Source organism: Kitasatospora mediocidica KCTC 9733, assembly GCF_000744225.1.
Classification (GTDB): domain Bacteria; phylum Actinomycetota; class Actinomycetes; order Streptomycetales; family Streptomycetaceae; genus Kitasatospora; species Kitasatospora mediocidica.
Window position 1 is genome coordinate 172673 of record NZ_JQLN01000003.1, and the last position, 114732, is coordinate 287404.

Here is a 114732-nt window from a genome sequence, read left to right on the forward strand (position 1 = left end):
TGCCGCTGGGCCGTCGGCTCTGGCTGCGCTACCGCGCCGGGCGGGACCTGCCGAGCATCGGCACGTCCCGCGGCTCCACCGGCGACCTGTGGATCTGGCTGGTCTCCTCGGTGGTCGCGGTCGCCACCGGCTTCCACTTCTTCGGCCACTACTACCTGCAGCTGATGCCGCCGCTGGTGCTGCTGGGCGTCGGAGCCGTCTCGGTCTCCGCGATCAGCTGGCGGCCGGTGATGGCGTACAGCCTGGTGGCCTCGTTCGCCTTCTGGGTGCTGGCGGTGGCCTGGCCGGGCGAGCAGCTCAACCAGACGACGGCGGTGGCCACCGCGGTGGCCGCGCGCAGCACGCCCAAGGACACCGTTTTGGTCTGGGGCATGCACCCGGAGCTGTACTGGCTCTCCGACCGCAAGCCGGTCACCCGTTACCTGACGGCGGGGTTCCTGACCAACTTCAGCGGTGGCAAGGGCAGCGCGGACGTCGGCGAGCAGTACAGCGTCGCGGACGCCTGGCAGACCTTCGACCAGGAGATCAACGCCAAGGGCCTGCCGGAGATCGTGGTCGACGACTCGGGCAACGCGCCCTACCAGCCCACCCTGGTGCCCACCATCGAGAACCTGCTGGACAGCCACTACGACGTGGTCGGCGCCTTCGGCGACACGATGGTCTACCGGCTCAGGAAGTGAACCGGTAGACCGGGACCGACGTGTGGGCGTCAGGTGTTGCGACGGGCGAGGGTCCGGCGGGTGCCCATGACCATCCCGGCGGCGGTGAAGCCGAGCAGGCAGGTCAGGCCTCCGATGATCAGGTTGTTCCAGATCATGCCCCGCGTCGCGGTGTGCCCTATGGTCACGACCCACGGCGAGATGATCAGGAACACGCCCATGGCCGTCAGCGACCAGGTCAGCCCGAACATCCGGGCCGGAGCGATGGTGAGGCCGAGCCCGAGCGCCGCGATCGCGAGCCCCATGATGAGGTTGACGACGGTCAGCTCGTGGCTGGCCGCGCTGAAGTGCACGACGTAAGGCGAAATGGCCAGGTACAGCCCCGTGAGGAAGACGAGTCCGTCGACTGCCACTCCCTGCGGCCCGTCCATCATGCGTGCGTACCGGTTCCGCATCTCCGAGATGTCCGGGTGGGTGGAGAGGTCACCGGGGTGATGTGAGACGTCGGCCATAACGACTCGCCTCCTTCGGCGTTCAAGTGCGATCTGCTTGGCCTAACGGCAATTATGCGCTTTGTCCTAATTTGCTGTATAGGGCTCAGGGGTGGCAGAAACGCCGAAGGGCAGCCGGAAACGCCGAAGGGCGGCCCGCTCCGGTGGGAGCGGGCCGCCCTTCGGCGTGTGCCGCGACTAGGCCGGGATGCTGGCCAGGCCGGGGGCGAGGAACTTCTTGCCGTTCACCCGCTCCGAAACACCCTCACGGTCCAGGTAGGGAGTGATCCCGCCCAGGTGGAAGGGCCATCCGGCGCCGGTGATCATGCACAGGTCGATGTCCTGCGCCTCGCCGACGACGCCCTCGTCGAGCATCAGTCCGATCTCCTGCGCCACCGCGTCCAGCGAGCGGGTGAGGACCTGCTCCCCGGTCAGCACGGTGTCGCCGAACTGCAGCAGCGCCAGCACCTCGGGGTCCAGCACCTGCTGGCCGTCCACCCAGATGTAGAAGCCGCGCTTGCCGGCCTTGACCACCCGGCCGAGGTTCTCCGAGACCGAGAAGCGGTCCGGGAACGCGCGGTGCAGGGTCTCCGAGACGTGCTGCGCGATGGCCGGGCCGACCAGCTCCAGGAGCACGATCGGGGACATCGGCAGGCCGAGCGGGAGCACGCCCTGCTCGACCGTCTCGATCGGGGTGCCCTCGTCGATGATGGCCTGGATCTCGCCCATGAAGCGGGTCAGGATCCGGTTCACCACGAACGCCGGGGCGTCCTTGACCAGGACGGCGGTCTTCTTGAGCTTCTTCGAGACGCCGAAGGCGGTGGCCAGCGACGCGTCGTCGGTCTGCTCGCCGCGCACGATCTCCAGCAGCGGGAGGATCGCGACCGGGTTGAAGAAGTGGAAGCCGACGACCCGCTCCGGGTGCTCCAGCTTGGAGGCCATCTCGGTGATCGACAGCGAGGAGGTGTTGGTGGCGAGGACGCAGGTCGGCGAGACGACCGCCTCCAGGTCCGCGAAGACCTGCTGCTTGACGCCGAGCTCCTCGAAGACGGCCTCGATGACGAAGTCCGCGTCGGCGAAGCCGGCGGCCTTGTCGAGCGAGCCGCTGACCAGGCCCTTGAGGCGGTTCGCCTTGTCCTGGTTGATCCGGCTCTTGGCCAGCAGCTTGTCGATCTCGGCGTGCACGTAGCCCACGCCCTTGTCGATCCGCTCCTGGTCGATGTCGGTGAGGACCACCGGCACCTCCAGGCGGCGCGCGAAGAGCAGCGCCAGCTGGGAGGCCATCAGGCCGGCGCCGACGACGCCCACCTTGGTGACCGGGCGGGCCAGCGACTTGTCCGGTGCGCCGAAGGGCTTCTTGGCCCGGCGCTGCACCAGGTTGAAGGCGTACAGCCCGGCGCGCAGCTCGCCACCCATGATCAGGTCGGCCAGCGCCACGTCCTCGGCGTCGAACCCCTTCTGCAGGTCGCCGTCCTTGGCCGCGGCCATGATGTCCAGCGCGCGGTAGGCGGCGGGGGCGGCGCCGTGCACCTTGGAGTCGGCGACCGCGCGACCCCAGGCGATGCACTGGTCCCAGTTGTCGCCGCGGTCGATCTCCGGGCGCTCGACCACGGTCTCGCCCTTGAGGACCTTGGCGGCCCACAGGATCGACTGCTCCAGGAAGTCGGCCGGCTCGAAGATCGCGTCCGCGATGCCGAGCTGGAACACCTCCTTGCCCTTGAGCTGCTTGTTCTGGCTCATCGAGTTCTCGATGATGACCTTGACCGCGTTGGCCGGGCCGACCAGGTTCGGCAGGATGGTGCAGCCGCCCCAGCCGGGGACCAGGCCGAGGAAGACCTCGGGCAGCGAGAACGCCGGCACACCCGCGCTGACGGTGCGGTAGGTGCAGTGCAGACCGACCTCGACACCGCCGCCCATGGCAGCGCCGTTGTAGAACGTGAAGGTCGGCACCGGCAGCGCGGCGATCCGCTTGAAGACGTCGTGACCGCCCTTGCCGATGGCCAGCGCGTCGCTGTGCTCCTTGAGCACCTCGACACCCTTGAGGTCGGCGCCGACCGCGAAGATGAACGGCTTGCCGGTGATCGCGACGGCGACCACCTTGCCCTCGGCGGCCTCGGCCTCGACCTGGTCCAGCGCCTCGGACAGCTTGGCCAGCGAACCCGGGCCGAAGGTGGTCGGCTTGGTGTGGTCGAAGCCGTTGTCCAGCGTGATCAGCGCCAGCTTGCCGGCCTGCAGCGGCAGGTCCAGGTGGCGCACGTGGGCGGTGGTGACGACCTCGCCGGGGAACAGCTCGGCGGCCCGCTTGAGAAGCTCAGTGGTGCTCATCTTCACTTACCACCCTCGAAGTGCGGGTTCTCCCAGATAACGGTCCCGCCCATGCCCATGCCGATGCACATGGTGGTCAGGCCGTACCGGATGTCCGGGCGCTGCTCGAAGCGGCGGGCCAGCTGGTTCATCAGGCGCACGCCGGTGGAGGCCAGCGGGTGGCCGTAGGCGATCGCGCCGCCGTACGGGTTGACGCGCTCGTCGTCGTCCGCGATGCCGTAGTGGTCCAGGAGCGAGAGAACCTGGACGGCGAAGGCCTCGTTGATCTCGAAGGCCTGGATGTCGTCGATCGTCAGACCGGCCTTCTCCAGCGCCTTCTCGGTCGCCGGCACCGGGCCGATGCCCATGACCTCGGGCTCGACGCCCGCGTAGGCGAAGGAGACCATGCGCATCTTGATGGGCAGGCCGAGCTCCAGGGCGACGTCCTCGGCCGCGAGCAGCGACGCGGTGGCGCCGTCGTTCAGGCCGGCCGCGTTGCCCGCGGTGATGTTGCCGTGCACGCGGAACGGTGTCTTGAGACCCGCCAGGCTCTCCATCGTGGTGCCCGGGCGCATCGGCTCGTCGGTGGTGGCCAGGCCCCAGCCGGTCTCGCCGACGTCGGGGTTGGTGTTCCGGACCGAGATCGGCACCAGGTCGGGCTGGATGTCGCCGTTGGCGTACGCCTTGGCGGCCTTCTCCTGCGAGCGCACCGCGTAGGCGTCGCAACGCTCCTTGGTGATGTGCGGGAGCCGGTCGTGCAGGTTCTCCGCGGTCATGCCCATGAACAGCGCCGACTCTTCGACGATCTTCTCGGACATGAAGCGCGGGTTCGGGTCGACGCCCTCACCCATCGGGTGGCGGCCCATGTGCTCGACGCCACCGGCGACGACGATGTCGTACGCGCCGAAGGCGATACCACCGGCGGTGGCGGTGACCGCGGTCATCGCGCCCGCGCACATGCGGTCGATCGCGTAGCCGGGCACCGACTTCGGCAGGCCGGCCAGCAGGCCGACGGTACGGCCGATGGTCAGGCCCTGGTCGCCGATCTGCGTGGTGGCGGCGATGGCCACCTCGTCGATGCGCTCGACGGGCAGGTTCGGGTTGCGGCGCACGAGTTCCCGGACGCACTTGACGACGAGGTCGTCTGCGCGGGTCTCGTGGTAGATGCCCTTCGGGCCGGCCTTGCCGAACGGGGTGCGGACGCCATCGACGAAGACGACGTCCCTCGCGGTACGAGGCACGGGGGCTCTCCTCCCAGGGACCAACAGAACAGGTGGCAGGCCGCCACCGGAACCCCGTCGCAAGGACGGCCGAGCAGCACTGCTTCACCGCCATGCTACTGGTCGGTAACCAACTTGCCCAGGGCCGGGGTCCTCACGGCCTTGTGTCCCGCGACACGTCCCCGGGCAGGCCGTGCGACCCGCCCGGGGAACGCCGCTGACTACTCGCTCGGCGGGGCCGCCGCGGCGGTCTCGAAGGCCGTGGCCAGCACGGGGGCGACCAGCTCGACCTGCCAGCGGCGCGCACCGAGGGTGCGCAGCGCCCCGGCGATGGTGGCGGCGGTGGCCTGCGCCGGCGGCTCCCAGGAGACCCGGCGCACCAGCTCCGGCGTGATCAGGTTCTCGGCCGGCAGGTGGTGCTGCTCGGCCAGTTCGGTCACCGCGGCGCGGGCCGCGGAGAGCCGGGCGGCGGCCACCGGGTCCTTCTCGGCCCAGGCGCGCGGCGGCGGCGGGCCCTCGTGCGGCGCGGTGGCGGGCGGCAGCTGTGCCTCGGGGATCGCCCGGGCGCGCTCCAGCGCGGCCATCCACTGCTCCAACTGGCGGCGGTGGACCCGCGGGCCGAAGCCCTGCACGGCCTGCAGGGCCGGCACGTTCAGCGGCATCGCGAGGGCCGCGCTGACGATCGCGGCGTCCGAGAGAACTCGGCCCGGCGAGACGTCCCGCTCCTGGGCGATCTTGTCGCGGGCCTGCCAGAGCTCGCGGACCGCCGCCAGCTGGCGGCGCCGGCGCACCTTGTGCAGTCCGGAGGTGCGTCGCCAGGGGTCGACCCTGGGGGTCGCCCGCGGCGCGGCCGCGATCGCGGCGAACTCCTCGAGTGCCCAGCCGAGCTTGCCCTGGCCGTCCAGCTCCTGTTCGAGTGCGTCCCGCAGCTCGACCAGCACCTCGACGTCCAGAGCGGCGTAGCGCAGCCAGGGCTCGGGCAGCGGGCGGGTGGACCAGTCCACCGCCGAGTGCTCCTTGGCCAGCGTGTAGCCGAGCACGCTCTCGGTCATCGGGCCCAGGCCCACGCGGGGGAATCCGGCGATCCGTCCGGCGAGTTCGGTGTCGAAGAGCTGACGCGGCCTCATCCCGACCTCGGCCAGGCAGGGCAGGTCCTGGGTGGCGGCGTGCACCACCCATTCGGCGTCGGCCAGCGCCTCGCCGAGCGCGCTGAGGTCGGTACAGGCCGCCGGGTCGATCAGCGCGGTGCCGGCACCGGCTCGGCGGAGCTGGATGAGGTAGGCGCGCTGGCCGTAGCGGTAGCCGGAGGCCCGCTCGGCGTCGACGGCCACTGGTCCGGTGCCTGCCGCGAAGGCCGCGACGACGGCGGCCAGCGCCGTTTCGTCCGCGACGACGGGAGGGAGGCCGTCCCGGGGTTCGAGGAGCGGGACCGGCTGTGTCTCTACGGCGATGGCATCGATGGCTTCGGTCACTCACCAAGGGTACGACGACCCTCGTGGGCGGGAGCCTGATCGTCAGTCGTCGACCTGCCGGAATGCCAACGGCGGTCCGGAGGAAACGTTCCTCCGGACCGCCGCGCGGCCGCTCAGTGGATGATGCCGGTCCGCAGGGCGACGGCGACCATGCCGGCCCGGTCGCCGGTGCCCAGCTTGCGGGCGATCCGGGCCAGGTGGCTCTTGACGGTCAGGGCGGAGAGCCCCATCGCCACGCCGATCGCCTTGTTCGACTGGCCCTCCGCCACCAGCCGAAGGACCTCGACCTCGCGGCCGGACAGCTCGCGGTAGGTGGTCGGCTGCGTGCCGGGGGCGCCGGGCGCCCCGGGGGCGCCGCTGTGGCCGGGCGTGCCGGGCATCCCCGGACGGCGCATCCGGCCGGCCAGCCCGCCCGCGCCGATCGGCAGGCCCGGGCGGCCGGGCATCGCGACGTTGGTGCGGGTGCCGGTCACCACGTAGCCCTTGACGCCGCCGGCCAGCGCACTGCGCACCGCGCCGATGTCGTCGGCGGCCGAGAGGGCCAGTCCGTTGGGCCAGCCCGCCGCCCGGGTCTCGGCCAGGATGGTGAGGCCGGAGCCGTCCGGGAGGTGGACGTCGGCCACGCAGATGTCGCGTGGCGTGCTGACCCGAGGCCGCGCCTCGGCGATCGAGGACACCTCGATGACGTCGCGTACGCCGAGCGCCCACAGGTGCCGCGTGACGGTGTTGCGGACCCGGGGGTCAGCGATCACCACCATCGCGGTGGGCTTCGTCGGGCGGTAGGCAACCACGTTCGCGGGGTGGTCGAGAAGGACCGACACCAGGCCTCCTGTGGGGAGTGGCGGACGGAACCCCGAGGGGGAAGGAATCGGAGTGTTCCGCATATGGAAAGGGTCACAGACTGCTTCGGCATCATCCGCGCCCGGCTTTAGCGAAAGATCACTATCTAGTGAGTCACAATACGGACAAATCGAGCAGGCGACTGATGCGACATGCCTGTGACTCGCGCAGAAGTCGGTCGCGAAAAGTCATAAACGGTCATGCCGGGGCGTCGAGTTGACGCATGGTGATGCCCCGCGTGCGTGCGGTGGCAGGGCCGGACCGCGTCGGCGGGGTGCGAGGGGGCGTCAGCCTTCAGTGTGAGCGCGGCCGACGGCGGGCGGGCATCGGGACCACTCCGCCGAGTGACGGCGCGTCAGGGAGCGACAGGGGCGCGGGCATGGACGGCGGGAGCCCGCCGCAGATGCAGAGCAGGTCCGCCCAGGCGGCCAGGTGCCGCTCGAAACGGCCGTCCGAGGGCGTCCAGGAGGCGCGGACCTCGATCTCGGTGGAGGAGGCCCGGTCGGCCAGTCCGCCGAAGTACTGCGAGGAGCTGCGCGACACGGTGCCGCTCGGCTCGCCCGCGATCGCGCCGTGGGTCTGCAACGAGTCGGTCAGCCAGGCCCAGCCGACCTCGGAGAGCATCGGGTCGTCCGCGATCTCGTGCTCCAGCTCGGCGCGGGTCATCGTGACGATCCGGAACTCGCCGTTCCAGGCCTCCTGCCCGGCCGGGTCGTACAGCAGCACGAGCCGGCCGTCGGCCACCTCCTCGCCGTCCACCTCGACCGTGGCGGTCACCGCCCAGCTGTACGGCGCCAGCCGCCGCGGTGCGGGGGTAGGGGAGAGCTGTACCTCGGGGCGCAACCGGGTCCCCGCAAGCGCCTCTACCGCGCTGCGGAACTCGATCGGCGCCGACTCCTTGCTCGTCCCGCCACTCTGTGCGGGGTTCCCGCCGACCGCTGCCATGACCTGAAGACTAGGCGGCGGGCGGCCGCTATGCGCGGAACTGCCGCCCGCGTCGCGCTGTGTCTTGGGCACTCTCCCCGGTGGCCCGGTGTCACTGTCCCGTTCTGTGCCGTTACGCCCGGCCCGTCCGGCCCGGCCGGCCTTGGAGGAACCGACGAGCGGCCCCGGCGGGTCGGGTAGGAGTTGCGTGGGAGGATGGCCGGGTGAGTGAGACAACCGCAGCCCAGACCGGTCAGCAGGCTCCCGCGCGCCGCGGCGCCGCGTACGACTCCGCCTTCCTGCGCGCCTGCCGGCGCGAACCGGTGCCGCACACGCCCGTGTGGTTCATGCGTCAGGCGGGCCGCTCGCTGCCCGAATACCTGAAGATCCGCGAGGGCATCCCGATGCTCGAGTCGTGCATGCGGCCCGAGCTGGTCAAGGAGATCACCCTGCAGCCGGTGCGCCGGCACAAGGTGGACGCCGCGATCTTCTTCAGCGACATCGTGGTGCCGCTGAAGGCCGTCGGCATCGACGTCGACATCAAGCCGGGCATCGGCCCGGTGATCGCCGACCCGATCCGCACCCGCGCCGACCTCCAGCGGCTGCGCCCGCTGGAGCCCGACGACGTCTCGTACGTCACCGAGGCCGTCGGCCTGCTGGTGGACGAGCTCGGCAGCACTCCGCTGATCGGCTTCGCCGGCGCGCCCTACACGCTGGCCAGCTACCTGGTCGAGGGCGGTCCGTCCAAGAACCACGAGCGCACCAAGGCCATGATGTACGGCGAGCCCGAGCTCTGGGCCGAGCTGGTCGACCGGCTCGCGGTGATCACCGCCGGGTTCCTCAAGGTGCAGATCGAGGCCGGCGTCTCGGCCGTCCAGCTCTTCGACTCCTGGGTCGGCTCGCTGGCGCCCGACGACTACCGCCGCTCGGTGATGCCCGCCAGCACGAAGGTCTTCGACGCGGTCGCCTCCTACGGCGTGCCGCGGATCCACTTCGGTGTCGGCACCGGCGAGTTGCTGGGCCTGATGGGCCAGGCCGGCGCCGACGTGGTCGGCGTCGACTGGCGGGTGCCGCTGCACGAGGCCGCCCGCCGGGTCGGCCCGGGCAAGGCGCTGCAGGGCAACCTGGACCCCGCGGTGCTCTTCGCGCCGACCTCGGTGATCGAGACCAAGGCCCGCGAGGTGCTGCACTCCGCCTGCGCGATCGGCGAGAGCGGCCACATCTTCAACCTCGGCCACGGCGTGCTGCCCAGCATGGACCCGGACGCCCTGAGCCGGCTGGTCGCCTTCGTCCACGAGACCAGCCAGCGCTGATAATTCGATCGCCGTCCCCCGAGCGCCTGTCGATACTCGGGGGATGAGTCGTTTCTCGGATTTCGACACCCGCGGCTACCGGACGGTCGACGTCCGCACGGGCTACGGCGCCTGGGCCGCCGGCTACGAGGACACCGTGCCGGACGTGATGGACCTCGCGCTGCTGGACGAACTCGCCGTCCCCGACTGGCCGTCGGTGCGCCGGGCGGCCGACCTGGGGTGCGGCACCGGGCGCACCGGGGTGTGGCTGCGGGGCGTCGGCGTCGAGGCGGCCGACGGGGTGGACCTGACGCCGCAGATGCTCGCGCGGGCTCGGGCGAAGGGCGTCCACGACCGGCTGGTGGAGGCGGACGTCGCCGCCACCGGGCTGCCGGGCGGCGCTTACGGGCTGGTGATCTGCTCGCTGATCGACGAGCACCTGGCCGACCTGCGGCCGCTCTACCGGGAGGCCGCGCGGCTGGCGGAGCCCGGGGCGCTGTTCGTCCTGGTGGTCTTCCACCCGCACTTCATCATGATGAGCGGGATGCCCACGCACTTCACCGCCGCCGACGGGGAGCCGGTCGCCATCACCACGCACGTGCACCAGCTGAGCGACCACGTGGCGGCCGGGCTCGGCGCCGGGTGGCAGCTCGCGGAGCTGCGCGAGGGCCTTGTGGACGACCGCTGGGTCGCGGTGAAGCCCAAGTGGGAGCGCTACCGCGGGCACCCGGTGTCGGCGGCGCTGGTCTGGCGCAAGGGCGTCGACGCCTCCTGAGGTCCGCCGGGCCGGGGTGTTCTGCGAGACTGCGAACCATGTCAGAACCACTACCGCAGGTCGTCGTGATCGGCGGCGGCATCGCCGGCCTGGCCGCTGCCGCCCTCCTCAGCGGGGCGGCCGGCGGGCCGCCGCGCGCCGCCGTGACGCTGCTGGAGGCGGGGGACCGCTTCGGCGGCAAGCTGCTGGTCGGCGAGGTCGGCGGGGTCCAGGTGGACCTCGGCGCCGAGGCGATGCTGGCGCGCCGGCCCGAGGCCGTCGAGCTCGCGCGGGAGGTCGGCCTGGCCGACTTCCTGGAGCCGCCGACCACCGCCAAGGCCGCCGTCTGGAGTCGCGACGCCCTCCGTCCGCTGCCCGCAGGACAGTTGATGGGTGTCCCCGGCGACCTGGAAGCACTCGCCGCCTCCGGGGTGATCTCGGCCGAGGGGCTGCGCCGGGCCGCCCGCGAGGAGAGCGTCGAGGTCGGCGAGGACATCGCGATCGGCCGCTACATCGAGGCCCGGCTCGGCCGCGAGGTGCTCGACCGGCTGGTCGAGCCGTTGCTCGGCGGCGTCTACGCCGGGCACGCGGACGAGATCTCGCTGCGCGCCGCCGTCCCGCAGTTGCTGCCGATCGCGCAGGGCGGCGGCTCGCTGGTCGCCGGGGTGCACGAGCTGGTCTCCCGGGGGACCACGAGCGGGAGCGCGGGCGCCATGCCCGCGCCGGTCTTCCAGGGCCTGCGCGGGGGCGTGGGGACCCTGCCGCCCGCGCTCGTGGCCGCCTGCCGAAGCGCCGGGGCGCAGCTGCACACGCGCGCCCCCGTCCACCGGCTGCACCGCACCCCCGAGGGCTGGCAGGTCGGCACCGGGGACCGGACGATCAGCGCCGACGCGGTGCTGCTGGCCGTCCCCGCCCCGGTCGCGGCCCGGCTGCTCGGCGACGCCGCGCCCGGCGCCGCCGCCGAACTGGCCGCCGTCGAGTACGCGAGCATGGCTCTGGTCACGCTGGCCTTCCGCCGCGCCGACCTGGCCGAGCCGCCGAGCGGCAGCGGCTTCCTGGTTCCGCCGGTGGACGGCCGGGCGGTCAAGGCCGCCACCTTCTCCTCCAACAAGTGGGGCTGGCTGGCGCGTTCCGCGCCCGACAGCTTCGTGCTGCGCACCTCGCTCGGCCGGCACCGCGAGGAGCAGGCCCTCCAGCTGCCGGACGAGGAGCTGGTCGCCCGCTCGCTGGCCGACCTGCGCGCGGCCGTCGGCCTGACGGCGGTGCCGTACGACACCGCCGTCACCCGCTGGAACGGCGGACTGCCGCAGTACCCGGTGGGCCACCCGGCCCGGGTGGCCAGGATCCGGGCGCAGGCCGCCCGGGTCGGCGGCCTGGCCCTGGCCGGCGCCGCCTACGACGGTGTGGGCATCCCGGCCTGCATCGCGAGCGCCCGCCGCGCGGTCAACGAGTTGTTGACCCCGCCGGTCGGCGCGGCCCGCGCGGAAGGGACAATGTCGGCATGACCGATTCCGCTGAGCAGGCGACGAAGAAGAAGGCGCGGGACCTCAACGAGGTCATCCGCTACACCATGTGGTCGGTGTTCAAGCTCAAGGACGCGCTGCCCGAGGACCGCAGCGGCCTGGCCGCCGAGGTCGACGAGCTGTTCGAGCAGCTGGCCGCCAAGGACGTCACGGTGCGCGGCACCTACGACGTCTCCGGGCTGCGGGCCGACGCCGACCTCCTGATCTGGTGGCACGCCGAGAACTCCGACGACCTGCAGGAGGCGTACAACCGCTTCCGCCGCACGGGCCTGGGTCGCCGGCTGGAGCCGGTCTGGTCGAACATGGCACTGCACCGCCCGGCCGAGTTCAACAAGTCGCACATCCCGGCCTTCCTGGCCGACGAGACCCCGCGCGACTACGTCTGCGTGTACCCGTTCGTGCGCAGCTACGAGTGGTACCTGCTGGAGGACGCCGAGCGTCGCCGGCTGCTCTCCGAGCACGGCCAGCTGGCCCGCGGCTACCCCGACGTCCGCGCCAACACCGTCGCCTCGTTCGCGCTGGGCGACTACGAGTGGCTGCTGGCCTTCGAGGCGAACGACCTCTACCGGATCGTCGACCTGATGCGCGACCTGCGTGCCTCCGAGACCCGGCTGCACGTCCGCGAGGAGGTGCCGTTCTTCACCGGGCGCCGCAAGCCGGTCGCGGAGCTGCTGAACGGCCTGGTCTGACCCGCCCCGCCCCGGCCGCTGCGGTGCGCGTTCGTCAGCGCCGCAGCGGCCGCAGCGCGGCCCGCAGCCGGGCGTCCGGGACGGCGGCCGGGCCGCCGATCGCCACGGCGGTGAGCAGTCGCTTCTCGTCCTGGGCCTGCTCGCCGGGGCCGTCGACGCGGCGCGGCAGCCGGATCGCCTCCAGCACCTCCTGCCCTGCCGGGGCTGCCCACCGGGTGTAGGGCTGCACGTCCACCCGGGCCATCAGCAGGGTTCCGGTGGTGAGCACCAGCGGCAGCGAGAACCAGGCCAGCGCGGCGGCGGTGGTGCCGCGCCCGCCGGGTGCCGTCAGCGACATCGCCGCGGCCATCAGTACCACCGCGAGCAGCAGCGCCTGCCGGACCTGCCGCAGCGCCCGCACGACGCTCTCGCGGATCGCCGCCGGGGTGGCCAGTCCGGCCAGCGCCAGTCGGTTGCCGATCTCCAGTACGGTGCGGTGCCGGGCCAGGTCCTGTCGCAGCTGCGAGGTGAGGCACTGCCCGTCCGGCCCGATCTCACTGATCAGCGCGCGCTCCAGGCGGCTGCGGCCCTGCGGGTCCACCACGGTCGTCCAGCCGGTGTGCGCCAGGTGCAGCCGGCCGCGTCCGCTCATCAGCACCAGCGCCAGGTCCACCACCCGCTCCGGGCCACCGGCCAGGTAGGCGGTCTCGTACAGCCCTATGCCGACCGCTTCGGCGGGTTCCTCGTCCTCGGGGCCGGTGAGCGCGTCCGCCGCCGCGGCGGTGCGGATCAGGCGCAGACAGGAGACCACGGCGACGACGCAGGCCGGGACGAGAAAGACGAGCCACATGGGCTTGTTCTAAACCGCCCGGCTCCGCACGTCGCGCAAACCGGTGCCGCGATACCGAATCGTGACCGCAGTGCGGCCCGTCCGGGTCCGTCTCACGAGAACAGCACCTCGCGGTCCTCGCCGAGGTGGCTGCGCAGGACGGCCAGCGCGCGCATGCTCTGGGTCTTCACGATGGACGTGCTGACGCCGAGGATCTCGGCGGTGACCTCCACGCTGTGGTCCTCCCAGTGGCGCAGCAGCAGGATCGCCCGGTCCCGGCGCGGGAGCTGGGCGAGGGCGTCCAGCAGGGTGAGCCGCACGGCGGTGGCGTCCGGGGTGTCCGGCTGTTCGGGGAGCTTGTCGGTGGCCACCTCGCCGCTGCTGCGCAGCCGCCGGTGGTCGAGCAGGCTGTTCAGCAGCACCTTGCGGGCGTACAGGAACGGGTCGGTGTCCCGCCGGGTTATCCGGGGCCACGCGACGTACATCTTGGTGAGGGTGGTCTGCGTGAGGTCCTGGGCCAGATGCCAGTCCCGGCACATCAGGTAGGCGATCTGCCGCAGACGGGTCGCACCGCCTTCGGCGAAGGCGGTGAACTCTGCTTCTTTGCGCACCGGTGGATGCCCTTCTGGCTGTGTCGCGGGGAGTGCGGACGGGCGTCGCGGCCCCGGCGGTGCGGGGCCGCGACGGTTGGACGGATCAGCCGAAGGTCGGCAGGGACGGGTACTGGGCGGCCGCGGCCGCGCCCTCGGAGGGCGTCATCGAGTCGTTGATCAGCGGGTTGGTCGCCAGCGCGACGGCCTGGGCGTCGGTGAGGACGACCGTGCCGGGGGCGTTGGACTTGCCGTCGAACGCGAGGCAGCTGCTCGACAGCACCTGGACGGCGGTGCCGTCCGGGCGGCGGACCGACACGCTGGTGTGCTCGATGCAGTTGTCCGCCAGGTGGTCGACCATCACCTTCTGGCCTGCCGCGTCGGTGGAGCAGTCGGACTTCGGGCAGAACATGGGCTGGTCGGGCTTGCCGGTGAAGACCCGGACCATTCCGGTGCCCGCCGGGGTGGTCACCTCGATCTGGACCGAGGTGGTGGGGTTCTTGCCCTTGGAGTCGGGCTCCTGGGTGTTGGCGGCCAGGTGGCTGGTCGCGCCGGGCGGCAGCAGCGGCAGCACGGCGGCAAGCAGCGCGGCACCGGAGATCGGCACCTGCGCTTCGGCCGGCTTCGCCCCGGCGTTCGGCGCGGCGTTCGGCGTGGCCGACGACGACGGGAGCGGAGCGGCCGCAGCGCTCACCGGGACGGTCGAGCCGCCGGCGGTGCTCAGCGGGCCGCCGAGCAGGACGGCGACACCCGCCATCGCCACGGCCGAGCCGACCACGGCGCTGACCGCGCGCAGCCGCCGGGTGCGGCGGCCGCGGCTGGCAGCCGCACCGACGATGTCGCCCAGCGGGGGCGGCGCGAGTGCGGACAGCTCGTCACTCAGGTCTGAGCGGAAATCCTTCATCTCTGACTGGATCCTCTGTGTGTTGTGTCGCACGCCGGCCATGCGGACCCGCTCGGACGCGGCTCTGTCCCCCTAGACGGGTCGGCCCCCGCATTCGGTAGCACGGCCGGCGAGATATTTTTCGTCCGGCACAGCACGACGCCCCCCGGTCGCCGCAGCGGCGGCCGGGGGGCGTCGTCGTGCTGTGCCGGCTACTCCGCCGGCTTCAGCGTCAGCGAGATGCTGTTGATGCAGTACCGCTGGTCGGTCGGGTTGGCGTACCCCTCGCCCTCGAAGACGTGCCCGAGGTGTCCGCCGCAGGTGGCGCAGCGGACCTCGACCCGGCGCATGCCGAGCGTGGTGTCCTCGATGTACTCGACCCGGTCCTCGGCCAGCGGCGCGTAGTAGGACGGCCAGCCGCAGTGGCTGTCGAACTTGGTCTCCGAGCTGAACAGCTCGCTGCCGCAGGCCCGGCAGCTGTAGACGCCGACCGTCTTGGTGTCGGTGTACTCGCCGACGAACGGCGCCTCGGTGCCGGCCTGCCGGAGCACCTTGTACTCCTGCGGGCTCAGCTGGGCACGCCACTCGGCGTCGGTCTTCTCGATCTCGTAGCTCACTGCGGGCTCCCAGGCTGTCGAAACGTCAGGCCTGCACTGCAACGCTCGACAGGTGCTTCAAGATTTCCTCGCCCAGGGTGGTGACGTCTCCGGCACCCATGGTCAGCACCAGGTCGCCCGGCCGGGCCAGGGCGGCCAGCCGCGCGGGGGCCGCCGCGAAGTCGTGCTCGGCGGCCGTCTCGGCCCCGGCCCGCTGCGCCGCCTCGACGATGAGCGCGCTGGTCACGCCGGGGATCGGGTCCTCGCGGGCCGGGTAGATGTCGAGCACCACGGAGGCGTCGGCGAGCGTCAGCGCCTGGCCCATCTCCTCGGAGAGCTGCTGGGTGCGGCTGAACAGGTGCGGCTGGAAGACCACCAGCACCCGGCTGCTCCCGGCGGCCTCGCGGATCGCCTCCAGGTCGGCGGTCATCTCGGTCGGGTGGTGCGCGTAGGAGTCGATCACCTGTACGCCGGCCGCCTCGCCCTTGAGCTGGAGCCGGCGCCGCACGCCGGTGTAGCTGCCCAGCGCCTGCGCCAGCTGCTCGGCCGGCACGCCCAGCGCGATGCCGGCGGCCAGCGCCGAGACCGCGTTGTGCGCGTAGTGGCGGCCGGGCACCGAGACGGTGAACGGGAGCTCGGCGCCGTCCAGCAGGACGGTGACCTCGCTGGTCATCCCGTGCGCGACCACCGACAGGATCCGCACGGTGGCGTCCTCGGCGGCGCCGACGGTCACCACCCGCAGGTCGTCGCGGCCGGCCACCCGGGCGGTCAGCTCGCGGGCGCCGGGGTGGTCGGCGGAGACGACGAGCGTGCCGCCGCTCTGGACCCGGCCGACGAAGGTCTCGAAGGACTCGTAGATCTCCTCCATCGACGCGTAGTTCGCGTGGTGGTCGAGCTCCACGTTGAGGATGATCGCGACCTCGGGCGCGTACTTGTGGAAGCTGCGGTCGCTCTCGTCCGCCTCCGCCACGAAGATCTCGCCGGCGCCGTGGTGGGCGTTGCTGCCCGGCGCGTCCAGGTCGCCGCCGATCGCGTACGAGGGGTCCAGGCCGAGCGTGGCCAGGCTGACCGCGAGCATGCTGGTGGTGGTGGTCTTGCCGTGCGTGCCGGCCACCGCGATCGCGCGCCGGCCGCCCATCAGCGCGGCGAGCGCGTCGGAGCGGTGCACGACGGGGATGCCGCGCAGGCGGGCGGCGGCCAGCTCGGGGTTGTCCTCGCGGATGGCGCTGGAGACGACGATGCTGCTGGCGCCGTCCGGGACGTTCTCGGCGGCGTGGCCGACCTGCACGGCCGCGCCCATCGCGCGCAGGGCCAGCACGGTGTCGGACTCCTTGGAGTCGCTCCCGGAGACCTTGGCGCCGCGTACCGCGAGGATCTTCGCCAGGCCGGACATGCCGGCGCCGCCGATGCCGATGAAGTGCGGGGCGTGCAGGTCGTGGGCGGCGTCGTTCAAGGGAGCTCTCCGTAAAGAAAGTGGGGAATCGTCCTCGCGGGCGGTGGGTGACCGGGTCCGGCCGCAAGGACGATTCTGCACCACTCGGCAGGGGGGACGGTGCGTCCGCACCCCAGGCGGGCCGACGGCTCAGGCCTCGCTGGCGAACAGCTTGAGCACCGGCACCCCGACCTTGTGCCGGGCCTGGGAGGCCCAGTCGCGGTGGAAGAACTCCTCGACGAAGTGCGGCGCGGTCAGCACCAGCACCTCGTCCGCGCCGGTCTCCTCGACCACCGCGCGCAGGGTGTCCAGCGGCTGCGACTCGACCACCTGGCCGACCGCCTCCGCGCCGCTCTCGCGCAGGTGGCGCAGGCTGTGTTCGAGTGATTCGCCGGCCAGGGTCGGGCCGTTGGCGTCGTCGTGCTCGTGCACCGCCTTGTCGAGGTGGCCGAGCGCCACGTCGTCCAGGGCCCGGAGCAGTTCGTCCTGCTTGCCGCGGGGTTGCATCAGCACGACGAAGGAGACCTTCTCGTCGCCGTGCAGGGTGGTGACCAGCTCCACGTCGGCCTCGGAGAGTGCCTTTTCGATCATCAGTACGGTCTTGAACACAAGAGTCCCTTCCGTGTTGCAGGCCCCCGGGGTCCGGTGTCCCCTCCCATAGTGCCCGGAGGAAGCTTTCCTCACGCGGCGCACACGGCACACGGGCCACGTGGGGGTGATCACAGGATCGGTCCGCTGACGGACCGGCCGGATCCGGGTGCCTACTCGGCGGTACGGCAGTAGCGAGTGAAGAGGAAACCTTTCTGCTCGATCAATGAGACCAGCCGCATCCGCTGCGCGTCTGGCATTTGCGCACCGTGCAGGATGCGCGGCGCGTCGCCACCGGTCAGCAGCGGCGCCAACGACAGGCACAGTTCGTCCAGCAGGTCCGCGGCGGCCAGCTGCGCGAGCAGCCGCGGACCGCCCTCGGTGAGCTGCCGGGTCCAGCCGCGCGCGGTCAGCTCGGCCAGCGCCCGGGACAGCTCGACCGAGCCGCGGCCGGCCACGATCAGGTCGGCGCGTGCGGCGACCGCGCGCCGGGCGGCGGCGGGGGAGTCCTCGGTGGTGATCACCACGGTCGGCACCAGCGGCTCGGTGAAGAGCGGCGCGTCCAGGTCCAGTTCCAGGCTGCGGCTGACCACCGCGATCACCGGCGCCGGCGCCTGGCCGGCCGCCGCCCGGGCCGCCGCGAAGTCGGCCCGGGCCCGGGCCGGGCGGTAGCCCTCGGCCCGCACCGTCTCGGCTCCGACCAGCACCACGTCGCTCAGCGCCCGCAGCACTCCGAAGATCCGCTTGTCGGCCTCGCTGGACAACTCCTCGGAGAGGCCGCCCAGCTTGGCCGCGCCGTCCAGCCCCGAGACCATGTTGGCGCGCAGCCACGGGCGGCCGCGTTTCACCTGGTCGGGATAGGCGTAGACCTCGGCGAGTGCCTCCAGCGAGGAGAGGTCAAGGTCGTCGGGGTGTGACGGAGGGATCAGCCGGCGCATGACTGTGAGTCTTCCACGGCGCGTAGGCTTTATTACCGTGCCCGCAGCCTCAGAGACCGAAGCCATAGCTCCCGCAGCGCCCGCCAGGACCGGTGCGCCGGTCGCGCTGACCGACCGCCGCCCGGTGGTTCCGGCCGAGCGCCTGGTGGCCGAGATGGTCCCGCCGCCGCGTTTCGCGGGGGTGAGTTTCGGCTCGTACCTGCCGGACACCACGCAGCCGAGCCAGTACGAGGCGGTCCGGGTGCTGGAGGAGTTCGCGGCGGGCCTGAACGCCCCGGTGAGCGCCAAGCGCGGCTGGTTCCGTCGCGGGCCCGCGGCGCCGACCGGCCCGGCCGGGGTCTACCTGGACGGCGGCTACGGCGTCGGCAAGACCCACCTGCTGGCCTCGCTCTGGCACGCCGTCCCCGGGCCGAAGGCCTTCGGGACCTTCGTCGAGCTGACCAACCTGGTCGGCGCACTGGGCTTCCAGCAGGCGGTGCAGACCCTCTCCGAGCACCGGTTGCTCTGCATCGACGAGTTCGAGCTGGACGACCCGGGCGACACCGTGCTGGTCTCCACCCTGCTCGGCCGGCTGGTGGACGCCGGGGTCAAGCTGGCCGCCACCTCCAACACCCTGCCGGAGAAGCTGGGCGAGGGCCGGTTCGCCGCCACCGACTTCCTGCGCGAGATCCAGGGCCTGTCCGCGCACTTCCGCCCGCTGCGGATCGACGGCCAGGACTACCGCCACCGCGGCCTGCCCGCCGCCCCGCCGCCGTACGCCGACGAGGCCGTGGAGGCCGCCGCGGCCCGTACCGCCGGCGCTTCCTTCGACGACTTCGGCGACCTGCTGACGCACCTCTCGGTCGTCCACCCCAGCCGGTACGGCGCGCTCCTTGACGACGTGCACGCGGTCTTCCTGCGCGGCGTCCAGCCGGTCACCGACCAGTCCACCGCGCTGCGCCTGGTCGTCCTGGCGGACCGGATGTACGACCGCGAGCTGCCGATCACGGCCTCCGGCATCCCCTTCGACCAGGTCTTCTCCGCGGAGATGCTGAGCGGCGGCTACCGCAAGAAGTACCTGCGGGCGATCTCCCGCCTGGTCGCGCTGGCCCGGGACTCCTCGAAGAGCAGCTGATTGTCAGTGCTGGGTCGTACGGTTGATCCGTGCGACCCATCACGAGTATTGAGCGGTCCGTGGCGCCCTTCGAGGTCGTCAGTCCCTTCCAGCCCAACGGCGACCAGCCGGCGGCCATCGCCGAGCTTGAGCGCCGGATCCGGGCGGGCGAGCAGGATGTCGTGCTGCTCGGTGCCACCGGCACCGGCAAGTCGGCGACCACCGCCTGGATGATCGAGAAGCTCCAACGGCCCACCCTGGTGATGGCGCCGAACAAGACGCTGGCCGCCCAGCTGGCGAACGAGTTCCGCGAGCTGCTGCCCAACAACGCCGTCGAGTACTTCGTCTCGTACTACGACTACTACCAGCCCGAGGCCTACGTCCCGCAGACGGACACCTACATCGAGAAGGACTCCTCGATCAACGAGGAGGTCGAGCGGCTGCGCCACTCGGCCACCAACTCGCTGCTCACCAGGCGCGACGTGGTCGTGGTCGCCTCGGTCTCCTGCATCTACGGCCTGGGCACCCCGCAGGAGTACGTGGACCGGATGGTCCCGCTCAAGGTCGGCGAGGAGCTCGACCGGGACGCCCTGCTGCGCCGCTTCGTCGACATCCAGTACACCCGCAACGACGTCGCCTTCACCCGCGGCACCTTCCGGGTGCGCGGCGACACCGTCGAGATCTTCCCGGTCTACGAGGAACTCGCCGTGCGGATTGAGATGTTCGGCGACGAGATCGAGGCGCTGTACACCCTGCACCCGCTCACCGGCGAGATCATCAGCCAGGACGACTCGGTCTACATCTTCCCCGCCTCGCACTACATCGCCGGCCCCGAGCGGATGGAGCGGGCGATCAACGGCATCGAGGCGGAGCTCGCCGAGACGCTGGCCCGGATGGAGAAGCAGGGCAAGTTGCTGGAGGCCCAGCGGCTGCGGATGCGCACCACCTACGACATCGAGATGCTGCGCCAGATCGGCACCTGCTCCGGCGTCGAGAACTACTCGATGCACTTCGACGGCCGCGCGCCGGGCACCGCCCCCAACACGCTGATCGACTACTTCCCGGAGGACTTCCTCCTGGTCATCGACGAGTCGCACGTGACCGTCCCGCAGATCGGCGCGATGTACGAGGGCGACGCCTCGCGCAAGCGCACGCTGGTCGAGCACGGGTTCCGGCTGCCCTCGGCGATGGACAACCGCCCGCTCAAGTGGGAGGAGTTCCTGGAGCGGATCGGCCAGACCGTCTACCTCTCCGCCACCCCCGGCAAGTACGAGCTCTCCCGCGGTGACGGCGCCGTCGAGCAGATCATCCGGCCGACCGGCCTGATCGACCCCGAGGTGATCGTCAAGCCGACCGAGGGCCAGATCGACGACCTGGTGCACGAGGTCCGCACCCGGATCGAGAAGGACGAGCGGATCCTGGTCACCACCCTCACCAAGAAGATGGCCGAGGACCTGACCGACTACATGCTCGGCCTGGACATCCGGGTCCGCTACCTGCACAGCGACGTCGACACGCTGCGCCGGGTCGAGCTGCTGCGCGAGCTGCGGGCCGGCAAGTACGACGTACTGGTCGGCATCAACCTGCTCCGCGAGGGCCTGGACCTGCCCGAGGTCTCGCTGGTGGCGATCCTGGACGCCGACAAGGAGGGTTTCCTGCGCTCGGGCACCTCGCTGATCCAGACCATCGGCCGTGCCGCCCGTAACGTCTCGGGTCAGGTGCACATGTACGCGGACCGGATCACGCCCGCGATGGAGAAGGCGATCGAGGAGACCAACCGCCGCCGGGAGGTCCAGCGGGCGTACAACACCGAGCACGGCATCGACCCGCAGCCGCTGCGCAAGAAGATCGGCGACATCCTGGACACGCTGTCCCGGGAGGAGCTCGACACCGAGGAGCTGCTGGCCACCGGCTACCGCGACAGCGGCAAGGGCCGTGCCCCGGTTCCCGCGCTGGGCGCCTCGCGCAAGCCGGCCAAGAGCCTGCCGGCCGCCGAACTCGCCGATCTCATCCAGCAGATGACGGACCGGATGCACGCCGCCGCCACCTCGCTGCAATTCGAGGTGGCCGCCAGGTTGCGCGACGAGGTCGGCGAGCTGAAGAAGGAGCTGCGCCAGATGCGGGAGGCCGGGATCGCCTAGAACCCGGTTCGTTCCGGGCTCTCAGCGGGACTGGAGTCCCTGGTGGGGGCCCCGGGCAGGGCCTAGGCTTGGGCCGGGTACGAGACAGACGTCGAGGTGGACCCACACCAACAGGGGGCCTCAGCCGGGGGACGGCACCGGGGTGATCCGAATCGTGGTCGGCGCACGTTGATCAGCGGGCGCCGGACGAAGAGAGAGGACAGTACCGTGTCGGTGAATCTGGCCAAGGGTCAGCAGGTCAGCCTGCGCAAGGAGTCGGGCGAGTCGCTCAGCGTCGTCCGGATGGGTCTGGGCTGGCGGGCGGCCCCCAAGCGCGGCCTGTTCGGCAGCCGCACCCGGCAGATCGACCTGGACGCGTCGGCGCTGCTCTACGTCGACCACACCCCGGCGGACGTGGTCTTCTTCCAGCAGCTGGTGAGCAAGGACGGCTCGATCCGGCACACCGGTGACAACCTGGTCGGCGGGGCCGGCGCGGGCGGGGACGACGAGTCGATCGTCGTCGACCTGACCCGGATCCCCGCGCAGATCACCCAGGTGGTCTTCACCGTCAGCTCCTACACCGGGCAGACCTTCGCCGAGGTGCGGCACGCCCACTGCCGGCTGGTGGACGAGCTGACCGACCAGGAGCTGGCCCGCTACGAGCTGGACGGCGGCGGCGCGCACACCGGCCAGATCATGGCCAAGGTCTTCCGTGACGAAGCCGGCGGCTGGGGGATGCGGGCGATCGGCGCACCGGCCTCGGCGCGGACCTTCCAGGACCTGCTGCCCGCGATCGAGCCCTTCCTGTAGAAGATCTCTTTACCTTCTCTTGGTGTTTCCTGGTACTCTTCTTGTTATCGGAGGGGAGTATTCCCCTTACGGTGCTCCCGTCAGCACGGTGACCGCCCAGTCGGTTCACCCGGGTTCACCGGTCCTCGCTCAGGCCAGGACGGAAGAGACCTCCGGCAGACGACGTATGTCCCGCCGACCTGCCGGAGGAGCAGCAAGTGGACGTTTCCCTGACCCTGTGGGTCACCACCATCGGAGTGCTGACCGCACTCATCGCCGCCGATTTCTTCATCGGAGGGCGCAAGCCGCACGAAGTGTCGCTGAAGGAAGCCGGCACCTGGACCGTCGTCTGGGTGGTCCTGGCGCTGATCTTCGGCGGATTCCTCTGGTGGCAGTACGGCTCGCAGCCGGCCGGTGAGTTCCTGGCCGGCTACATCACCGAGAAGTCGTTGAGTGTCGACAACCTCTTCGTCTTCATTCTGATCATGGGCAAGTTCGCGGTGCCGCGGATCTACCAGCAGCGGGTGCTGATGGTCGGTGTGATCATCGCCCTGGTGCTGCGCGCGATCTTCATCGCCGGCGGCGCCGCCCTGGTCACCACCTTCTCCTGGGTCTTCTACATCTTCGGCGCGTTCCTGGTGTGGACCGCCTGGAAGCTCATCCAGGAGGCCCGGGCCGACGAGGAGGAGGAAGAGTTCGAGGAGAACCGCCTGCTCAAGGCCGTCGAGCGGCGGGTGCCCTCGACCGACGTCTACCACGGCACCAAGCTCTTCGTCCGCGAGAACGGCCGGCGCCTGATGACGCCGATGCTGATCGTGATGCTGGCCATCGGCACCACCGACGTGCTCTTCGCGCTGGACTCGATCCCGGCGATCTTCGGCCTCACCCAGGAGCCGTACATCGTCTTCACCGCGAACGCCTTCGCCCTGATGGGGCTGCGCCAGCTGTACTTCCTGATCGGCGGGCTGCTGAAGAAGCTGGTCCACCTCTCCTACGGGCTCTCGGTGATCCTCGGCTTCATCGGCGTCAAGCTGGTGCTGCACGCGCTGCACGAGAGTGGGGTGCACGTTCCGGAGATCGGTATCCCGTTCTCGCTCGGCTTCATCGTGCTGGTGCTCGCCATCACCACGGTCACCAGCCTGATCGCCTCGAAGCGGCAGCAGGAGCGGGCCGTCGAGCCCGCCGAGAAGGCCGAGGTCTGACGGTCCGCGCCCGGCCCCGAGCACCCGAGCCCCCGGCCACGGCCGGGGGCTCGGCGCGCCGTTCACGCCACCCGAACCAGTGTTTCGGGCGTGTCAAAATTCCCGATCACGCTGCTTCGTCACCTGCGCGGAGGGTGGTCCTGACGCCGTTCTGACGACGGAGGTGGGCTATTGCCTAGCCGGGCGGCCTCACAAGGAGTAGCGTAGTGATCAAGCAGTCGTGGTTCCGAAGTCTGTTCGTCCGCGGTGACATTGCCGCGGGCGTTCTTGCTGTCCAGCGCCTCTCCGGACCAGGCGATCACCTCCGGGTTTCGCACCGTGCGATACCCGAGCACTTCCCTGAGAAGGAGAAAAATATGGCTACCGGTACCGTGAAGTGGTTCAACGCCGAGAAGGGCTTCGGCTTCATCGAGCAGGACGGTGGCGGCGCTGACGTGTTCGCTCACTACTCGAACATCGCCGCGCAGGGCTTCCGTGAGCTCCTCGAGGGCCAGAAGGTCGAGTTCGACGTCACGCAGGGCCAGAAGGGCCCGCAGGCGGAGAACATCCGCGTCATCTGACCTGCTCAGGTCGGTTTGAACCCGGTATGAACCGAGCCCGGCTCCCCTTGCGGGGGCCGGGCTCTGCCGTGTCCGGGGGCGGCCGCTGGTCAGGCGGTGCCGGCGGCGTCGCGCTCGACCAGCTGGAACTGGATGCCCTCGGAGGTGTGCGGCCGGGTCCAGGCGTTGAGGTTGCCGCTGGCGGCCACCGGCTGGTCCGCGGTGAGCTCCACGCCGAGGCCCCGGATGGCCTCCATGGCCACCGAGATGCTGTCGACCTCGACGCCGAGGTGCTCGATCCTCGCCTGGTTGCCCGCTCCCAGCCGGGTCCGGCGGCCCTCGTCGGTGGTGGGCTGGGTCAGCTCGATACGGCCGTCGCCGCAGCGGTAGAAGGCCACCTTGACGTTGCGTTCGGGCAGCTCCAGCTCCTGCTCCAACGTCATGCCGAGGCTCTCCAGGAACTTCCTGGAACGGAACAGGTCGTCGACGACGATGCCGATGTGGTCGATGCGGTTGAGCACGGGGTCTCCTTGTCAGTGCGCGGTGGCCGGTGTGGCCGCCGCCCGGGTGCGGCCCAGCTGGAGGGCGGTCAGGATCAGGACGGCCACCAGCAGCGACCAGCTGACCGGGTAGCCGCTCCAGCCGACGAGCAGGCCGAACAGCGGGGGCATCGCCGCGGCGATGATCTGGTTCAGGGTGATCGCGAAGCTGATGGTCGACGCCACGGCGGCCTGCGGGGCCACGTCGGCCACCTGGACGAGATAGAGCGGGTACCAGCCGACGCTCAGCAGGCCCAGGACCGTGCACAGGGCCAGCACGATCCAGCGCGGTGACCCCGGCGTCAGCAGGGTGAGCCCGGCCAGCGGGACCGCGCTGACGAGCAGCATCCACTGGAGCGAGCGCATCCGACGGCCGGGCCAGAAGTGGTCGCTGATCCAGGCCAGGCCGATCCGGCCCAGGATCCCGGCGCCCTGAGCGACGGCGAACAGGTACCCGGCGGTGACGATCGGGATCTTCAGCTGGTCGTTGAGGAAGATCAGGATCTGGGCCGAGAAGGTGTACTGCAGCGCGGCCAGGGCCAGCCCGCCGATCAGCAGCGACCTGACGACCCGGTCGCGGACGAGACCCACGGCCAGCCGGTGGATCCGCACCGGTGCCTTCCTCGCCCCGGCGGCGTTGCCGCCCTCGCGGTAGAGCGCCCCGAAGACCACGCCGCCCACGACGGCGACGCCGCCCTGTAGCGCGACCGCCGCCGTCCAGTCGCTCCGCAGCGCCAGGGCCGGCAGCACGGCGGCCGCGATCGAGGCACCGATCGGCAGTCCGCTCTGCCGGATCCCGGTGGCCATGCCCTGCTGCTCAGGTGCGAACCAACGGGTGATGGCCCGCTGCCCACCGGGCAGGATCGCGCCGTAGAACGCGCCCATCAGCACGATGAACAGCAACAGGACCGGGTAGTTCGGGCCGATCGCCGCGACGGTGAACGCCGTGCAGCCCATGGCGATCATCGTCAGCGAGACGACCCAGCGCTCTCCGTACCGGTCGATGGCCCAGCCCAGGACGAGCATGGAGGCGATCGGTCCGGCCTGGATCGCCGACGCGGCGAGGGCGGCGGTGGCCGGGGAGAGGTGGTAGGCCTGCTTCCAGAGCGGGATCAGGACGCTGACGCCCGAGTACACCACCGATCCGGTGGTCAGGGCGGTGACAGCGACGGCGAGGACGACCCAGCGGTAGGCGGCGGCCTGCGGGGCGGTGGCCTCGGCGGGGGCGCTCTGCTGCGGTGCCGCCGTCGCCGTCGCGCTGGTCTCAGGCGGCACGCGCGCTCTCCCCCCGGTCCGGGAGCTGATCCGGGAGCTGGTCCGCGCCCTGCTCCGAGAAGAGGTTCCCGAGCTGCGAGAGCAACGGGATGTTCATCAGGTTCAGCAGGACCAGGTCGCCCTGGGCGCCGGGGTTCTCGAAGCGGTGCAGCGACCAGGCCGGCACGAGCATGATGTCGCCGGGGTTCAGCTCGGTGCGTTCGCCGGCCGGCTCGAAGACCACCGTGCCGGTCCCGGACCGCACGACGAACAGGTGGTACCAGGAGTGCGCGTGAGCCGTGGTGCGGCCCTCGGCGGGGACGACCTGGTAGGCGACCGCGGTGTCGCGGACGATCTCGGCGCTGCCGTCCGGCAGGGACAGCGCGAGCGTGCCGCGCTCGGGATGGTCGGCGCTGCCCAGGTCCTGGGCGAGTTCCGCCCAGCGCCACACCACCGGCTCCTGCCGCTCGGTGTCGTAGCGCTTCTTGAAGTCAGGATACGGAAACCGGCTTCCGCTCTGGATCGGCATGGAGATCCTCCTCGATGGGTGCCGTCTGCTGGAGTCGCGCCCACATGGCGCGGACGCAGGCCTCGGCGTCGTCGGTGAACCGGGAGCGCATGCCGGCTCGGGGCAGGTAGTAGGTGTAGTAGCGGGGACCCTCGACCGGGTAGCCGACGGCGTAGGCGTTGGGCAGTGCTGTCCCCGCCTTCGTCAGGAGCCGGCCTTCGTCGTCGACGTCCAGCCCGCCCGGCTTGTAGGGGCCGTTGGCGAACGGGCGGACGAGTCCGCGTGCCAGCAGGTTGGCGGCCAGCGGCGAGCTGTCGCTCTCGGGGTGGAACAGGTCCAGGCGGGCGATGACCAGCGCGTCGACGTGGCGGACGGTGGTGCCGCCGGCGAAGTCGCTCGCGATCGCGAACCGTGCCGCCTGCGGGTCGGTGGTCAGACGGCAGCCGGGTCCGCCGGCCAGGTCGACGACGCCCGCGGCGATCAGGGCCAGGAGTTCGTAGTTGCGCTGCCGGGGCGGGCCGAACGCGATGCGGTTCATCAGCGGCACGAAGCCGGCGTTGAAGACCCGGTGCGACTCGGGCGTCAGCCCCGCGAACTCGACCGCGTCCCGCAGGCTCTGCCGGACGTCGCGCACCACGTCGGTGGCGGCCTTCACCGGGCTGGTCATGTTGCCCAGTTCGGCCTCTTCGAGGTCGGCCGTGACGAAGTCGACGAAGAACCGCCGGAAGTCGTCCAGGTCGGTGAACGTCCGCCCCCGCAGCGGGTCGACGACGGCCTCGATCGCGGCCCGGTCCTCCGGGCCGAACTCGTAGTCCTGCGCCGGGATGTGACGCTGCTCGCGGACCGTGCGGTATGCGTAGCCCATCTCGCGCAGCAGCAGGGGCAGGGCCTCCGCCTCGAATTCGAGCCGGGCGTCCCCACGGGACTGCCTGGCCCGCTCGCGCAGGGCCCGCACCGCGTCGGGGGTGAAGAAGCTCGGCACGTACTGGCCCGCGACGCCCTTCTGGTTCACCCCGCGCGCGCTCAGCGGCAGGCACTGCCGTGAGAACAGCTGGATGCTCGGCTCCCGGCCGGAGGGGACGTAGCGCAGGTCCGCGTCGGTCCCCTCGAACCGGCCGCCGCGGCCGACGGTCAGGGCGGCGACCACGTCGTGCGCGGTCAGTCCGAAGCCCTGGACGGCCACCGCGGCGCCGGGGGCGATGCGTTGCAGCCGGTCGACCGGATAGGGGTTGGCGTAGTACCCGAGGTGGTCGTTGCGGACGGCGTTCTCCCGCACGAACTCCTCGAACACGGTGTCGTCCTCGCTCGGGGTGCGGGCGCCGTGCCCGGTGGCGAGGAAGACGAAGTCGCTGCGGATCTCGAAGCCGTCCTCGACGCGCACCGCGAAGCGCGAGCCGGAGAGCTGCTCCATGTCGAGCGCGCGGGCCCGGTGGTGCACGACCCGCACCCGGGGCGGCAGCGAGCGGACCGTGCGGTCGAACACCCAGCTCAGGTACTCGCCGAGCAGGCTGCGCGGCAGGTAGTCGTGCGGGCCGACGGCCTCGCCGGAGCCGTCGCCGGTGCGGTAGTAGGCGTTGGCGAACCGGCGGTAACCCGCCTCCTGGGCCCACTCGGTGAACGAGGGCCCGGCGTCGCCGGCGAACATCGTGACCTGGCTGGCGACGGTGTTGGTCAGCAGGTGCGCGGGCTGCCGGGAGGAGTGCACGCCCTGGCCGCTGTCACCGGGGTCGACGAGGTGCACGTCCATGGCGAGGCCGGGAGGAAGCTCCCGGGACAGCTCCGCGATGCGCTGCAGGATGCTCAGGCCGCGCGGCCCCATCCCGATGATCGTGACGTTGACGGTGGTCATCGGGCGGCCCCGGCGAGCTCGGCGGCCTCGTCGTAGGCCGCCGTCGGGCTCTCGTGCAGCTGCACCCAGCGCGGCGCACTCGCCAACGGAGGGAACCTGAGCGCGACTTGGGGATCGTGGCCGGGGATGACGTGGTCGTCGCCGTCGGCGAGGCCCTCGACGATCTCGTACGCCTCCACCATCGAGCTGAGGTGGTCGAGGATCGGGAACGGGCTGCGCCGGCGGATGTTGGCCCAGAGGTGGGACGAGTCGCTGGCCAGCACCACCCAGCCGCGCCGGGTGTGCACGCGCACGACCTGGAGACCCGGGGTGTGGCCCACGGCCGGGTGCACCTCCACGCCGGGCGCGATCTCGGCCGGGCCCCGGTGCAGCTGGAGCCGGCCGTCGAAGAGCTTCTGGACCGCGGTCTTGACGTCGAGCGGTTCGAACGGGCGGCTGGTCGCCGCATGCCGCATCGCGCGGCCGGTGCAGAAGCCGAGCTCGGCCTCCTGGAGGTGGATCCGGGCGGACGGGAAGCCGTCGAGGTTGCCGGCGTGGTCCCAGTGCATATGAGTCAGCAGCACGTCGGCGACCTGTGCCGGGTCGATCCCGAGGTCGCGCAGCCCGTCGAGGGGCGAGTGGAGTTGGCGGCGGCCGCGCCGGTCGCCCACGTCGGCGGCGAATCCGGTGTCCACCACGATCACCCGGTCATCGCCCCGGATCACCCAGATGTAGAAGTCGAATCCCAGGACGGCGTCGGCCGCGCAACCGCCGTCGTCGAACAGGAAGTTCTCGCGGGCGAGCCGGTCCGTCTGCGTGCCGAATCGCAGCGCGAGGACCTCGTACGTCGGTGTCGTCTCGCTCATGGGGTCACACCACCACCAGGCCGGGGGAGTCGGGAGCCGTCCAGTCCAGGTCCGGTACCGGCAGCCGGTTCTCGAAGAAGAACCGCTTCTCGCCGAATGCCGGAACCAGCTGGTCGAACCAGGTCGCCTGCGGGTCGTACTTGGCGTAGAACGGGCGCCGCGTCCAGTCGCCGTCGCGGCCCTGGAGGAATTGCAGGGCGAAGACCTTTTCGCCGTGGATTTCCGGGACGCCGTCGATGAGGACCTTTCCGGGGAATGCGCTCATCGACGGACCACGCACGGTGCGGGACAGGCCGGAGACCGACCGGTACGCGTCGCGGAAGATTTCGTACGCTCTGACCAGAGGCAGTTCGAAGTACGAGCGGGCGCCCGTGTCGCGCTCCACGAACATGTAGTACGGGATGGCGCCGAGCCGCACGCCGGTCGTCCACAACTCGCGCCAGGCGGCCGGGTCGTCGTTGATGTGCCGCAGCACGGGCGACTGGAGCCGCACGTTCGCGCCGGTGGCGATGATGCGCCGCAACGCGTCCTGCGCGAGGTCGGGACGGATCTCGGCCGGGTGGTTGTAGTGGCCCATGATCGCGAGGTGCTTTCCGGCGGCCACGACGCGCTCGAAGAGGCGCAGCAGTTCGTCGGCGTCCCGGTCGGTGGTGAACCGCTGCGGCCAGTAGGCGACCGACTTCGTGCCGATCCGGATGTTCTGGATGTGCTCGAACTCCGGTGTGAGCAGCGGCTCGATGTACCGGGCGAGGGTGTTCGTCCGCATGATCAGCGGGTCGCCGCCGGTGATCAGGACGTCGGTGACCTCGTGGTGCCGGCGCAGGTAGGCGGTCAGGCCCTGGGCGTCCTTGGCCGCGAAGGCCAGCTCGTCGTCGCCGACGAACTGCGGCCACCGGAAGCAGAACGTGCAGTACGCGTGGCAGGTCTGGCCGGCCTTCGGGAAGAACAGCACCGTCTCGGCGTACTTGTGCTGGATCCCGGGCACCTCCTCGCCGTCCAGCTCCGGCACGTTGTGGGTCTGTTGGCCGGCCGGGTGCGGGTTCATGCGCTCGCGGAGCTTGCCGACCAGGAGTTGGGTCTCGCCCTTGTCGCCGGCCGCGAGGGTGTCGCGCAGGGCGACGTAGTCCTCGTCGGCGAGCATCTCCCGGTGCGGGAAGTTCAGCCGGAAGATCGGGTCGTCCGGGATGGCGTCCCAGTTGATCAGCTCGTCCAGGACGTACTGGTTGGTGCGGAACGGCAGCACCTGGGAGACCACCTCGACGGCCTCGCGCAGTTCCTGGGGTATTCGCGCCCACTGCGGCGCGCGTTGGACGGTTTTGTTGGTGTAGGGCGTGAACTTGGTGACGGTCAAGGCCCTTTTCCTTTCTGTTCCGATTCGGCGGACAGGGAGGGTGGGGTCAGCCCCAGCCGAGGTCGTCGGCGGTTCCGTCAGGCACGGTAAATGCGACGGGGGTTAATCGGATTCCGATCTCGCGCACGGTCTGTTCGGTCCTCACTCGCTGGTGGAATGGACGGGCTGTTCGCGCCGTCGGGCGTAGTCATAATCTTCTACAAGCGGCGGTCGCTTGTCACGGATTCGAATGCTCGGAGGTGTGACTGTCGCGATCCCGTCAGGCGGCAAAACGGACAACGGGGGCGGGAGGGTACTTTGCACGCGTACTTCCTCCCGCCCGGGGAAACGCGATGAGGCCGGGCGGGTGCCCGGCCTCATCACTGTGCTGCGTACGTACCCCCGGCGGGGCGTCAGTTCTGCTCGGCGGCCAGCTTCTCGTAGCCGACCAGCCGCACGCAGACGGCCACTCCGCTGATGATCTGCTCGACCTCCGCCAGCTCGGGGTAGCTGGGGCCGATCCGGATGACGTTGTCCTGCGGGTCCTCGCGGTAGGGGTGGGTGGCGCCCGCGGGTGTCAGCACCAGCCCCGCCTCGGCGGCCCGGCGGACGACCTCGCGGGCGCAGCCGTCCGGGACGTTCAGGGCGACGAAGTAGCCGCCCTTGGGCGTGGACCAGGTCGCCAGGCCGGTCTCCCGGAGCTCCTCGTCGAAGATCCGCAGGACGGCGTCGAACTTGGGGCGCAGCAGGGCGCGGTGGCGGCGCATGTGCTCGCGCAGGCCGTCGGCGTCCTTGAGGAACAGGGCGTGCCGCAGCTGGTTGACCTTGTCGGGGCCGATCGAGCGCTTGCCGCTGTAGCTGCGCAGCCAGGCCACGTTGGCGGGGGAGGAGCCGAAGAAGGCGACGCCCGAACCGGCGAAGGTGATCTTCGAGGTGGAGCCGAAGACGAAGGCCCGGTCGGGGTTGCCGGCCTCGGCACAGGCGGCCAGGACGTCCGGGACCGTGACCTCCTCGTCGGTCAGGTGGTGCACCGCGTAGGCGTCGTCCCACAGGATGCGGAAGTCCGGGGCCGCGGTCGGCATGGCGGCGAGCCGGCGCACGGTCTCGTCGCTGTAGCAGGTGCCGTCGGGGTTGCTGTACTTGGGCATGCACCAGATGCCCTTGATCCCGGGGTCGGCGGCCACCAGGCTCTCCACCAGGTCCAGGTCGGGGCCCTCGGCCGTGAGCGGGACCGGGATCATCTCGATGCCGAGCCGCTCGCACAGCTCGAAGTGCCGGTCGTAGCCGGGGGTGGGGCACAGCAGTGCGACGCGCTCCTCGTCCGCCCAACGGCGGGTCGCGCCGGGGAGCTTGCCGATCAGGGCGTAGATCAGGCAGTCGTGCATCAGCTCCAGGCTGGAGTTGCCGGCGGCCAGCAGCTGGTCGACCGGCACCTGGAGGAACTCGGCGAAGATCTCCCGCAGTTCGAGCAGCCCGTTCGGGGCGCCGTAGTTGCGGCAGTCGGTGCCGTCGGCGGCGGTGTACCGGTCACCGGGGAGCCTGAGCAACTCGGCCGAGAGGTCGAGCTGTCGCAGGGACGGCTTGCCTCGCGACAGGTCCAGCGACAGGCCCTTGCCGAGGAGGTCGGCGTAGTCGCGCCGGGCTTCCTCCAGGCGTGCGGCCAGCGTGTCGGCGTCGGCGTTCACATGCGGGGTCGTGGTCATGGGGACTTTCTCTCGACGGTGCGGCAGGGATCGGCCGCGGCGGGCGCCACAGCGGCGTCGGCCGCGATCGAGCCGGCACGGCGTGAGCCCGGCCCGGGGTCCGAGGTCCCGGGGGCCGGGCTCACGCTGCGGGCTGAGTGCGATCAGGAGTCCCGGCGACGCTTGAACGCGGCGGTCGCCGGCGGAGCGGCGTGGCTGCGTCTGGTCAGCAGAACGGGACTTGGCACGGCTGTGAAGCTAACAGGAGGTTGCGGGCGCCTCAAAGCCGTCTCACTCATCGGCCGTCCTGACGGAGTGTTCGGCCGGTCCGCCCGTGCCGTCCAGCATGCCGAGTTCGCGGATGAGATAGCCGGCGTGGACCCGGCTGTGCGCGCCGATCCGGCGCAGCACCTCGGACAGGTGGCGCTGGAACGTCCGCAGCGAGATGCCGAGGCGTTTGGCGATCACCCGGTCGTCGTACCCCTCCACCAGGAGCCGCACGATCGCGGTCTTCATCTCCTCGGAGGCCTGCAGGACCTGCCCGCGTTCGTGGGCGAGCGGGAACTGCAGCGCCCGGTCCCAGGCGCGTTCGAAAGCCCGCACCACAAAGTGGATGATGTTCATATCGCGTACGAGCAGTGCGCCCTGGTCGTTGTCGACCATCTCGATGATGGCGACTTCCCGGTCGAAGACGATGAGCCGCATGAAGGCGTCGTTCACGACGCGTACGTCGGCGCCGAGTTCGACGAGCAGTGCGACATGGTCGGCGGTCGGCTGGTGGAACTGCGCCGAGTACTGGTAGAGCGTGCGCATCGGGACGCCGCGTTCCAGGACCTGGACGGTGCGATCCCGCGATTCCCGCAGAACGTGTTCCGGGCGTGGTCCGCCGGGCTGGGAGGTGAGGATCTCCCGGGTGGCGCGGGCCGAGAGTTCCGATATGGCCAGGCGCACGGCGTCGACGTCGTCGAGGCGGTGCAGGAGTTCTTCCCGGGAGCGTTTGAGGGCGCTTCGCTCGTACACCGGGAGCAGGTCGGACAGTTCCGCGCACATCTGGTTGATCATGGCCTGCTGGTCGCGCAGTTCGCGGATCGCCGGCAACAGGACCTGCGCGCTGGCGGTGGCCGGGGCCACCGGGACGAAGTGCCCCGGCTCTCCGGGCCTGCTGCGCAGCAGCCTGAGCCGCTCCAGCCGGCGGACGGCCGCGTGGGCCTCCTCGGCCGGGGCGCCGGCGGCGGTGAGGAGTTCCTCCAAGGAGATGCTCTCCCGTGCGGTCGCCTGCTCGTAGAGGGCGGCGGTGAGGGAGGGTGGCGGCGGCTGGTCGTCCCCCGGTGGTGCGGTGTCCTGGTCTGTCGTCGTGCTGGCCCCCGTCGGCATTGAACTGGGGTCTCCTCTCTCCATCGGAGCGCGAAAAGGTCAGGAACGCGTCAAAAATCTGGGCGTACCGCGCTGTTTCGGACATGTCGGGAGATGGTGGTGCCGTCTGTCGGAAAATCGACCCGGCGGTAGATATTCGCCATCGAATACGAGCCGCTCGATCGACCGTCTGTTCGGTATTCGGCGCAAGGGGAGAATGAAGATGATCGGCTTCTTTATCACCCTTGAACGGCACCACGCTAGGCGTATGCGGAGCACAGTGTCCAGGCTGATGTCTCACGAAGTGAGAAAGCGAACAGTTCCGGATTCGTCGGTTCCCCTGGAATGCAGTCGTGACCTGCGTCTCTGAGAGTTGTGGAGGTCGTCGGCTGCTTCGTGTCCGACCGGAGGACGCGATCGAAGCCGTGGTCGGGGTCGTGGTCGGGGTCGCGTTGCGGGCGTGGAGTGTCACAGGTCTGTGACGCTGACGTCCCGAGCGGGTTTTGAACCTGTTCAAAAGAGTTGATCACCCCCTACAGTCCCGGTGACGCCGCGATCCCCGTACGGGTGAGCCGCGCGCTCTCCGATCTCTGAGGGGGACTCATGTCCGATCCGTCCACGGCTGCCACGCCGAAGCCGCAGCCGCAGCCAGGGCCGGGGCCGCAGCCCGGGCCGTCGCGGCCGACGGCGGGTGACCCGTTCCGGGTGCCCGGCCAGCCGGCCTGGGGTCCTCGGCCGGCGCCGAAGCCGCTCTGGGAGCAGGCCACCGAGCCGCCGAAGCCCGCGGCGCCCGCGCTCCGGGTGCCGGCCGCGGGGCTCGCCGCCGGACTGCTGTCGGCGGCCGTGCTGTCGGACGGGATCGGGGTGAACCTGTTGCTCTGCGCTCTGGCGGCGGCGGTGGTCGCGGGACTGGCGGTACGTCAGACCGGTCGGCGGGTGCGGCCGTGGACCCTGCTCTGGGCGGGGCTGACGATCGTGCTGCTGGCTGTGCCCGCGCTCTCGGACGCCGGTTGGCCGACCTGCCTGGCGGTCGTCATGGCGGTCGCCCTCGGTTCGCTCGCGCTGCACGGCGGCGCCCGGTGGACGGGTGTGCTGCTGGGCTCGCTCGGCATCTGGGGCCACCTGGTGGCCGCTCCGCGCTGGGTGGTGTCGGGGCTGCTCGGGCGTCAGTACCCGGCTCGCGCCAGGGTGGTGTCGTTGCTCAAGGCCTCGGCGGTCGCGGTGGGGCTCCTGGTGGTCTTCGGCGGCCTGTTCGCCAGCGCGGACTCGGGAATGGCGTCGCTGCTGGGCGGCCTGCTGCCGAGTGCGGATCTCTCCGACCTGCCGCTGCGGGGGCTGACGTTCCTGCTCGGCCTGCTGGTGGCACTCGCCGCCGCTCACGCGGTCGCCGCGCCGAGGCGCTGGGACCGCTTCCCGGTCAAGGCCGGGCGCCCGCGCGGCCGGCTGGAGTGGGCGGTGCCGCTGGCCGCGCTGAACCTGCTCTTCGGTGTGTTCGTCGTGGAGCAGGTGCTGGTGCTGTTCGGCGGCTACGAGGCGGTCATGAGCAAGCCTGGCATCCTGCCGGCCGAGTACGCGCGGCAGGGCTTCTGGCAGCTGCTCTGGGTCACCGTGCTCACCCTGGGCGTGGTCGCTCTGGCCCGGCGCTGGGCTCCCCGGGCCACCGCCGGCGACCGACTGCTGGTGAAGGGCCTGCTCGGCCTGCTCGGCACGCTGACGCTCGGCGTGGTCGCCTCGGCGCTGTACCGGATGCTGCGCTACATGGACAACTTCGGCCTCACCCGGCTGCGGCTCTCGGTGGCGGCGCTGGAACTGTGGCTGGGCGTGGTCTTCCTGCTGGTGATCGTCGGGGGAGTGCTGACCTCGCAGCGCTGGCTGCCGCGGGCCGTGATGCTGAGCGCCGCCGTCGCGGTGGGTGCGTTCGGCCTGGTCGGGCCGGACCGGCTGATCGCCGAGCAGAACGTCGCGCACTTCCAGAAGACCGGGCACCTGGACGTCGCGTACCTCCAGGGGCTGTCGGCGGACGCCGTACCGGCCTTGCAGCGGTTGCCCGACAGCTACCGGGACTGCACGCTCCTCGTGATCGACCGGGACCTCGGGAACCGGACGTCGCCCTGGTACGCCACCAGTCTCGCCGCGAGCCGGGCCCGGCAGATCCTGCGTGACCACCCGGTCGGTCCGGATGCCGACTGGGAGTGCGCGCGGCTCGGCCAGCCGTAGCAGGATCCCGGGCCGCCCGGGATGCGGGCGGCCCGGGCGCGACTACCAGCCGCGGGCCAACCAGGCGCCGAGCTCGGGGCGTTCGGCGCCGAGGGTGGTGTCCTTCCCGTGGCCGGGGTAGACCCAGGACTCGTCCGGGAGGGCGTCGAAGATCTTCGTGGTGACGTCCCGGTAGAGGCTCTGGAAGGCCTGCGGGTCCTGGAAGGTGTTGCCGACGCCGCCGGGGAAGAGGCAGTCGCCGGTGAAGACGTGCGGGTGGCCCTCCGGGTCGTCGTAGACCAGCACGATCGCGCCCGGGGTGTGGCCCACCAGGTGGCGGACCGTCAGCTCGACCGCGCCGACCCGCAGGGTGTCGCCGTCGGAGAGCAGCAGGTCGGTGGGGACGTCGATGCCCTCCGCGTCGAAGCGGCCGGCCGCGGTCCGGGCGCCGGTGGCGGCCACCACCGCGGCCAGCGCGTCCCAGTGGTCGTGGTGGCGGTGCGTGGTGACCACCGTGGCCAGCTCGGGGCCGACCGTCTCCAGCAGGGCCGGGGCGTCGGCGGCCGCGTCGATCAACAGCTGCTCGTCGGTGGCCCGGCAGCGCAGCAGGTAGGCGTTGTTGTCGAACGGGCCGACCGCGACCTTGGTGATGATCAGGTGCGCGAGTTCGCGGACGTCCGGCGGGCCGCCGACCTTGACCGCTCCGTGGTAACTCAAGGGACTGGCTCCTTCGGTGTCGTGACTCCGGTCGCTGTACCCATGGTGGCCTCTCAGCTCATCGCGGGGAGCTCCGGCAGGGCGGTGCGGGGGTCGGTGAGCTGGACGCCGTCGCGGTGCACCTGGAGCCCGTCGCCGTCCGAGCGGCCGGAGAGCCAGGCGGTCAGCGCGCGCACCGGGCCCTCGACGACCAGCTGCGGCCCGCCCTCGCCGAGCCGGGCGCGGTCGGCGGTGTCGTCGCAGACCAGCTGGAGCGCCGGCAGGCCGCGGTCGGCGAAGGCGGTGGTCAGCTTGCCGAACTCGGTGGCGGCGAACTCGGCGGACCAGTGCGCGGGGGTGTAGCCGGCGTCCAGGTCGACGTGGTGGTACTCGAGCTCCTCCAGCCGCTTCCAGGGCAGCTCCGCGGCGGGGAAGAGGTAGCCGTGCCGGTGCTTCAGCTGCACCGACCAGGCCTCCTCGGGCAGCGTGGCCGCCGCCGCGGCCAGCCGGTCGGCGGAGCTGTGCAGGTCCTCCAGCTGCTCGGCGAGCGGGCGCCCGGCACCCTGTTCGATGCCCTCCTCGCGGGCGTCGGGGCTCGCGTACTGCGGGATGTCGCGGCCGGTGCGGGCGCTCTCCAACAGGTTGACCAGCGAGTCCGCGTTGCGGGAGAGGTGGGCCAGCAGGTGGCCGCGGGTCCAGCCGGGCAGCGCGCAGGGGGCCGCCAGGCTCTCGGGCGCCAGTGCGGCGGCGGTGCGCAGCAGCTGGTCGGTGCTCTCGGCCACGCTGCGCAGGGTGCGGGCGGCGAAGGCCGCATCGGCTCGCAGGTCGGTCATCTCTGGGGGCCTCCGGTGGCGGGAGCGTTGCCTGCACGGCTCGTGCTCGTTGGACACTTGGGGTTCAAGCTCTCAGGGCGAGGCTATCGCCGATCGTGGCGCTGAACAGGGCGTTTCGCGGTGGACCGGACGGGGCCGCAGAGTGGGGCTTCACTCGTTCAGGTGGTTCCGGCTGGACAAGCTCGATAATCGAACGTCTGAGCTATACGCTGGTCGTCGAAGCCGGAGGAGCTGGCAGAAGCCGGAAGAAAACCCCCCATCTCGCTCGTTACCCTCCCAGCAGCCCATTCCCGGAGAAAGGCGCCAGTAGCAGTGGCCGACCGCCTCATCGTCCGCGGTGCTCGCGAGCACAACCTCAAGAACGTCTCGCTCGACCTGCCCCGGGACTCCCTCATCGTCTTCACGGGGCTGTCGGGGTCCGGCAAGTCCTCGTTGGCCTTCGACACGATCTTCGCCGAGGGCCAGCGCCGTTACGTCGAGTCGCTGTCCTCCTACGCCCGGCAGTTCCTGGGTCAGATGGACAAGCCCGACGTCGACTTCATCGAGGGCCTCTCCCCGGCCGTCTCGATCGACCAGAAGTCCACCAACCGCAACCCGCGTTCCACGGTCGGCACGATCACCGAGGTGTACGACTACCTCCGGCTGCTCTTCGCCCGGATCGGTGAGCCGCACTGCCCGCACTGCGCGCGCCCGATCGCCCGGCAGTCGCCGCAGGCCATCGTGGACCGGGTGCTCGAACTCGCCGAGGGCACCCGCTTCCAGGTGCTCAGCCCGGTGGTGCGCGAGCGCAAGGGCGAGTTCGTCGAGCTCTTCGCCGACCTCCAGTCCAAGGGGTACGCCCGCGCCCGGGTGGACGGCGAGACGATCCAGCTGACCGAGCCGCCCAAGCTCAAGAAGCAGGAGAAGCACACCATCGAGGTGGTCATCGACCGCCTCACGGTCAAGGAGAGCGCCAAGCGCCGGCTGACCGACTCGGTCGAGACGGCCCTCAAGCTGGCCGGCGGCATGGTCGTGCTGGACTTCGTCGACCTCCCGGACGACGACCCCGAGCGCGAGCGGATGTTCTCCGAGCATCTCTACTGCCCCTACGACGACGTGTCGTTCGAGGAGCTGGAGCCGCGCTCGTTCTCCTTCAACTCGCCGTTCGGCGCCTGCCCCGAGTGCAGCGGCCTGGGCGCGCGGATGGAGGTGGACCCGGAGCTGGTCGTCCCCGACGAGCAGAAGTCGCTGGACGAGGGTGCCATCCACCCCTGGTCCGGCGGCCACATGCGGGAGTACTTCGGCCGGCTGATCACCGCGCTCTCCGCCGAGTTGGGCTTCCGCACCGACATCCCCTGGGCCGGGCTGCCCGCCCGGGCCAAGAAGGCGCTGCTCTACGGCCACAAGGCCCAGGTCGAGGTGCGCTACAACAACCGCTACGGGCGCGAGCGTTCGTACGTCACCGGGTTCGAGGGCGTGATCCCGTTCGTCCAGCGCCGGCACACCGAGGCGGAGACGGACAGCAGCCGCGAGCGCTTCGAGGGCTACATGCGCGAGGTGCCCTGCCCGGCCTGCCAGGGCACCCGGCTCAAGCCGGTGGTGCTCGCGGTCACCGTGCAGGGCAGGTCGATCGCCGAGGTCGCGGCGATGTCGATCAGCGACTGCGCCGACTTCCTGGGCGCGATGAAGCTCAAGGCGCGCGACAAGCAGATCGCCGAGCGAGTGCTCAAGGAGGTCAACGAGCGGCTGCGGTTCCTGGTCGACGTCGGCCTGGACTACCTCTCGCTCAACCGCGCGGCCGGCACCCTCTCCGGTGGCGAGGCCCAGCGGATCCGCCTCGCCACCCAGATCGGCTCCGGCCTGGTCGGCGTGCTCTACGTGCTGGACGAGCCCTCGATCGGCCTGCACCAGCGCGACAACCACCGGTTGATCGAGACCCTGGTCCGGCTGCGGGACATCGGCAACACCCTGATCGTCGTCGAGCACGACGAGGACACCATCAAGATGGCCGACTGGGTGGTCGACATCGGCCCGGGCGCCGGCGAGCACGGCGGCAAGGTGGTGCACTCCGGCTCGCTCAAGGAGCTGCTGCGCAACAAGGAGTCGCTGACCGGCCAGTACCTCTCCGGCAAGCGCGCGATCCCGATCCCGGACGTGCGCCGGCCGCGCGACAAGAAGCGCCAGATCGTGGTGCACGGCGCCCGCGAGCACAACCTGCAGGACGTCACCGTCGGGTTCCCGCTCGGCGTCTTCACCGCGATCACCGGCGTCTCCGGCTCCGGCAAGTCCACCCTGGTCAACGACATCCTCTACACCCACCTGGCCCGCGAGTTGAACGGCGCGCGCAGCGTGCCCGGCCGGCACACCCGGGTCACCGGGACGGACCTGGTGGACAAGGTGGTGCACGTCGACCAGTCGCCGATCGGCCGCACCCCGCGCTCCAACCCGGCCACCTACACCGGGGTGTTCGACCACGTCCGGCGGCTCTTCGCGGAGACCGTGGAGGCGAAGGTGCGCGGCTACCTGCCGGGCCGCTTCTCCTTCAATGTCAAGGGCGGCCGCTGCGAGAACTGTTCGGGCGACGGCACGATCAAGATCGAGATGAACTTCCTGCCCGACGTCTACGTCCCGTGCGAGGTCTGCCACGGGGCGCGGTACAACCGGGAGACCCTGGAGGTGCACTTCAAGGGCAAGTCGATCGCCGACGTGCTCAACATGCCGATCGAGGAGGGCCTGGAGTTCTTCGAGGCCGTCCCCGCGATCGCCCGCCACCTGCGCACGCTGAACGAGGTCGGCCTCGGCTACGTCCGGCTCGGCCAGAGCGCGCCGACCCTCTCCGGCGGCGAGGCGCAGCGCGTCAAGCTCGCCTCCGAGCTGCAGAAGCGTTCCACCGGGCGGACCGTCTACGTGCTGGACGAGCCGACCACCGGCCTGCACTTCGAGGACATCAGCAAGCTGATCAAGGTGCTCACCGGCCTGGTCGACAAGGGCAACACGGTGATCGTCATCGAGCACAACCTCGATGTGATCAAGACCGCCGACTGGGTCGTCGACATGGGCCCCGAGGGCGGCAACGGCGGCGGCATGGTGGTCGCCGAGGGCACACCGGAGGAGATCGCCGCGGTCACCGCCAGCCACACCGGCAAGTTCCTGCGGGACATCCTGGGCGACCGGGTGACCGACGAGGCGCCCGTCCCGGCGCCCCGGGCGGCCCGCAAGCGCGCGACGGCCAAGAAGTAGCGCAGCTGCGCCCCGGGGGGCGGGCGCGAGTCCGCCCCCCGGGCTCATGGAGGCTGGTTAGACTGCGGCGACCCTCAGTCGAACCGCCTCCAGGAGTGCCCAGATGACCGAGTCCGCCGACAGCACCGCCACCCCCGCGACCTCCCGGCGCACTCTCCTGTGCGGCGTCGCCGTGCTCGCGGCCGGCGGTGCCACCGCCGGCGTGGCCGGCTGTTCCAGCTCGGCCACCTCGACCGACGCCAAGCCCACGGCGAAGGCCGGGCCGGTCACGGTCGGCGCGGTGGCGGACGTGCCGGTCGGCGGCGGCAAGGTCTACCGGGAGCAGAAGATCGTGGTCACCCAGCCGACCGTCGGGCAGTACAAGGGCTTCAGTGCGACCTGCACCCACGCGGGCTGCCTGGTGGACCAGGTCGCGAGCAACCTGATCCAGTGCCCGTGCCACGGCAGCCGGTTCAACATCAACGACGGCTCCGTCGCGGCCGGCCCCGCGCCGAGCCCGCTGCCGGAGTACCAGGTCACCGTGACGAACGGCGCATTCCAGGTCAGCACCACCTGACCTGCGGGTGTCCCCTCCGGGCGGTGACGCGGAGCGCTAGGGTTTGCGGTGTCACAGCCGCACGAGGGGGACCGACATGGCTGACCCGTCCACCTATCGTCCGGCACCCGGGGCGATCCCGACGTCGCCCGGGGTGTACCGGTTCCGGGACGCGCACGGCCGGGTGATCTACGTCGGCAAGGCGAAGAGCCTGCGCCCGCGGCTCTCCTCGTACTTCCAGGACATCGCGAACCTGCACCCGCGCACCGCGACCATGGTCACCACGGCGGCCTCGGTGGAGTGGACGGTGGTCGGCACCGAGGTCGAGGCGCTCCAGCTGGAGTACTCCTGGATCAAGGAGTACGACCCGCGCTTCAACGTGAAGTACCGCGACGACAAGAGCTACCCCGAGCTCGCGGTCACCCTCAACGAGGAGTTCCCGCGGGTCCAGGTGATGCGCGGCGCGCACAAGAAGGGCGTGCGCTACTTCGGCCCGTACGGTCACGCCTGGGCGATCCGCGAGACCGTCGACCTGCTGCTGCGGGTCTTCCCGGTGCGCACCTGCTCCAACGGCGTCTTCAAGCGCGCCCAGCAGGTCGGCCGGCCCTGCCTGCTCGGCTACATCGGCAAGTGCGCGGCCCCCTGCGTCGGCCGGGTCTCGGCGCAGGAGCACCTGGAGCTGGCTGAGGAGTTCTGCGACTTCATGGCCGGGCGCACCGGAAACTACCTGCGCCGCCTGGAGGACGGGATGCGCGAGGCGGCGGCCGAACTGGAGTACGAGAAGGCCGCCCGGCTGCGCGACGACATCGAGGCGCTCAAGCGCGCGATGGAGAAGAACGCCGTGGTGCTCGCCGACGGCACCGACGCCGACCTGCTGGCGCTGGCCGAGGACGAGCTGGAGGCCGCCGTCCAGATCTTCCACGTCCGCGGCGGACGGGTCCGCGGACAGCGCGGCTGGGTCACCGACAAGGTCGAGGACGTGGACACCGCGGCCCTGGTCGAGCACGCCCTCCAGCAGCTCTACGGCGGCGGCACCACCGAGTCCGTCCCGCGCGAGGTGCTGGTGCCCGCCCTGCCCGAGCCGCTCGCGCCGGTCCGCGAGTGGCTGGCCGGCCTGCGCGGCGCCCAGGTCGACCTGAGGATCCCTCAGCGCGGCGACAAGAAGGACCTGATGGCGACCGTCGAGCGCAACGCCCAGCAGGCGCTGGCGCTGCACAAGACCAAGCGTGCCTCGGACCTGACGACCCGTAGCCGGGCCCTGCAGGAGATCGCCGACGCGCTGGAGCTCGACTCCGTCCCGCTGCGCATCGAGTGCTTCGACATCTCGCACCTGCAGGGCGACGACGTGGTCGCCTCGATGGTGGTCTTCGAGGACGGCCTGGCCCGCAAGAGCGAGTACCGCCGCTTCCAGATCAAGGGCTTCGAGGGCCAGGACGACGTCCGCTCGATGCACGAGGTGATCAGCCGCCGGTTCCGCCGCTACCTCCAGGAGCGCGAGCAGACCGGCGAGTGGGCGGTCCCCGAGGAGGACGACCCCACTCCGAACGGCCCGGTGGACCCCGAGACCGGCCGCCCGCGCCGCTTCGCCTACCCCCCGCAGCTGCTGGTGGTCGACGGCGGCCAGCCGCAGGTGGCCGCCGCCCGCCGGGCGCTGGACGAGCTGGGCATCGACGACGTCGCGCTGTGCGGGCTGGCCAAGCGCCTGGAGGAGGTCTGGCTCCCCGGCCAGGACGACCCGGTCGTGCTGCCGCGCAGCAGCGAGGGCCTCTACCTGCTCCAGCGGGTCCGCGACGAGGCGCACCGCTTCGCGATCACCTACCAGCGGAGCAAGCGCGCCAAGCGCTTCACCAGCGGCGGGCTGGACGCGGTGCCGGGACTCGGCGAGACCCGGCGCACCGCGCTGCTCAAGCACTTCGGCTCGGTGAAGAAGCTGCGAGCCGCCACCGTCGAGGAGATCTGCGCGGTTCCGGGGATCGGGCGGCGCACTGCGGAGACTGTTGTCGCGGCGTTGGCCTCCCGTCCATCCACGGCATTCGCGGTCAACACCGCGACAGGCGAGATCATGGAGGACAGCGCCGATCGGCTGGAAGACGGCCGGCAGAACCCGGAGACACCGTGACGGCCGGGGGCCGAGCGCGTTCTTCACCGTAGAGAAGCACTGAGAGCGGGGAATCGAAGTGACAGTGTCCGATGACGGGGGCACCACCCGGCCAAAGGCCGGGGGAGAGACCGCCCCGGAACTGGTGATCATCTCCGGCATGTCCGGAGCCGGCCGCAGCACCGCGGCCAAATGCCTGGAGGACCTCGGCTGGTTCGTCGTCGACAACCTGCCCCCGGCCCTCATCCCGACCATGGTCGACCTCGGTGCCCGCTCGCAGGGCGCCGTCGCCAGGATCGGCGCGGTGGTCGACGTCCGGGGCCGGCAGTTCTTCGACGACCTGCGGGCCTCCCTGGAGGAACTGGAGAAGCGCGGGATCCGGCTGCGGGTGGTCTTCCTGGAGTCCTCCGAGGCGGCCCTGGTGCGCCGGTTCGAGAGCGTCCGGCGCCCGCACCCGCTGCAGGGCGACGGCCGGATCGTGGACGGCATCGCCCAGGAACGCGACCTGCTGCGCGAGCTGCGCGGCGAGGCCGACCTGGTGATCGACACCTCCGACCTCAACGTCCACCAGCTGCGGGCCAAGCTGGACGCCCAGTTCGCCGACCACGACGAGCCCGAGCTGCGGGCCACCGTGATGTCCTTCGGCTTCAAGTACGGCCTGCCGGTCGACGCCGACCTGGTGGTGGACTGCCGCTTCCTGCCCAACCCGCACTGGGTCCCCGAACTGCGGGCCCGCACCGGGACGGACAGCGACGTCGCGGACTACGTGTTCGAGCAGCCCGGGGCCAAGGAGTTCCTGGACGGTTACGCGGAGCTGCTGCGGATTGTCACGGAGGGTTACCGCAGGGAGGGCAAGCGGTACATGACGCTTGCCGTAGGCTGCACCGGTGGCAAGCACCGCAGCGTCGCCATGTCGGAGCGGTTGACAAAGCGTCTGATCGCCGATGGCGTGGAGACGGTCCTGGTGCACCGCGACATGGGACGGGAGTGACGGCGGCCCTGCACCGCCGACAGCAGAGAAACGTGGGGTAGGTGTGACGGGATACTCGCCAGGGCGGCAGCTCCAGCACAAGGCCGCCGAGCGGGGTTCCCCGGGCGCATCGAAGTCACGCGGCACCGCGCCGAAGATCACCGCGCTGGGCGGCGGGCAGGGGCTCTCGGCCTCGCTCTCCGCCCTGCGCAGGCTGACCAGCGACCTGACCGCCGTGGTCACCGTCGCCGACGACGGCGGCTCCAGCGGCCGGCTCCGGGCCGAGCTGGGCGTCCTGCCGCCGGGCGACCTGCGCAAGGCGCTGGCCGCGCTCTGCGGGGACGACGACTGGGGCCGTACCTGGTCCGAGGTCATCCAGCAGCGCTTCACCGGCACCGGCGAGCTGGGCGGGCACGCGGTCGGCAACCTGCTGATCGTGGCGCTCTGGGAGAAGCTCGGCGATCCGGTCGCCGCGCTGGAGTGGGTCGGCCGGCTGCTCAACGTGCAGGGGCGGGTGCTGCCGATGTCGGCCGTCCCGCTGGACATCGAGGCCATGGTGCGCGGGCACGACCCGGCCCGCCCCGGCGAGCTGAGCGCAGTGCGCGGCCAGGCCGACGTGGCGGTCACGCCCGGTACCGTCCAGTCGGTGCGGCTGCTGCCCGAGGAGCCGCCGGCCGTCCCCGAGGCCGTCGCGGCCGTGCTGGAGGCGGACTGGGTGGTGCTCGGACCCGGCTCCTGGTTCACCAGCGTGCTGCCGCACCTGCTGGTGCCCGAGCTGGCGAAGGCGCTGACCGAGACCAAGGCCCGGCGCCTGCTCACCCTCAACCTCGCGCCCCAGCCGGGCGAGACCGAGGGCTTCACCCCGCAGCGTCACCTGGAGGTGATCGCCGACCACGCTCCCGAGCTCGCGGTGGATGCCATCCTGGTGGACGAGCGGGCGGTGACCGGCGGGGCCTTCGGGGTGGCCGACCTGGCCGGTCTGGAGAAGGCCGCGGGACGGATGGGCGCGGCCCTGGTGCTGGACCAGGTGGCGGCGTCCGACGGCACGCCGCGACACGACCCGGAGCTTCTGGCCGCGGCGTACGACCGGATTTTCCGGACACATGGAAGGATCGGCCCATGGCGATGACGGCAGCGGTGAAGGACGAGATCAGCCGGCTCCCTGTCACCCGGGCCTGCTGCCGCAAGGCTGAGGTATCGGCGATCCTGCGATTCGCGGGCGGACTCCACATTGTGAGTGGACGCATCGTGATCGAGGCGGAGCTGGACACCGGCGTTGCGGCGCGACGGCTGCGCAAGGACCTGCTGGAGATCTTCGGGCACTCCTCGGATCTGGTGGTGATGGCCCCCAGCGGTCTGCGACGCGGCAGTCGGTATGTGGTCCGTGTGGTGAAGGACGGCGAACTGCTGGCCCGGCAGACGGGGCTGGTGGACGGGCGAGGACGCCCGATCCGGGGGCTTCCCCCGGCGGTGGTCTCCGGGGCCACCTGCGACGCGGAGGCGGCCTGGCGCGGCGCCTTCCTGGCGCACGGCTCGCTCACCGAGCCGGGCAGGTCCTCCTCGCTGGAGATCACCTGCCCCGGTTCGGAGGCGGCCCTCGCCCTGGTGGGGGCGGCCCGGCGGCTGGGCATCCCGGCCAAGGCCCGCGAGGTGCGCGGCGCGGACCGGGTGGTGATCCGGGACGGCGACGCGATCGGCGCGCTGCTGACCCGGCTGGGCGCGCACGAGTCGGTGCTGGCCTGGGAGGAGCGCCGGCTGCGCCGCGAGGTGCGGGCGACCGCCAACCGGCTGGCCAACTTCGACGACGCCAACCTGCGCCGCTCGGCCCGGGCGGCCGTCGCGGCCGGGGCCCGGGTGCAGCGGGCGCTGGAGATCCTCGGCGACGAGGTCCCCGAGCACCTGGCCGCGGCCGGGCAGCTGCGGATGCAGCACAAGCAGGCCTCGCTGGAGGAGTTGGGCGCGCTGGCCGATCCGCCGCTCACCAAGGACGCGGTGGCCGGCCGGATTCGCCGGCTGCTGGCGATGGCCGACAAGCGCGCCTCCGAGCTCGGTCTGCCGAGCACCGAGGCCAATCTGACCGAGGAGATGGCCCTCAACTGAGGCCCCTCACGGGCATCTGAGCCACCCCGGACTCCGTCGAGTCCGGGGTGGCACTCTTTTTGCCCCTGCGTGCCATCGGCGGGCGCGACCAACTGCCCTACAAGGGCTGGCGGGCAGCCCGCGCAAGGGGCTGAAACCGCGCCACGCCAAGGGCAGGGGGCCGGACAGGATGTGCTCCGCCGTGTGCGGTAGGGGTAGGGTCATTGGTGGTCGGGGACATCCCATTTCCACCCCGTCGGCATAGCCCGGCGTATCTCAGAGGAGATCGGTTCGTGACGATCCGGGTAGGCATCAACGGATTCGGCCGCATCGGCCGCAACTTCTTCCGTGCGGTCAAGTCTCAGGGCGCGGACATCGAGATTGTCGGCGTCAACGACCTGACCGACACCAAGACCTTGGCTCACCTGCTCAAGTATGACTCGATCCTGGGCACCTTCCAGGGCGAGATCAGCCACACCGCTGACAGCATCACGGTCGACGGCAAGACCTTCAAGGTCATCGCCGAGCGTGACCCCGCCAACCTCCCCTGGGCCGCACTCGGCGCCGACGTCGTCATCGAGTCCACCGGCATCTTCACCAGCGCCGACGCCGCAAAGAAGCACGTCACCGCCGGTGCCAAGAAGGTCATCATCTCCGCGCCCGCTTCCGGCGAGGACATCACCATCGTGATGGGCGTCAACGACGACAAGTACGACGCCGCGAAGCACACCATCATCTCCAACGCGTCCTGCACCACGAACTGCGTGGCACCGCTGGCCAAGGTGCTGCTGGAGAACTTCGGCATCGTCAAGGGCATGATGACGACGGTGCACGCGTTCACCAACGACCAGGTCACGCTGGACTTCCCGCACAAGGACCTGCGCCGTGCCCGTGCCGCGTCGCTGAACATCATCCCGACCTCGACGGGTGCCGCCAAGGCCACCGCGCTGGTCCTGCCGGAGCTCAAGGGCAAGCTGGACGGCACTTCGCTGCGCGTCCCGGTCCCGACCGGCTCGATCACCGACCTGGTGGTGACCCTCGAGCGCGAGGTCACCGTCGAGGAGGTCAACGCGGCCTTCCTGAAGGCGTCCCAGGGCGCCCTCAAGGGCATCCTCGAGTACACCGAGGACCCGATCGTCTCCTCCGACATCGTGAACTCGCCGTTCTCCACCATCTTCGACTCGCTGATGACCATGGTCCAGGGCGACCAGGTCAAGGTCTTCGGCTGGTACGACAACGAGTGGGGCTACTCGAACCGCCTCGTCAACCTGACCACCCTCGTCGGTGGCCAGCTCTGACGCAGCGAGAGCTGACGTGATGTGAGGACCGGGGCCCGGACGCGCAACTGCGCCTCCGGGCCCCGGTCCTGCGCACCCTCATCTCGCCCCCCGGCGGTCCGGTACTGTGCCGCCCGTAGCACGACCCTCTCCAGGAGAACGAAACCGTGAAGACCATCGAAGACCTCGATGTGGCAGGCCGGCGGGTTTTCGTCCGCGCCGACCTGAACGTGCCGCTCTCGGGCGACACCATCACCGACGACGGCCGGATCCGCGCCGTCGCCCCGACCATCGCCAAGCTGCTGCAGTCCGGCGCGAAGGTGATCGTCGCCTCCCACCTCGGCCGTCCCAAGGGGGCGCCGGACCCGCAGTTCTCGCTCGCGCCGGTGGCCGTCCGCCTCGGCGAGATCCTCGGCAAGCCGGTGGCCTTCGCCACCGACACCGTGGGCGACAGCGCGAAGGCCACCGTCGCCGCCCTGGCCGACGGCGAGGTCACGCTGCTGGAGAACCTGCGCTTCAACGCGGGTGAGACGAGCAAGGACGACGCCGAGCGCGCCGCCTTCGCCGACGAGCTCGCCGCCCTGGCCGACCTCTACGTGGGCGACGGCTTCGGCGCGGTGCACCGCAAGCACGCCTCGGTCTACGACCTGCCGGCCCGCCTGCCGCACGCCGTCGGCGACCTGATTGCCACCGAGGTGGCCGTGCTCAAGCGGCTCACCGAGGAGGTGGCCCGCCCGTACGCGGTGGTGCTGGGCGGCTCCAAGGTCTCCGACAAGGTCGGCGTGATCGACAACCTGCTGGGCAAGGCCGACCGCATCCTGATCGGCGGCGGCATGGTCTTCACCTTCCTCGCGGCGCTCGGCCACGAGGTCGGCGCCTCGCTGCTGCAGAAGGACGAGATCCCGACCGTCCTGGAGTACCTGGAGCGGGCGAAGAAGAACGGCGTGGAGTTCGTCCTGCCGGTGGACGTCGCGGTCGCCGGGAGCTTCCCCGACGTCAAGACGGGCGCGCCGGCCGAGGGCTTCGAGGTCGTCGCGGTGGACGGCATCCCCGCCGACAAGCTGGGCCTGGACATCGGCCCGCGGTCGGCCGAGCTGTTCGCCGAGAAGCTGGCCGACGCGGCCACGGTGTTCTGGAACGGCCCGATGGGCGTCTTCGAGCACCCGGAGTTCGCCGCCGGCACCCGGGCCGTCGCCCAGGCGCTGCTGGACGGCGACGCCTTTTCCGTGGTCGGCGGCGGGGACTCCGCCGCGGCCGTCCGCATCCTGGGCTTCGACGAGACGAAGTTCGGGCACATCTCGACCGGCGGTGGCGCGAGCCTGGAGTACCTGGAGGGCAAGACGCTCCCCGGTCTCGCCGCCCTGGAAGGCTGAACATGACTGACCGTACCCCGCTGATGGCCGGCAACTGGAAGATGAACCTCAACCACCTGGAGGCCATCCAGCACACCCAGAAGCTGGCGTTCGCGCTGACCGACAAGGACTACGACGCCGTCGAGGTAGCCGTCCTCGTCCCGTTCACCGACCTGCGCTCGGTGCAGACCCTGGTCGACGGCGACAAGCTGAAGATCAAGTACGGCTCGCAGGACGTCTCGGCGCACGACTCCGGTGCCTACACCGGCGAGATCTCCGGCGTGATGCTGTCCAAGCTCAAGTGCAGCTACGCGGTGATCGGCCACTCGGAGCGCCGCCAGTACCACGGCGAGAACGAGGAGATCGTCAACGCCAAGGTGCAGGCCGCCTACCGCAACGGTGTGGTCCCGATCCTGTGCATCGGCGAGCCGCTGGAGGTCCGCAAGGCCGGCACGCACGTCGCGCACACCCTCGCCCAGCTGGACGGCGCGCTGACCGCCGTCCCGGCGTCGGACGTCGAGCGGATCGTCGTCGCGTACGAGCCGGTCTGGGCGATCGGCACCGGCGAGGTGGCCACCCCGGAGGACGCGCAGGAGGTCTGCGCGGCGATCCGTGGCCGGCTGGCCGAGCTGTACTCCGCCGAGCTGGCCGACAAGGTCCGCGTGCTGTACGGCGGTTCGGTGAAGTCCTCCAGCGCGGCCGGCCTGATGGCCAAGCCCGACGTGGACGGCGCACTGATCGGCGGGGCCTCGCTGGACGCCGACGAGTTCGTCAAGATCGTGCGTTACCGCGAGCAGGCAGTAGGCTAACGCCCTCACAGCAACGTAGTCTTTGGGGCCGGACCGCCTTTCGGGCGGCCCGGCCCCTCGCCCATGACCCAACCGTACGAGAGAGTTGGTCCCGCCGTGGTTCTCGGGTTCTCGATTGCCCTGATCATCTTCAGTCTGCTGATGATCCTCCTGGTGCTGCTGCACAAGGGGAAGGGCGGCGGCCTGTCCGACATGTTCGGCGGTGGCTCGATGTCCGCCGGCGGCGGCTCGGCCGTGGCGGAGCGCAACCTCGACCGCATCACCATCCTCGTGGGCCTCTGCTGGTTCGCCTGCATCGTGGTGCTCGGCCTGCTGATCAAGGTCAAGAGCTGACCCTTCCTCAGTCCCGGAGGCGGTGCGGACAGATCCTTATCCGCTCCGTACACTAGGACAACTTGCCAACACGGTCCGCAGTGGGCGGCCGGTCGGCGGGCGGATGTGGGGCCGCGCCCTCGGGGCACGGCCGACAACACCTGGGCAGGCCCAGGCGGATAGCGGCACGCAGGGAGTCAGACCGTGGCAAGTGGCAACGCCATCCGTGGCAGCAGGGTCGGGGCAGGCCCGATGGGTGAGGCGGAACGCGGCGAGTCCGCCCCCCGTAACCGGATCACCTTCTGGTGCGCCAACAAGCACGAGACGCGCCCCAGCTTTGCCGCCGAGGCCGTCATCCCGGACACCTGGGACTGCCCCCGCTGCGGGTTCCCGGCCGGGCAGGACGAGCACAACCCGCCGGCGCCGTCGCGCAACGAGCCCTACAAGACCCACCTCGCGTACGTCCGCGAGCGCCGCAGTGACGCCGACGGCGAGGCGATCCTGGCCGAGGCGCTGGCCAAGCTGCGCGGCGAGATCTGACCGTCGCCAGGCGGGACCCGATCGTCCCGAAAGTCCCCCCGTCAACGTGGTTTGACGTGGGGACTTTTTTGGACCACCATTCCACTAACTGCTTAGTGGAATGGTGGTGCTGATGGGTGGGGACGGCATGATCGAGCTTCGCGCCGGCGTGGAGGTGTTCGGCCTCGGCAAGCGCTACCGGCGCGGCTGGGCGCTGCGGAACTGCTCCTTCCGGCTGCCCGCCGGGCGGATCTGCGCGCTGGTCGGACCGAACGGCGCGGGCAAGAGCACCCTGCTCTCGGTCCTCGCCGGACTGCTGGTGCCCACCGAGGGGAGCGTCGAGCTCCTGGGGATGCCGCTCGGCGACCGTGAGAGCGTCGGCCGGGTCGCGTTCGTGGCCCAGGACAAGCCGCTCTACACCGGCTTCACGGTGGCCGAGCTGCTCCGCCTGGGGGAGGAGCTGAACCCGCGGTGGGACCGTGACAAGGCCGAGCTGGTGGTCGCGGGCGGCGGCTTCCCGAGGTCGGCCAGGATCGGTTCGCTCTCCGGCGGCCAGCGCACCCGGGTCTCGCTCGCACTGGCCCTGGGCAAGCGGCCCGACCTGCTGATCCTGGACGAGCCGATGTCCGACCTGGACCCGCTGGCCCGCCACCAGCTGATGGGCCTGCTGATGGCCGAGGCCGCCGAGCGCGGCACCACGGTGCTGATGTCCTCGCACGTGGTCTCCGAGTTGCAGGAGGTCTGCGACTACCTGGTGCTGGTCGCCGACGGCGCGGTCCGGATGGCCGGGGACGTCGAGGAGATCCTCGGTGCCCACCGCCTGCTGGTCGGCGACCAGCGCGACGAGCCGCACCTCGCGGGCCACCAGCTGGTGGAGAGCCGGCTGGCCGGCCGCACGCTCAGTGCCCTGGTCCGCCCGCTCGGCCCGCTGCGTGGCGACTGGCAGAGCAGCACCCCCACCCTGGAGGAGCTGTTGCTCGCCCACCTGCGCTCGCCGCAGGCGCCGGCCCTGCTGACCGTCGACGCGCGCGTCACCCCGCGGGCGGTGGCGGCATGACGACGACGACCACGCTCGCGGCCCCCGAGGCCGCCGTCCCCGCCGGCCGCTCCCGGCTGCGCCCGCACGGCCTGGGCTGGCTGATGTGGCGTCAACACCGGCTGCTGGCCTGGCTCCTGCTGGCCGCCGTGCTCGCCGCGGCCATCGGATTCCCGTTCCTGCGCGGTGCGATGTCCTCCTACATCTCCGCCCACCACATCGCCGGCTGCGCGGAGATCACCTCCGACCCTAACTGCCAGCAGCAGGGCGGGCAGCAGGCCGTCGAGCAGTTCCGCGCGACCTACGGCCTGGAGCTCAAGGGCATCGGGCTGCTGCTGCGGCTGCTGCCGACCGTGCTCGGGGTGCTGGTCGGCGCCCCGCTGCTCGCGCGCGAGCTGGAGACCGGTACCTGGAAGCTGGTGCTGGCGCAGTCGGTGACCGCCCGGCGCTGGGTGGCGGCCAAGCTGCTGGCGGTCGGACTGTTCTGCGCGCTGGGCTCCGCCGTGCTGATGGCGCTCTTCCGCTGGCTCTGGGAGCCCTCGGCCAATGACGTCTCGGGCATCTCCTGGTACAGCACGGCCTTCGTGGCCTCCGGTGGACCGCTGCTGGTCGCCACCGTGCTGCTGGCGCTGGCGGTCGGCGTCACCGTGGGCGCGCTGGTGCGCCGGGTGGTGCCGGCGATGGGCGGCACGCTGGCCGTGCTGGTGGCCGTGCAGGTCGCGTTGTCCGGGGTGCGGCCCTACCTCTGGGGCTGGCACACCGAGTTGATCTCGATGTCCGAGCTGCCCAACGACACCTGGGGAATCGCCCAGGGCTACCTGCTCCCGGACGGCACCCGGCTGCCGTACGGCGACGTGTGCGGCGGCAACGACGTCGCGGGGTGCGGCGCAAGCGGACGCGAGTTCACCGACGTGCACCACGCGGCGGACTACTGGCCGCTGCAGCTGGTCGAGTCCGGGATCTGCCTGGTGCTGGCCGCCGCGCTGGTCCTCTTCACCGTGCGATGGACCGTCCGCCGACTGGGCTGAGCGCGCGAACGGCGGCGGGGGTGGCACTCGAAAGTGCCACCCCCGCCGCCGTTTTGACGCTCCGTCAGGCTGAGGCCGGAGGGTAGAGCGCCGCCGGGATCTTCGCCGCGGCCGCCCGGTCGAGCAGCCAGAGCGTGCGACTGGTCCCGTACGCGCCGGAGGCCGGCGCCAGCAGCTCGCCCGGCCCGGACAGCGCCAGCGCGACCGCGTCGGCCTTGTCCTCACCGGCCGCCAGCAGCCAGACCTCGCGGGCCGCCCGGATCGCCGGCAGGGTCAGCGAGACCCGGGTCGGCGGCGGCTTCGGCGCGCCGCGCACGCCGACCACCGTGCGGGCACGCTCCCGGACACCCGGGTGCTCGGGGAAGAGCGAGGCCACATGGGTGTCCGGGCCGACGCCGAGCAGCAGCACGTCGAAGGCGGGCACCCGGCCGCGGTCCTGCGGACCCGCGGCCAGCGCCAGCTCCTCGGCGTACCGCTCGGCGGCGGCCTCCACATCGCTGCCGTCCACACCGTCCGAGGCGGGCATGAAGTGCACCCGCGCCGGGTCCAGCGGGACCCGGGACAGCAGCTCGTCGGTGGCCTGGACGGCGTTGCGCTCCGGATCCGCGGAGGGGACGAAGCGCTCGTCGCCCCACCAGAGGTCCAGCCGCGACCAGTCCACGGCGTCCCGGGCGGGGGACGCCGCGAGGGCCGCGAGCAGCGCGTTGCCGTTGCGCCCACCGGTCAGCACCACCGAGGCGGTGCCCCGGGCGGACTGCGCGTCGACGACCTTGGTGATCAGCCGGGCGGCCGCCGCCTGGGCCATCAGCTCCTTGTCGCGGTGCACGACCAGCTGCGGGACCGGGCTCATGCGCCGCTCCGCTTGCGCGGGGAGGCCTTCTTGCCGTCCTTCTTCGGCGCCGCCGCGGGGGGCTTGCGGGCCGTCGGCGCCTTCTTGGCGACCGGCACCTTGGCGGTCACCCGGGGGACGGCCACGGCCGCCTCGACGGCCGCCTCGACCGCCGCCGCGGTGTGCGCCTCGGCCTCCGCCTCGGCCATCGCGACCGCCACATCGGTGGCGTGCGCCTGCGCGGACGGCTCGTGCAGCCGCTCGACGCCGGTGCGCACCGCCGCCGCGTAGATGTCGTCCGGGTCCAGCCGGCGCAGCTCCTCGGCGATCAGGTCGGCGGTGTCCCGCCGCTTGAGCGCCACCATCCGGTCCGGCGCGCCGGGGATGGAGAGGGTGCCCATCAGGCCGTCCGGGCGGTCCAGGACGATCTCGCCGTCCTTGCTGCGCATCCGTACCGCGGTGATACCCGGGCCGTCGGTGACGACCCGCTCGACCGGTACGTTCAGCCGGTCGGTCAGCCACAGCCCGAGCAGCTCGACGCTGGGGTTGTAGGACTCGCCCTCGACCACGGCCGCGGTGACCGTGGTGGGCCGCTGGTCCAGGGCGGCGGCCAGCATGGAGCGCCAGCCGGTGATCCTGGTCCAGGCGAGGTCGGTGTCGCCGGGGGTGTAGCTCTGGGCCCGCAGCGCCAGCTGGTCGACCGGCGACTCGGCGGTCACCGCGTCGGTGATCCGGCGCTGCGCGATGGCACCGAGCGGGTCCTGCGCGGGGTGCGCGGGCGCGTTCTCGGGCCACCAGACCACCACCGGCGCGTCCGGCAGCAGCAGTGGCAGCACGACCGACTGCGCGTGCGAGACGAGCTCGCCGTGCATCCGCAGGATCGCCGTCTCGCCGGAGCCGGTGTCGGCGCCGACCAGGATCTCGGCGTCCAGCCGGGCACCGGCCCGGGCCCGCGGCGAACGCCCGGCCCGCTTGATGACCGCCAGTATCCGCGAGGGGTGCTCGCGGGAGGCGTCGTTGGCGGCCTTGAGGGCGTCGTACGCGCTGCCCTCGTCGACCACGATGACCAGGGTGAGCACCATGCCGGCCGCGGTGGAACCGCTGGCCCGCCGGGCGTCCATCATGGCGTTGTTGATCTTGCTGGACGTGGTGTCCGTCAGGTCGATCTTCATGGCCGGCGCCAGCTCCTGCCGTCTCGTGCGAGCATCTCGTCGGCCTCCGCGGGGCCCCACGTGCCGGCGGGGTACTGCGCGGGCTTGCCGTGCTCGTCCCAGTGCTTCTCGATCGGGTCGAGGATCTCCCAGGAGAGCTCGACCTCCTGGTGCCGCGGGAACAGGTTGGCGTCGCCCAGCAGCACGTCCAGGATGAGCCGCTCGTACGCCTCGGGGCTGGACTCGGTGAACGACTCGCCGTAGGCGAAGTCCATCGTGACGTCCCGGACCTCCATCGAGGTGCCCGGCACCTTGGAGCCGAACCGCACGGTGACGCCCTCGTCCGGCTGGACCCGGATGACCAGGGCGTTCTGCCCCAGCTCCTCGGTCGCGTAGGAGTCGAACGGCAGGTACGGCGCGCGCTGGAAGACGACCGCGATCTCGGTCACCCGGCGGCCCAGGCGCTTGCCCGTGCGCAGGTAGAACGGGACGCCCGCCCAGCGGCGGTTGTTGATCTCCAGCTTCACGGCGGCGTAGGTGTCGGTCTTCGACTTGGGGTCGATGCCGTCCTCGTCCAGGTACCCGACCACCTCCTCGCCACCCTGCCAGCCGGCCGAGTACTGGCCGCGGACGGTGTGCAGGCCGAGGTCCTTGGGCAGCTGCACGGCGCTGAGCACCTTGAGCTTCTCGGCGACCAGGGCCTTGGGGTGGAACGAGGCCGGCTCCTCGATGGCCGTCAGGGCCATCAGCTGGAGCAGGTGGTTCTGGATCACGTCACGGGCGGAGCCGATGCCGTCGTAGTACCCGGCCCGGCCGCCGATGCCGATGTCCTCGGCCATGGTGATCTGCACGTGGTCCACGTAGGACCGGTTCCAGATCGGCTCGAACATCGAGTTGGCGAACCGCAGCGCCAGGATGTTCTGGACGGTCTCCTTGCCGAGGTAGTGGTCGATCCGGAAGACCTCGTCACGCGGGAAGACCTCGTGGACGACCTTGTTCAGCTCCTGGGCGCTCTCCAGGTTGTGGCCGAACGGCTTCTCGATCACCGCGCGGCGCCAGGAGCCGGGCGGCGGGTCGGCCAGCCCGTGCTTCTTCAGCTGCTGGACCACGTTGGGGAAGAACTTCGGCGGCACCGACAGGTAGAAGGCGAAGTTGCCGCTGGTGCCCTGCGCCTTGTCGAGGTCCTCGATGGTCTCGCGCAGGGTCTCGAAGGCCGCGTCGTCGTCGAAGGTGCCCTGGACGAACCGCATGCCCTTGGCGAGCTGCTCCCAGACCTCCTCGCGGAACGGGGTGCGGGCGTGCTCCTTGACGGCGTCGTGGACCTCCTGGGCGAAGTCCTCGTCCTCCCACTCGCGGCGGGCGAAGCCCACCAGGGAGAAGCCCGGCGGCAGCAGACCGCGGTTGGCCAGGTCGTAGATGGCCGGCATCAGCTTCTTGCGGGACAGGTCGCCGGTGACCCCGAAGATGACCAGGCCGGACGGCCCCGCGATGCGGGGCAGCCGGCGGTCGGCGGGGTCGCGCAGCGGGTTCGACGGCGGCAGCGGAGTCTCGCTCTGCTGTCCGTCCGTCCCTTCCAGATCGGGGAAGGCCTGTGGATTGCTCACTGGTGGGCTCCGCTCTCAGTGCGTGGTGTGAGCAGGGATCACTTCTCGCCGGCCGCGAAGGAGGCGAGGGAGGCGGTCACGGTGTCGAGCAGCTCGATCCAGGAGGCCTCGAACTTCGACACGCCCTCGTCCTCCAGGACCTGGACCACGTCGTCGTAGTCCACGCCCGCGGCGGCGATGGCGTCCATCACGGCCTGCGCGTCGGCGTAGTTGCCGGTGATGGTGTCACCGGTGACCGGGCCGTGGTCGCCGGTGGCTTCCAGGGTGGCCTCGGGCATGGTGTTGACGGTGCCCGGCGCGACCAGCTCGGTCACGTACAGGGTGTCCGGCAGGGCCGGGTCCTTGACGCCGGTGGAGGCCCACAGCGGGCGCTGCGGCTTGGCGCCGGCCGCCTCCAGGGCCTTCCAGCGCGCGCCGGCCGGACGCTTGCCGTCGACCGAGCCGAAGACCTCCTCGTACGCCTGGTAGGCGAGGCGGGCGTTGGCCAGCGCGGCCTTGGAGCGCAGCTCCTTGGCGCCCAGGGCGTCCAGGCGCTTGTCGATCTCGGTGTCCACGCGGGAGACGAAGAAGGAGGCCACCGACTCGATCGAGGAGAGGTCCAGGCCCTTGGCCTTGGCCTGCTCCAGGCCGGTCAGGAAGGCGTCGATGACGGCCTTGTAGCGGTCCAGCGAGAAGATCAGCGTGACGTTGACGCTGATGCCCCGGCCGATCACCTCGGTGATCGCGGGCAGGCCGGCCTTGGTGGCCGGGATCTTGATGAACACGTTCGGACGGTCCACCAGCCACCACAGCTGCTTGGCCTCGGCCACCGTGGCCGCGGTCTCGTGGGCCAGGCGCGGGTCGACCTCGATGGAGACCCGGCCGTCGCGGCCGTTGCTGGCGTCGTAGACCGGGCGCAGCACGTCGGCCGCGTCGCGCACGTCCGAGGTGGTGATCATGCGGATCGCCTCGTCCGTGGTGACCTTGCGGATCGCCAGGTCGCGCAGCTGACCGTCGTAGGAGGAGTCACCGCCGCCGATGGCCTTCTGGAAGATGGTGGGGTTGGTCGTCACGCCGACCACGTGCTTGCTCTGCACGAGCTCGGCCAGGTTGCCGGAGTTCAGCCGGGTGCGGCTCAGGTCGTCCAGCCAGATCGCCACGCCCTCGTCGCTGAGGCGCTTCAGTGCGTCAGTCATGCTGCTCAGTCCCTCTGTTCATGTTCATGGAATGTCGCCAAGGCGGTGCGGGCCGCGCATCCGGAGCAGGCCGGATGCGCGGCCCGGGGGTGCTAGCGGTGCGCGTCGGCCAGCGAGCGGAGCGAGGTGTGCGCCGCGGCCACCACGGCCTCGGCGGTGATGCCGAACTCCTGGAACAGCACCTGGTAGTCGGCGGAGGCGCCGAAGTGCTCCAGGCTGACGATCCGGCCGTGGTCGCCGACCAGTTCGCGCCAGCCCTGGGCGATGCCCGCCTCGACCGAGACGCGGGCCTTGACGGCCGGCGGCAGCACGCTGTCGCGGTACGCCTGGTCCTGCTCGTTGAACCACTCGACGGACGGCATCGAGACCACCCGGGTGCTGACGCCCTCGGCCTCCAGCACCTCGCGGGCCTTGACCGCGAGCTGCACCTCGGAGCCGGTGCCGATCAGGATCAGGTCCGGGATGCCCTTGCTCGCCTCGGCCAGCACGTAGCCGCCCTTGGCGGTGCCCTCGGCCGAGCCGAAGACCTCGCGGTCCCAGGTCGGCACGTTCTGCCGGGTGAGCGCCAGGCCGACCGGGCCGGGGTGGGTGGTGAAGCGCTCGATGACGGTGCGCCAGGCGACCGCCGTCTCGTTGGCGTCGGCCGGGCGGACCATCGACAGGCCCGGGATGGCGCGCAGCGAGGCCAGGTGCTCGACCGGCTGGTGGGTCGGGCCGTCCTCGCCCAGGCCGATCGAGTCGTGCGTCCAGACGTAGGTGACCGGCAGCTTCATCAGCGCGGCCAGGCGCACGGCCGGGCGCATGTAGTCGGCGAAGACCAGGAAGGTGCCGCCGTAGACGCGGGTCTTCCCGTGCAGGGCGATGCCGTTCATGGTCGAGCCCATGGCGTGCTCGCGGATGCCGAAGTGGATCGTCCGGCCGTACGGGTTCGCCGACTTCAGCGGGTTGCCCTCGGGCAGGAACGAGCTGTCCTCGTCGATCGTGGTGAGGTTGGACTCCGCGAGGTCGGCCGAGCCGCCCCACAGCTCCGGGATCACCGCGCCGAGCGCCTTGAGGGTCTCGCCGCTGGCCTTGCGGGTCGCGACGTCCTTGCCGGCCGGGAAGGTCGGCAGCTGCTTGTGCCAGCCGTCCGGCAGCTCGCCGGACTGGATCCGGTCGAACTCCGCGGCGCGCTGCGCGTCGGCGCCGCGCCAGGCGGCGAAGGACTTCTCCCACTCGGCGCGGGCGGCCTTGCCGCGCTGGACGACCAGGCGGGCGTGCGCGAGCACCTCGTCGGTGACCTCGAAGGTCTGCTCCGGGTCGAAGCCCAGCACCTTCTTGGTCTTGGCGATCTCGGCGTCGCCGAGCGCCGAGCCGTGCGCCTTGCCGGTGTTCTGCGCGTCCGGCGCCGGCCAGGCGATGATCGTGCGCATGCCGATGATGGACGGGCGCGAGGTCTCCGCCTTCGCGGCGGCCAGCGCCTCGGCGATGGCGTGCACGTCGACGTCGCCGTTGCTCTTCGGCGCCACGCGCTGGACGTGCCAGCCGTAGGCCTCGTAGCGGGCCAGGACGTCCTCGGAGAAGGCGGTCGCGGTGTCGCCCTCGATCGAGATGTGGTTGTCGTCGTACAGCGCGACCAGGTTGCCCAGCTTCTGGTGGCCCGCCAGCGAGGACGCCTCGGCCGAGATGCCCTCCTCCAGGTCGCCGTCCGAGACGATCGCCCAGATGGTGTGGTCGAACGGCGAGGTGCCCGGGGCCGCCTCCGGGTCGAACAGGCCGCGCTCGTAGCGGGCCGCCATCGCCATGCCCACCGCGTTGCCGATGCCCTGGCCGAGCGGGCCGGTGGTGGTCTCCACACCCGCGGTGTGGCCGTGCTCCGGGTGGCCCGGGGTGCGGCTGCCGGCGACCCGGAACGCCTTCAGGTCCTCCAGCTCGAGGCCGTAGCCCGAGAGGAAGAGCTGGGTGTAGAGCGTCAGGCTGGTGTGGCCGGGGGAAAGGACGAAGCGGTCACGCCCCACCCAGGACGGATCGGTGGGGTCGTGGCGCAGGAAACGCTGGAAGATCAGGTAGGCCGCGGGGGCCAGCGACATGGCCGTCCCCGGGTGACCGTTGCCGACCTTCTGGACGGCGTCCATGGCCAGCACGCGGGCCGTGTCCACCGTGCGCTCGTCCAGCTCGGTCCACTCGAATGCGTTCGTCGGCTTCGTGCTCACCCTTCTCAGGGCTCCTTCCGTAGTGAAGTGCTCCCGTGAAGGGGACCGAGTCGGCCACGTCGTTGTGGACCAGACGCTTCGGCGGTTCCGGTCACGGAGGGTTGATCCCGCTTCTCTGTGCGAGCCTACCGTCCGTGCCGGGGCCCGCCTTCCGTGCCGCGACAACCGGGAGTTTCGCTGCCACATTCCTGTTGCGCTCCTGGTCGCTCTCCGTCTCGCCTCCCCCTGACGGTCCGTTTCATGCGGCTTGCGGAGCGTGTCCACCGGGGTCCGGCCGACGCGTCACACTTTGACCTGCTCTGCGCCGGACCGTGCCACCGCGGGCGCGGAGTTCACCCGGCTGTGTGCGGTTGGGCCCCGTCAGTGGACCCCGGGGCGGATCGGGAGATATGCACCGTCTAAGGTGGCGTGGTACGCGCAGCGTGAACGGATTCACGAGCAATCGAGCCGTGGGCGGCTGCGAAGATTCATCTTCAGTTGGGGTGTTCGTGACCGCCGTCGAATCCCGCCCCGCCGGGGTCCTCGGGACGACCCCCGCGCACCGGCCGTTCGGGGCCCGTGTCGGGGCATTTGTCGCACTGACCAAGCCTCGGATCATCGAGCTGCTGCTGATGAGCACCGTTCCGGTGATGTTCCTCGCCCAGCGTGGCGTTCCGGACCCGTTGCTCGTCCTCTATGTGGTGCTCGGCGGATACCTCTCCGCGGGCGGCGCCAACGCGCTCAACATGTACATCGACCGCGACATCGACGCGGTGATGTCGCGCACCGAGCGCCGGCCGCTGGTGACCGGGATGGTCGCACCGCGCGAGGCGCTGGTCTTCGGTATCGCGCTCGGCGTCGTCTCGACCCTCTGGCTCGGCCTGCTGGTCAACTGGCTCGCCTCCGGGCTGGCGCTGGCCGGCTACCTCTTCTACGTCTTCGTCTACACGCTGGGCCTGAAGCGGCGCACCGCGCAGAACATCGTCTGGGGCGGCATCGCCGGCTGCATGCCGGTGCTGGTCGGCTGGGCGGCGGTCACCGACTCGCTGGGCTGGGCGCCGTTCGTGCTCTTCCTGGTGATCTTCTTCTGGACGCCGCCGCACTACTGGCCGCTGTCCATGAAGGTCCGCGAGGACTACGCCAAGGCCGGCGTGCCGATGCTCCCGGTCACCAAGGGGAACCTGGCGGTGGCCCGGCAGATCGTCGCCTACTCCTGGGTGATGGTCGCGGTCTCGCTGACGCTCTGGCCGCTGGCGCACACCAGCCTGCTGTACCCGATCGCGGCGGTGGTGCTCGGCGGGCTCTGGCTGAAGGAGGCGCACGGGCTGCACAGCCGCGCCAAGGCCGGTGTGGTGGGTGCGGCGCTCAAGGAGATGCGGCTGTTCCACTGGTCGATCACCTACCTCACGCTGCTGATGGTGGTCGTCGCGGTGGACCCGTTCCTGCGCTAGTCGTTGTGTGTGGGCCCCGTCGTCTCTCCGGAGGCGGCGGGGCCCTTCGCTTTGGTCCGCTTCTGTGGTCCGCGGCACACGGCCCTGCCGTCGCCGAAGCCACTACCCGTGGGTAGCATGCGGGCATGAGCAGCGCAGAGACCCTCGCCCCCGCCGCGCCCGACGCCCGTGCCGAGCGCCGCGCCAAGCGCATCGCCAAGCACCTGACCTCCTTCGCCCGTCAGCACGGCGGCAGCGCCGACGGCGTGGTGGAGTACGTCGGCCAGGTGGCCACCCGGATCGTCGTGGTCGGCGCCGACGGCGCCTGGGGCGACCAGGTGGCGCCCAGCTACGCCGTCGGCCGTCGCGCCGCCGAGCTGGCCGGCCTGACGCTGCACGACTCCTTCGAGGGCGAGCTCGCCCTGAAGGTGCGCACCGGACCGTACGAGTGGAAGCGGATGGCGGGCATCCAGCTCGGCGGCTGACGGTACGACGACGACGGCGGCCCTGTTCCCCCCGGTGCGGTGGGGGAGCGGGGCCGCCGTCGTCAGTACGGGGGTGTCTGGGCGTCAGACCGTTGCGGTCTCCTGCGGAGCCTGCGGGGCGGGCAGCGCGGCCGCGGGCTCCTCGGCGGCGTCCCGGGTGCGCAGGGCCAGCGGGATCCGCAGGACGGCGATCCAGGTCAGCGCGGCGCCCAGCATGTGCACCCCGACCAGCAGCTCCGGCACGTCGGTGAAGTACTGCACGAAGCCGATCACGCCCTGGACGAGCAGCACCACGAACAGCTCGCGGGCCCGGGCCCGGGCGGCCGGCGGAGCCTTGACGGCGGCCAGCACGAAGATGACGGCCAGCGAGAGGCCGACCGTGATGAAGACGAAGTCGGCGTGCAGCTGGGCCAGCCGGTCGTAGTTCAGCGGGATGCGGTAGACGTCGCTGGAGTCGCCGGGGTGGTGTCCGGCGCCGGTCACCAGCGTCCCCATCGCGATCAGCACGCCGGTCACGCCGACCAGGACGTATGCCAACTGCTGCAACGGGCGGGCGACCGCGGGCCGGACCGGGCCGTCGCCCTCCTTGCTGCGCTCCCAGGTCGCCACGGCGACCCAGATCAGTGCCATGGCGGCGATCATGTGCACGGCGACCATGTACGGGTTCAGCCCGGTCAGCACGGTGATCCCGCCGAGTACGGCGTTGCTCATCACGACCCAGAACTGCGCCCAGCCCAGCCGGGTCAGGCTGCGCCTCCACGGCCGCGCGCAGCGCGCCGCCAGGATCGCCCAGCCGACCGCCGCGCAGAGCACGTAGGTCAGCATCCGGTTGGTGAACTCGATGACGCCGTGCACGCCCATGGCCGGCGTCGGCGTGACGCTGTCCGCGGTGCAGGTGGGCCAGGTACGGCAGCCGAGTCCGGAGCCGGTCAGCCGGACCGCGCCGCCGGTCACCACGATGAACACGCTCATCACCAGCGCGCTGAGCGCGGCCCGCCGCACGACAGCGGCCGACGGGTGCCAGCGTTCGGCAAGCAGGGAGAAGGGAGTACGCACGCATTGATCCTAGGTTGCGGCATTGGCGATCTTGCGGCGGGGGCAGCCTCCCGCGCGGCGGAGGGGGTCGCGGCCCGGCCGGTGCGCAGTGGGGACTCTTCCGGGCAGAACGGACATTGGTCTTGACCACTGTGGCGTTGGCCGAAAGAGTGCGGCTATCCCCCCGTTCACCCCGCACCCACCGCGGAGATCCAGCACATGCGCATATCCGTCCCCGCCGCAGCTCTCGCGCTCGGCGGTTCGCTGGCCCTGGGCGCGTTCGTCGCGCCGGCTGCCCAGGCCACCCCGGCCGCTCCGGTCGTCCCGCCGGGCCAGAGCTGCCAGAGCCTCGGCGTCGCCAACCTCTACGGCGAGTTCGTCGAGGGCGACGACACCCACGCGCCGGACGCCGAGGGCGCGGTCGCAGTCGGCGGCAACGCCGACTTCAGCGCCGGCTTCAGCATCGGCCAGGAGCTGACGGCCGACCAGGTCAAGGCGCTGCCCGGCGGCAACGCGCTGGTGGTCGGCGGTGACATCAAGGTCGGCGGCGGCAACACCGAGGTGATGCACGGCAACGGCGTCTACGCCGGCCGGAAGATCGGCGACGGCCGGCTGGAGAGCCACGACGGCACGGTCGTGCACGGCGCCTCCCCGATCGACTTCGCCACCGAGTTCGCGGCGCTGCGGAAGGTCTCCGCCGCACTCGCCGCCCAGGGCGCCACCGCCGGCACCGCGGTCACCGCCTCGGGCAGCGGCGGCGGCGCCACGCTGACCCTGACCGGCACCGACGCCACGTACGACAACTTCGTGGTGACCGCGGCCCAGCTGCAGGGCGCCAAGGCGATCCAGCTGAAGGTCCCGGCCGGCGCCGTCGCGGTGGTCAACGTGACCGGCGACAGCTACGACAGCAAGGCAGCCGGCACCACCTCGGTCTGGCTCTGGGACCACACCGCCCAGACGTACGTGCTGGACGACAAGTCGCGCAGCGCCGACGGCGGCGCGGTGCGCGCCGCGCTGCTCTGGAACTTCCCGACCGCGACCACCGTCGTCAAGAACAGCCAGCTGGCCTGGGCGGGCAGCGTGCTGGCGCCCGACGCGGCCTTCGACCTCGGTACCGGCGCGCCGGTCAACGGCTCGGTGATCGTCAAGTCGCTGACCGGCAGCGGGGGCGCGGAGACCCACCACTACCCCTTCACCGGCTGCCTGCCGGTGACCCCGCCGGTGGTGGTGCCGCCGACGCCCACGCCCACCAACTCGGCGCCCTCGCCCACCTCCTCGCCCACCACCACCACGTCGTCGTCCTCGCCGACCACGAAGCCCTCCACTCCCGCCACGGGCACCCCCCGCCCCGCCGGCACCCCCACCCCGGGCGCCACCGCCTCGGCCCCCGCCGTCCCGGCCGGTCCGACCACCCCCGCGCCCAGCACCCCCGCCCCCGCCACCCACGGCGGTCTCGCCTTCACCGGCGCGGCAGCCGTGATCCCGCTCTCGGTCGGCGGCGCGCTGGTCCTCGCCGCCGGTGCGGGCATCGTCGTCGCCACCCGCCGCCGGTCCGCCCGCAGGGTCTGACGGTCGGCCGTCGCAGCCAGTTGAGCCCCGGTGGTCCGTCAGGACCACCGGGGCTCAACGCTGTGCGGGGGGCGGTCGCCGGATCCGCGGTATTCCGGACTTGGGTTTCGAGTGTTCGGCGAGAAGTGCGGGAATCGACGGGCGTGGGCAAAGACCGCGTCATGGGAGGTGGCGAGGCTGATCGTCGGCGCGTGCACGTCGGGGACTGAACCGCCAGGCGTAATCAGGCCGTTCATTCGTGGGGGATACCTCTGTCAAAACAGGTAGAGTCCCCGCACCAGCTGTAGCCGGTCGCTTACGGATCATCCAACGACCGTGCTGCACCGTCTCGTTCGGAAGGATCTTTGTTATGGCGCGACACGTGCGGATACCCGGGCGAATGCTCGTCGGAGCGGCAGCGCTCGCGGTGGTCGCCACCGGTGCACTGGCCGGCAGCGCGTCAGCGCACACCCCGTCGATCACGGCGACCTGCAGTGCGGTCACCGTCGACCTCAGCAACTACAACGCGGACGCGACGAACACGGTCACGGTGACCCTGGGCGGCAAGGTCCTGGTCGACCACAAGCCGTTCTCGACGAGTTTCCACGAGGTCTTCCAGGTGGGGCCGCACACCGCCCCGGTGGCGGGTCTCCTCGACGTCTACGCGTCGGACGACCCCAAGCACGCGAACGGCTGGGGTGGCGAGTGGCCGGTGACCGTCCCGGTCTGCCCGACGCCTCCGCCGACCAGCGCCCCGCCCACCAGCGCTTCGCCGACGCCGCCGAAGCCGTCGCCGACCACGGCCTCGCCCACGCCCACGCCCACCAAGCCGGCGCCCACCACCCCCGCGCCGACCACCGTGGCGCCCACCTCGGCCAAGCCGACCCCCACCCCGACGCCGAAGGCGTCCAGCACGTCGCCGTCGCTCGCCTTCACCGGTGGTGGCGGTAACTCCGGGATGATCGCGGGGGCGGGTGCCGCCGTCGTCGTCCTCGGTGGCGGGCTGGTCTTCTTCACCCGTCGTCGCAAGGCCGGTCGTCACTGAGCCAGCGGCCAGGTAGCGCGAAGGGCGGGGATCACGGCTGATCCCCGCCCTTCGCGCGTCCGCGCAGTGCTGTTCCCTATTCCCAGCGGAAGAAGCGGGCCGCCGCGGCGAGGCCGAGCACCGCCCAGACGGCGAGGGTGCCGAGGTCGGACCAGGGGATGCCGGCGCCGTGCTGCAGCACCGCGCGCAGGCCGTCGGACAGCGCGCTGATCGGGAGCAGCTCCAGGGCGCCGCGGACGGCGGAGGGGAACTTCTCCAGCGGCACGATCACGCCGCCCGCCAGCAGCAGCAGGATGAAGACCAGGTTGGCCCCGGCCAGCGTGGCCTCCGCGCGCAGGGTGCCGGCCATCAGCAGGCCCAGGCCCGAGAACGCGGCGGTACCGAGGACCAGCAGGGCGACGACGGTCGCTGGGTTGCCGTGCGGGGACCAGCCGAGGGCCAGCGCGATCAGCGACAGCAGCGTCACCTGGAGCGCCTCGGTGACCAGGACGCAGCCGGTCTTGGCGGTGAGCAGCGCCCAGCGCGGCAGCGGGCTGGCGCCCAGCCGCTTGAGCACGCCGTAGCGGCGTTCGAAGCCGGTGGCGATGGCCTGGCCGGTGAAGGCGGTGGACATCACGGCGAGGGCCAGCAGGCCGGGGGCCAGGAAGTCGACCCGGTTGCCCGGGCCGGTCACCGAGACCACGTCGACGGAGCTGAACAGCACCAGCAGGACGGTCGGGATGATCACGGTGAGCAGCAGCTGCTCACCGTTGCGCAGCAGCATCTTCGTCTCGAAGGCGGTCTGCGCCAGCAGCATCCGCCCGATCGGGGCGGCTCCGGGGGCGGGGGAGTAGGTCCCCTCAGCGGTGGTCACGAGCGCAGTTCCCGTCCGGTCAGTTCGAGGAAGACGTCTTCGAGGCTGCGCCGTTGCACCGTCAGCTTCTCGGGCAGCACGCCGGCGTCGGCGCACCAGGTGGTCACGGTGGCGACCAGGCGCGGGTCCATCGGGGCCTGGACCCGGTAGGAGCCGGGGGAGAGTTCGACGGCCGCGGCGCCGTCGGGGAGCACCTTGACCAGCGAGCCGAGGTCGAGCCCGGCGGGCCCGGCGAAGTGCAGGCTGCTCTCCGCACCGCCGCGGCAGAGCTCCTCGGGGCTGCCGCTCGCGATCACCCGGCCGCCGTCCACGATCGCGACGGCGTCGGCGAGTTGTTCGGCCTCGTCCATGTAGTGGGTGGTGACCACGACGGTGACGCCGTCCCGGCGCAGGTCGCGGACCAGGTCCCAGGTGGCGCGGCGGGCCTGCGGGTCGAGGCCGGCGGTGGGCTCGTCGAGGAAGACCAGTTCGGGGCGGCCGACCACGGCCATCGCGAGCGCCAGCCGCTGCTGCTGGCCGCCGGAGAGGCGGCGGTAGGTGGTCCGGCCGCAGGAGCCGAGGCCGAGGCGTTCGACCAGGGCGTCGACGTCCAGCGGGTGGGCGTGCAGCTTGGCGGTGTGCCGGAGCATCTCGACGGCGCGCGCCCCCGCGTACACGCCGCCGGACTGCAGCATCACGCCGATCCGCGGGCGCAGTCGCGCGGAGTCGGTCACCGGGTCGAGGCCGAGCACCCGCACGGTGCCGGCGTCGGGGCGGCGGTAGCCCTCGCAGGTCTCGATGGTGGTGGTCTTGCCGGCGCCGTTGGGGCCGAGCACGGCGGTGACGCTTCCGCGCGCGATGACCAGGTCGAGGCCGTCCACCGCGACCTTGGCGCCGTACCGCTTGACCAGGCCGGCCACTTCGACCGCGGGGGGTTCACTCTGCATACCGGCGAGTGTAAGAGGGCCGGGGCCCGGGCCGGACGGTGGCCTCGGCCACCGTTTGCGCAGGTCAGGTAAGGCTTACCTGCGTGACTGATGCCACCGTTGAGGCGTGCGTCACGGGTTGTCCGTCCGGAAGTAATTACGCAACAATGGTGTTGTGAAAAACATGCGCGAGCACCCGCAGGAGCTGGAGGCCGAGTCGGCCCCCGGTTTTCCCGTGCCCGCGACCTCGGCGGAGGTGATGCTGGACGGCCATCGGGCCACCCGTGACCGGGTCGCCCGTTCCATCCTGGATCACGGCCCCTCCTCCGCCGCCGACCTGGCCGGCCGGCTCGGGCTCAGCACAGCGGCGGTCCGCCGTCACCTGGACGGCCTGCTGGCCGCCGGCCTGGTCGACTCCCGTGAACAGCGGGTCTACGGCAGCCGCGGCCGGGGTCGCCCGGCCAAGGTGTTCGCCCTCACCGAGAGCGGCCGGGACGCCTTCTACCAGGCGTACGACCAGCTCGCCGCCGACGCGCTGCACTGGATCGCCGAGGCGGTCGGGGGCGGCGAGGCCGGCGACGAGGCGGTCGCCGCGTTCGCCCGGGCCCGCTTCGGCAAGCAGGGCCAGCGCTACCTCACGGTGCTGGAACAGGCCCCCGCCGGACAGCAGCGCGCCGAGGCACTTGCCGAGGCGCTGAGCGCCGACGGGTACGCTGCAACCGTGCGGCGTGTTCCGTCCGCCGCCGCTGCGAACGCACCGGCCGGCGCCCAGCTCTGCCAGCACCACTGCCCGGTCGCGCACATCGCCGAGCAGTTCCCGCAGCTCTGCGAGGCGGAGACCGAGGTCTTCTCCCAGCTCCTGGGCACCCATGTGCAACGGCTGGCCACCATCGCCCACGGCGACGGGGTCTGCACCACCTATGTGCCGGCATCCGGTGCCGCATCGTCGTCCGCCGCCCCGCGGCCGGACTCCGATGGGGCGCCGACTGCCGGTACGCCGTCCACCGAACCACCGACTACGTCCGCGCGGAGGAACCCCGCATGACTGACACCGTTTCCCACCCGGAGCTCGACGGTCTGGGCACCTACGAATACGGCTGGTCCGACCCCGACGCAGCCGGCTCGGTGGCCAAGCGAGGCCTCAGCGAGGAGGTCGTCCGCGACATCTCGGCGAAGAAGTCCGAGTCGGAGTGGATGCTCAACCTGCGCCTCAAGGGCCTGAAGCTCTTCGGCAAGAAGCCCATGCCGACCTGGGGCTCCGACCTCTCCGGCATCGACTTCGACAACATCAAGTACTTCGTGCGCTCCACCGAGCGGCAGGCCGAGTCCTGGGAGGACCTGCCCGCCGACATCAAGGCGACGTACGACAAGCTGGGTATCCCGGAGGCCGAGAAGCAGCGGCTGGTGGCCGGTGTCGCGGCGCAGTACGAGTCCGAGGTGGTCTACCACCAGATCAACGAGGAGCTCGAAGCCCAGGGCGTGATCTTCATGGACACGGACACCGCCCTGAAGGAGCACCCGGAGATCTTCCAGGAGTACTTCGGCACCGTGATCCCGGTCGGCGACAACAAGTTCGCCTCGCTGAACACGGCGGTGTGGTCGGGCGGCTCGTTCATCTACGTCCCCAAGGGCGTCAAGGTCGAGATCCCGCTGCAGGCCTACTTCCGGATCAACACCGAGAACATGGGCCAGTTCGAGCGGACGCTGATCATCGTCGACGAGGACGCCTACGTCCACTACGTCGAGGGCTGCACCGCGCCGATCTACTCCTCGGACTCGCTGCACAGCGCCGTGGTCGAGATCATCGTCAAGAAGGGCGGCCGCTGCCGCTACACGACGATCCAGAACTGGTCGAACAACGTCTACAACCTGGTCACCAAGCGCGCCGTGGCGTACGAGGGCGCGACCATGGAGTGGATCGACGGCAACATCGGTTCCAAGGTCACCATGAAGTACCCGGCCGTCTACCTGATGGGCGAGCACGCCAAGGGCGAGACCCTGTCGATCGCCTTCGCGGGCGAGGGCCAGCACCAGGACGCCGGCGCCAAGATGGTGCACATGGCGCCGAACACCTCCTCCAACATCGTCTCCAAGTCGGTGGCGCGTGGCGGCGGCCGCACCTCCTACCGCGGTCTGATCGAGATCGGCGAGGGCTCCAAGGGCGCCAAGTCCAACGTGCTCTGCGACGCCCTGCTGGTCGACACAATCTCCCGCTCGGACACCTACCCCTACGTGGACGTCCGCGAGGACGACGTGTCGATGGGCCACGAGGCGACGGTCTCCAAGGTCAGCGAGGACCAGCTCTTCTACCTGATGAGCCGCGGCATGACCGAGTTCGAGGCGATGGCGATGATCGTCCGCGGCTTCGTCGAGCCGATCGCCCGCGAGCTGCCGATGGAGTACGCGCTGGAGCTCAACCGGCTGATCGAGCTGCAGATGGAGGGCTCCGTCGGCTGATCCAGCCGCACGCAGTCCAGTCCGGAACTTTAGGAAGAGAGCACTACGACAGCCATGGCTGACGTCAACACCCCCAGTGGCACCGGCTCCACGACGGCCGGCTCGATCGAGGTCGGCACCGCCGGCGCCGGCGCGCAGCTGGCCGGCCCCGGCACCGGCCGGGCCACCGTGCAGCAGCCGATCGACGCTCGCGTCGCGGTCAAGCCCTCGTACGACGTGAACGACTTCCCGGTGCCGACCGGCCGCGAGGAGGACTGGCGCTTCACGCCGATGCACCGCCTCGCCGGCCTGCACGACGGCACCGCCGCGGACGGCGCGTCCGGCGAGGACAAGCTCGAACTGAGCCTGCCCGACGGCGTCACCGCCGAGACCGTCGGCCGCGACGACGCCCGGCTCGGCAAGGCCGGCAAGCCGGTCGACCGGGTCGCCGCGCAGGCGTACAGCGCCTTCCAGCAGGCGCTGGTGATCACCGTCCCGAAGGACGCCGTGCTCACCGAGCCGGTGAAGGTGGACGTGCACGGCGAGGGCGGCACCCGCTTCGCCCACGTGGTGATCGACGTCAAGCCGTTCGCCGAGGCCGTCGTGGTGCTCAACCACACCGGCACCGGCACCCGCGCCGCCAACGTCGAGCTGCTGGTCGGGGACGGCGCGAAGCTCACCTTCGTCTCCGTCCAGGACTGGGAGCGCGACGCGGTGCACGCCGTCCAGCAGACCGCGCTGGTCGGCCGCGACGCCTCGCTCAAGTCCGTGGTCGTCACCTTCGGCGGCGACCTGGTCCGGATCCACCCGCGGGTCACCTACGCGGCTCCCGGCGGCGAGGCCGAGCTCTTCGGCCTCTACTTCGCGGACGCCGGCCAGCACCTGGAGCACCGCCTGGTGATCGACCACGACACGCCGCACTGCCGGTCCAACGTGGTCTACAAGGGCGCCCTGCAGGGCAAGGACGCGCACGCGGTCTGGGTCGGCGACGTGCTGATCCGCGCCGCCGCCGAGGGCACCGACACCTACGAGCACAACCGCAACCTGGTGCTCACCGACGGCGCCCGGGTCGACTCGATCCCGAACCTGGAGATCGAGACCGGCGAGATCGTCGGCGCCGGCCACGCCTCGGCGACCGGCCGCTTCGACGACGAGCAGCTCTTCTACCTGCAGTCCCGCGGCATCCCGCAGGACGAGGCGCGTCGCCTGGTGGTGCGCGGCTTCTTCGCCGAGCTGGTCCAGCAGATCGGTGTCCCCGAGCTGGTCGACCACCTGATGGAGAAGATCGAAGCCGAGCTGGAAGCCAACGTCTGATGGCCTTCCTGCGCGTCTGCTCGCTGAGCGACCTGGCCGAGGACACCCCCAAGCGCGTCGAGCTCGACGGGGTGCCGGTCTCGGTCGTCCGCACCGAGGGCGAGGTGTTCGCGATCAACGACATCTGCTCGCACGCGAACGTCTCCCTCTCCGAGGGCGAGGTCGAGGACTGCATGATCGAGTGCTGGCTGCACGGCTCCAGCTTCGACCTGCGGACCGGCAAGCCGTCGGGACTGCCCGCCACCCGGCCGGTCCCCGTTTACCCCGTCAAGATCGAAGGGGACGATGTGCTCGTCTCCGTCACCCAGGAGTCCTGAGTCCCCATGGCAACCCTTGAAATCCGCGACCTGCACGTCTCCGTCAACGCCGAGGGCGGTCCCCGCGAGATCCTGCGCGGCGTCGACCTGACCGTCAAGCAGGGCGAGACGCACGCCATCATGGGCCCGAACGGCTCCGGCAAGTCGACCCTGGCGTACTCGCTGGCGGGCCACCCGAAGTACGACGTCACCAGCGGCCAGGTGCTGCTGGACGGCGAGGACGTCCTCGCGATGTCGGTCGACGAGCGCGCCCGCGCCGGCGTCTTCCTCGCCATGCAGTACCCGGTCGAGGTCCCCGGCGTCTCGGTCTCCAACTTCCTGCGCACCGCGGCCACGGCCGTGCGTGGCGAGGCCCCGAAGCTTCGGCTCTGGGTCAAGGAGGTCAAGGAGGCGATGGCCGCCCTGCACATGGACCCGGCCTTCGCCGAGCGCAACGTCAACGAGGGCTTCTCCGGCGGCGAGAAGAAGCGCCACGAGATCCTCCAGCTGGAGCTGCTCAAGCCGAAGATCGCGATCCTCGACGAGACCGACTCGGGCCTCGACGTCGACGCGCTGCGCCAGGTCTCCGAGGGCATCAACCGGGTCGCCGCCAGCGGCGAGGTCGGCACCCTCCTGGTGACCCACTACACCCGCATTCTGAAGTACATCAAGCCTGACTACGTGCACGTGTTCTCGGCCGGTCGCATCGTCGAGTCCGGCGGCGCCGAGCTGGCGGACAAGCTGGAGAACGAGGGCTACGAGTCTTACGTGAAGGGCGGCGCTTCCGAGTGACAACCACTTCTGGCTCGGCGTTCACAGCGCTGACCGGTCTCCTCGACACCGACGCGATCCGGAAGGACTTCCCGATCCTGCAGCGCGTGCTGCACGACGGCAAGCCCCTGATCTACCTGGACAACGCGGCGACTTCGCAGAAGCCCCGTCAGGTGCTCGACGCGCTGAACGCCTACTACGAGCAGCACAACTCCAACGTGCACCGTGGCGTCCACGTCCTGGCCGAGGAGGCCACGGCGCTGTACGAGGGTGCTCGCGACAAGGTCGCGGCCTTCATCAACGCGCCGAGCCGGGACGAGGTGATCTTCACCAAGAACGCCTCGGAGTCGCTCAACCTGGTGGCGAACATGCTCGGTTGGGCCGACGAGCCCTACCGGGTGGACGCCGACGCCGAGATCGTCATCACCGAGATGGAGCACCACTCCAACATCGTTCCGTGGCAGCTGCTCTCGCAGCGCACCGGCGCGAAGCTGAAGTGGTTCGGCCTGACCGACGACGGCCGGCTCGACCTGAGCAACATCAACGAGCTGATCACCGAGAAGACGAAGATCGTCTCCTTCACGCTCGTCTCCAACCTGATGGGCACCATCAACCCGGTCGAGACGATCGTCCGCCGCGCGCAGGACGTCGGCGCGCTGGTGCTGATCGACGCCTCGCAGGCCGCCCCGCACATGGTGCTGGACGTGCAGGCGCTGGAGGCCGACTTCGTCGCCTTCACCGGCCACAAGATGCTGGCCCCCACGGGGATCGGCGTGCTGTGGGGCCGTCAGGAGCTGCTGGAGGACCTCCCGCCGTTCCTGGGCGGCGGCGAGATGATCGAGACCGTCACGATGGGCTCCTCCACCTACGCCCCCGCGCCGCACAAGTTCGAGGCCGGCACCCCGCCGATCGCCCAGGCGGTCGGGCTCGGCGCGGCCATCGACTACCTGGCGAACGTCGGCATGGACAAGATCGCCGCGCACGAGCACGCCATCACCGAGTACGCGGTGGCGCGCCTGCAGGAGGTCCCGGACCTGCGGATCATCGGCCCGCGTACGGCCGTCGACCGCGGTGCGGCGATCTCCTTCGTGCTGGGCGACATCCACCCGCACGACGTCGGCCAGGTGCTCGACGAGCAGGGCATCGCGGTGCGCGTCGGCCACCACTGCGCGCGGCCGGTCTGCCTGCGGTACGGAATTCCGGCGACCACCCGGGCGTCGTTCTACCTGTACAACACGCAGTCCGAGGTCGACCAGCTGATCGACGGCCTGCACCACGTCCGCAACTTCTTCGGCTGAGGCGGTGCCTGAAGCATGAAGCTCGACTCCATGTACCAGGAGATCATCCTGGACCACTACCGCAACCCCCATGGCAAGGGGCTGCGGGACGGTGACGCCGAGGTGCACCACGTCAACCCGACCTGCGGCGACGAGATCACGCTGCGGGTGCGGCTCGACGGCGCGGTCGTCGCGGACATCAGCTACGAGTCGCAGGGCTGCTCGATCAGCCAGGCCAGTGCCTCGGTGCTGAACGAGCTGGTGGTGGGCCGGACGGTCGGCGACGGCCAGGCCATCCAGGAGGCCTTCCTGGCGCTGATGCAGAGCAAGGGCCAGGGCGAGGGCGACGAGGAACTCCTGGAGGACGCCGTCGCGTTCGCCGGTGTCTCCAAGTACCCGGCCCGCGTGAAGTGCGCACTGCTGAGCTGGATGGCCTGGAAGGACGCCACCGCCAAGGCGCTCGCCGGCCAGCCGGTCGCCAACGACTGAAACCAAGAGGAACCCACACATGAGTGACATCGAAACCGACGCCGGAGCGGACGTCGCGACGCCGGACGCCGCAACGCCGGCCGTCGCGTCCGAGGGTCCGACCGTCATCGTCGGCACCACGGCCGGGACCGTCTCCGTCGAGGACCTCACCGAGGCCCTGATGGACGTCGTCGACCCCGAGCTGGGCATCGACGTGGTCAACCTGGGTCTGATCTACGGCATCCACATCGACGAGTCCGACGTGGCCACCATCGACATGACCCTCACCTCGGCGGCCTGCCCGCTGACCGACGTGATCGAGGACCAGGCCAAGACCGCCACCGAGGGCCTCGTCCAGGACCTGCGGATCAACTGGGTCTGGATGCCGCCGTGGGGCCCGGACAAGATCACCGACGACGGCCGCGACCAGCTGCGCGCCCTGGGCTTCAACGTCTGAGTCGGCGCTGAGCGTTACCCGCTGCCGCGTGGATCCACTCCTTCGGGGGAATGATCCACGCGGCAGCGGTGTATGTGCCTACCCTGGGCCAAGCTGGTCCCGCGACCGTGGAAGGAGTGCCGAGATGTCTGTGGTTGCCTTCGGACAGTGGACACTGCCCGACTCGCCGTACGCCATGTGGGTCCGGGACGAGCTTGCCGATTTCCTGCGGCTCCCGGACGACGGTACGCGGGTGGAGGTGGTCGGAGGGGAGTTCATCGTGTCACCCGCACCGGTCTTTCCGCATGGCGGGATCGTCGCGACCATTCAGCGAGCGATCGACGGCAGGGGGTTCGTGGACCCGGTGTTCCCGTGGCGGACCATGCAGGTGCTCGGGCTCGACTTGGTCGAGATCGGCGACGGCTACATCCCCGACCTGCTGGTCTTCCACGCTGATGTCGAGGCCCAGGGCTGGTCCGAAGGCCTGAGGTTCCTCAGGCCCGATCAGGTTGAGCTGGTCGTCGAGGTGACCTCGAAGTCCAACGCTCAGAACGACCGCGAGCCGGTCTTCGGTCGTCGTCAGCAGGCCACCAAGTGGAGCGGCTACGCGCGCGCACGGGTTCCCTACTACCTGCTGGTGGACCGGGACCCGGGGCGGCCCGGCGTCACCCTGTTCGGTGAGCCGGACCACCTGGCCGGTACCTACCGGACCCTCGGCGCTTGGAAGTTCGGCGACGTCGTGACGCTGCCCGAGCCCTTCGGCGTCGAGATCCCCACCGAGCTCTGGCGTCCCTGGTCCGACTAACGCCCGCGCCGCAGTACCGCCCCCGCGAGCGCCAGGCAGCCCGTGGCGGCCAGCAGCGCGAAGCCGCTGACGGCCGGGAGCAGGCCGTAGGTCCGCGACAGGGCACCGACGGCGACGATGGGGAGCGAGCTGCCCATGTAGACGATCACCCACAGGGCGCTCATCTCGCTGCTGCGGCGGGCCGGGTCCATCGCGGCGACGGCGGTGGTGAAGAGCGAGCGGAAGGCCACGCCCTGGCAGGCCCCGCCGATGACGCTGCCGGCGAAGAGCAGGGCGGGCAGCTGCGCGTACTGCGCGACGACGACCAGGGCCAGCCCCAGCGCCAGGCCGGTCATGCCCAGCGCGACCAGCCGGCGGTCCCGGGTGGGCGGCACCAGCAGCTGGGCGGCGGCCGAGGAACCCAGCAGCAGGGCGGCGACCACCGCGCCGACCATCCGCGAGTGGGTGTGCAGCAGACCGGCGGAGAACGCCGGGGCCAGGCTGAGGAAGACGCCGAAGACCGCGTACGAGATGAATCCGGCGCCGGCCGCGAAGAGGAACTCCCGGCGCCCCTGCGCGGGCAGCGCCAGGCGCCGCGGGCGCAGGTGGACGGCGGAGGTGACGCGCGGCGGTGCGGCGGCCGGGCGCCGGGCGCCGGGCATCCGCGGGTGCACCAGGGAGAGCGGGACGCAGAGCACCAGCAGGGCCACCGCGTGCGCGAGGAACGGGGTCAGCAGCGGGTGCGCGCCGCCGGCCAGCGAGGCGCCGACGATCGGGCCGAGCGCGACCCCGCCCGCCGAGCAGGCCAGCGTGAGCTTGGCGGCCAAGGTGGGCCGGTCGGGCAGCAGGTCGCCGAGCGCGGCGCCGGCGGCGCCGGTGGCCAGCGCCACGGCTATGCCCTGGATGGCCCGTCCGGCGGCCAGCTGTCCGAAGCTGTTGGCGGTGGCGAAGATCGCGTCGCCGCTGGCCGCGAGCGCGACGGCGGGCAGGATCAGCGCCCGCCGGCCGAGCAGGTCGGACCAGTGCCCGACCGCGGCCAGCACTGGCACCAGCGCGAAGACGTACACGGTGAAGAGCAGTGTGGTGTCGAACGCGGTCAGCCCGAGCTGGGTCTGGAGCAGTGGGTAGACCGGGGTGGCGAGGTTGGCCCCGATCAGGAGCAGGAGCAGCGCGGCGGCACAGAGTCCGACACGGATGCCGCGCATCGCGTTCCAGCGGCTGAGCGCGGCGAGCTGGAGCTGGGTTCGCGGGGCGAGCTCCAGGGTGTGCAGGGCCTCCGAGAGCCGGGTACCGGGCAACTGCGCTGTGGGCAGGCCGGAACCGGCAGGGGAGAGGTCCGCCATGGCAGGGGTCTCCTGTGGCCGGGCACCGCCTCGGGCCGATGGGTACCGATGGGGTCCATCGACGTGCCCGTCCGGTGGCGCAGGGGTGGTGGCCGTGGTGCGGGGGAGTCCGAGGTGGGGCGGGTGTGCTGAGTGGGTGGGCGAGAGTGCCCGGATCGGTTCCGCACGGTGTGGTGCACGGAGCCGAGAGGAAGGATACGTGGTGGTGTGCACACGGCGCGCACGAGTGGCGCGCGCCCCCGGCAGGATGGGCGCCGTCGGGCCTGTGGCCGATACGCTGATCGCAGTGCAGACCGCTCTGATCACGCTCCGCTCGCTCAGTTTCGCTAGGAGATCGCGCCACGATGGCCGGACGACGCCGCAAGAACACTGACAACCCGTCGGCGACCGGACCGGGGGCGCTGCCGGCCGAGAGTCTGCTGCCGGCGGACTTCGACCTGGCCGACCTCTACGGGGCGCACGGCTCGGACGACGACGAGGACCAGGAGGACGCCGCCGTCCTGGTCCCCCCGGTCCGCCTGCTGCCGGAGACCGAACTCGCCGCCGCCGCCCTCGCCGTCCCGCTGGTCCAGCGCGCCGTCCGGCTGGCCCGCTGGAGCGCCCCGCAGCGTCCGGTGGACGAGCTCGGCGACCTGCTGGACGCCGACCGTGAGGAGGCCGCCCGCCACCTGGGGCTGGCCCCGGCCGAGGGCGAGGTCGCCGAGGAGGACGTCCTGGAGGCGATGCGCGCCTGGTCGCTCGCCAGCGACCTGGAGCTGGTGCTCCTGGCCACCGGCGACGACGGCCACCGGGTCGCCGCGCCCAGCGACGAGCTGGCGCCGATCGAGGCCGGCGACCCCGAGGCCGTCCTGGAGCTGTGGCTGACCGCCGCCGACGTGGTCGCCGAGCTGGCCGTCGAGATCGAGCCGCTGGACGCCGAGCCGGACGCCGGCGAGGACGCCGACGAGGCGCGGGCGGAGGAGCTGCTGGCCCAGTACGAGGAGGTCCAGGAGGAGGCGGCCGAGCTGCTGGACGAGGCCCTCCAGGTGCTTTACGAGGCCACCGCCTTTGCCGAGCCCGGACAGGAGACCATGCCGCTGGGCGTGCTGGCCGCGCTGCTGGTGGTGCCGGACGGCGAGGAGCCGGACGAGGACATGCTCGGCGACATCACCGACGTGATGGTCGCGCTGGACCCGATGCTCGCCGACCTCGCCGAGATCGGCCTGCTCGACTACCAGCCGATCGACCCGGAGCTCTTCGACGAGGACGAGGACGGCGAGGGCGCCGAGCTGCCCGACCCGTCCGCGCCGCTGGACGACGAGGAGGCGGCCCGCTTCGGCCTCGTCCGGCTGACCCCGCTCGGCCAGTACGGGATCCGCCAGTGGCTGCTGGAGGAGGGCTACGACGCGCCGCTGGTGGGCGACCTCGCCCAGGGCGACGCGGAGGCGCTGCTGCAGGGCATCGCCGAGGCCGCCAACGTGCTGCCCGAGCAGGAGATCCGGGTCTGGCTGGACGGGCGCGAGCCGCTGGCCGCCGCCCGGGAGCTGCTGGACGCGGCCCGCGGCCGCGACCGGATCGCACCGCTGCGCCGGATGCTCTGCCAGCTGGCGCTGACCGAGCTGGGCAGCCCGGCCGAGCCCGCCGTCCGCGAGGTCCTGGAGGACCCGGAGCTCGGCGGCGGGGCCAGGGCCTGGCTGGTGGGGCAGGGTCACACGGACGTCGTGGCGCCCGAGCGGCAGATGGTGCTGTGGACCATGGTCGACACCTTCGCCGCCCAGCTGCTGGACGGTGAGGGTGACGCCGAGCTGCTGCGCGAGCTGATCGGCGGGCTGCCGGTGACGGACAACCCGGCGAGCTTCTTCGGAGAGCTCTGGCGGGTGGACCACCCCTACACCGCGGACGTCCTGGAGGCGGTCGGTGAGTTGCACCTGGACCGCCAGGTGGCCAAGGAGGCCCGCAAGGCCGCTTTCAAGGCGCGCTCGAAGAAGTAGCCGGCGCGAGTGCGTCGGAAGGAGTGCGTCGGAAGGAGTGCGTCGGCGAGTGGTCAGCGCCCGGTGTGCGGCGGGTCGGCGAGGTGGCGGCGCAGGCCGCGCTCACCGGCCCGCATCATCAGGGCGTGGTTGGCGAGGAAGAGCGGCCGGGCCGGCAGCGCCAGGCGGCGCATCAGCGGCTTGCCCGGCCGGACGTCCTCCTCGAAGAGCGCCAGGCTGCCCGTCCCGTGCGCGCCGACCGTCCAGCGGGACCAGCCCGCCAGGTCGCCGGTGAGTTCGGCCTCCAGGACGCCCGCGGCCTCGTCCTGGCGCAGTTCGCGGGCGGTCATCAGCAAGGTGTAGGGCAGGACCGAGCGGATCCGCAGCTCCCCGCTGGTGTCGTCCAGCGCGCGGACCCCGCGCACCTGGGGCCACCACTGCGGGTACCGCTCGACGTCCCGCAGGAGCCGGTAGACCGTGCGGGGCGGCGCGGCCAGCTGCCAGCGGCTGGTCAGGTGGTAGTGGTTGGGCTCCATCGGTCGACCACGCTCCTCGGGCCGGCGACGGAGTGACCCGCCGTCAGGGAAGGTCCAGCTGCCCGTCCTCGGTGAAGGGGAAGAACGGGTTGTGCGCCAGCTCCCAGAGGTGGCCGTCCGGGTCCTCGAAGTAGCCGCTGTAGCCGCCCCAGCTGGTCTCGGCCGGGGGCTTGACGACCGTCGCGCCGGCCTTCACGGCTGTCTCCAGGGCCGCGTCCACCAGCTCGCGGGACTCCAGGTTGACGGCCAGGGTGACACCGCGGAAGGACGGTTCGCCGGTCGGCGGGATGCCCGCGTCGGCGGCGAGGTCGTCGACGCCGAACAGGCCGAGCACCGAGTCGGCCGTCCGGAACCAGACGATCTCGGGGCTGGAGGACTTCGAACGCGTCCAGCCGAGCGCGGTGTAGAAGTCGGCGCTGCGCGCCACGTCGGTCACTCCGAGGGTGACGATGCTGATCCGGGCGGGTACCCCGTGGTCTGTGCTCATGGGTGCAGCGTAGGGAGTGGCGCCGACAACCATAGTGCGGCGGGCCCGTGTCGGGGTGCGGACCGACGATCTGCCATTCGTACGAGGGAAGCTGATGGCTCTGCAGGTCCGGCCCACGTATCGTGGGTGGGACGCGGTCCGGCGATCCGGGCGTCCCCGCACCGTCGGCCGCCGACCGACGACGGTGTGACCCGGGGGTGCGGCAGAGGATGAGATTCAGCAGCGGAGGCTGGACCGCGGAGCCCGAGGACTTCTTCGACGACCAGGAGGGCCGCTGTCGCCGGGTCCTGGACGAGGCCGACTTCCCGGTGTTCGGCGTGGACCGCTCCGGCAACGGCGCGCGCGGTGCCGCGCCGACGCACGACCCCGGCCGGGTCGCTCCGGTGGACAGCGATGCGCTGAGCGCCTTCGAGACCCACAACGGTGAGCTCAGCTGGGTCGAACTCCGCTCCGGGGACTGGAGTTCGGTCGACGGCCCGTACGTCACCGTGCGGACCTACCGCCCCGGCGCCGAGCGCAGTCACCCGCTGCCCGAGCTGGAGGACGTGGTCGAGGACGAGCGCGACCGGATCTACGAGCAGATCGGCGTCGACGAGGGCGAGTGCCCCGGGCGGGTTCGCGCGCTGCGCGAGTGGATCACCGTCGAGGGTGAGCCGACCGCCGTCCAGATCCACGAGGAGCGCCGGGCCGAGGCCGAGCCGGGCGAGGACCACAGTTCGGTCTGGGCGGGCCGGCTGCGGGTGCACGGCATCACCGTCACGGTCTGCGGGCGGGGTGTGCCGCCGGGCGGCGTCGAGCTGACCCGGGTCGACGACTTCGGCCGCTACGTCCTGGGCCGTACCGACCTGTTGCGCGCCCTCGCGCTGCGCCGGTCCGGCCGGGCGGCGCTGAGCGAGCAGGCCGGGCTGAACGCCACCGGCCTGGACGCGCACCGCGCGATCGTCGCCTACAGCGTGGAGCACGCCGTGGCCGTGCGGGCCCAGCTGCTGGCCCGGCGACCGGTCCGGCTGCCGCGCCGGCTGCGCGGGGAGGACCGCCTCCAGCGCTGGGAGAGCGCCGTCCGCCAGCAGATGCGGCTCGCCTCGGAGACCCGCGAGGAGGCGGACGCCGCGGTGACCGCGATGGTCAACCACCTGACCAGGCTGGCCGAGCGCACCGACTGGGCGGTCGGCACGCCCGACGGGGACGCGGCGGTGGAGGAGGTGGTCCGCTACACGGCCTTCGCCAGCCAGGTGCCGAGCCTGCCGGCGCAGCGGATCTGGGAGCATCTGTGGGCGGGCTGCGCGGTCGACTCCGAGCCGGCGGGTGGCGCGGGTGGTGCGGGTGGTGCGGGTGGTGCGGTTGGCGTGGGTGGCTCTGACGATTCGGCGGGTGCGGTCGATCCGCTGGATCCGCTGGATCCGCTTGCGTCGCTCGACCCGCTCGACCCGCTGGATCCGCTCGCGGTGCTGACCGGGGACGACGAGCCGCTGGGCGGGCTGAACTGGGAGGTCGAGCAGGAGAAGCTGAGCCAGGCCGAGCAGGCCTGGCTCTGTGCCTGGGAGCAGTGGCGCCGGGAGCGCTCGCGCTGAACGACCGGTGGCCGTACAGGCCCTAGTTCTCCGGCTCGGGCGGCAGGCGCAGCTGGAGCATGGCCAGCAGCCGCTGGTGCGGCTGGGCGAGGTCGAGGCCGGTCAGCTGCTCGGCCCGGCGGACCCGGTAGCGCAGCGTGTTCGGGTGGATGTGCAGGGCCTGCGCGGCCACCCGGACCTCGCCCAGCGCGTCCAGCCAGGCCAGCACCGATTCGGCCAGCTGGGTGCCGTGCCGCAGGTCGTACGCCGCGAGTGCGGCCAACCGCGGGTCGCGCAGCGCCGGGCGTTCCTGGAGCAGCGCCAGCACCTCGCTGAGCAGCACTTCCGCCTGCACGTCGATCAGGGCGGCCACCTCCGGCACCACCCCGCCGCGGCCCATCGCGTCCAGGATCCGGTCCGCCTGCGCGCGCGAGCCCGGGACGGCGGCCAGGCCGGGGACGGTGCTGCCGATCGCGGCCCGCAGCACCACGCCCAGGTGGTCGCGGGCGGCGTCCACCACCTCCTGCGCCCAGTCCCGGACGGTGGCCGTCGGCAGGCCGGGCGGCAGCTCGGGCAGCAGCACGTAGATCCGCGCGTCGACCGGGGCGAGCAGCGCGCCGCGGTGCCGGGCGGCGGTGTGCACCGAGATCAGGCCGCTCACCTCGGCCCGCGTGACGTCCGAGCCCTGCGCCGCGTACGCCAGCACGGTGGCCGGCCGGTGCGGGTCCAGGCCCAGGTGGGTGGCGAGCGACTGCGGGCCGGTGCTGCCCTCCAGCAGGCCGGTGAGCAGCGTCCGGGTGAGCCGGACGTCCGCCGACAGCTCCCGCCGCCGGCGTACCAGCTGACCGGCCGCCACCCGGGCCGCGCCGACCAGTGCCTGTTCGGCGAGCGGGGCGAGCGGCTGGGCGCCCTCCTGGACCCAGATCGTCCCCAGCGGCTGCGCACCGGCCCGGATCCCGATCGCCAGCCGCCGGCGCAGCCCCAGTTCGGGGTGCGGCTCGACCGCGATCACGCTGTCCGAGGTGCGCAGATGCTGGAAGATGCCCCACTCGCGGAGCTTGGAGAGGTACGGCTCGGGCCCCTGCCAGCCGAGGATGGAGAGCCGGCGCAGGTCGTCCACCTCGTCGCTGTCCGAGGAGCGCGAGTAGGCCAGCACCCGGCTGGAGGTGTCCTCGATGGAGACGATCCCGCCGGTCAGCACGGCGGTGGTCTGGGCGAGGGAGAAGAGGTCGCCGACGTTGTGGTCTGCGGTGTCCGGTGCGTCCGGGCCGCCGATCACCGCGCGGGCCAGCGCGTCCAGATGCTCCCAGCGGGTCTCCCGGCGCACCGAGAGCAGCGCCACCCCGGCCTCGGTGGCCGCCTCGCGCAGCGCGTCGGCCTGGCCGGGGCCGTCCAGCTTGACGGCGACGGCGGCGGCCCGGGCCCGTCCGGCGGCGCGCAGCGCGGGCAGTGCCGCCCGGCCGCGCGCGCCGATGGCGAGCACCAGCTCGCCGGGGGCGGCGGTGGCCGGGTCCTCCGGGTCGAGGATCGCGACGTCGCGGACCAGGACGTCCAGCCCGGCGGGCGCGGCCTGCAGTTCGACCAGCGGCTCGCCGAGCGACATGAGCAGCTGCCGCAGCGGGATGCCTGCGGGGGACGGCTCGGACACCTGGTGAACCTGTTCGCTGAGGGCCTGTTCGTACGCTCGGACAACGCCGTTGGGATGACTTTAGCCGCCTGGCCAACCAAGTGGACCGGTCACGCGGCATAACGTGACCCTGCGGACGGCCTGCGACCCAGGTCGCCCTACGCCCAGTCGCGACTGGATACCCCCACGACTCGAAGGAGAGCGCGCGCTCATGGATGCTGTGACCCAGGTCCCCGCGCCGGTGAACGAGCCGGTCCACAGCTACGCACCCGGCAGCCCGGAACGGGCCCGCCTGGAGGCGAAGCTGAAGGAGCTGGGGGGCCAGGAGCCCGTCCAGCTGACCATGACGATCAACGGTGAGCGGCGCATGGGCGCGGGCGCCGAGATCCATGTCGTCCAGCCGCACAACCACGCGGCTCGGCTCGGTACCCTGCGCAACGCCACCCAGGCCGACGCGCAGGACGCCATCGACACTGCCCTGGCCGCCGCTCCGGCCTGGCAGGCACTCTCCTTCGACTCGCGCGCCGCGATCTTCCTCAAGGCCGCCGACCTGCTGGCCGGCCCCTGGCGCGAGACGCTGGCCGCCGCCACCATGCTCGGCCAGTCGAAGACCGCGCAGCAGGCCGAGATCGACTCCTCCTGCGAGCTGATCGACTTCCTGCGCTTCAACGTGCACTTCGCCCGGCAGATCATCGCCGAGCAGCCGATCTCCTCCGACGGCGTGTGGAACCGCAGCGACCACCGCCCGCTGGAGGGCTTCGTCTACGCGATCACGCCGTTCAACTTCACCGCCATCGCGGGCAACCTGCCGACCGCCCCCGCCCTGATGGGCAACGTGGTGCTCTGGAAGCCGTCCCCCACCCAGCAGTTCTCCGCGCACCTGCTGATGGAGCTGCTGGAGGAGGCGGGCCTGCCCAAGGGCGTCATCAACATGGTGACCGGCGACGGCCTGGCCGTCTCCGAGGTCGCGCTCAAGCACCCCGCGCTGGCCGGCATCCACTTCACCGGCTCCACCCCGACCTTCCAGCACCTGTGGCGTGAGGTCGGCAACAACATCGCCGGCTACCGCAGCTACCCGCGGATCGTCGGCGAGACCGGCGGCAAGGACTTCCTGGTCGCGCACCCGTCCGCCGACCCGGCCGTGCTGAAGACCGCGATGACCCGCGGCGCCTTCGAGTTCCAGGGCCAGAAGTGTTCGGCGCTGTCGCGGGCTTACGTCCCGGCGTCGATCTGGGCCGGCCTGAAGGACGAGTTCCAGGCCGAGGTCGAGGGCCTGACCATGGGCGACGTCACCGACCTGGCGAACTTCATGAGCGCCGTGATCGACGACCGCTCGTTCGCCAAGAACAAGGCCGCCATCGACCGTGCCCAGGCCGACCCGTCGGTCGAGGTGCTGGCCGGCGGCACGTACGACGACTCGGTGGGCTACTTCGTCCGTCCGACCGTGCTGGTCTGCTCGGACCCGGCGTCCGAGTACTTCCGCGACGAGTACTTCGGCCCGATCCTCGCCGTCTACGTCTACGAGGACGAGAAGTACGACGAGATGCTCGCCCAGATGGAGTCGGTCTCCTCCTACGGCCTGACCGGCGCGATCATCTCCCAGGACCGCGCGGCCGCCCAGGACGCCATGCACAAGCTGCGCTTCGCGGCCGGCAACTTCTACATCAACGACAAGCCCACGGGTGCGGTCGTCGGCCAGCAGCCGTTCGGCGGCGGGCGGGCCTCGGGGACCAACGACAAGGCCGGCGCCAAGCAGAACCTGGCGCGCTGGACGTCGACCCGGTCGGTCAAGGAGACGTTCGTCCCGCCGACCGACTACCGCTACCCGCACATGGGCTGACCTTCTCCGTCAGCTCCGTCAGCTCGGTCAGCTCCATCTGATCCATCTGATTCATCTGATCCATCGTCCGGTCGGCACTGGCCGGGCACTCCCCGGGGTGGGTGGCCTCCCTCAGCCACCCGCCCCCACCTCTTCCCCCCACACTTCACGTTCCTTTGCCAGGAGTACCGATGCTCCGTTCCGCCCTCCTCGCCGCCTCGCGCTCCCCGCAGGTGCGCACCGTCGTCGAGAAGTTCCCGCCGACCCACGCGATAGTCGAGCGCTTCGTCGCCGGTGAGCTGCTCGACGACGCCGTGACGGCCTGCGACGAACTCGTCGCCACCGGCCGCAAGGTCACCCTCGACCACCTCGGCGAGGACACCAAGGACTCGGCCCAGGCCGCCGGCACCGCCGAGGCGTACGAGCACCTGCTCGCCGCGCTCAAGGACACCGGTCTCGCCGCCAACGCCGAGGTCTCGGTCAAGCTCTCGGCGGTCGGCCAGTTCCTGCCGGTGGACGGCGAGAAGATCGCGCTGGAGAACGCCCGCCGCATCTGCGCCGCGGCCGCCGACGCGGGCACCACGGTCACCCTGGACATGGAGGACCACACCACCACCGACTCCACCCTGTCGATCGCCCGCGAGCTGCGTGCGGACTTCCCGTGGCTGGGCGTCGTGCTGCAGGCCTACCTGCGCCGCACCGAGGCGGACTGCAAGGAGTTCGCGTCGGCCGGTTCGCGCGTGCGGCTCTGCAAGGGCGCCTACAAGGAGCCCGAGTCGGTCGCCTTCCAGGGCAAGCGCGACGTCGACCTCGCGTACGTCCGCGCGCTCAAGGTGCTGATGGCGGGCGACGGTTACCCCATGATCGCCTCGCACGACCCGAACATGATCAAGATCGCCGGTCAGCTGGCCGAGTGGAACGGCCGCAAGGCCGACAGCTTCGAGTACCAGATGCTCTTCGGCATCCGCCCCGAGGAGCAGCTGCGGCTGGCCGAGGCCGGCAACGCGATGCGCGTCTACCTGCCGTACGGCCAGGAGTGGTACGGCTACTTCATGCGGCGGCTCGCGGAGCGCCCGGCCAACCTGACCTTCTTCCTGCGCGCGATGGCCACGCGCGGCTGAGCCCTCGCCCGTCGGCAACGGACCCGTCCGTCGGCAACGACCCGTACGCCCGCCGGGCGCACGGGTCGTTCCGTTGTTCCGTCGTTCTTTCAGGGCGTCGGGATGCCGGCCGGACGCAACGGCCACCCGAACCGCACCGGCACTCCCGGCGAGTACAGCACGCTGACCGGCTCCCCGACGGGCTTCGGCAGCCCCGCCGCGACCACCAGGTCCTCCGTGCACTCGACCAGCTCGGCGCGGTGCAGTGGCCAGCGCGGGTGGGTGTTGGGCAGGTACATCTGGCGGCCGAAGAAGTCGCTGTGCATTCCCCAGCGGGCCGTCAGGAAGTGCTCCAACTCGGTCGGCTCGTCGACCAGTTCACCGATCCGCACGGATATCCGGCTGCGCGCCCCACGTGGCCCCGGCCAGCGCCGCTCACTCGTGTACGTCACGCTGTCGCCCGCCCGCTCGATCCCCATCCGCGCCCACACGTACGGCAGCCGGAACCCCAGCCGCGCCGTCGCCACCGGGATCAGCCGGGCGGCTTCGAGCGAGCGGAACACCACACCGCGCCGCCCGTGCCCGTCCACCGAGTACAGCCGCACGTTGGTCTCCGGGAACGTCCCCAGATACGGCACCCCCGGCAGCCGGAACCACCCCACCCGGTGCATCCGGAACGCCACCAGCCCCACGTACGTCGCCCCGCCCGGCACGAGGACGTCCGGCCTGGTCCCCGGCGGCAGCAGCGGCGCGACGTCGGCGGGGTCGGCCGCCCAGTGCAGGAACGTGAGGTCCAGCCACGACTGCGTGAGCAACGACCCGGGCACGGCCCGCGCGGGATCGGCGGTGACGGGTTCGGTGCTGGGTTCCGGCGGCGGCGAGGTGAGGGCCATGTATCGAGCATATGAGCGGACCGGGCGGGAGGGGAGGGCCGCGACCGACACCTGATCGTCCAGCGGGCGTAGCATCACGGCTGCACGTGGAGGGGGAGATCGTCGTGGGACGTCAGCGCAAGCGCGTAACTGTGGTCGGGGGCACGGAGCGGGAGCTGCCCGCGCAGCCCGTGCTGCCGGTCCTGCCCGAGTGGACGGTGCTGAACCGTGTGCTGATGCTGGCCCTCGGGCTGGCGACACTGTCCCTGACGGTCGCCCTGGCCGCGCAGTTGCCCCGGACGTTCGGCGCCGCCGACCGCTACTACACCGCTGTTCCCTGCTCCGAGACTGTCAGCGTCAGCTGTCTGTCGACCCAGGCCTACCAGGTCGCGGACGCGAACTTCGGCCGGACCGACAACTGGGTGCGGATCAGCGCCGGTCCCCCCGGTGAGCCACCCGCCCTCACCGTCCCGCGGACGCTCAGGCTGGACGCCAGGCCGTCCGCGGCGATCACCCGCCTCTCAGCTGACGGTAGCCCTTTAGGGCTGCTTGCAGCGTGACATGTGGTTTTTTCTGCCGCATGACCTCCGACATTGAAAGCCATCATGACTGAAAAGATTCTCGCCATCCTGTGGATTGTTGTCTTCGTGGGCGGCGGCGGGTTGGTTGCCTTCAATTTTAGGGGTGCTGCGGACAGGATTTTTGACCTGATGGAAAGGTTTGTAATCGGAGGTGTTGGGGATGCTACTACAAACACGGTCCGTCTGATCGGTGGCGCGTTTGTGGGAATTTCCTTGATTGGCTCCTTCGTTATCCTGACGGGCAGTTCTCAGAAGCAGTGAGCCGGAGTTTCTAAGATGCGGTCCAGCTTTTCTTCCCGCATCGGCTGCGATTGGGATATCGCAGGATCACCTGATGCTTCGACTGCACCGTGCGTGGTTACCGCCGCCGGGGCGGACGGGCAACCGTCCGCAGCCGTACAGCCGCGTTCCGCACCGGATCACCTGCTGGCCAGCGGACGACGAGTCGGCCACGCTCGGTGAAATGACCTCCGAAATCACTTTGCCTGATCAGCCGGCGGCTCCCAGCAGTTCACCGCCTTGTTCGCCTCCACCCGGCGTGGCGCGCGGTTGGCCTGACTTGCCGTCACCCGGCAGTTGACGGGCTGGGGGTGGGAGGAGGGTGGAGAGGTGTTGCAGAACTCGGTGGTGGTGGTTGCGGAGTTGGCGGCGAATGCGGTCGGTCATGCACGGTCATTTGCGGGGGAGGGACTTCCTCCTGCGGATCGCTGTCGTGAAGCGGGGCGGACTCCCCGGACGTGGTGCGGATCGAGGTGTCGGACGCAAGGGGGAGCGATGGCCGGTGAAGGGAGGGGGGAGGAGAGCGGGAGTCGGGGAGGGGGTTGGTGATCGTGGAGGCTCTGGCGGACAGGTGGGGGACCGTGTCGCGGGCGCCCTCGGGGAAGACGGTCCGGGTTGAGTTGGTGGGAGGTGATGGCGGCTCAGCGGAGGGTGATCAGGAGGGCGGACCACTCGGCGGTGGTGGTTCCCGTTGCGGCGCAGGGTTCGTGGGTGGTGGCGATGCGGTAGGCGGTGGTGAGGCGGTAGGAGGAGAGTTTGAGGACGGGGAGGAGCGTCCAGCCGGTGGTGAGGTCGGGGGCGGTGCCGGTGTTGGTGCCGATTGCGGTGATCATGAGGTCGCCGGGGCGGCAGGAGAGTTGCTGTGAGGCGGTGGTGAAGGCGGTGCCGCCGAAGGGACCGTAGCTTTCGGCGTGTCCGGCCAGGGCGGTGACGCCTCGGTAGTCGTCGACGGTGACGTGGTACTTGCTGGAGTGCGGGTAGCTGAGGGTGATCTGGTCGGCGGTGTTCAGGGTTCTGACGTGGAGGGACGCGAGGATCAGGGTGCGGTGGCGGGAGGCGTCGGTGATGTCGTCGGCGATCTGGAAGGTGTCGCCCTGGGTGTCAGTGGCGCGTACCTGGCCGACGCAGGTGCTGGTCAGCATGACGCTGACGATCAGCGTGTCCCCGGCGGGCACCTCGTGGATGACCGGCAGGACGACCTCCGTGCCTGAGTTGATCTCGGCGTCGGAGGCGGGGCGGGAGATCCAGGTGGGCTGCGGGGAGCCGGGTGCGGCCGGCGGGACCTCCGGGTCCTGGGGGAGGTGGGAGCCCGGGGGCGCGGCCTCGACGCCGGAGGGACAGCCGGTCGGGTCGGTCGGGTAGCCGAGCAGGACGCGGGGACCGGTGAGTGCCAGGGTGCCGCCGATGCCGAGGAGGAGGCCCAGGGCCAGTGCGACGGCGTGGGTGAGTAGTCGTCGGACCCGCCGCGGGGGAGAAGGGGCGGGGAGGGCGGAGAGGGGAGGGGCGGCAGGAGGCTCGCGCCGGTCCGGCGTGCTCGGGCGGGAGGTGGCCAGCTGGATGCGGGTCCACGCCGTCGTCCAGGACTGCAGCTCGGCCTCTCCCGACCCCAGGGCCCGGAGCAGCGCCATGACCCGGTCCAGTGGCGGAAGCTGCGGACGGCCGGGGTTCAGCGCGTGGGCGATGGTGCTGCGCGGTAACCCGGTGAGGCGTTGGAGGTCCCGTAAGGAGCGGCCCCGGGTGAGCTTCAGCGCTCGTAGCGCCTCGCGGTACTCCCCGGGCGTCCGTGCCACGGCCGGATCCGGACAGCCTTCAGTCGGTGCGGTCTCGGACACTGCGCTGCCCCCCGGTTCCCGGTGTCCATGGTTGTCCGGGACTGTCCAAGGTCATGGTTGGACGCCCCGAGCCAGCGAATAGTACGACAGCGGACCGGCCCGAGGAGGGAAGAGCTGCGAAGAGGAGCGGACCCGAACGGGCCGGTGACGCGTCCCCCGATCCCGTGCACCGAGGAGTCCCATGCCCATGTCCAGAATGCACCGCCGTTCCGCGCGTTGGGGAGGCGCGACCGCCTCCCTGGTCGCCCTCGTCGGTTTCGGAGTTCCCCTGACCCCCGTCTACGCGGCCACCGCCGCCACCCACGACCATGTGCTCGACTGGAACCAGGTCCTGCGGGACAGGTTCAAGGAGGTCTGCGGCGAGTACGGCGCCCCCGGGCCGCTGGCGCGCGCCGGGGCGATGATGCAGGGCGCGATCTGGGATGCGGACAACTCCGTGTCCGGCGGCGCCAATCCCGCCTACGGCTTCTACCTCGGCCGGATCGCCGCTGCCGCGGACGCCAACGCCGAGGTGGCGATCGACTACGCGGCCCACGACACCCTGGTCGCGGCGTTCCCCGGCCAGCCGGCGGCCTTCTACCAGCCGATCGAAACGGCGCTGAACACCGAGCTCGGTTCCATCCCCGCTTCGGTGTCGGCCCAGGCGATCGCCGACGGCAAATGGGTGGGACAGCAGGCGGCTCTGGCGATGATCGCCGCCCGCTCCGGGGACGCGCCGGCCTTCGACACCACGTACACCGTCAACGCGATACCGGGCGAGTGGCGGCCCACTGACACCAAGTGGTCGGCGGCGACCCCGAACTGGGGCAAGCTGAAGCCGTTCACGATGACCACCGGTGCTCAGTTCCAGCCCCCGCTGCCGGCCGGCTACACCTCGTACACGGCGCTGCTGGCCAGTCCGGAGTACGCGGCCAATGTGAACGAGGTCCAGCGGGTCGGTTCGGTCGACGCCGAGGCCAACGGGCAGCGTACGCACGACCAGACCCAGCAGGCCCAGTTCTGGGCGAACGACCGCGGTCCGGACTGCGGACCCAACCAGGACACGCTGATCACCCCCGGCACCTACAAGCCCCCGGGGCAGCTGTTCGAGACCACCGCGGCCATCTCCCAGGCGCGGGGGCTGGGGGAGTTCGCCAACGCACGGCTGTTCGCCCTGGTCGGGTTCGGCATGGCCGATGCCGGGATCGCCGCGTGGGACGCCAAGTACGACACGCCCATCCAGCTGTGGCGGCCCGTCACCGCGATCCAGAACGCCGACCCCACCAGCAATCCCGCGCTGACCCCGGACCCGTACTGGCAGCCGCTGTCCCTGGGGGCCGACGGCACGCGCTTCACCCCGCCGTTCCCCTCGTACGTCTCCGGGCACGCGACCTTCGCCGGGGCCTGGGCCGGTGTGCTGCGCGACTACTTCGGCGACAACGTCGCCTTCACCGCCCACACCCAGGACCCGCAGCTGTCGGACTCCATCACCCGCAGCTTCACCAGCATCACCGCCGCCGCCGTCGAGGACGGTTTCAGCCGCCTCTACCTGGGCGTGCACTACCGCTGGGACACCGAGCAGGGGCTGAACGCGGGCTACTCGGTCGGCGACAACGCGTACCGCACCGCGCTGAAGGCGGGCGGCTCGATCGGCTACCAGGGCTCGGTGGCCACCGCCGCGGCGGCCGCCAGTGGGACGAGCCTGACCCTGCCGGTCGGCCAGGCGGTCCGCGCCGGTGACACGTTGCTGGTCTCGGTGATGCTGACCAACACCAAGTCCGGCACGGTCACCGCGACCGACTCGCAGGGCAACGTCTACACCGCCGTCGCGCCGAGCGACCGTACGGACGGCGCCGGAGACCGCACGCTGGTGCTGGCCTCGGTGGGCGTCAAGCCGCTGAGCGGCTCGGACACCATCTCGCTGACCTACCCGAGCACCGGCGAACACCACGTCTCGGTCCAGGAGTTCAGCGGCGTCACCGCCGTCGACCAGAGCGTCTCGGCCACCGGCGCGGCCGGTACCCCGTTCAGCTCCGGTGCCACCGCGACGACCTCGGCCGCCGCCGAGCTCGTCTTCGGCGTGGCCGGGGTCCAGGGCGGCGAGAACGCGACCTGGGGTGCCGGCTTCACCGCGCAGCCGACCCTGTTCGTCTCCGAGGACCAGTTGGCCACGGCCTACCAGATCGTTTCGGCGACCGGCAGTTACGCCGCCACCGGCACCGCCACACACCAGTGGATGGCCTCGGTGGTCACCCTCCGCTAGCCGCCCGAAACCCCTCACGCCCCGGCGCAGGTGTGCGCCGGGGCGTGACAGGCTATTCGTTGCGGGCGGTTTCCGGGCCGGTGAGGCGTTTCAGCGAAGGGAGGGTGGCGCTGATGATGCCGATGGAGGCGACCAGGCCGGCGAGGGTGGTGACGTAGTACGCGGGGCCTGGGAAGTGCAGGGAGTAGCCGAGTTGGGCCTTGAGGAAGAGATGGGCGGCGAGAAAGCCGGTTCCGATGGCCAGGGCGGCGACGATGAGGAGCGGGACCACGCTCTCCAACAGGACGACGCGGCGCAGCAGGCGCAGCGGGACGCCGGTGAGGCGCAACAGGCTGAAGGGGCGCTTGCGTTCGGACAGGCCACCGGCGATGCTGACGGCGAGGCTGCAGCCGGCGATCGGGAAGGTCGCGAGGACCACGACGTCGGCGAGCTGCTGGTAGCCGGTGAGTTCCGCGCCACGGCTGGAGAGTTCCTCGCCCATGGTGCTGGGCAGACGTTCGCCGGGGTAGGCGGCGGTAAGGGCGGTGCGGGCCCGCTCGATCGCGGCGGTGGAGCCGTCCGTACCCACGGCGATCGTCACGACCGGGAGGCTCTGCAGGCGTTCGGGGGAGAGGTCGGCGGCCGGCCAGACCGCGTCGCGCTGCTCGTAGCCGTTGACGTACGGGTCGACGGTTGCCACGACGGCGCCGGGGGCGCAGTGGCCGAAGCCCGGCAGACCGGCGAGCTGGGCGCAGGAGGCGAGGGCGCCCTGCTTGTGTCCGTCCGCGTGGGGGACAAGGGTGCCGAGCGGATTGGTGTGGAGCTCGGTGACGCTGCTGATCCCCGGTATCGACCGTAGCTGCGCCACCAGGGCGTCCGAGGGCGCGGCGTGGCCGCCGCGCAGTGCGCCGGAGTCGGACCAGCCGTTGGCGAAGTCCTCGGTCAGGACGTTGCTGAGGGCCGGGCCGTCCGGGGGAATGCTGCGTTCGTCGGTCATCGTGGTGATCACGCCGAGGGTCGCGCTGGTGACGAAGAGGGCGAGGATGAGCCCGCTGACGGCGCGGAAACCGGCCTTCGGGTTGTCCGAGAGGCGGCGGCCGGCGATCAGGACGGCGGGGTTGTCGGTGCGCCGGGCCATCAGGCGCGAGCCGGTCATGGTCAGCCAGGGGCCGGCGACGATCAGTCCGGCCATGATCAGCAGGAACCCGGACAGGAACGCCTGGGTCTGGCCGGCGGTGGTCGCCGGGCGCCGGCCGACGAAGTAGGCCAGTTCGGCGATGCCCAGGACGAGCGGGATCACCCGGTAGGCCTGTGGCGGCTTGGGGGTGACCCGCCGGGTGACGCCGAGCGGGGAGATCTGCACGCGGCGCAGCGCCAGCCGGGCCGCCACCGCACTTGCGGCGGGCACGCCGAAGGCCACGAGCAGCGTGTCGGCGGGGTTGAGCGACAGGTCGTCGACGAAGAACGGGCTGCCGGTCAGCGACAGCGCTGCCACGGACGGGCTGAGCAGGAAGTAGAGGACGAAACCGACGGCGACGCCGGCGATCGAGGCGACGGTCGACTCGACGGCCGAGACGACCGAGATCTGCCGGGGCGTCGCGCCGACCAGCCGCATCGCGGCGAAGCGCTGCTCGCGGCGGGTCGCGGAGAGGCGGGTGGCCGTGCCGATCAGGATGAGCACCGGGAAGGTCAGCGCGCCGGCGACGACCGAGAGGATGAGGTCGATGCTGTCGGCGTTCATGCCCACCACGCAGTCCGTGCAGCTGCTGGGCGAGGTGGTCGCGATGCTGGTGATCTGCCGGGCTTGGGGGGCCTGCGCCAGCTGCTCGGGGGTGTGGCCGACGATGACGATCAGGGTGTCCGGGGCCGGCAGGCCCGAGGCCGCGATGGTGCCGATCCGGTGCCCGGGGAAGCTGTCGGCGAGCTCGGCGGCGGGGGTGGTGGCGAGCAGCTTGTCGAGCCCCGGTGAGGTGTAGTACTCGCCGGGACCGGGCAGCCGCGGGATGCCCGGGGGGACGGGAGCGTGCGGCCCGGTGGCGGCGACATCGACGCGGCCGAGGGTCTTGCCGTGGACGTATCCGCCGCGGATCTGCCACCACAGCGGGTCGACCCCGGCGACCTGGGGCCGGCTGTCGACACCGCTGTTGAGCCAGGCGTAGCGGGAGTTCTGGGCGTTGGTGGCGTTGACGGCCGCCAGGGTGGTCAGCAGCATGCCGACGCCCAGCGCCACGGCGGCCGCGGTGATGAGCAGCCGGGCGATGGCCTCACGGCCGCCGCTGACGGTGAGGCGCAGCCCGAGGCGGACCATGTCGAGGCGGACCCTGCCGAGGCCGGTCACGAGGCGAGCCGGCCGGCGACGAGGGACTTCACGGTTCCGTCGCGGACGATGACCTCGCGGTCGGCGTAGGCGGCGACGCGGGGTTCGTGGGTGACCAGGATGACGGTGGTGCCCTGTTCGCGGGCGGCGGCCACCAGCAGGGACATCACCTGTTCGCCGGTGAGCGAGTCGAGTGCGCCGGTCGGCTCGTCGGCGAAGAGCACCTCGGGGCTCGCGACCAGGCCGCGGGCGAGGGCGACGCGCTGCGCCTGGCCGCCGGAGAGCTCCCCGGACCGGCGCTGTTCCAGCCCGTCCAGGCCCAGGCGCTCGAACCAGGCCCGGGCCTGTTCCAGGGCGGGTGCCCGGCGGACGCCGCCGAGCAGCAGCGGCAGGGCGACGTTCTCCTCGGCCGTCAACTCGGGTACCAGCTGGCCGAACTGGAAGACGAAGCCGAAGCGGTCCCGGCGCAGGGTGCTGCGGGCGTTCTCGCCCAGGGCGTCGATCCGGCGGCCGTCGAACCACACCTCTCCGGAGTCGGGGGTGAGGATCCCGGCCAGGCAGTGCAGCAGGGTCGACTTGCCGGAGCCGCTGGGGCCCATGATGGCGAGGACCTCACCGCGTTGGACGGCTAATTCGGCGCCGCGCAGTGCGGGCGTCTGACCGAACGACAGGGTGATGTCACGCGCCTCGATCAGCGGGTGGGTCTCGGAGGAGTTCACGGGCGGGCCACCTCTGCTGCCAGGGCGTCGAGTCGGGCTGCGGTCAGGTCGATCCAGCGGAGGTCGGATTCGAGGTGGAACAGGCCGTGGTCGGCGAGCAGAGCGTCCACCAGGCCGCCGTCGCGCTTGACGGCGGTCAGTTCGCGCATCCGCTGGAGGTGGGCGGCACGCTGGGTGTCGAGGTAGGCCTCGGCGTCGCGGCCGAGCATCAGGGCGAGCACGACCTTGGTGAACAGCAGGGTCTGCAGGTGCGGTTCGGCTTCGACGGGCTCGACGAGCCAGCTCTCGAACTCGGTCGCGCCGGTGTCGGTGATGACGTAGCGCTTGCGGTCGGGGCCGGAGCCTGGCTCGACGTCGCCGACCACCACCTTGCCGTCGCGGGCCAGTCGGCCGAGGGTCGCGTAGACCTGGCCGAAGGGCAGCGGCTTGCCCTTGCCGAAGAACGCGTCGTAGTCGCGTTTGAGGTCGTAGCCGTGGCTGGGCTCGCGTTCGAGCAGGCCGAGCAGGGTAAGAGGAACGCTCATGAGGGGGACAATACTCTGAGCGTATACTCTTCGTCTATACCCTGCGTAGCACCGGAAAGGCCGCAGGCCGGGCGGCAGCGGGAGGCTGCCGCCCGGCCTGCGAACGGACGGACGAGAGGGAGGGGCTACTCGGTACCGACGCCTCCCAGGCGCGCCGACCCCTCCGGGGTCTGCGGCAGGAAGCGGACGGTGACGGCCAGGACCAGGACCGCCAGCAGCGCGGCGCCGACGAATCCGCCGAGCGGGCCCATGCCGGAGCGCATCCAGCTCAGCCGGGTACTGGTCACACCGAGCAGCAGAGCCGCCGGCAGGGCGGTGAGTCCGACCGCGGCGGGCAGCAGGCGGCCCCAGCGCAGCGCGAGCAGCGCGAGCAGGAAGAGCGGTAGCGCGATCGGCCAGATCAGCTGCTGCAGGAGGAGGACGCTCTGGTCGGACAGTTCGCTGTGCAGGAGGGCGAACGCGGTGGTGACCAGCAGGGGTGCGACGAGCTCCTGCGGGCGGTGTGCGGACGGGGTGTCGAGCAGTTCCCTCGGGGCGGCGATCACGAGCAGCGCCCACAGGACGGGCGGGCCGGCCATCGCGATGAGGCTGTGGAGGTCCAGTGGCATGGAGCGGCCGAAGTCCCCATCCAGCACCCGGTACTGGAAGACCAGCCACTGGCTGAGCGCGCCGACGGCGGCGAGAACCGTCAGGATCCGGGCGGCCGTCCACCGGCCGACCAGGGCGGCGGCCGCGACCATCAGCCAGAGGACGGCGGTGATCCCCGAGGCGACACTGAGTTCACGCAGCGACCCGCGGTCACCCAGGCCGCCCTGGCCACTGCCCCAATGCTGTGCGAACCAGAAGAGCGTGGGCAGTGCCTGCCCGGCGCCGGCGGCGACGGCCAGCGGTGCGACGGCGGCGAGCAGCGCGCCCGCGGTGCGCCCGGGGGTGAGGCCGGTGCGCACGCGCAGGCCGTACGCGGCGACACCTAAGGTCTCGCGCGCCACGGTGAGCGGGCCGGCGCCGGCCGTGCTGTCCGCGTGGACGGCGGCGATCTCGGCGCCGCGCTCGGCCCGGTAGGCCGCGGGGTAGAGCGCCAGTGCCAGGCGCAGGCCGCGTGGCGAACTCGGTCCGGTGGTAGCGGTGTTCATGCGAGGGCCCCCCTGGTCATGGGACGGATGACGGACAGGCGACGGTCGGCCTCGGCGACCATGGCGCGCAGCCGGTCGGCCTCGGCGGCCAGCGTGGCGCGTCCGGCGTCGGCGAGGGCGTAGGTCCGGCGGGCGCGGCCGTCGATCACCTCGTCCCGCTCGATGCGGATCCTGCCCTGCTGGAGCAGCCGGTCCAGCGCGCTGTAGAGCGTGCCGGTGCGCATCCTGACCCGGTCCTGGGAGATCGTGGCGATCTCCTCGATCAGGGCGTAGCCGTGCCGCGGGGCATCGGCCAGTGCGGTGAGCAGGAGCAGCGTCGGCTCCTGCATGGAGCGTTCTGTCATAGGGCTATATATATCGCTCATCGGCATATGCTGACAATGGATCGGCATATGAAGGTGCGTCAGAATCGTCAGGCGGTGTGGACCTGTAGCCGATGCGTGAGCGGGCTCGAAGGGCTGACGGACCGGCAGCTGCTGCGGCAGGATGATCGGTATGGGTCGTACTGCCGCTCTCTTCAGCTCCCTCGACGTGCCGCGCCGCCTCGGCACGCTCACCGCCACCGAACGCCGGCTCTGGCGAGCCTTCCCGCAGGGCGAGTTGGTCGACCTGCGGGTCGGCGACCCCGCGCTGGACGATCCGGCGCAGGCCGACCACTGGCCGGCCGAGCGCTCGGTGCGCGGCGAGGTCCTCGCGGCGCTGCTGCTCGGCGCCAGCCAGGCGGCGGTCGGCGCGGTGGCGGTGGTGCGGCTCACCGGCGCTCGGATCACCGGCGGACTGCGGATCACCCACGGGCAGGTCTCCTTCCCGTTCCTGCTCCAGGGCTGCCGCTTCGACGGGACGGTGGACCTGGACGGCGCCGTCACCGAGTCGATCGACCTGAGCGGCTCCCGGCTGACCGCGATCAGCGCATACGGCGCGCAGGTGCGCGGCACCCTGGACCTGGACGACACGGTGGTGACCGGCGGCACGCGGGCCGTGTACGCCGACGGGATCCGGATCGAGGGCAACCTCTCCGTCGAACGTGCCCGGGTGACCGGCTCGTTCACCCTGATCAACGCGCAGATCACCGGCCGGGCCAAGTTCATCGACGCCAAGCTGACCAACACCGCGCCGGGCGGCGAGGCGCTCAACGCCGGTGGCATGCGGCTCGGCCGCAGCCTGCTGGCCCAGGGGCTGCAGACCAAGGGCGAGCTGCGGATGCCCGGCGCGCACATCGGCAGCTCCCTGCATCTCAACGGCGCGACGCTGGACGGGCTCGGCCGCACCGCACTGCACGCCGACTCGCTCACCGTCGCCAGCGAGGCGGTCTTCCGCCCGCGCGGGACGGGCGAGGACGCTCAGCCCTTCAGGGCGATCGGCACGGTGCGGGTGCCGGGCGCGAAATTCGGCAACGGCCTTGACCTGCGCGGGGCGCAGCTCAGCCCGACGCCGGGCGCGCCCGCGCTGCGGGCCGGCCGGATCGTGGTCGAGGGCAACCTGCTGCTCGGACAGGACTTCCGCACCGACGGCGACATCCGGCTGACCGGGGCCCGGATCACCGGGCACCTCGACCTGACCGGAATGGCCAGCCCGAACGCCCTGCTGAGCCTGCACACGGCCACCGCCGAGAACGGGATCCGCGACGACATCCACTCCTGGCCGGGCCGGCTGAACCTGGACGGTCTCAGCTACGGCTCGTTCAGCGAGTACCTCGACGCGCGCCAGCGGCTGACGCTGCTGCTCAGCCGTCAGGTCCGCCAGTCCGACGGCTCGGCCGGCGGGTTCCGCGCCCAGCCGTACGAGCAACTGGCCGGCTACTACCGCTCACTGGGCAGCGACGGGGAGGCGCGCACGGTCCTGCTGGCCAAGCAGCGCGCCCTGCGCGGCGTGCTGCCCTGGGGGCGGCGGATACCCGGCTACCTGCTGGATCTGCTGGTCGGCTACGGCTACCGGCCGCTGCGGGCGATCGGCTGGGCGGTCGGCCTGCTGGCAGCCGGCAGTGTGTACTTCGGGCAGGTGCGGCCGCAGCACGTCAGCGCCGAGGACACCTCGGTGTTCAACCCGGTGATCTACACCGCCGACCACCTGATCCCGGTCATCCACTTCGGCGAGGCGGACGTCTGGCAGTACCACGGTGCGCCCGCCGTCGTCACGATCGTGCTGACCGTGCTCGGCTGGACGCTGGGCATCGCGATCGCCGCGGCCGCCACCCGCACCTTCACCCGCAACTGAGAGCCCGCGACCGCGAGCCCGCAACTGAGAGCCCGCGACCGCGAGCCTGCGACCGCGAGCTCGCGACTGCGGGCTCGCACCCGCGAGCGCGCGAGCCCGCGACTGACGGTCGCTACTCGGCGGTGGCGATCAGCGGCTCCAGCTTGATGTCCGGCTTGGCGCGCTGGAAGGCGTTCAGGTGCCACTTGTCGGCGAACAGCGCGAGCAGCACGTCGTCCGAGCGGCGGGTCAGCACCTCGCCGTCCGTCAGGCGGGCCTTGGAGAGCTCGGCGGCGCCGGCCGCGTCGGTCACCCGGGCCAGCCGGTAGGAGAGGTGGTCCAGGGTGATCGGGGAGGAGAACTCGTGCTCCATCCGGTGCAGGACGACGTCGAACTGCATCGGGCCGACCGCCGCCATCACCGGCGCCTGGTCGCCTCGCCGGTCGGAGACCAGCACCTGGACCACGCCCTCCTCGTCCAGCTGGGAGACACCCTTGCGGAACTGCTTGGAGCGGCTGATGTCCTTGGGCCGGGCGACCGCGAAGAACTCGGGGGCGAACGCCGGCAGCGGCGGGAACTCGGCCTTCTTGCCGGTGTAGAGGGTGTCGCCGACCCGCAGCGCCGCGGCGTTGATCAGGCCGACCACGTCGCCGGGGTAGGCGGTGTCGACGACCGTGCGCTCGGCGCCGAAGACGGTGTGCGCGTACTTGGTGGTCAGCGAGCGGCCGCTGGCGGCGCGGGTGACGTTCATGCCGCGCTCGAAGACGCCCGAGCAGACCCGGACGAAGGCGATCCGGTCGCGGTGCGCCGGGTCCATGTTGGCCTGGATCTTGAAGACCAGACCGGAGAACTCGGACTCGACGGCGCGGGCGCCGCCGTTGGCCAGCGGGCGCGGGCCGGGGGCCGGGGCCAGGTCCACCACGGCGTCCAGCAGCAGCTTCACGCCGATGTTGGTCAGCGCGGCGCCGAAGAAGACCGGGCTGATCTTGCCGGCCTCGAAGGCCTCCTGGTCGTAGCCCGGGCCGGAGGAGAGCACCAGCTCCAGCTCCATCAGGGCGTTCTCCCAGGTCTCGCCCTCCTCCTCGACGGCCTGCTCGGCGGTGAGCGTCTCCTCGATGGCGGCGTGGGTGCCGGCCGGGACCTTGGTGAAGCGGAGCATCTGCCCGGTGTTCTCCGCCTGCACCAGACCGCGCAGGTTGCCGGCGTCGCCGACCGGCCAGACCACCGGCACCGGCGTGATGCCGAGGTGGGTCTCGATGTCGTCCAGCAGCGCGAGTGCCTCGCGGCCCCGGCGGTCCCACTTGTTGATGAAGGTGATCACCGGGACGCCGCGGTGGCGGCAGACCGCGAAGAGCTTGCGGGTCTGCTCCTCCAGGCCCTTGGCGGCGTCGACCAGCATGATCGCGCAGTCCACGGCCGCGAGCACCCGGTAGGTGTCCTCGGAGAAGTCGGCGTGGCCGGGGGTGTCGACCAGGTTCATCACGTGGCCGCGGTGGTCGAACTGCAGCGCCGCCGACGTCACCGAGATGCCGCGGTCGCGCTCCAGCTCCATCCAGTCGCTGGTCACACCGCGCCGGCCGCCCTTGCCGTGGACGGCGCCGGCCGAGGTGATCGCGTGCGCGTGCAGCGCCAGCGCCTCGGTGAGCGTCGACTTGCCCGCGTCGGGGTGGCTGATGACGGCGAAGGTGCGGCGCCGGCCGGCCTCGTCGAGGACCTGGATCGTGGTGGCGGACAGTTCGTTGCTCAACGTGTTCCCTCGGGATACCGATCGGCACCAGGCCGGTGATGCCGCTCCGGGCCTGCTGAGCCGCGTGCATTCTCCGCAGGCCCAAGGATCGATTCTAATGGGCCCGGCGAGATGTCCGGGACGGCTTTCACCGTCCCGGACCCGAGGGCGTGTGTCAGAGCATCGAGGCGGCGGGCTTCACCATGCCGCGGGCGGTCTTGGAGTCCACGTATTCGCCGATCGCCGTCATGACCCACTCGCCGGAGAACTGCCGGACCAGCTTGCACATCACCACACCGGTGTGCGGCTCGGCGTTGGTCAGGTCGAAGCGCACCAGCTCCGCGCCGGTGCCCGCGTCGAGCAGCCGGCAGTAGGCGTCCTTGACCTCGGTGAACTTCTGGCCGGAGAAGGAGTTGACCACGAAGACCAGCCCGCAGACCTCGGCCGGCAGGCCGTCCAGGTGCACGGTGATCGACTCGTCGTCGCCGCTGCCGCCGCCGGTGAGGTTGTCGCCGCTGTGCTGGATCGAGCCGTTGAAGACCTGCAGCTTCATGAACCAGGCGGTCTCCAGGCGTTCGCGCTTGGCGTCGAACGCGATGCAGGAGGCGTCCAGGTCGACGTTGCGGCCGCGCCGGGCGGGCTCCCAGCCCAGGCCCATCCGCACCGAGGAGAGGAACGGGCGGCCGTTCTTCACCAGCGAGACCGAGCCGCCCTTGACCAGCGAGACCCGGCCCTTGTCGAGGGTGATCTTCGGCGGACCGCCCGCGGGCTGGGCCGGCGGGGCAACGGGCGCCGGGGGCGCAGGGGGTGCCGGAGGCGTCGAGGGGGCCGGCGGGGCGTAGGCGGGCATCGGCGGGACAGCGGCGGCCGAACCGGCGGGAGCCGCCGCCGCAGCGGCGGGCTCGTCGACCGAGACGCCGAAGTCGGTGGCGATGCCCGCGAGACCGTCGGCGTAGCCCTGGCCGACCGCGCGCACCTTCCACTCCGCGCCGCGCCGGTAGATCTCGACGACCACCAGCGCCGTCTCGCGGGTCAGCTTGGGCGGGGTGAAGGTGACCAGCACCTGGCCGCTCTCGGCGTCCCGGACGGTCGCGGTGGGCTCGGTGCCGGCGAAGGTGGCGCCCTGCTCGTCCAGGCTGGCGGTCACCACGATCTTCGCGATGTCCGCGGGGACCGCCCAGGTGTCCACGACGATCGCGTCGGGGGAGCCGCCGGCGGCGGGCCGGTGGGTGACGCCGGGGCCCTGCGGCGCGTTGAAGAAGACGAAGTCGGCGTCCGAACGGACCTTGCCCGCCGGGGTGAGCAGCAGGCCCGACACGTCCAGCGGTTTGGGAGCCGTCACCTCGACGGTCACCCGGGCGGCGGTGAGCGGGGCGTTGCCACCCTGGGTCAGGGCCGTGGTCACGGTGTCCTCCTCAACTGGGCGGCACGGATGTACGACGCCCACCCTATCCGTGAGCACCCGGATGAGGAGTCAGCCGGGCTACGCGGCAGTCGTGAAGGTGCCGCGGGCGGCCACCGCGCGCGGGTCGGCCGGGGCGAAGCCGGAGGCGGTCCAACTGTCGCCGTCGGTCCGCTCGGGCACGGCGCTCGGGCCGACGTCCTGCACGGTGAAGGTGTACGTGCCCGGTTCGACGTCCTCGCCGGGGGCGGGGGCGAACCGGTAGAGCACCGAGCCGTCGTCCTCCTGTTCCAGCGTCACCCGGGCGCCGGGCAGCGTGCTCCAGGCCATCGCGGTGGCGGCGCCGGTGTCGGCGGCGTCCAGCCGGAAGTCGACCTCGACGGCGGCCAGCGGCTCGGTCACCGTCAGTTTGAGGGTGCGCTGGATGCCGAGGTCGACGACGGCGCCGCCGCGGGAGCCGGCGGGGGAGACCGGGCTGATGGTGCCGGCCGCGCCGGTGATCGCGTCGTCCGTGCCGGGGGCCGGCGTCGGGGTGGGGGCCGGCGTCGGCGTCGGCGTCGGGGTCGGCGTCGGGGTCGGGGTCGGCGTGGGCTTCTGGGTCGGGCTGGGCGTCGGGCTCGGGGTCGGCGGCGGCGTGGGCTTCTGGGTCGCACCGGGCTTGTACGGCGCGGTCGGTGGCGCGGTCGGCGTCGGCGCGGTGGGCGGCCTGGGGGTGACCGTGCTCCCCGGCGAGAACGGCGCCGGCGTGCCCGTGCCCGGTGCCGGGGTGGCCACCGCGGTCGGGGTCGGCGAGGGGGACGGCGTGACACTCGCCGAGGGCGTCGGGGTCGGCGAGGGGGTTCCCGTCGGGGCCGTCGGACCGTACGGCGGGTACGGCGCGGACAGGGCGATCGCCGGGCCACTGCGCCCCGGGCCGGCCGACGCCGGCGCGCTGGGGGAGTGCGCGCCGAGCGGGGGCGCCGAGCGGTCCGCGACGGCCGTCGGCGGGCCGCGGGGGACCGGGCGGGGGCGGGGTCGGGGTGACGCTGGCGCCGGCTATCCGGACGTCGACGGCGACCCGCTGCTGCTCGTTGACCAGCAGGGTGGTCGCGATGCTGATCCCGACCACGGTGGACATCGCCATCGCCGCGCCCGAGACCTTGAACGCGGGCAGCCGGAACTGCCCGCCGAGCGGCTTCGGCCGCCCGTGCCTGCCGTGCGGGACGTGCCGCTCCGGCTGCTCTTTCGCACGGTGCCCCACCACGGGGGCACCCTCCCGGTGGACCACCGGACTCCCTTCCTGCGTGACTGCCGCTGTGCCACTGCCCGGCCGGACGGGTCGGACCCGGTGCGTCGGCGCCCCCGCGCGCACACCGGTATCGGCAGGGGCACGAGAGTACCAGCGGTGAGCCGGGAAGTGACCAGGGTGGCCGAAAGCCGATCAACGGCCGGCGGCCGGACCAATCGCGCCGACCGCCTGACGTGGCACCAGAGTTGACGTACCGTCTGATGCTACGGGGTAGGCGGGGGGTCTGCCGGGCGCGGAGCGGCGCCACGTTGCAACCCCGTGCAACCTTTGCGGCCCCGGCGGCGGCGGAGCACGCTGGCCCGGTCCCGCCTCCCCCCGGAGAATCTGCCATGCCGCGCGATCCACTGTCCGCCAGTCCCCATGCCCCGCACCCGGTCACGCCCGGTGCGTCGTCCGCACTGCCGTCGCGCCGAGCCGCCTCGGTGGAAGACGTCCTGACCCTGCGTATCGCCCTCGGGCGCGACAAGGTGGGCACCGTGCCCACCCGGTTCCGCTACGAGCCGCAGCGGCCCTACGAAGTCCTGGTCACCTTCCACCTCGGCCGCCCCGACGAGGTGGACTGGGTGTTCTCCCGGGAGTTGCTCCGCGAGGGCCTGCGCGGCCTGACCGGGCACGGCGACGTCCGGCTCTGGCCGGCGCACTGCCCGTGCCACGGCGCCACACTGCACCTGGCGCTGGAGTCCCCGTACGGCAGCGCCCTGTTGGAGGCGTCCGCGCCGAGGATCAGGGACTGGCTGGACCGCACCTACGCGGAGGTCCCGGAGGGGACCGAACCGGACTGCGGGCCGACCGACGCGCAGCTGTCGCAGTTCCTCTTCGGCGACTTCTGACCCGGCGACTTCCGACACCTCGGGTGCCGGTGGGCCTCAGGCGGTCAGCGCGTCGTCCGGCTGTCTGCGCGGGCCGGGGACGGCCCGGTCCGGCGCGTCCCCGGAGCTGGCCGTGCCCATCGCGCGGCAGCCGGGCAGCAGTGCAGCTCCGCTGTCCAGCAGGGCCCGCAGGCGCCTGATGCCGGGCGCCGAGGAGGACGGCAGCAGCTGGTACGAGTCGGCCGGCCCGACCACCTCGACCTGCACCGACCCGGCGAACCGGTACGGCCGGTGCTCCAGCAGGCCGCCCAGGTAGCGCCGCAGCCGGGAGAGTTCGGCGCGCACGGTGACCGTCCGGGTGGCCTCGCCGAACAGACCCTCCGCCAGCTCGGCGGCGGTCCGGCCGGGCCGGTGGGTGGCCAGCAGCAGGAGCAGCTCGGCGTGCCGGGGGCTGAGCGCGTGCGACCAACTGCCCGCGCTGCCACGCACGAAGAGCTCGGGCCGGTCCGAGCGGCTGAGGTCGAGCACCAGCCGCGCGCCCTCGGACTGCTCGCTGACCGCCTCGGGGGAGCCGGTCAGCGGGCGCACCAGCCAGCCGTCGGCCAGCGGTTCGACGGCGCACTCGCCGAGTGAGGGCAGCCAGTGCACCGGGGCCGAGCCCCAGCCGTCGGTGGGCAGCCGCAGCCGGTTGACCGGCGGCAGGCCCGCGGTGGCGGCGGTCCAGCCGTCCCGGTCCACCACCAGGGCCGGGCTCGGGGACTGCGCGAGCACGGGCGCGGCGACCGTCCGCAGCCGGTGCAGCGACTCCAACTGGCCGGCCCGCAGCTCGGTCTCGGCCAGCCGGGCGGCCGTCACGGCCAGCGCCAGCAGCTGCGGGTGGACGCCGCGGGCCGGGCCGCTGAGGTCGACCACGCCGGCCAGCCGGCCGGTGCGCGGGTCGCGGACGGGGGCGGAGACGCAGGTCCAGCCGTGCTGGTTGCGCACGTAGTGCTCGGCGGAGTGCACCCGCAGCGGCCGGCCGGTGCGCAGCGCGGTGCCGATGCCGTTGGTGCCGACCGACTCCTCGCCCCAGCGGCCGCCGGTCATGAAGCCGATCAGGTCGGCGCTGCGGCGCAGTTGGCGCGGGCCCTCGTGCCAGAGCACGTCGCCCTGCGAGTCGGCCACGGCGAGGATCAGCGGCAGGTCGGTGGTCGGGTCGAGCAGCGTGCTGCGCAGCGTCGGGAGCACCGCGTCCAGTCCGCTGGAGCGGCGCCGGTGTTCGACCTCGGCGGTGCTCAGGTGCTCGGCGGTGCGGCCGTGTTCGGGGTCCAGGCCGAGCCGGCGCACCCGCTCCCAGGAGTCGCCGATCTCGGGGCGCGGCGCCTGGCGGGGGATGTTCCCGGTGACGGCCTGCTCGTGCGCCCGGGTCAGCTGCTCGGTGGCCTCGCGCGAGACCTCGCCGGTCCGGCCCAGGTGTGCGGAGTCCCGCATCGTGTGCTCCCCTCGCCGCAGTCCGGTCCCGCTCGGCCGGGGCAGGGCCGCGCGACCCTGTCGCCCACAGCGTACGGGTGCTCGTGAGCGGCCGGGCGGGCGATCCTCGCACGGGTGCCGTGCCCGTCGCGCGGGTTCTGCCGGACCAGTTTCTGACGGTCCGTCGGGAAATGCCCGCTCGCGGGTCAGTCGAGCGGCGGCAGTTGGTCCGCGCGCGGTGCTTCGGCGCCGGCTACGGCGCAGGTCAGGGCCGCTACATTGGCTGCGAACCGACAGGCCTCGGCGACCTGTTCGAGGGTCAGGCCGGTCAGCCGGCCGCCCAGTAGTCCGCGGTGTTCCAGGTGGTGCAGCAGCCCGCCGGTGAACGCGTCGCCGGCTCCCACCGTGTCGACGACCCGTGTACGAACGGATGGAATCCGCACCCGCGCGCCGTCCAGCGAGGCCAGTGCGCCGTCCTCGCCGAGGGTCAGCACCACCAGCGGAACGCCCATCGCGTGCCATTCGTCGCAGGCCTGCTCGGGGTCCGTGCCGGGCCGCAGCAGGGCCAGGTCGTCCGAGGAGAGGCGCAGCACGTCGGCGAGTGCGCACCAGCGGGCGATCCGCTCCCGGTAGCGCTCGGGGGCGACCAGCAGCGGGCGGAGGTTGGGGTCGATCGAGACGGTGGCGTGCGCTCCGGCGCGGACCAGGAAGTCCTCCACCACCCGACCGCCCGGGGCGCGCACCAGGGCGAGTGAGCCGGTGTGCACGGCGCTCGTCCCGCTGAGGTCGACCGCCGCGAGCTCCGAGCGTTGCCACTGCCAGTCGGCGGTGCCCTCGGCGTGGAAGGAGTAGCCCGCCCGGCCCTGCGGGTCCAGCGCGGCGATCGCCAGGGTGGACGGCTCGGCGGCCGCCACGCAGTCGGCGAGGTCGACCCCGGCGGCGGTCAGCCGCTCGCGGAAGAGCGCGCCGAACGGGTCGGCCGAGAGCCGCGCGAGCAGCCGGGTGCGGGTGCCGAGCCGGGCCAGTGCGGTGGCGGTGTTGGCCGGGCCGCCGCCCGGAAGCACCCGCAGGCCCAGGGCCTGTTCGCCGGGCACGCTCGGCTGCACGAAGGCGTCGGCGACACACTCGCCGAGCACGGTGATGCTCAACAGTTCCCCCGGGACGGTAGGCGCGGGCTGGTCAGTGCCGAGGTTCGGCGTGCTCCGCGGAGGCCTGGGCGGTCTCCACCGAGCGGTGCAGATCGGTGGTGGCGTCCAAGGTAGCGGCCGTGCTGACGGCCAGGCAGGCGGCCAGTGCGACGGCCGCCGCGGCCCGCCGCCGTCCGCCGGTTCGCGGGTGCGGCGAGAGCAGGGCGGCGACCCGGCGTGGCACCGGACCGGCCGCGGCGGCCGGGGCCAGCGACGGGCGGGAGGGGCGCGGGGCGCGGGCGGCGGCCAGCGCGGCCCGGCCGACCGCGCGGGCGGTCACCGCCCGGTCGCCGACGGCGCGGGCCGCGCACTCGTCGGCCCAGCGTTCCAGGTGGAAGCCGAGCGGGGTGCGCAGTTGGCGCAGCGCCGGGTGGATCACCGCGGCGTAGGCGGCGGCGGCCAGGAAGAGGTGGTGGCGGCAGGCCAGGTGGGCCCGCTCGTGGGCCAGCAGCGCGGCTCGTTCGGGGGCCGGCAGGGCGCGCAGCATCCCGGCGGTGACGACGATCCGGCCCGGGCGGCCGGGCAGCGCGTAGGCGTCGGCGCGGTCGTCGTCCAGGACGGCGAGGGGGTGCTCGTCCAGCGCGACGAGTTCGCGCAGGGCGCGGCGGAGCTGGGCGCGCAGCGGGAGCCGGGGGGCGCGGGCGGGCTCGGTGCTTCCGTCTCCGTCGACCGCCGCGCGGGCCTGGCGCAGTTCGCCGGCCTGGAGGCGCGCGGTACGCAGCGCCAGGGCGGCGGCGGCCAGCAGGGCGGCGGCGGCCGGGCCGGCCAGCAGCTCGGCGGCCGGCGAGGCGTGGCTGAGCCAGGGCAGCGAGAGGTGCCCGAGGGCGGCGACCACGGGGACCCGCAGCAGGCCGGCGACCGCGAGCAGGCCCAGCGACACGGTGCTGGCGGCGGCCATCGTCACGGTCGTGGTGGCGAGGACCCAGGCGGCCGCGCGCGGGTGCAGGGCTTCGGCCAGCCGGCGGGCGGCGGGTGCGGCGAGGAAGGGGACCAGGAACGGGGCCCAGACGGCGAACATCACGGACCGTTGACCTCCCGGCTGTCGGGGTGCTCGCCCAGCAGTTCGCGCAGCAGCCGTTCGTCGTCGTCCGAGAGGTCGGAGACGAAGCGGGCCAGCACGGTCGAGCGGTCCGACTCGCGGTCCAGCTCGGTGCGCATCCGGCGGGCGGCGAGGCCGGCCGGGTCCCGCACGGTCGGGGTGTAGGCGTAGGCCCGGCCGGCCCGGGTCCGCGCGACGGTTCCCTTGTCGTGCAGGCGGGCCAGGATCGTGGCGATCGTGGTGCGGGCCAGGTCGCCGCCGAGGGCGAGCTGGACGCCCTGGGGTGTGAGCGGCTGGTGGGCGGCCCAGAGCGCGGCGAGGACCTGGGCCTCGAGCTCTCCGGACGGGCGACGCGCGGCGGGCACTTCTTGCATGTCGACGTGACCTCCAGTCGTCGTCTACAGTCGTGTAGACCGTCTACGTCACTGTAGACGGTCGGGGCGCCCTTCCGCAGGACCGCCTCCACCAGTATGGGAGGTCCGCCAACCTTGCCCTCGTCCACCCTTCTCGCGACCCATCTCGCGACCCACGAGCTCGCGGTCAACGTGCTCAGTGCCTCGTCGCTGCTCGCCGCCTTCGGTGCCCTGGGCATCGCGGTCGTCCTGTTCGCGGAGACCGGCCTGCTGGTCGGCTTCTTCCTGCCGGGCGACTCGCTGCTCTTCACCGCCGGGCTGCTCTGCGTCCCCGGCGCGACCAGCGGACCGCAGCTGCACCTGTGGCAGGTGATCCCGGCGGCCCTGGTCGGCGCGCTGGCCGGCGCCCAGGTCGGCTACGTGATCGGCGCGCGCGGCGGCCGTCCGCTGTTGCAGCGCTCGAAGCGCAAGAGCCTGCATCAGGGTGTCGAGCGGGCCGAGGAGCTGCTGGCCAAGTACGGCCACGGCAAGGCCATCGTGCTCGCCCGCTTCATCCCGGTGGTGCGCACCGTGCTCAACCCGCTGGCCGGCGTCCTGGAGGTGCCGGTGCGGACCTTCACGTTCTGGCAGGTGCTCGGCGGCACGCTCTGGTCGGTCGGCGTGGTGATGGCCGGCTACGTGCTCGGCTCGACCGTTCCCAGTATCGACACTTATTTGTTGCCGATCATTGGTCTGGTAGTAGTTGTCTCTGTGATCCCGATTGCTCTCGAATTGCTCCGCGCCCGCAAGGCGGCCCGCGCCGACCGCCACGACCGCCGGGGTGGCGGTGACGCCCGATGACGGCCCGCACGCTCCTCGCCTACGACGGCAGCGGCATCGACGGCGGCCTCTACACCACCGTCACGCACTGGGCCGCCGACGCGCCGAACTGGCTCGACCAGACCGTCAAGGCCTGGTCCAACGTGGGCCTGGGCCTCTTCGCGCTCTTCATGCTCTGGGCCTGGTGGCAGGCCAGGACGGCCGACTCGGTGGTGATGGCCCGGGTGCTGGCCTCGCCGCTGGTCGTGGTGGCCGCCTACCTGGTCAACTCGGTGCTCAAGAGCCTGGTCCACGAGGTCCGGCCCTGCCAGCAGATCGCCGGCAGTGTGTCGCTGGACCCCTGCCCGGCCGTCGGTGACTGGTCCTTCCCCAGCAACCACACGGTGATCGCCTTCTCGGCGGCGGTCGCGCTCTGGTTCGCCTACCGCCGGCTCGCCCAGGTCGCGCTGGTCGCCGCCGTGCTGATGGGGGCCTCCCGGGTCTGGGTGGGCGTGCACTACCCGCACGACGTGCTGATCGGGATGCTGGTCGGCGTCCTGGTCGCGATCCCGCTGGCGATGGCCGCCGGGCGCGCCGCGCCGCTGGTCGAGCGGGCGCGGGGTGGGGCGCTGGGCCCGTTCCTGGGCGCCGGTCCGGCCGTCGCGGTGGCGCAGAGCCGCTGACCTGCCTGGCCTGCTTGGCCATCCGGTGCGAACCGGGTCGGTACCGCTGCGGCGGACCGGCCCGGTTCGGTCGTTTCGGGGGCTCGTTGAGTCGATGTTGTCTGTACAACTTGGCGAGTGTTGGCCTGGACGTCGCTGTTCGGTCACCCGGCGGCAACCCTGGCCACGCAGCCTGGTCGCCATGAGAGTCATTGTCGTAGGAGCCGGCGTCCTGGGGACCATGCACGCCTGGCAGGCCGTGGAGCGCGGCCACGAGGTCGTCCATCTGGAGCGCGAGGCCGAGGCGCGTGGCGCCTCGGTGCGCAACTTCGGACTGGTGTGGGTCAGCGGGCGCTCCGGCGGTGAGGAGCTGGCCACCGCGCTGCGCGCCCGTGAGCTGTGGGAGCGGATCGGCGAGCGGGTTCCGGCGCTGGGGTTCCGCGCGGCCGGGTCGCTGACCGCGATCCGCACCGAGGCCGAACTCGCCGTCGCCGAGCAGGCGCTGCTGCGCGAGGACGCCGAGTCCCGTGGCTTCCGGCTGCTGGACGCCGCCGAGACGCGCGCCGTCAACCCCGCCCTGCGCGGCAAGCTGCTCGGCGCGCTCTGGTGCGAGCGGGACGGCGCCGTCGAGCCGCGCACCGCGCAGCCCGCGCTGCGCGAAGCGCTGCTGGCCAGCGGCCGCTACACCTTCCTGCCCGGGCGCGAGGTGCGCGAGGTGGTCGGCGAGAACGCGGTCCGCGACGACCACGGCCAGGTCCACACCGGTGACGTGGTGCTGCTCTGCACCGGCGCCTGGCTGGGCGGCCTGGTCCGCGAGCTGGTCCCCGAGCTCCCGGTGCGCCGGGTGCGGCTGCAGATGATGCAGACCGACCCGCTGGACGAGCCGCTCACCACCGCCGTCGCCGACGGCGACAGCTTCCGCTACTACCCCGCCTTCGCCGGCGACGCCCTGGAGCAGCTGAAGGCCGCCCAGCCGCAGCCGCCGGTGGCCGCCGAGCACAAGATGCAGCTCCTGATGGTCCAGCGCCGCGACGGCGGGCTCACCATCGGCGACACGCACGAGTACGAGCACCCGTTCTCCTTCGACGTGGACGAGGCGCCCTACGAGCACCTGACCGGCGTGGCCGAGGAGCTGCTCGGCCGCCCGCTGCCGCGGATCCGCCGCCGCTGGGCCGGGGTGTACGCGCAGTGCACCGACACCACCCGGGTGGTGCACCGCGAGCAGGTCCGCGACGGCGTCTGGCTGGTCACCGGCCCGGGCGGCCGCGGCATGACCTGCTCGCCGGCGATCGCCGAAACCACCGCCGAACTCATCAACCTGTAAGGGCAGTCGTCATGAGCACCTCCGCTGTGAACACTGATATCCGTCTGGTCGTCCTGGACATGGCCGGCACCACCGTCGCCGACGACGGTCTCGTCGAGCGGGCCTTCCAGGCCGCCTCCGACGCGCTGGGCGTCGAGGCCGGCAGCCCCGAGCACCAGCGCATGCTGGAGCACGTCCGGGCCACCATGGGCGAGTCCAAGATCTCCGTCTTCCGGCACCTGTTCGGTGCCGAGGAGCGGGCCCAGCAGGCGAATGTGGCCTTCGAGGCCGCCTACCACGACCTGGTCGACGCCGGGCACTGCGAGGCACTGCCGGGCGCGGCCGAGGCGATCGCCGAACTGCGGGCGCAGGGCCGCAAGGTGGTCCTCACCACCGGCTTCTCCCGGTCCACCCAGGACCAGATCCTCAAGGCGCTGGGCTGGCAGGAGATCGCCGACCTGACGCTCTGCCCGGCCGACGCCGGCCGCGGCCGCCCGTACCCGGACCTCGCGCTCACCGCGCTGCTGCGCACCGAGACCGACTCGGTGCGCCAGATGGCCGTGGCCGGTGACACCGGTTACGACATGCTGACCGGCGTGCGGGCCGGCGCCGCCGTGGTGGCGGGTGTCCTCACCGGCGCGCACGACGCCGAGCGGCTGCGCGCCGACGGTGCGACGCACGTGCTGGCGTCGATCGCCGAGCTCCCCGCGGTGCTGGCGCAGTAGGGCTGTACGGCGCCCGGGAGGGCGGTGGTCTGGCACCGCCGTCCCGGGCCTCTCCGGTCGCAAGAGCTACCGCAATTCGTAAATCTGTTCCGATAATTGGGGTGCCGGTTCGCCCGGACGTGCCATGGATCCGCGGCCCCGCGCGGCTCGGGAGCCGGGAGAATGTAGGCCCGCCCCGAATCTCTGGAGTCAGGCCATGGCAGCTGATGCATGCAGTGCTACGGAATCGGAGGGCGCTCGGATCCCGTTGCCGTCTCCCGGGCGGCCGCCGTCCCCGGAGGCTGGTGAACAGGGCATCGAGGAGCGGGAGTTCAGCTTCGACGGGTTCCGCTACCGGTGCCGCCTGGTGCACCAGGGCGACCCGCGCACCGAGCCGGTGCTGATCCTCGGCGGCTCCTCGCAGGACCTCTACTCCTGGCTGCGCTACGAGAAGCGGCTCCGCCCGCTGGCGACGGTGATCACCGTCGATCTCCCCGGTTACGGCAGTGCCGACTTCCTGCCCGCGAGCTACGGAATCGATTTCCTGGCCGCCACCGTTCGGCATCTGCTGACGGAACTCGCCATCCCGCGCGTCAATCTGGTGGCCGTCTGCTACGGCGGGGCGATCGGACTGCGCTTCCTGCAGCACTACCCGGACCTGGTCGAGCGCCTCGCGCTGGTCGGCATGACCGCGCGCATTCCGGACGACTACACCGAGGCGATGGAGCGCTGGGCGGGCATGATCGAGCGGGGGGAGACGGCTCCGATCGCCCGCGAGCTGACCGACCGCTTCATGTCCCCGCCGGGCACCGGCCCGGTCCGTCGGCACGCGGCCGTCGCCAGGCTCGTCTACCAGCAGATCGCCGGCCAGAACGCCGAGCAGATGCGGATGTCGGCCGAGCACAACACCCGCCTGATGCGCCACGAGTGGTACCGCCCTGAGCCGATCCCCGCGCTGCCGAGCGTGGTGGTCACCGGGGAGTACGACACCCTCTGCACCCCCGGGATGGGACGCGAGATCGCCTCCCTGCTCCACGAGGCGCGCTTCCTGACCATCACCGAGTCCGACCACCTGGCCCCGGTCGAGCGGCCCGACGACCTCGCGGACCTGCTCGCCCGCTTCTGCACCGGGCAGTCGATCGACGAACTCCCGTACACCAACCCGGTCGAGCACTTCGGCACGCGGCCGGTCCCCGCGCTCCCGTACTCCTGAACCACGTTGACGAGGAGCCCCTATGTGCGGGATCGCCGGATGGATCTCCTTCGACCGGGACCTGAGCGCCCGGACCGAGGAGATCGCCGCCATGACCGCCTCGCTGGCCCCCCGCGGGCCGGACGCCGACGGCCTGTGGAACGGGCCGCACGCCGCGCTGGGCCACCGCCGGCTCGCCGTGATCGATCCGGACGGCGGCGCCCAGCCGATGACCGCCGACCGGGACGGCCGGACGCAGCTCGTGCTCAGCTACAGCGGCGAGGTCTACAACCACCAGGAGCTGCGGGAGGAACTGCGCGCCCTGGGCCACCACTTCCGCACGCGCAGTGACACCGAGGTGGTGTTGCGGGCCTTCCTGGAGTGGGGCCGATCCTGCGTGCGGCGGCTGAACGGCATGTACGCCTTCGCGCTGTGGGACCCGCGTGCGGCGGAACTGCTGTTGGTCCGGGACCGGATGGGGATCAAGCCGCTCTACTACCACCCCACCGCCGACGGCGTCCTGTTCGGCTCCGAGCCCAAGGCCGTGCTGGCCCACCCCGACGTCGAGGCCGTCGTCGACCTGGACGGGCTGCGCGAACTCCTCGGCTTCACCGTGACCCCCGGCCACGCCGTCTACCGCGGGATGCGCGAAGTCCGGCCCGGGCACACCGTCCTGGTCACCCGCGACGGGCTGCGCGAGCAGCCGTACTGGGAGCTGGAGGCGCGCGAGCACACCGACGACCTGGACACCACGGTGGCCACCGTGCGCTCCCTGCTGGAGGACATCGTGGCCCGGCAGCTGGTGGCCGACGTCCCGTTGAGCACCCTGCTCTCCGGCGGCCTCGACTCCAGCGTCATCACCGCCCTGGCCGCCCGCCGGCTGCGCCGCCAGGGCGGCGGCCAACTGCGCTCGTTCGCCGTCGACTTCGCCCAGCACACCGAGAACTTCAGGCCCGACCCGCAGCGCGCCAGCCCGGACGGCCCGTACGCCCGCGCACTGGCCGCCCACGCCAGGACCCTGCACCGCGAGGCCGTGCTGGACACCGCCGCGCTCACCGACCCCCGGCACTGGGACGCCGTGATCCGGGCCCGCGACCTGCCGCTCGGGCTCGGGGACAGCGACACCTCGCTCTACCTGCTGTTCCAGGAGGTCCGGCGGCACTCGACGGTGGCCCTCTCCGGCGAGGCCGCCGACGAACTCTTCGGCGGCTACTGGTGGTTCCACAACCCCCAGGTCACCGCCGCCGCCGACTTCCCCTGGCTGTCCGCGCTGCGGCTCGCCTCGCCGGCGGGCACCGCAGCGCGCGAGGCGTTCCTCGCGCCCGGCCTGCTGCGGGACCTCGACCTCGACGGCTACCGCGCCGCGCGCTACCGCGAGGCGCTACGGGCCGTACCGCGCCTGGACGGTGAGGCGGCCCCCGAGCGCCGGATGCGCGAACTCTGCCACCTGCACCTGACCCGGTCGGTGCCGTTCCTGCTCGACCGCAAGGACCGGCTCAGCATGGCCAGTGGGCTGGAGGTCCGGGTGCCGTTCTGCGACCACCGCCTCGTCGAGTACGCGTTCAACACCCCCTGGTCGATGAAGACCTTCGACGGGCGGGAGAAGAGCCTGCTGCGCGCCGCCGCCGCCGACCTGCTGCCCGCGCTGGTGGCCGACCGGGTGAAGAGCCCGTACCCGGTCACCCAGGACCCGGGCTACGCACGGACGTTGCGCCAGGGCCTCGGCGGGATCCTGGACCGCGCCGACACCCCGCTGCACGCGCTCATCGACACCGAAGCCGTCCGGCTGGCCGCCAAGGCCGAGGGCACGGCGGAGAGTTCGCGCCAGGCCGCGGAGCTGCTGCTGGCGCTGGACTCCTGGCTGCGGCAGTACCCGGTGCGGCTGGAGCTGTGACAAGGGCCCCTCCCCGCAGACGGGGAGGGGCCGCCCTTCAGGTGCGCCGGGTCAGGAGCTGTGCGCGGTGCCCGCGTAGCGCTGGGCGAAGCGGGTGCCGGTGCCGGCGGTGACGGTGACGTCGTAGTGGCCGGTGGCGTCCAGCGGCCAGTCGATCTTCGCGGTGCGGCCGGAGTCGACCCAGACGGTCTGGGTGGTGCCGGCGAAGTCGTTCGGGCTCGCGGTGAAACCGACCGGGCCCTCACCGTCGTTGGCGACGACCAGGCGGATCACCTTGGGGTCGCGCAGGTCGGCGCTGACGATCGGGACGGGGACGTCCTCCTGCTCCAGGCGGGTCACCGTACCGGCGAAGGCGGCGACGAAGCCGTCGGGGCCGTGCACGGTGAAGTCGTAGCGGCCGTCGGTGGTCGAGGCGTCCCAGACGTACGTCTTGCTGGCCCCGGCCGGCACGGTGAAGGGGATGCCCGCGAACGGCTGCGCGATATTCGGGTACACCGTGAAGTGGTAGCCCACGGAACCGAAGTTGGTCAGTGTGCAGGTGACCTTGCCGCTCTCACGGTCCACGTCGATGTCCGCCCACGGGCGGTAGGGCAGCGGGCGGTGCGGGCGGGTGCCGCTCTCCTGGACCGGCAGCGACTGCGTGCCCAGGGCCGGCAGCGCGACGGGCGGCAGTGAGGCGCTCGCGTCGGCCTTGGCCATCAGGGCGTTGGTGTCGGGCAGGGACGGTATCGAGTAGTCGGGCTTCTTGAAGTCGAAGCAGCTGGTCAGGTCGCCGCAGACGATCCGGCGCCAGTCGGAGATGTTCGGCTCCCGCACGCCGGTCACCACCTCCAGGAAGCGCAGCACCGAGGTGTGGTCGAACACCTGCGAGTTGACGTAACCGCCGCGCGACCAGGGGGAGGCGACCCAGAGCGGTACCCGGTTGCCCAGGCCGATCGCCCGGCCCTGGGTGAACTCCTCGGCGGTGCCGGGTTCGGGGGTGGGCGGGACCATGTGGTCGAAGTAGCCGTCGTTCTCGTCGTACATCACCAGGAAGACGGTGTGCTTCCAGACGTCCGGGTTCGACATCAGCGACTGCAGCGCCGAGTTGACCCACCAGGCGCCGTAGTCCGGGCTGGCGTTGGGGTGTTCGCAGAACAGGTACGGCGCGACCATCCAGGAGACGGTCGGCAGGGTGCCCGCCTTGCAGTCCGCGTCGAAGGCGGAGAGGTCGAACTTCGTCATCGCGTTGATGTAACGCGGGTCCGTGGTGGGGAAGTTGTGGAACTGCTTGAAGTACGACAGCGCGTTGTCGTCGTAGTCGCCGGTGCGGTCGTCCTCGCTGGGGTTGTGGTACACCCGCCAGCTGACCTTCGCCGCCTCCAGGCGCTCGGCGTACGTCGTCCAGTCGGCGACCGGGTTCTGCGTCACCGGGGTGTTGTCGATCCACGGACCGGTGGTGCCGTCCTTGCCCGGGCCCGAGGTGCCGGTCCACAGGTAGAGGCGGTTGGGGTCGGTCGGGCCGGCCAGCGAGCAGAAGTACGCGTCGCAGAGCGTGAACGCGTCGGCCAGCGCGTACTGGTAGGGGATGTCGGCGCGGGTGAAGTAGCCCATGGTGCGCTCGCCCTTGGCGGCCACCCACTTGTTCATCGCGCCGTTGTTGATCGCCTGGTGGCCGGTCGCCCAGTCGTGCGCCAGGCCGCCCGCGTTCTGCGCGTTGTACTTGGTGGTGTCCATCCGGTAGGGCAGCATCGCGCCGCCGTCGCTGCGGCCGGCGTCGGGCTGGC

General features: G+C 71.7%; 102 protein-coding genes (2 of these 102 only partly in view). 52 read left to right on the forward strand and 50 right to left on the reverse strand.

The window, feature by feature from the left end; genetic code table 11:
- On the forward strand, positions 1-680 hold the 3' portion of the coding sequence (locus BS80_RS06140; protein ID WP_232246378.1) for an ArnT family glycosyltransferase. It extends 856 nt beyond the left edge of the window; the window shows 680 of its 1536 coding nt (coding positions 857-1536); its start codon lies beyond the left edge, outside the window; its stop codon occupies positions 678-680.
- A 29-nt stretch (positions 681-709) separates the two neighbouring features.
- Here BS80_RS06140 and BS80_RS06145 read toward each other — a convergent pair whose 3' ends face one another.
- From BS80_RS06145 to BS80_RS06170, 6 genes are all read right to left on the reverse strand, one after another.
- Positions 710-1171 carry an SPW repeat protein gene (locus BS80_RS06145; protein WP_035794126.1) on the reverse strand — a complete coding sequence of 154 codons (462 nt, stop codon included), beginning with the start codon at positions 1169-1171 and terminating at the stop codon, positions 710-712.
- A 177-nt stretch (positions 1172-1348) separates the two neighbouring features.
- The gene (locus BS80_RS06150; RefSeq protein ID WP_035794127.1) at positions 1349-3475 is read right to left on the reverse strand and encodes a 3-hydroxyacyl-CoA dehydrogenase NAD-binding domain-containing protein; all 2127 of its coding nucleotides are present in this window, start codon (positions 3473-3475) and stop codon (positions 1349-1351) included.
- A 2-nt stretch (positions 3476-3477) separates the two neighbouring features.
- Complete coding sequence (locus BS80_RS06155; RefSeq protein WP_035794128.1) at positions 3478-4695, reverse strand: thiolase family protein; 1218 nt, start codon at positions 4693-4695, stop codon at positions 3478-3480.
- 200 nt (positions 4696-4895) lie between these two features.
- Positions 4896-6146, reverse strand: a complete 1251-nt coding sequence (locus BS80_RS06160; RefSeq protein ID WP_035794129.1) for an HRDC domain-containing protein — start codon at positions 6144-6146, stop codon at positions 4896-4898.
- Between the two features lie 113 nt (positions 6147-6259).
- Positions 6260-6967, reverse strand: a complete 708-nt coding sequence (locus tag BS80_RS06165; RefSeq protein ID WP_035794130.1) for a response regulator transcription factor — start codon at positions 6965-6967, stop codon at positions 6260-6262.
- A gap of 313 nt (positions 6968-7280) precedes the next feature.
- The gene (locus tag BS80_RS06170; protein ID WP_035794131.1) at positions 7281-7931 is read right to left on the reverse strand and encodes a DUF3000 domain-containing protein; all 651 of its coding nucleotides are present in this window, start codon (positions 7929-7931) and stop codon (positions 7281-7283) included.
- A gap of 203 nt (positions 7932-8134) precedes the next feature.
- Between BS80_RS06170 and hemE the strand changes: the two genes are divergently transcribed.
- From hemE to hemQ, 4 genes are read left to right on the forward strand one after another with little or no spacing between them, the layout of a single operon-like run.
- Positions 8135-9223, forward strand: coding sequence for a uroporphyrinogen decarboxylase (hemE, locus tag BS80_RS06175; protein ID WP_035794132.1), 1089 nt, complete (start codon positions 8135-8137; stop codon positions 9221-9223).
- A gap of 43 nt (positions 9224-9266) precedes the next feature.
- Positions 9267-9977 (forward strand): class I SAM-dependent DNA methyltransferase, encoded by a 711-nt coding sequence (locus BS80_RS06180; protein WP_035794133.1) that lies wholly within the window; start codon positions 9267-9269, stop codon positions 9975-9977.
- A 38-nt stretch (positions 9978-10015) separates the two neighbouring features.
- Positions 10016-11461, forward strand: a complete 1446-nt coding sequence (gene hemG, locus BS80_RS06185) for a protoporphyrinogen oxidase (protein ID WP_035794134.1) — start codon at positions 10016-10018, stop codon at positions 11459-11461.
- Positions 11458-12168 carry a hydrogen peroxide-dependent heme synthase gene (gene hemQ, locus BS80_RS06190; protein WP_035794135.1) on the forward strand — a complete coding sequence of 237 codons (711 nt, stop codon included), beginning with the start codon at positions 11458-11460 and terminating at the stop codon, positions 12166-12168. Before hemG ends, hemQ begins: the two co-directional genes overlap by 4 nt.
- A gap of 34 nt (positions 12169-12202) precedes the next feature.
- Here hemQ and BS80_RS06195 read toward each other — a convergent pair whose 3' ends face one another.
- The 7 genes from BS80_RS06195 to BS80_RS06225 all read right to left on the reverse strand — a co-directional run bounded on the left by BS80_RS06195 (position 12203) and on the right by BS80_RS06225 (position 18003).
- Positions 12203-12997, reverse strand: coding sequence for a TIGR04222 domain-containing membrane protein (locus BS80_RS06195; RefSeq protein ID WP_035794136.1), 795 nt, complete (start codon positions 12995-12997; stop codon positions 12203-12205).
- Between the two features lie 92 nt (positions 12998-13089).
- Complete coding sequence (locus tag BS80_RS06200) at positions 13090-13587, reverse strand: SigE family RNA polymerase sigma factor (protein WP_035794137.1); 498 nt, start codon at positions 13585-13587, stop codon at positions 13090-13092.
- Between the two features lie 85 nt (positions 13588-13672).
- Complete coding sequence (locus tag BS80_RS06205) at positions 13673-14470, reverse strand: hypothetical protein (RefSeq protein WP_035794138.1); 798 nt, start codon at positions 14468-14470, stop codon at positions 13673-13675.
- A 191-nt stretch (positions 14471-14661) separates the two neighbouring features.
- Positions 14662-15066 carry a peptide-methionine (R)-S-oxide reductase MsrB gene (gene msrB / locus BS80_RS06210; RefSeq protein WP_035794139.1) on the reverse strand — a complete coding sequence of 135 codons (405 nt, stop codon included), beginning with the start codon at positions 15064-15066 and terminating at the stop codon, positions 14662-14664.
- Between the two features lie 25 nt (positions 15067-15091).
- Entirely contained in the window at positions 15092-16498 is a 1407-nt protein-coding gene (gene murC, locus BS80_RS06215; protein ID WP_035794140.1) for a UDP-N-acetylmuramate--L-alanine ligase, read from the reverse strand.
- Between the two features lie 129 nt (positions 16499-16627).
- The gene (locus BS80_RS06220; RefSeq protein WP_157535952.1) at positions 16628-17086 is read right to left on the reverse strand and encodes an indole-3-glycerol phosphate synthase; all 459 of its coding nucleotides are present in this window, start codon (positions 17084-17086) and stop codon (positions 16628-16630) included.
- A gap of 152 nt (positions 17087-17238) precedes the next feature.
- A complete protein-coding gene (locus BS80_RS06225; RefSeq protein WP_035794141.1) occupies positions 17239-18003 on the reverse strand; it encodes a pyrimidine reductase family protein in 765 nt (254 codons plus the stop codon).
- Here BS80_RS06225 and zapE point away from each other — a divergent pair.
- From zapE to BS80_RS06250, 5 genes are all read left to right on the forward strand, one after another.
- Positions 18002-19117, forward strand: a complete 1116-nt coding sequence (gene zapE / locus BS80_RS06230; RefSeq protein ID WP_051966162.1) for a cell division protein ZapE — start codon at positions 18002-18004, stop codon at positions 19115-19117. The two genes, BS80_RS06225 and zapE, sit on opposite strands and share 2 nt — an antisense overlap.
- Positions 19118-19146: 29 nt before the next feature.
- Complete coding sequence (gene uvrB / locus BS80_RS06235; protein WP_035794143.1) at positions 19147-21237, forward strand: excinuclease ABC subunit UvrB; 2091 nt, start codon at positions 19147-19149, stop codon at positions 21235-21237.
- Between the two features lie 207 nt (positions 21238-21444).
- Positions 21445-22026, forward strand: coding sequence for a TerD family protein (locus tag BS80_RS06240; protein ID WP_035794144.1), 582 nt, complete (start codon positions 21445-21447; stop codon positions 22024-22026).
- 197 nt (positions 22027-22223) lie between these two features.
- Positions 22224-23207 carry a TerC family protein gene (locus BS80_RS06245; RefSeq protein ID WP_035794145.1) on the forward strand — a complete coding sequence of 328 codons (984 nt, stop codon included), beginning with the start codon at positions 22224-22226 and terminating at the stop codon, positions 23205-23207.
- Positions 23208-23563: 356 nt separating this feature from the next.
- A complete protein-coding gene (locus BS80_RS06250) occupies positions 23564-23767 on the forward strand; it encodes a cold-shock protein (RefSeq protein ID WP_035794146.1) in 204 nt (67 codons plus the stop codon).
- An 89-nt stretch (positions 23768-23856) separates the two neighbouring features.
- On the opposite strand, the gene BS80_RS06255 is transcribed toward BS80_RS06250, so the two are convergent.
- The 8 genes from BS80_RS06255 to BS80_RS06290 all read right to left on the reverse strand — a co-directional run bounded on the left by BS80_RS06255 (position 23857) and on the right by BS80_RS06290 (position 33127).
- The gene (locus BS80_RS06255; RefSeq protein ID WP_035794147.1) at positions 23857-24267 is read right to left on the reverse strand and encodes a VOC family protein; all 411 of its coding nucleotides are present in this window, start codon (positions 24265-24267) and stop codon (positions 23857-23859) included.
- 12 nt (positions 24268-24279) lie between these two features.
- Positions 24280-25560 carry an MFS transporter gene (locus tag BS80_RS06260; RefSeq protein WP_035794148.1) on the reverse strand — a complete coding sequence of 427 codons (1281 nt, stop codon included), beginning with the start codon at positions 25558-25560 and terminating at the stop codon, positions 24280-24282.
- Positions 25550-26068, reverse strand: a complete 519-nt coding sequence (locus BS80_RS06265; RefSeq protein WP_051966164.1) for a cupin domain-containing protein — start codon at positions 26066-26068, stop codon at positions 25550-25552. The genes BS80_RS06260 and BS80_RS06265 overlap by 11 nt, the downstream gene beginning before the upstream one ends.
- Entirely contained in the window at positions 26031-27896 is a 1866-nt protein-coding gene (locus tag BS80_RS06270) for an FAD/NAD(P)-binding protein (RefSeq protein WP_035794149.1), read from the reverse strand. The genes BS80_RS06265 and BS80_RS06270 overlap by 38 nt, the downstream gene beginning before the upstream one ends.
- Positions 27893-28741, reverse strand: a complete 849-nt coding sequence (locus BS80_RS06275; protein ID WP_051966166.1) for an N-acyl homoserine lactonase family protein — start codon at positions 28739-28741, stop codon at positions 27893-27895. Before BS80_RS06275 ends, BS80_RS06270 begins: the two co-directional genes overlap by 4 nt.
- Positions 28742-28745: 4 nt before the next feature.
- Positions 28746-30092 (reverse strand): KamA family radical SAM protein, encoded by a 1347-nt coding sequence (locus BS80_RS06280; RefSeq protein WP_035794150.1) that lies wholly within the window; start codon positions 30090-30092, stop codon positions 28746-28748.
- A gap of 392 nt (positions 30093-30484) precedes the next feature.
- On the reverse strand, positions 30485-31774 hold the full coding sequence (locus BS80_RS06285) for an aminotransferase class I/II-fold pyridoxal phosphate-dependent enzyme (protein ID WP_051966168.1): 1290 nt from the start codon (positions 31772-31774) through the stop codon (positions 30485-30487).
- A 270-nt stretch (positions 31775-32044) separates the two neighbouring features.
- Positions 32045-33127 carry a LuxR family transcriptional regulator gene (locus BS80_RS06290; protein WP_051966171.1) on the reverse strand — a complete coding sequence of 361 codons (1083 nt, stop codon included), beginning with the start codon at positions 33125-33127 and terminating at the stop codon, positions 32045-32047.
- 582 nt (positions 33128-33709) lie between these two features.
- Here BS80_RS06290 and BS80_RS06295 point away from each other — a divergent pair.
- A complete protein-coding gene (locus BS80_RS06295) occupies positions 33710-35323 on the forward strand; it encodes a DUF4153 domain-containing protein (RefSeq protein ID WP_083974315.1) in 1614 nt (537 codons plus the stop codon).
- Between the two features lie 42 nt (positions 35324-35365).
- Here the strand turns inward: BS80_RS06295 and BS80_RS06300 are convergent, their stop codons facing one another.
- Positions 35366-36019, reverse strand: coding sequence for an MBL fold metallo-hydrolase (locus tag BS80_RS06300; RefSeq protein WP_035794151.1), 654 nt, complete (start codon positions 36017-36019; stop codon positions 35366-35368).
- A gap of 53 nt (positions 36020-36072) precedes the next feature.
- Positions 36073-36831, reverse strand: a complete 759-nt coding sequence (locus BS80_RS06305) for a maleylpyruvate isomerase family mycothiol-dependent enzyme (RefSeq protein ID WP_051966175.1) — start codon at positions 36829-36831, stop codon at positions 36073-36075.
- Between the two features lie 312 nt (positions 36832-37143).
- Here BS80_RS06305 and uvrA point away from each other — a divergent pair, with 312 nt between their 5' ends.
- The 13 genes from uvrA (at position 37144) to BS80_RS06370 (ending at position 52065) form a co-directional block, all read left to right on the forward strand.
- On the forward strand, positions 37144-40050 hold the full coding sequence (gene uvrA, locus BS80_RS06310) for an excinuclease ABC subunit UvrA (protein ID WP_035794152.1): 2907 nt from the start codon (positions 37144-37146) through the stop codon (positions 40048-40050).
- Between the two features lie 103 nt (positions 40051-40153).
- Positions 40154-40606, forward strand: coding sequence for a Rieske (2Fe-2S) protein (locus tag BS80_RS06315; RefSeq protein ID WP_035794153.1), 453 nt, complete (start codon positions 40154-40156; stop codon positions 40604-40606).
- Between the two features lie 76 nt (positions 40607-40682).
- Positions 40683-42704: an excinuclease ABC subunit UvrC gene (uvrC, locus tag BS80_RS06320; RefSeq protein WP_035794154.1), complete on the forward strand. Its 2022-nt coding sequence runs from the start codon at positions 40683-40685 to the stop codon at positions 42702-42704.
- Positions 42705-42843: 139 nt separating this feature from the next.
- Positions 42844-43674, forward strand: coding sequence for an RNase adapter RapZ (gene rapZ, locus BS80_RS06325; RefSeq protein ID WP_232246379.1), 831 nt, complete (start codon positions 42844-42846; stop codon positions 43672-43674).
- A gap of 43 nt (positions 43675-43717) precedes the next feature.
- The gene (locus tag BS80_RS06330; RefSeq protein WP_035794156.1) at positions 43718-44782 is read left to right on the forward strand and encodes a gluconeogenesis factor YvcK family protein; all 1065 of its coding nucleotides are present in this window, start codon (positions 43718-43720) and stop codon (positions 44780-44782) included.
- Complete coding sequence (gene whiA / locus BS80_RS06335) at positions 44773-45753, forward strand: DNA-binding protein WhiA (RefSeq protein ID WP_035794157.1); 981 nt, start codon at positions 44773-44775, stop codon at positions 45751-45753. Before BS80_RS06330 ends, whiA begins: the two co-directional genes overlap by 10 nt.
- A 272-nt stretch (positions 45754-46025) precedes the next feature.
- Positions 46026-47030, forward strand: a complete 1005-nt coding sequence (gap, locus tag BS80_RS06340) for a type I glyceraldehyde-3-phosphate dehydrogenase (RefSeq protein WP_035794158.1) — start codon at positions 46026-46028, stop codon at positions 47028-47030.
- A 146-nt stretch (positions 47031-47176) separates the two neighbouring features.
- Positions 47177-48382, forward strand: coding sequence for a phosphoglycerate kinase (locus BS80_RS06345; protein ID WP_035794159.1), 1206 nt, complete (start codon positions 47177-47179; stop codon positions 48380-48382).
- A gap of 2 nt (positions 48383-48384) precedes the next feature.
- Positions 48385-49170 (forward strand): triose-phosphate isomerase, encoded by a 786-nt coding sequence (gene tpiA / locus BS80_RS06350; RefSeq protein ID WP_035794160.1) that lies wholly within the window; start codon positions 48385-48387, stop codon positions 49168-49170.
- A gap of 96 nt (positions 49171-49266) precedes the next feature.
- Positions 49267-49503, forward strand: a complete 237-nt coding sequence (gene secG / locus BS80_RS06355; RefSeq protein WP_035794161.1) for a preprotein translocase subunit SecG — start codon at positions 49267-49269, stop codon at positions 49501-49503.
- A 231-nt stretch (positions 49504-49734) separates the two neighbouring features.
- A complete protein-coding gene (locus tag BS80_RS06360; protein ID WP_035794162.1) occupies positions 49735-50022 on the forward strand; it encodes an RNA polymerase-binding protein RbpA in 288 nt (95 codons plus the stop codon).
- Between the two features lie 127 nt (positions 50023-50149).
- Positions 50150-51058 carry an ABC transporter ATP-binding protein gene (locus tag BS80_RS06365; RefSeq protein ID WP_035794747.1) on the forward strand — a complete coding sequence of 303 codons (909 nt, stop codon included), beginning with the start codon at positions 50150-50152 and terminating at the stop codon, positions 51056-51058.
- Complete coding sequence (locus BS80_RS06370; protein ID WP_051966178.1) at positions 51055-52065, forward strand: ABC transporter permease subunit; 1011 nt, start codon at positions 51055-51057, stop codon at positions 52063-52065. The genes BS80_RS06365 and BS80_RS06370 overlap by 4 nt, the downstream gene beginning before the upstream one ends.
- A 64-nt stretch (positions 52066-52129) precedes the next feature.
- Here BS80_RS06370 and pgl read toward each other — a convergent pair whose 3' ends face one another.
- From pgl to tkt, 5 genes are all read right to left on the reverse strand, one after another.
- Positions 52130-52915: a 6-phosphogluconolactonase gene (pgl, locus tag BS80_RS06375; RefSeq protein WP_035794163.1), complete on the reverse strand. Its 786-nt coding sequence runs from the start codon at positions 52913-52915 to the stop codon at positions 52130-52132.
- Entirely contained in the window at positions 52912-54066 is a 1155-nt protein-coding gene (opcA, locus tag BS80_RS06380; RefSeq protein ID WP_035794164.1) for a glucose-6-phosphate dehydrogenase assembly protein OpcA, read from the reverse strand. The genes pgl and opcA overlap by 4 nt, the downstream gene beginning before the upstream one ends.
- Positions 54063-55586 carry a glucose-6-phosphate dehydrogenase gene (gene zwf, locus BS80_RS06385; protein ID WP_035794752.1) on the reverse strand — a complete coding sequence of 508 codons (1524 nt, stop codon included), beginning with the start codon at positions 55584-55586 and terminating at the stop codon, positions 54063-54065. The genes opcA and zwf overlap by 4 nt, the downstream gene beginning before the upstream one ends.
- A gap of 101 nt (positions 55587-55687) precedes the next feature.
- Positions 55688-56824: a transaldolase gene (gene tal / locus BS80_RS06390; protein WP_035794165.1), complete on the reverse strand. Its 1137-nt coding sequence runs from the start codon at positions 56822-56824 to the stop codon at positions 55688-55690.
- Positions 56825-56916: 92 nt separating this feature from the next.
- The gene (tkt, locus tag BS80_RS06395; protein ID WP_035794166.1) at positions 56917-59016 is read right to left on the reverse strand and encodes a transketolase; all 2100 of its coding nucleotides are present in this window, start codon (positions 59014-59016) and stop codon (positions 56917-56919) included.
- A gap of 482 nt (positions 59017-59498) precedes the next feature.
- On the opposite strand from tkt, the gene BS80_RS06400 reads away from it, so the two are divergent.
- Both BS80_RS06400 and BS80_RS06405 read left to right on the forward strand, forming a co-directional pair.
- Positions 59499-60446 carry a heme o synthase gene (locus BS80_RS06400; protein WP_035794167.1) on the forward strand — a complete coding sequence of 316 codons (948 nt, stop codon included), beginning with the start codon at positions 59499-59501 and terminating at the stop codon, positions 60444-60446.
- Positions 60447-60571: 125 nt separating this feature from the next.
- Positions 60572-60910, forward strand: a complete 339-nt coding sequence (locus tag BS80_RS06405) for a hypothetical protein (protein WP_035794168.1) — start codon at positions 60572-60574, stop codon at positions 60908-60910.
- Positions 60911-60994: 84 nt separating this feature from the next.
- Here the strand turns inward: BS80_RS06405 and BS80_RS06410 are convergent, their stop codons facing one another.
- Complete coding sequence (locus BS80_RS06410) at positions 60995-61966, reverse strand: COX15/CtaA family protein (RefSeq protein ID WP_035794169.1); 972 nt, start codon at positions 61964-61966, stop codon at positions 60995-60997.
- 198 nt (positions 61967-62164) lie between these two features.
- Here BS80_RS06410 and BS80_RS06415 point away from each other — a divergent pair, with 198 nt between their 5' ends.
- Complete coding sequence (locus BS80_RS06415) at positions 62165-63514, forward strand: choice-of-anchor A family protein (RefSeq protein ID WP_035794170.1); 1350 nt, start codon at positions 62165-62167, stop codon at positions 63512-63514.
- 349 nt (positions 63515-63863) lie between these two features.
- Positions 63864-64538 carry a hypothetical protein gene (locus BS80_RS06420; protein WP_157535956.1) on the forward strand — a complete coding sequence of 225 codons (675 nt, stop codon included), beginning with the start codon at positions 63864-63866 and terminating at the stop codon, positions 64536-64538.
- Between the two features lie 76 nt (positions 64539-64614).
- On the opposite strand, the gene BS80_RS06425 is transcribed toward BS80_RS06420, so the two are convergent.
- Positions 64615-65334 carry an ABC transporter permease gene (locus BS80_RS06425; protein WP_051966311.1) on the reverse strand — a complete coding sequence of 240 codons (720 nt, stop codon included), beginning with the start codon at positions 65332-65334 and terminating at the stop codon, positions 64615-64617.
- 53 nt (positions 65335-65387) lie between these two features.
- Positions 65388-66317: an ABC transporter ATP-binding protein gene (locus BS80_RS06430; protein ID WP_035794172.1), complete on the reverse strand. Its 930-nt coding sequence runs from the start codon at positions 66315-66317 to the stop codon at positions 65388-65390.
- 163 nt (positions 66318-66480) lie between these two features.
- On the opposite strand from BS80_RS06430, the gene BS80_RS06435 reads away from it, so the two are divergent.
- From BS80_RS06435 to BS80_RS06475, 9 genes are all read left to right on the forward strand, one after another.
- Positions 66481-67341, forward strand: a complete 861-nt coding sequence (locus BS80_RS06435; protein ID WP_157536034.1) for a helix-turn-helix transcriptional regulator — start codon at positions 66481-66483, stop codon at positions 67339-67341.
- Positions 67338-68753 (forward strand): Fe-S cluster assembly protein SufB, encoded by a 1416-nt coding sequence (gene sufB / locus BS80_RS06440; RefSeq protein WP_035794174.1) that lies wholly within the window; start codon positions 67338-67340, stop codon positions 68751-68753. The genes BS80_RS06435 and sufB overlap by 4 nt, the downstream gene beginning before the upstream one ends.
- Before the next feature lie 54 nt (positions 68754-68807).
- Positions 68808-70046 carry a Fe-S cluster assembly protein SufD gene (gene sufD / locus BS80_RS06445; protein ID WP_035794175.1) on the forward strand — a complete coding sequence of 413 codons (1239 nt, stop codon included), beginning with the start codon at positions 68808-68810 and terminating at the stop codon, positions 70044-70046.
- A complete protein-coding gene (locus tag BS80_RS06450; protein ID WP_035794176.1) occupies positions 70046-70363 on the forward strand; it encodes a bifunctional 3-phenylpropionate/cinnamic acid dioxygenase ferredoxin subunit in 318 nt (105 codons plus the stop codon). Before sufD ends, BS80_RS06450 begins: the two co-directional genes overlap by 1 nt.
- 6 nt (positions 70364-70369) lie before the next feature.
- Positions 70370-71134, forward strand: coding sequence for a Fe-S cluster assembly ATPase SufC (gene sufC, locus BS80_RS06455; protein ID WP_035794177.1), 765 nt, complete (start codon positions 70370-70372; stop codon positions 71132-71134).
- Entirely contained in the window at positions 71131-72411 is a 1281-nt protein-coding gene (locus tag BS80_RS06460; RefSeq protein WP_035794178.1) for a cysteine desulfurase, read from the forward strand. The genes sufC and BS80_RS06460 overlap by 4 nt, the downstream gene beginning before the upstream one ends.
- Positions 72412-72426: 15 nt before the next feature.
- Positions 72427-72879 (forward strand): Fe-S cluster assembly sulfur transfer protein SufU, encoded by a 453-nt coding sequence (sufU, locus tag BS80_RS06465; RefSeq protein ID WP_035794179.1) that lies wholly within the window; start codon positions 72427-72429, stop codon positions 72877-72879.
- A gap of 19 nt (positions 72880-72898) precedes the next feature.
- Positions 72899-73315: a metal-sulfur cluster assembly factor gene (locus BS80_RS06470; RefSeq protein ID WP_083974317.1), complete on the forward strand. Its 417-nt coding sequence runs from the start codon at positions 72899-72901 to the stop codon at positions 73313-73315.
- A gap of 124 nt (positions 73316-73439) precedes the next feature.
- Positions 73440-74099 (forward strand): Uma2 family endonuclease, encoded by a 660-nt coding sequence (locus BS80_RS06475; RefSeq protein ID WP_051966182.1) that lies wholly within the window; start codon positions 73440-73442, stop codon positions 74097-74099.
- Here BS80_RS06475 and BS80_RS06480 read toward each other — a convergent pair.
- Positions 74096-75421: an MFS transporter gene (locus BS80_RS06480; RefSeq protein ID WP_083974318.1), complete on the reverse strand. Its 1326-nt coding sequence runs from the start codon at positions 75419-75421 to the stop codon at positions 74096-74098. The two genes, BS80_RS06475 and BS80_RS06480, sit on opposite strands and share 4 nt — an antisense overlap.
- A 344-nt stretch (positions 75422-75765) precedes the next feature.
- Here BS80_RS06480 and BS80_RS06485 point away from each other — a divergent pair, with 344 nt between their 5' ends.
- A complete protein-coding gene (locus BS80_RS06485) occupies positions 75766-77391 on the forward strand; it encodes a ribonuclease E domain-containing protein (RefSeq protein ID WP_051966184.1) in 1626 nt (541 codons plus the stop codon).
- A 53-nt stretch (positions 77392-77444) separates the two neighbouring features.
- Here BS80_RS06485 and BS80_RS06490 read toward each other — a convergent pair whose 3' ends face one another.
- Together BS80_RS06490 and BS80_RS06495 are read right to left on the reverse strand one after the other, a co-directional pair.
- Positions 77445-77906 (reverse strand): SRPBCC family protein, encoded by a 462-nt coding sequence (locus BS80_RS06490; RefSeq protein WP_035794180.1) that lies wholly within the window; start codon positions 77904-77906, stop codon positions 77445-77447.
- 43 nt (positions 77907-77949) lie between these two features.
- A complete protein-coding gene (locus BS80_RS06495; protein WP_035794181.1) occupies positions 77950-78393 on the reverse strand; it encodes a VOC family protein in 444 nt (147 codons plus the stop codon).
- 209 nt (positions 78394-78602) lie between these two features.
- Between BS80_RS06495 and BS80_RS06500 the strand changes: the two genes are divergently transcribed.
- Complete coding sequence (locus tag BS80_RS06500) at positions 78603-79964, forward strand: hypothetical protein (protein ID WP_035794182.1); 1362 nt, start codon at positions 78603-78605, stop codon at positions 79962-79964.
- Between the two features lie 22 nt (positions 79965-79986).
- Here the strand turns inward: BS80_RS06500 and BS80_RS06505 are convergent, their stop codons facing one another.
- The gene (locus tag BS80_RS06505) at positions 79987-81591 is read right to left on the reverse strand and encodes a PucR family transcriptional regulator (protein ID WP_232246380.1); all 1605 of its coding nucleotides are present in this window, start codon (positions 81589-81591) and stop codon (positions 79987-79989) included.
- A gap of 190 nt (positions 81592-81781) precedes the next feature.
- On the opposite strand from BS80_RS06505, the gene pruA reads away from it, so the two are divergent.
- On the forward strand, positions 81782-83410 hold the full coding sequence (gene pruA, locus BS80_RS06510) for an L-glutamate gamma-semialdehyde dehydrogenase (protein ID WP_035794183.1): 1629 nt from the start codon (positions 81782-81784) through the stop codon (positions 83408-83410).
- 170 nt (positions 83411-83580) lie between these two features.
- A complete protein-coding gene (locus tag BS80_RS06515; protein WP_035794184.1) occupies positions 83581-84510 on the forward strand; it encodes a proline dehydrogenase family protein in 930 nt (309 codons plus the stop codon).
- 89 nt (positions 84511-84599) lie between these two features.
- Here the strand turns inward: BS80_RS06515 and BS80_RS06520 are convergent, their stop codons facing one another.
- Positions 84600-85382: a YqjF family protein gene (locus BS80_RS06520; protein ID WP_035794185.1), complete on the reverse strand. Its 783-nt coding sequence runs from the start codon at positions 85380-85382 to the stop codon at positions 84600-84602.
- Between the two features lie 104 nt (positions 85383-85486).
- On the opposite strand from BS80_RS06520, the gene BS80_RS06525 reads away from it, so the two are divergent.
- Both BS80_RS06525 and BS80_RS06530 read left to right on the forward strand, forming a co-directional pair.
- Complete coding sequence (locus tag BS80_RS06525) at positions 85487-85921, forward strand: hypothetical protein (RefSeq protein WP_157535960.1); 435 nt, start codon at positions 85487-85489, stop codon at positions 85919-85921.
- Between the two features lie 45 nt (positions 85922-85966).
- Entirely contained in the window at positions 85967-86203 is a 237-nt protein-coding gene (locus BS80_RS06530; RefSeq protein ID WP_035794187.1) for a hypothetical protein, read from the forward strand.
- 659 nt (positions 86204-86862) lie between these two features.
- Here BS80_RS06530 and BS80_RS06535 read toward each other — a convergent pair.
- Positions 86863-88011 carry a helix-turn-helix domain-containing protein gene (locus BS80_RS06535; RefSeq protein WP_157535963.1) on the reverse strand — a complete coding sequence of 383 codons (1149 nt, stop codon included), beginning with the start codon at positions 88009-88011 and terminating at the stop codon, positions 86863-86865.
- A 229-nt stretch (positions 88012-88240) separates the two neighbouring features.
- On the opposite strand from BS80_RS06535, the gene BS80_RS37485 reads away from it, so the two are divergent.
- Positions 88241-90295: a vanadium-dependent haloperoxidase gene (locus BS80_RS37485; protein WP_198045452.1), complete on the forward strand. Its 2055-nt coding sequence runs from the start codon at positions 88241-88243 to the stop codon at positions 90293-90295.
- Positions 90296-90347: 52 nt separating this feature from the next.
- Here BS80_RS37485 and BS80_RS06545 read toward each other — a convergent pair whose 3' ends face one another.
- The 5 genes from BS80_RS06545 to BS80_RS06565 all read right to left on the reverse strand — a co-directional run bounded on the left by BS80_RS06545 (position 90348) and on the right by BS80_RS06565 (position 95311).
- On the reverse strand, positions 90348-92612 hold the full coding sequence (locus tag BS80_RS06545; protein WP_198045453.1) for an FtsX-like permease family protein: 2265 nt from the start codon (positions 92610-92612) through the stop codon (positions 90348-90350).
- Positions 92609-93310, reverse strand: a complete 702-nt coding sequence (locus BS80_RS06550; protein WP_035794189.1) for an ABC transporter ATP-binding protein — start codon at positions 93308-93310, stop codon at positions 92609-92611. Before BS80_RS06550 ends, BS80_RS06545 begins: the two co-directional genes overlap by 4 nt.
- A complete protein-coding gene (locus BS80_RS06555; protein WP_035794190.1) occupies positions 93307-93834 on the reverse strand; it encodes a PadR family transcriptional regulator in 528 nt (175 codons plus the stop codon). The genes BS80_RS06550 and BS80_RS06555 overlap by 4 nt, the downstream gene beginning before the upstream one ends.
- Before the next feature lie 125 nt (positions 93835-93959).
- On the reverse strand, positions 93960-94967 hold the full coding sequence (locus BS80_RS06560; RefSeq protein ID WP_035794191.1) for a hypothetical protein: 1008 nt from the start codon (positions 94965-94967) through the stop codon (positions 93960-93962).
- The gene (locus tag BS80_RS06565; RefSeq protein WP_035794193.1) at positions 94964-95311 is read right to left on the reverse strand and encodes a PadR family transcriptional regulator; all 348 of its coding nucleotides are present in this window, start codon (positions 95309-95311) and stop codon (positions 94964-94966) included. The genes BS80_RS06560 and BS80_RS06565 overlap by 4 nt, the downstream gene beginning before the upstream one ends.
- Before the next feature lie 151 nt (positions 95312-95462).
- Here BS80_RS06565 and BS80_RS06570 point away from each other — a divergent pair, with 151 nt between their 5' ends.
- The gene (locus tag BS80_RS06570; protein ID WP_035794194.1) at positions 95463-97181 is read left to right on the forward strand and encodes a translocation/assembly module TamB domain-containing protein; all 1719 of its coding nucleotides are present in this window, start codon (positions 95463-95465) and stop codon (positions 97179-97181) included.
- 112 nt (positions 97182-97293) lie between these two features.
- Here the strand turns inward: BS80_RS06570 and BS80_RS06575 are convergent, their stop codons facing one another.
- The 3 genes from BS80_RS06575 to BS80_RS41650 all read right to left on the reverse strand — a co-directional run bounded on the left by BS80_RS06575 (position 97294) and on the right by BS80_RS41650 (position 101062).
- A complete protein-coding gene (locus BS80_RS06575; RefSeq protein WP_035794196.1) occupies positions 97294-98907 on the reverse strand; it encodes a peptide chain release factor 3 in 1614 nt (537 codons plus the stop codon).
- A gap of 154 nt (positions 98908-99061) precedes the next feature.
- The gene (locus BS80_RS06580) at positions 99062-100279 is read right to left on the reverse strand and encodes a TerD family protein (RefSeq protein ID WP_035794798.1); all 1218 of its coding nucleotides are present in this window, start codon (positions 100277-100279) and stop codon (positions 99062-99064) included.
- A gap of 90 nt (positions 100280-100369) precedes the next feature.
- Positions 100370-101062 carry a hypothetical protein gene (locus BS80_RS41650; RefSeq protein WP_198045469.1) on the reverse strand — a complete coding sequence of 231 codons (693 nt, stop codon included), beginning with the start codon at positions 101060-101062 and terminating at the stop codon, positions 100370-100372.
- A gap of 843 nt (positions 101063-101905) precedes the next feature.
- Between BS80_RS41650 and BS80_RS06595 the strand changes: the two genes are divergently transcribed.
- On the forward strand, positions 101906-102406 hold the full coding sequence (locus BS80_RS06595; RefSeq protein WP_051966188.1) for an SsgA family sporulation/cell division regulator: 501 nt from the start codon (positions 101906-101908) through the stop codon (positions 102404-102406).
- A 36-nt stretch (positions 102407-102442) separates the two neighbouring features.
- Here the strand turns inward: BS80_RS06595 and BS80_RS06600 are convergent, their stop codons facing one another.
- The 4 genes from BS80_RS06600 to BS80_RS06615 all read right to left on the reverse strand — a co-directional run bounded on the left by BS80_RS06600 (position 102443) and on the right by BS80_RS06615 (position 106434).
- A complete protein-coding gene (locus BS80_RS06600; protein WP_063771914.1) occupies positions 102443-103855 on the reverse strand; it encodes a helix-turn-helix domain-containing protein in 1413 nt (470 codons plus the stop codon).
- Between the two features lie 185 nt (positions 103856-104040).
- Positions 104041-104985, reverse strand: coding sequence for a carbohydrate kinase family protein (locus BS80_RS06605; protein ID WP_157535969.1), 945 nt, complete (start codon positions 104983-104985; stop codon positions 104041-104043).
- A gap of 28 nt (positions 104986-105013) precedes the next feature.
- Positions 105014-106039 carry a M48 family metalloprotease gene (locus BS80_RS06610; RefSeq protein WP_063771915.1) on the reverse strand — a complete coding sequence of 342 codons (1026 nt, stop codon included), beginning with the start codon at positions 106037-106039 and terminating at the stop codon, positions 105014-105016.
- A complete protein-coding gene (locus tag BS80_RS06615) occupies positions 106039-106434 on the reverse strand; it encodes a BlaI/MecI/CopY family transcriptional regulator (RefSeq protein ID WP_035794202.1) in 396 nt (131 codons plus the stop codon). The genes BS80_RS06610 and BS80_RS06615 overlap by 1 nt, the downstream gene beginning before the upstream one ends.
- A gap of 96 nt (positions 106435-106530) precedes the next feature.
- On the opposite strand from BS80_RS06615, the gene BS80_RS06620 reads away from it, so the two are divergent.
- The 6 genes from BS80_RS06620 to asnB all read left to right on the forward strand — a co-directional run bounded on the left by BS80_RS06620 (position 106531) and on the right by asnB (position 112966).
- Positions 106531-107253, forward strand: coding sequence for a DedA family protein (locus BS80_RS06620; protein WP_051966190.1), 723 nt, complete (start codon positions 106531-106533; stop codon positions 107251-107253).
- Entirely contained in the window at positions 107250-107894 is a 645-nt protein-coding gene (locus BS80_RS06625; protein ID WP_035794204.1) for a phosphatase PAP2 family protein, read from the forward strand. The genes BS80_RS06620 and BS80_RS06625 overlap by 4 nt, the downstream gene beginning before the upstream one ends.
- 181 nt (positions 107895-108075) lie before the next feature.
- Positions 108076-109197 carry a TIGR03364 family FAD-dependent oxidoreductase gene (locus BS80_RS06630; RefSeq protein WP_035794206.1) on the forward strand — a complete coding sequence of 374 codons (1122 nt, stop codon included), beginning with the start codon at positions 108076-108078 and terminating at the stop codon, positions 109195-109197.
- Between the two features lie 11 nt (positions 109198-109208).
- Entirely contained in the window at positions 109209-109901 is a 693-nt protein-coding gene (locus tag BS80_RS06635; RefSeq protein ID WP_035794208.1) for a phosphonatase-like hydrolase, read from the forward strand.
- 247 nt (positions 109902-110148) lie between these two features.
- Positions 110149-111093, forward strand: a complete 945-nt coding sequence (locus tag BS80_RS06640; RefSeq protein WP_035794210.1) for an alpha/beta fold hydrolase — start codon at positions 110149-110151, stop codon at positions 111091-111093.
- 22 nt (positions 111094-111115) lie between these two features.
- Entirely contained in the window at positions 111116-112966 is a 1851-nt protein-coding gene (gene asnB / locus BS80_RS06645) for an asparagine synthase (glutamine-hydrolyzing) (RefSeq protein ID WP_035794211.1), read from the forward strand.
- Positions 112967-113017: 51 nt separating this feature from the next.
- Here the strand turns inward: asnB and BS80_RS06650 are convergent, their stop codons facing one another.
- Positions 113018-114732: the 3' portion of a phosphocholine-specific phospholipase C gene (locus tag BS80_RS06650; protein ID WP_035794213.1), read on the reverse strand. The gene runs 259 nt beyond the window's last position; only the last 1715 of its 1974 coding nucleotides appear in the window; the start codon falls outside the window, past its right edge; the stop codon is at positions 113018-113020.

What these genes read in the sequence shown, in the direction of transcription:
- BS80_RS06145 (WP_035794126.1), bottom strand. Translation starts at nt 1,171, where the DNA reads ATGGCCGACGTCTCACATCACCCCGGTGACCTCTCCACCCACCCGGAC.
- BS80_RS06150 (WP_035794127.1), bottom strand. Translation starts at nt 3,475, where the DNA reads ATGAGCACCACTGAGCTTCTCAAGCGGGCCGCCGAGCTGTTCCCCGGC.
- BS80_RS06170 (WP_035794131.1), bottom strand. Translation starts at nt 7,931, where the DNA reads ATGGCAGCGGTCGGCGGGAACCCCGCACAGAGTGGCGGGACGAGCAAG.
- BS80_RS06180 (WP_035794133.1), top strand. Translation starts at nt 9,267, where the DNA reads ATGAGTCGTTTCTCGGATTTCGACACCCGCGGCTACCGGACGGTCGAC.
- hemG (WP_035794134.1), top strand. Translation starts at nt 10,016, where the DNA reads ATGTCAGAACCACTACCGCAGGTCGTCGTGATCGGCGGCGGCATCGCC.
- hemQ (WP_035794135.1), top strand. Translation starts at nt 11,458, where the DNA reads ATGACCGATTCCGCTGAGCAGGCGACGAAGAAGAAGGCGCGGGACCTC.
- BS80_RS06195 (WP_035794136.1), bottom strand. Translation starts at nt 12,997, where the DNA reads ATGTGGCTCGTCTTTCTCGTCCCGGCCTGCGTCGTCGCCGTGGTCTCC.
- BS80_RS06205 (WP_035794138.1), bottom strand. Translation starts at nt 14,470, where the DNA reads ATGAAGGATTTCCGCTCAGACCTGAGTGACGAGCTGTCCGCACTCGCG.
- zapE (WP_051966162.1), top strand. Translation starts at nt 18,002, where the DNA reads ATGACTGTGAGTCTTCCACGGCGCGTAGGCTTTATTACCGTGCCCGCA.
- BS80_RS06225 (WP_035794141.1), bottom strand. Translation starts at nt 18,003, where the DNA reads ATGCGCCGGCTGATCCCTCCGTCACACCCCGACGACCTTGACCTCTCC.
- BS80_RS06250 (WP_035794146.1), top strand. Translation starts at nt 23,564, where the DNA reads ATGGCTACCGGTACCGTGAAGTGGTTCAACGCCGAGAAGGGCTTCGGC.
- BS80_RS06265 (WP_051966164.1), bottom strand. Translation starts at nt 26,068, where the DNA reads ATGCCGATCCAGAGCGGAAGCCGGTTTCCGTATCCTGACTTCAAGAAG.
- BS80_RS06270 (WP_035794149.1), bottom strand. Translation starts at nt 27,896, where the DNA reads ATGACCACCGTCAACGTCACGATCATCGGGATGGGGCCGCGCGGCCTG.
- BS80_RS06275 (WP_051966166.1), bottom strand. Translation starts at nt 28,741, where the DNA reads ATGAGCGAGACGACACCGACGTACGAGGTCCTCGCGCTGCGATTCGGC.
- BS80_RS06285 (WP_051966168.1), bottom strand. Translation starts at nt 31,774, where the DNA reads ATGACCACGACCCCGCATGTGAACGCCGACGCCGACACGCTGGCCGCA.
- BS80_RS06290 (WP_051966171.1), bottom strand. Translation starts at nt 33,127, where the DNA reads ATGCCGACGGGGGCCAGCACGACGACAGACCAGGACACCGCACCACCG.
- BS80_RS06295 (WP_083974315.1), top strand. Translation starts at nt 33,710, where the DNA reads ATGTCCGATCCGTCCACGGCTGCCACGCCGAAGCCGCAGCCGCAGCCA.
- BS80_RS06305 (WP_051966175.1), bottom strand. Translation starts at nt 36,831, where the DNA reads ATGACCGACCTGCGAGCCGATGCGGCCTTCGCCGCCCGCACCCTGCGC.
- BS80_RS06315 (WP_035794153.1), top strand. Translation starts at nt 40,154, where the DNA reads ATGACCGAGTCCGCCGACAGCACCGCCACCCCCGCGACCTCCCGGCGC.
- uvrC (WP_035794154.1), top strand. Translation starts at nt 40,683, where the DNA reads ATGGCTGACCCGTCCACCTATCGTCCGGCACCCGGGGCGATCCCGACG.
- rapZ (WP_232246379.1), top strand. Translation starts at nt 42,844, where the DNA reads ATGTCCGGAGCCGGCCGCAGCACCGCGGCCAAATGCCTGGAGGACCTC.
- whiA (WP_035794157.1), top strand. Translation starts at nt 44,773, where the DNA reads ATGGCGATGACGGCAGCGGTGAAGGACGAGATCAGCCGGCTCCCTGTC.
- tpiA (WP_035794160.1), top strand. Translation starts at nt 48,385, where the DNA reads ATGACTGACCGTACCCCGCTGATGGCCGGCAACTGGAAGATGAACCTC.
- BS80_RS06360 (WP_035794162.1), top strand. Translation starts at nt 49,735, where the DNA reads ATGGGTGAGGCGGAACGCGGCGAGTCCGCCCCCCGTAACCGGATCACC.
- BS80_RS06365 (WP_035794747.1), top strand. Translation starts at nt 50,150, where the DNA reads ATGATCGAGCTTCGCGCCGGCGTGGAGGTGTTCGGCCTCGGCAAGCGC.
- BS80_RS06370 (WP_051966178.1), top strand. Translation starts at nt 51,055, where the DNA reads ATGACGACGACGACCACGCTCGCGGCCCCCGAGGCCGCCGTCCCCGCC.
- pgl (WP_035794163.1), bottom strand. Translation starts at nt 52,915, where the DNA reads ATGAGCCCGGTCCCGCAGCTGGTCGTGCACCGCGACAAGGAGCTGATG.
- opcA (WP_035794164.1), bottom strand. Translation starts at nt 54,066, where the DNA reads ATGAAGATCGACCTGACGGACACCACGTCCAGCAAGATCAACAACGCC.
- tal (WP_035794165.1), bottom strand. Translation starts at nt 56,824, where the DNA reads ATGACTGACGCACTGAAGCGCCTCAGCGACGAGGGCGTGGCGATCTGG.
- BS80_RS06405 (WP_035794168.1), top strand. Translation starts at nt 60,572, where the DNA reads ATGAGCAGCGCAGAGACCCTCGCCCCCGCCGCGCCCGACGCCCGTGCC.
- BS80_RS06415 (WP_035794170.1), top strand. Translation starts at nt 62,165, where the DNA reads ATGCGCATATCCGTCCCCGCCGCAGCTCTCGCGCTCGGCGGTTCGCTG.
- BS80_RS06420 (WP_157535956.1), top strand. Translation starts at nt 63,864, where the DNA reads ATGGCGCGACACGTGCGGATACCCGGGCGAATGCTCGTCGGAGCGGCA.
- BS80_RS06425 (WP_051966311.1), bottom strand. Translation starts at nt 65,334, where the DNA reads ATGCTGCTGGCGCAGACCGCCTTCGAGACGAAGATGCTGCTGCGCAAC.
- BS80_RS06430 (WP_035794172.1), bottom strand. Translation starts at nt 66,317, where the DNA reads ATGCAGAGTGAACCCCCCGCGGTCGAAGTGGCCGGCCTGGTCAAGCGG.
- BS80_RS06435 (WP_157536034.1), top strand. Translation starts at nt 66,481, where the DNA reads ATGCGCGAGCACCCGCAGGAGCTGGAGGCCGAGTCGGCCCCCGGTTTT.
- sufB (WP_035794174.1), top strand. Translation starts at nt 67,338, where the DNA reads ATGACTGACACCGTTTCCCACCCGGAGCTCGACGGTCTGGGCACCTAC.
- sufD (WP_035794175.1), top strand. Translation starts at nt 68,808, where the DNA reads ATGGCTGACGTCAACACCCCCAGTGGCACCGGCTCCACGACGGCCGGC.
- BS80_RS06450 (WP_035794176.1), top strand. Translation starts at nt 70,046, where the DNA reads ATGGCCTTCCTGCGCGTCTGCTCGCTGAGCGACCTGGCCGAGGACACC.
- sufC (WP_035794177.1), top strand. Translation starts at nt 70,370, where the DNA reads ATGGCAACCCTTGAAATCCGCGACCTGCACGTCTCCGTCAACGCCGAG.
- sufU (WP_035794179.1), top strand. Translation starts at nt 72,427, where the DNA reads ATGAAGCTCGACTCCATGTACCAGGAGATCATCCTGGACCACTACCGC.
- BS80_RS06470 (WP_083974317.1), top strand. Translation starts at nt 72,899, where the DNA reads ATGAGTGACATCGAAACCGACGCCGGAGCGGACGTCGCGACGCCGGAC.
- BS80_RS06475 (WP_051966182.1), top strand. Translation starts at nt 73,440, where the DNA reads ATGTCTGTGGTTGCCTTCGGACAGTGGACACTGCCCGACTCGCCGTAC.
- BS80_RS06480 (WP_083974318.1), bottom strand. Translation starts at nt 75,421, where the DNA reads ATGGCGGACCTCTCCCCTGCCGGTTCCGGCCTGCCCACAGCGCAGTTG.
- BS80_RS06485 (WP_051966184.1), top strand. Translation starts at nt 75,766, where the DNA reads ATGGCCGGACGACGCCGCAAGAACACTGACAACCCGTCGGCGACCGGA.
- BS80_RS06490 (WP_035794180.1), bottom strand. Translation starts at nt 77,906, where the DNA reads ATGGAGCCCAACCACTACCACCTGACCAGCCGCTGGCAGCTGGCCGCG.
- BS80_RS06495 (WP_035794181.1), bottom strand. Translation starts at nt 78,393, where the DNA reads ATGAGCACAGACCACGGGGTACCCGCCCGGATCAGCATCGTCACCCTC.
- BS80_RS06500 (WP_035794182.1), top strand. Translation starts at nt 78,603, where the DNA reads ATGAGATTCAGCAGCGGAGGCTGGACCGCGGAGCCCGAGGACTTCTTC.
- pruA (WP_035794183.1), top strand. Translation starts at nt 81,782, where the DNA reads ATGGATGCTGTGACCCAGGTCCCCGCGCCGGTGAACGAGCCGGTCCAC.
- BS80_RS06515 (WP_035794184.1), top strand. Translation starts at nt 83,581, where the DNA reads ATGCTCCGTTCCGCCCTCCTCGCCGCCTCGCGCTCCCCGCAGGTGCGC.
- BS80_RS06520 (WP_035794185.1), bottom strand. Translation starts at nt 85,382, where the DNA reads ATGGCCCTCACCTCGCCGCCGCCGGAACCCAGCACCGAACCCGTCACC.
- BS80_RS06530 (WP_035794187.1), top strand. Translation starts at nt 85,967, where the DNA reads ATGACTGAAAAGATTCTCGCCATCCTGTGGATTGTTGTCTTCGTGGGC.
- BS80_RS37485 (WP_198045452.1), top strand. Translation starts at nt 88,241, where the DNA reads ATGTCCAGAATGCACCGCCGTTCCGCGCGTTGGGGAGGCGCGACCGCC.
- BS80_RS06555 (WP_035794190.1), bottom strand. Translation starts at nt 93,834, where the DNA reads ATGAGCGTTCCTCTTACCCTGCTCGGCCTGCTCGAACGCGAGCCCAGC.
- BS80_RS06560 (WP_035794191.1), bottom strand. Translation starts at nt 94,967, where the DNA reads ATGAACACCGCTACCACCGGACCGAGTTCGCCACGCGGCCTGCGCCTG.
- BS80_RS06565 (WP_035794193.1), bottom strand. Translation starts at nt 95,311, where the DNA reads ATGACAGAACGCTCCATGCAGGAGCCGACGCTGCTCCTGCTCACCGCA.
- BS80_RS06570 (WP_035794194.1), top strand. Translation starts at nt 95,463, where the DNA reads ATGGGTCGTACTGCCGCTCTCTTCAGCTCCCTCGACGTGCCGCGCCGC.
- BS80_RS06595 (WP_051966188.1), top strand. Translation starts at nt 101,906, where the DNA reads ATGCCGCGCGATCCACTGTCCGCCAGTCCCCATGCCCCGCACCCGGTC.
- BS80_RS06600 (WP_063771914.1), bottom strand. Translation starts at nt 103,855, where the DNA reads ATGCGGGACTCCGCACACCTGGGCCGGACCGGCGAGGTCTCGCGCGAG.
- BS80_RS06610 (WP_063771915.1), bottom strand. Translation starts at nt 106,039, where the DNA reads ATGTTCGCCGTCTGGGCCCCGTTCCTGGTCCCCTTCCTCGCCGCACCC.
- BS80_RS06615 (WP_035794202.1), bottom strand. Translation starts at nt 106,434, where the DNA reads ATGCAAGAAGTGCCCGCCGCGCGTCGCCCGTCCGGAGAGCTCGAGGCC.
- BS80_RS06620 (WP_051966190.1), top strand. Translation starts at nt 106,531, where the DNA reads ATGGGAGGTCCGCCAACCTTGCCCTCGTCCACCCTTCTCGCGACCCAT.
- BS80_RS06625 (WP_035794204.1), top strand. Translation starts at nt 107,250, where the DNA reads ATGACGGCCCGCACGCTCCTCGCCTACGACGGCAGCGGCATCGACGGC.
- BS80_RS06630 (WP_035794206.1), top strand. Translation starts at nt 108,076, where the DNA reads ATGAGAGTCATTGTCGTAGGAGCCGGCGTCCTGGGGACCATGCACGCC.
- BS80_RS06635 (WP_035794208.1), top strand. Translation starts at nt 109,209, where the DNA reads ATGAGCACCTCCGCTGTGAACACTGATATCCGTCTGGTCGTCCTGGAC.
- asnB (WP_035794211.1), top strand. Translation starts at nt 111,116, where the DNA reads ATGTGCGGGATCGCCGGATGGATCTCCTTCGACCGGGACCTGAGCGCC.